The 113,222-nt window shown below is 65.1% G+C and carries 97 protein-coding genes and 5 tRNA genes (2 of these 102 running past the window's edge); 54 read left to right on the top strand and 48 right to left on the bottom strand.

Features of this window, described 5'->3' with window-relative positions:
• A protein-coding gene (locus U6115_RS15705; RefSeq protein ID WP_080770276.1) for a GNAT family N-acetyltransferase crosses the window boundary here: on the top strand, positions 1-775 show its 3' portion. It extends 200 nt beyond the left edge of the window; the window shows 775 of its 975 coding nt (coding positions 201-975); its start codon lies beyond the left edge, outside the window; the stop codon is at positions 773-775.
• A 21-nt stretch (positions 776-796) separates the two neighbouring features.
• Positions 797-928, top strand: a complete 132-nt coding sequence (locus tag U6115_RS15700; RefSeq protein WP_255361891.1) for a hypothetical protein — start codon at positions 797-799, stop codon at positions 926-928.
• Here the strand turns inward: U6115_RS15700 and U6115_RS15695 are convergent.
• Positions 925-1,587, bottom strand: a complete 663-nt coding sequence (locus U6115_RS15695; RefSeq protein ID WP_047236815.1) for a TetR/AcrR family transcriptional regulator — start codon at positions 1,585-1,587, stop codon at positions 925-927. The two genes, U6115_RS15700 and U6115_RS15695, sit on opposite strands and share 4 nt — an antisense overlap.
• A gap of 95 nt (positions 1,588-1,682) precedes the next feature.
• Between U6115_RS15695 and U6115_RS15690 the strand changes: the two genes are divergently transcribed.
• Positions 1,683-2,354 carry a DAPG hydrolase family protein gene (locus U6115_RS15690; RefSeq protein ID WP_043577631.1) on the top strand — a complete coding sequence of 224 codons (672 nt, stop codon included), beginning with the start codon at positions 1,683-1,685 and terminating at the stop codon, positions 2,352-2,354.
• Between the two features lie 126 nt (positions 2,355-2,480).
• Here U6115_RS15690 and U6115_RS15685 read toward each other — a convergent pair whose 3' ends face one another.
• On the bottom strand, positions 2,481-2,621 hold the full coding sequence (locus U6115_RS15685; RefSeq protein ID WP_155294750.1) for a hypothetical protein: 141 nt from the start codon (positions 2,619-2,621) through the stop codon (positions 2,481-2,483).
• A 21-nt stretch (positions 2,622-2,642) separates the two neighbouring features.
• On the opposite strand from U6115_RS15685, the gene U6115_RS15680 reads away from it, so the two are divergent.
• Positions 2,643-3,389 carry a hypothetical protein gene (locus U6115_RS15680; protein ID WP_043577628.1) on the top strand — a complete coding sequence of 249 codons (747 nt, stop codon included), beginning with the start codon at positions 2,643-2,645 and terminating at the stop codon, positions 3,387-3,389.
• A gap of 134 nt (positions 3,390-3,523) precedes the next feature.
• Here U6115_RS15680 and U6115_RS15675 read toward each other — a convergent pair whose 3' ends face one another.
• Genes U6115_RS15675 through phnG form a run of 7 tightly spaced genes read right to left on the bottom strand, consistent with a single transcriptional unit; the run spans position 3,524 to position 9,073 of the window.
• Complete coding sequence (locus tag U6115_RS15675; RefSeq protein ID WP_043577626.1) at positions 3,524-4,660, bottom strand: alpha-D-ribose 1-methylphosphonate 5-triphosphate diphosphatase; 1,137 nt, start codon at positions 4,658-4,660, stop codon at positions 3,524-3,526.
• A complete protein-coding gene (gene phnL, locus U6115_RS15670; protein ID WP_043577623.1) occupies positions 4,657-5,364 on the bottom strand; it encodes a phosphonate C-P lyase system protein PhnL in 708 nt (235 codons plus the stop codon). Before phnL ends, U6115_RS15675 begins: the two co-directional genes overlap by 4 nt.
• Positions 5,365-5,368: 4 nt before the next feature.
• Positions 5,369-6,142 carry a phosphonate C-P lyase system protein PhnK gene (gene phnK, locus U6115_RS15665; RefSeq protein ID WP_043577621.1) on the bottom strand — a complete coding sequence of 258 codons (774 nt, stop codon included), beginning with the start codon at positions 6,140-6,142 and terminating at the stop codon, positions 5,369-5,371.
• Entirely contained in the window at positions 6,139-6,981 is an 843-nt protein-coding gene (locus U6115_RS15660) for an alpha-D-ribose 1-methylphosphonate 5-phosphate C-P-lyase PhnJ (protein WP_043577619.1), read from the bottom strand. The genes phnK and U6115_RS15660 overlap by 4 nt, the downstream gene beginning before the upstream one ends.
• Positions 6,974-8,059 carry a carbon-phosphorus lyase complex subunit gene (locus tag U6115_RS15655; RefSeq protein ID WP_043577616.1) on the bottom strand — a complete coding sequence of 362 codons (1,086 nt, stop codon included), beginning with the start codon at positions 8,057-8,059 and terminating at the stop codon, positions 6,974-6,976. Before U6115_RS15655 ends, U6115_RS15660 begins: the two co-directional genes overlap by 8 nt.
• Before the next feature lie 4 nt (positions 8,060-8,063).
• Complete coding sequence (gene phnH / locus U6115_RS15650; RefSeq protein WP_160309808.1) at positions 8,064-8,636, bottom strand: phosphonate C-P lyase system protein PhnH; 573 nt, start codon at positions 8,634-8,636, stop codon at positions 8,064-8,066.
• A 2-nt stretch (positions 8,637-8,638) separates the two neighbouring features.
• Positions 8,639-9,073, bottom strand: coding sequence for a phosphonate C-P lyase system protein PhnG (phnG, locus tag U6115_RS15645; protein WP_043577614.1), 435 nt, complete (start codon positions 9,071-9,073; stop codon positions 8,639-8,641).
• Between the two features lie 160 nt (positions 9,074-9,233).
• On the opposite strand from phnG, the gene phnF reads away from it, so the two are divergent.
• From phnF to U6115_RS15625, 4 genes are all read left to right on the top strand, one after another.
• Positions 9,234-9,956, top strand: a complete 723-nt coding sequence (gene phnF / locus U6115_RS15640) for a phosphonate metabolism transcriptional regulator PhnF (RefSeq protein WP_043577611.1) — start codon at positions 9,234-9,236, stop codon at positions 9,954-9,956.
• The gene (locus U6115_RS15635; RefSeq protein WP_047237798.1) at positions 9,956-10,648 is read left to right on the top strand and encodes a DUF1045 domain-containing protein; all 693 of its coding nucleotides are present in this window, start codon (positions 9,956-9,958) and stop codon (positions 10,646-10,648) included. The genes phnF and U6115_RS15635 overlap by 1 nt, the downstream gene beginning before the upstream one ends.
• Positions 10,638-11,201 carry a phosphonate metabolism protein/1,5-bisphosphokinase (PRPP-forming) PhnN gene (gene phnN, locus U6115_RS15630; RefSeq protein WP_043577609.1) on the top strand — a complete coding sequence of 188 codons (564 nt, stop codon included), beginning with the start codon at positions 10,638-10,640 and terminating at the stop codon, positions 11,199-11,201. The genes U6115_RS15635 and phnN overlap by 11 nt, the downstream gene beginning before the upstream one ends.
• 169 nt (positions 11,202-11,370) lie before the next feature.
• Positions 11,371-11,913, top strand: coding sequence for a beta/gamma crystallin-related protein (locus U6115_RS15625; RefSeq protein ID WP_043577607.1), 543 nt, complete (start codon positions 11,371-11,373; stop codon positions 11,911-11,913).
• Between the two features lie 101 nt (positions 11,914-12,014).
• Here the strand turns inward: U6115_RS15625 and U6115_RS15620 are convergent, their stop codons facing one another.
• The 5 genes from U6115_RS15620 to U6115_RS15600 all read right to left on the bottom strand — a co-directional run bounded on the left by U6115_RS15620 (position 12,015) and on the right by U6115_RS15600 (position 20,785).
• Positions 12,015-13,649, bottom strand: a complete 1,635-nt coding sequence (locus U6115_RS15620) for a methyl-accepting chemotaxis protein (RefSeq protein ID WP_181243149.1) — start codon at positions 13,647-13,649, stop codon at positions 12,015-12,017.
• A gap of 103 nt (positions 13,650-13,752) precedes the next feature.
• Positions 13,753-14,949 carry an ATP-grasp domain-containing protein gene (locus tag U6115_RS15615; RefSeq protein ID WP_047243587.1) on the bottom strand — a complete coding sequence of 399 codons (1,197 nt, stop codon included), beginning with the start codon at positions 14,947-14,949 and terminating at the stop codon, positions 13,753-13,755.
• A gap of 159 nt (positions 14,950-15,108) precedes the next feature.
• Positions 15,109-16,770 carry a sensor domain-containing diguanylate cyclase gene (locus tag U6115_RS15610; RefSeq protein ID WP_047243588.1) on the bottom strand — a complete coding sequence of 554 codons (1,662 nt, stop codon included), beginning with the start codon at positions 16,768-16,770 and terminating at the stop codon, positions 15,109-15,111.
• Positions 16,763-19,924 (bottom strand): ATP-binding protein, encoded by a 3,162-nt coding sequence (locus tag U6115_RS15605; RefSeq protein WP_052258167.1) that lies wholly within the window; start codon positions 19,922-19,924, stop codon positions 16,763-16,765. Before U6115_RS15605 ends, U6115_RS15610 begins: the two co-directional genes overlap by 8 nt.
• Positions 19,925-19,927: 3 nt before the next feature.
• On the bottom strand, positions 19,928-20,785 hold the full coding sequence (locus tag U6115_RS15600; RefSeq protein ID WP_052258165.1) for a phosphate/phosphite/phosphonate ABC transporter substrate-binding protein: 858 nt from the start codon (positions 20,783-20,785) through the stop codon (positions 19,928-19,930).
• A 245-nt stretch (positions 20,786-21,030) separates the two neighbouring features.
• On the opposite strand from U6115_RS15600, the gene U6115_RS15595 reads away from it, so the two are divergent.
• The 6 genes from U6115_RS15595 (at position 21,031) to U6115_RS15570 (ending at position 29,762) form a co-directional block, all read left to right on the top strand.
• Positions 21,031-22,053, top strand: coding sequence for a putative 2-aminoethylphosphonate ABC transporter substrate-binding protein (locus U6115_RS15595; RefSeq protein ID WP_043577601.1), 1,023 nt, complete (start codon positions 21,031-21,033; stop codon positions 22,051-22,053).
• A 68-nt stretch (positions 22,054-22,121) separates the two neighbouring features.
• The gene (locus tag U6115_RS15590) at positions 22,122-23,222 is read left to right on the top strand and encodes a putative 2-aminoethylphosphonate ABC transporter ATP-binding protein (protein ID WP_043577598.1); all 1,101 of its coding nucleotides are present in this window, start codon (positions 22,122-22,124) and stop codon (positions 23,220-23,222) included.
• Positions 23,216-24,919: a putative 2-aminoethylphosphonate ABC transporter permease subunit gene (locus U6115_RS15585; protein WP_043577596.1), complete on the top strand. Its 1,704-nt coding sequence runs from the start codon at positions 23,216-23,218 to the stop codon at positions 24,917-24,919. Before U6115_RS15590 ends, U6115_RS15585 begins: the two co-directional genes overlap by 7 nt.
• A gap of 141 nt (positions 24,920-25,060) precedes the next feature.
• Positions 25,061-25,936 (top strand): hypothetical protein, encoded by an 876-nt coding sequence (locus tag U6115_RS15580; RefSeq protein ID WP_043577593.1) that lies wholly within the window; start codon positions 25,061-25,063, stop codon positions 25,934-25,936.
• Positions 25,937-25,954: 18 nt separating this feature from the next.
• Positions 25,955-26,281, top strand: coding sequence for a hypothetical protein (locus tag U6115_RS15575; RefSeq protein WP_043577591.1), 327 nt, complete (start codon positions 25,955-25,957; stop codon positions 26,279-26,281).
• 247 nt (positions 26,282-26,528) lie between these two features.
• Complete coding sequence (locus tag U6115_RS15570) at positions 26,529-29,762, top strand: transglycosylase domain-containing protein (protein ID WP_043577588.1); 3,234 nt, start codon at positions 26,529-26,531, stop codon at positions 29,760-29,762.
• 95 nt (positions 29,763-29,857) lie between these two features.
• Here U6115_RS15570 and U6115_RS15565 read toward each other — a convergent pair whose 3' ends face one another.
• Complete coding sequence (locus tag U6115_RS15565) at positions 29,858-30,646, bottom strand: AraC family transcriptional regulator (RefSeq protein WP_230623406.1); 789 nt, start codon at positions 30,644-30,646, stop codon at positions 29,858-29,860.
• Positions 30,647-30,945: 299 nt separating this feature from the next.
• Between U6115_RS15565 and U6115_RS15560 the strand changes: the two genes are divergently transcribed.
• The 6 genes from U6115_RS15560 to U6115_RS15535 all read left to right on the top strand — a co-directional run bounded on the left by U6115_RS15560 (position 30,946) and on the right by U6115_RS15535 (position 37,726).
• On the top strand, positions 30,946-31,872 hold the full coding sequence (locus tag U6115_RS15560) for a 4-hydroxyproline epimerase (protein WP_043578035.1): 927 nt from the start codon (positions 30,946-30,948) through the stop codon (positions 31,870-31,872).
• Positions 31,873-31,927: 55 nt separating this feature from the next.
• On the top strand, positions 31,928-32,875 hold the full coding sequence (locus U6115_RS15555; RefSeq protein ID WP_043577582.1) for a dihydrodipicolinate synthase family protein: 948 nt from the start codon (positions 31,928-31,930) through the stop codon (positions 32,873-32,875).
• Positions 32,876-32,998: 123 nt separating this feature from the next.
• Entirely contained in the window at positions 32,999-34,573 is a 1,575-nt protein-coding gene (locus tag U6115_RS15550) for an aldehyde dehydrogenase (NADP(+)) (protein ID WP_230623404.1), read from the top strand.
• A gap of 3 nt (positions 34,574-34,576) precedes the next feature.
• The gene (locus tag U6115_RS15545) at positions 34,577-35,836 is read left to right on the top strand and encodes an NAD(P)/FAD-dependent oxidoreductase (protein ID WP_043577576.1); all 1,260 of its coding nucleotides are present in this window, start codon (positions 34,577-34,579) and stop codon (positions 35,834-35,836) included.
• Positions 35,837-35,936: 100 nt separating this feature from the next.
• Positions 35,937-37,085, top strand: coding sequence for a branched-chain amino acid ABC transporter substrate-binding protein (locus tag U6115_RS15540; protein WP_047236449.1), 1,149 nt, complete (start codon positions 35,937-35,939; stop codon positions 37,083-37,085).
• Positions 37,086-37,249: 164 nt separating this feature from the next.
• Positions 37,250-37,726: an FKBP-type peptidyl-prolyl cis-trans isomerase gene (locus tag U6115_RS15535; protein WP_043577574.1), complete on the top strand. Its 477-nt coding sequence runs from the start codon at positions 37,250-37,252 to the stop codon at positions 37,724-37,726.
• Between the two features lie 184 nt (positions 37,727-37,910).
• Here U6115_RS15535 and U6115_RS15530 read toward each other — a convergent pair whose 3' ends face one another.
• Positions 37,911-43,829 carry a DUF3320 domain-containing protein gene (locus U6115_RS15530; RefSeq protein WP_043577573.1) on the bottom strand — a complete coding sequence of 1,973 codons (5,919 nt, stop codon included), beginning with the start codon at positions 43,827-43,829 and terminating at the stop codon, positions 37,911-37,913.
• A 388-nt stretch (positions 43,830-44,217) separates the two neighbouring features.
• Positions 44,218-44,688: a single-stranded DNA-binding protein gene (locus U6115_RS15525; RefSeq protein ID WP_043577572.1), complete on the bottom strand. Its 471-nt coding sequence runs from the start codon at positions 44,686-44,688 to the stop codon at positions 44,218-44,220.
• Between the two features lie 320 nt (positions 44,689-45,008).
• On the opposite strand from U6115_RS15525, the gene U6115_RS15520 reads away from it, so the two are divergent.
• Positions 45,009-45,668, top strand: coding sequence for an OmpA family protein (locus U6115_RS15520; protein WP_043577569.1), 660 nt, complete (start codon positions 45,009-45,011; stop codon positions 45,666-45,668).
• A 76-nt stretch (positions 45,669-45,744) separates the two neighbouring features.
• Here U6115_RS15520 and U6115_RS15515 read toward each other — a convergent pair whose 3' ends face one another.
• Positions 45,745-47,106 (bottom strand): MFS transporter, encoded by a 1,362-nt coding sequence (locus U6115_RS15515; protein WP_043577568.1) that lies wholly within the window; start codon positions 47,104-47,106, stop codon positions 45,745-45,747.
• 180 nt (positions 47,107-47,286) lie between these two features.
• Here U6115_RS15515 and uvrA point away from each other — a divergent pair, with 180 nt between their 5' ends.
• The 4 genes from uvrA (at position 47,287) to U6115_RS15495 (ending at position 51,500) form a co-directional block, all read left to right on the top strand.
• Positions 47,287-50,118 carry an excinuclease ABC subunit UvrA gene (uvrA, locus tag U6115_RS15510; protein ID WP_043577566.1) on the top strand — a complete coding sequence of 944 codons (2,832 nt, stop codon included), beginning with the start codon at positions 47,287-47,289 and terminating at the stop codon, positions 50,116-50,118.
• A gap of 53 nt (positions 50,119-50,171) precedes the next feature.
• The gene (locus U6115_RS15505; protein ID WP_043577564.1) at positions 50,172-50,618 is read left to right on the top strand and encodes a VOC family protein; all 447 of its coding nucleotides are present in this window, start codon (positions 50,172-50,174) and stop codon (positions 50,616-50,618) included.
• Positions 50,619-50,674: 56 nt separating this feature from the next.
• On the top strand, positions 50,675-50,983 hold the full coding sequence (locus U6115_RS15500) for a thioredoxin family protein (protein ID WP_043577562.1): 309 nt from the start codon (positions 50,675-50,677) through the stop codon (positions 50,981-50,983).
• Positions 50,984-51,119: 136 nt separating this feature from the next.
• Positions 51,120-51,500, top strand: a complete 381-nt coding sequence (locus tag U6115_RS15495; RefSeq protein WP_043578029.1) for a hypothetical protein — start codon at positions 51,120-51,122, stop codon at positions 51,498-51,500.
• Positions 51,501-51,568: 68 nt separating this feature from the next.
• Here U6115_RS15495 and U6115_RS15490 read toward each other — a convergent pair whose 3' ends face one another.
• The 6 genes from U6115_RS15490 to U6115_RS15465 form a co-directional block, all read right to left on the bottom strand.
• Positions 51,569-52,105, bottom strand: a complete 537-nt coding sequence (locus tag U6115_RS15490) for a P-loop NTPase family protein (RefSeq protein WP_043577559.1) — start codon at positions 52,103-52,105, stop codon at positions 51,569-51,571.
• Positions 52,106-52,206: 101 nt separating this feature from the next.
• Complete coding sequence (locus U6115_RS15485) at positions 52,207-53,352, bottom strand: methyltransferase (protein WP_043577556.1); 1,146 nt, start codon at positions 53,350-53,352, stop codon at positions 52,207-52,209.
• Positions 53,353-53,461: 109 nt separating this feature from the next.
• On the bottom strand, positions 53,462-54,778 hold the full coding sequence (locus U6115_RS15480) for a glycoside hydrolase family 19 protein (protein WP_043577554.1): 1,317 nt from the start codon (positions 54,776-54,778) through the stop codon (positions 53,462-53,464).
• A gap of 149 nt (positions 54,779-54,927) precedes the next feature.
• Complete coding sequence (locus tag U6115_RS15475; RefSeq protein WP_043577552.1) at positions 54,928-55,113, bottom strand: hypothetical protein; 186 nt, start codon at positions 55,111-55,113, stop codon at positions 54,928-54,930.
• A gap of 44 nt (positions 55,114-55,157) precedes the next feature.
• Positions 55,158-55,424, bottom strand: coding sequence for a translation initiation factor IF-1 (gene infA / locus U6115_RS15470; RefSeq protein WP_043577550.1), 267 nt, complete (start codon positions 55,422-55,424; stop codon positions 55,158-55,160).
• A 270-nt stretch (positions 55,425-55,694) separates the two neighbouring features.
• Positions 55,695-57,137, bottom strand: a complete 1,443-nt coding sequence (locus U6115_RS15465; RefSeq protein ID WP_043577547.1) for an aminotransferase-like domain-containing protein — start codon at positions 57,135-57,137, stop codon at positions 55,695-55,697.
• Between the two features lie 187 nt (positions 57,138-57,324).
• Between U6115_RS15465 and U6115_RS15460 the strand changes: the two genes are divergently transcribed.
• The 7 genes from U6115_RS15460 to U6115_RS15430 all read left to right on the top strand — a co-directional run bounded on the left by U6115_RS15460 (position 57,325) and on the right by U6115_RS15430 (position 62,845).
• Positions 57,325-57,942 carry a LysE family translocator gene (locus U6115_RS15460; RefSeq protein ID WP_043577543.1) on the top strand — a complete coding sequence of 206 codons (618 nt, stop codon included), beginning with the start codon at positions 57,325-57,327 and terminating at the stop codon, positions 57,940-57,942.
• Positions 57,943-58,040: 98 nt separating this feature from the next.
• Positions 58,041-58,595: an isochorismatase family protein gene (locus tag U6115_RS15455; RefSeq protein WP_043577540.1), complete on the top strand. Its 555-nt coding sequence runs from the start codon at positions 58,041-58,043 to the stop codon at positions 58,593-58,595.
• A 169-nt stretch (positions 58,596-58,764) separates the two neighbouring features.
• Entirely contained in the window at positions 58,765-58,977 is a 213-nt protein-coding gene (locus U6115_RS15450; RefSeq protein WP_043577537.1) for a DUF1737 domain-containing protein, read from the top strand.
• Positions 58,964-59,869 (top strand): EamA family transporter, encoded by a 906-nt coding sequence (locus tag U6115_RS15445; protein ID WP_043577534.1) that lies wholly within the window; start codon positions 58,964-58,966, stop codon positions 59,867-59,869. Before U6115_RS15450 ends, U6115_RS15445 begins: the two co-directional genes overlap by 14 nt.
• On the top strand, positions 59,862-60,776 hold the full coding sequence (locus U6115_RS15440) for a GlxA family transcriptional regulator (protein WP_043577533.1): 915 nt from the start codon (positions 59,862-59,864) through the stop codon (positions 60,774-60,776). Before U6115_RS15445 ends, U6115_RS15440 begins: the two co-directional genes overlap by 8 nt.
• Positions 60,777-60,889: 113 nt before the next feature.
• Positions 60,890-61,570 carry an LPP20 family lipoprotein gene (locus tag U6115_RS15435; RefSeq protein WP_043577528.1) on the top strand — a complete coding sequence of 227 codons (681 nt, stop codon included), beginning with the start codon at positions 60,890-60,892 and terminating at the stop codon, positions 61,568-61,570.
• Positions 61,571-62,845, top strand: a complete 1,275-nt coding sequence (locus U6115_RS15430) for a flagellar assembly protein T N-terminal domain-containing protein (RefSeq protein ID WP_043577526.1) — start codon at positions 61,571-61,573, stop codon at positions 62,843-62,845.
• 6 nt (positions 62,846-62,851) lie between these two features.
• On the opposite strand, the gene U6115_RS15425 is transcribed toward U6115_RS15430, so the two are convergent.
• A complete protein-coding gene (locus U6115_RS15425; protein WP_043577523.1) occupies positions 62,852-63,319 on the bottom strand; it encodes a YbaK/EbsC family protein in 468 nt (155 codons plus the stop codon).
• A 74-nt stretch (positions 63,320-63,393) separates the two neighbouring features.
• On the bottom strand, positions 63,394-63,882 hold the full coding sequence (locus tag U6115_RS15420) for a winged helix-turn-helix transcriptional regulator (RefSeq protein WP_043577520.1): 489 nt from the start codon (positions 63,880-63,882) through the stop codon (positions 63,394-63,396).
• 139 nt (positions 63,883-64,021) lie between these two features.
• Here U6115_RS15420 and U6115_RS15415 point away from each other — a divergent pair, with 139 nt between their 5' ends.
• Together U6115_RS15415 and alr are read left to right on the top strand one after the other, a co-directional pair.
• Positions 64,022-65,329, top strand: a complete 1,308-nt coding sequence (locus U6115_RS15415; RefSeq protein ID WP_043577519.1) for a D-amino acid dehydrogenase — start codon at positions 64,022-64,024, stop codon at positions 65,327-65,329.
• A 3-nt stretch (positions 65,330-65,332) separates the two neighbouring features.
• Positions 65,333-66,403 (top strand): alanine racemase, encoded by a 1,071-nt coding sequence (gene alr / locus U6115_RS15410; protein WP_043577518.1) that lies wholly within the window; start codon positions 65,333-65,335, stop codon positions 66,401-66,403.
• A 67-nt stretch (positions 66,404-66,470) separates the two neighbouring features.
• Here alr and U6115_RS15405 read toward each other — a convergent pair whose 3' ends face one another.
• Positions 66,471-67,790 carry a methyl-accepting chemotaxis protein gene (locus U6115_RS15405; protein WP_047257893.1) on the bottom strand — a complete coding sequence of 440 codons (1,320 nt, stop codon included), beginning with the start codon at positions 67,788-67,790 and terminating at the stop codon, positions 66,471-66,473.
• Between the two features lie 210 nt (positions 67,791-68,000).
• On the opposite strand from U6115_RS15405, the gene U6115_RS15400 reads away from it, so the two are divergent.
• From U6115_RS15400 to U6115_RS15390, 3 genes are all read left to right on the top strand, one after another.
• A complete protein-coding gene (locus U6115_RS15400) occupies positions 68,001-69,677 on the top strand; it encodes a ShlB/FhaC/HecB family hemolysin secretion/activation protein (protein WP_043577517.1) in 1,677 nt (558 codons plus the stop codon).
• Between the two features lie 163 nt (positions 69,678-69,840).
• Positions 69,841-74,637 carry a hemagglutinin repeat-containing protein gene (locus U6115_RS15395; protein WP_181243119.1) on the top strand — a complete coding sequence of 1,599 codons (4,797 nt, stop codon included), beginning with the start codon at positions 69,841-69,843 and terminating at the stop codon, positions 74,635-74,637.
• An 89-nt stretch (positions 74,638-74,726) separates the two neighbouring features.
• Entirely contained in the window at positions 74,727-75,134 is a 408-nt protein-coding gene (locus tag U6115_RS15390) for a response regulator (protein ID WP_043577512.1), read from the top strand.
• Between the two features lie 61 nt (positions 75,135-75,195).
• On the opposite strand, the gene U6115_RS15385 is transcribed toward U6115_RS15390, so the two are convergent.
• Positions 75,196-76,035, bottom strand: coding sequence for a pirin family protein (locus U6115_RS15385; protein WP_043577506.1), 840 nt, complete (start codon positions 76,033-76,035; stop codon positions 75,196-75,198).
• A gap of 99 nt (positions 76,036-76,134) precedes the next feature.
• On the opposite strand from U6115_RS15385, the gene U6115_RS15380 reads away from it, so the two are divergent.
• Positions 76,135-77,043, top strand: a complete 909-nt coding sequence (locus U6115_RS15380; protein ID WP_043577502.1) for a LysR family transcriptional regulator — start codon at positions 76,135-76,137, stop codon at positions 77,041-77,043.
• Here U6115_RS15380 and U6115_RS15375 read toward each other — a convergent pair.
• The 7 genes from U6115_RS15375 to U6115_RS15345 all read right to left on the bottom strand — a co-directional run bounded on the left by U6115_RS15375 (position 77,037) and on the right by U6115_RS15345 (position 78,905).
• Positions 77,037-77,711, bottom strand: coding sequence for a GntR family transcriptional regulator (locus tag U6115_RS15375; RefSeq protein WP_043577501.1), 675 nt, complete (start codon positions 77,709-77,711; stop codon positions 77,037-77,039). The two genes, U6115_RS15380 and U6115_RS15375, sit on opposite strands and share 7 nt — an antisense overlap.
• A gap of 62 nt (positions 77,712-77,773) precedes the next feature.
• A complete protein-coding gene (locus U6115_RS15370; RefSeq protein WP_156504605.1) occupies positions 77,774-78,166 on the bottom strand; it encodes a hypothetical protein in 393 nt (130 codons plus the stop codon).
• Positions 78,167-78,182: 16 nt separating this feature from the next.
• Positions 78,183-78,258, bottom strand: a tRNA-His gene (locus U6115_RS15365).
• Between the two features lie 47 nt (positions 78,259-78,305).
• Positions 78,306-78,381 (bottom strand) — tRNA-His (locus tag U6115_RS15360).
• A 247-nt stretch (positions 78,382-78,628) separates the two neighbouring features.
• Positions 78,629-78,704: transfer RNA gene (locus U6115_RS15355), tRNA-His, on the bottom strand.
• 26 nt (positions 78,705-78,730) lie between these two features.
• Positions 78,731-78,807 (bottom strand) — tRNA-Arg (locus U6115_RS15350).
• A 21-nt stretch (positions 78,808-78,828) separates the two neighbouring features.
• Positions 78,829-78,905 (bottom strand) — tRNA-Pro (locus U6115_RS15345).
• 227 nt (positions 78,906-79,132) lie between these two features.
• On the opposite strand from U6115_RS15345, the gene folD reads away from it, so the two are divergent.
• The 3 genes from folD to U6115_RS15330 all read left to right on the top strand — a co-directional run bounded on the left by folD (position 79,133) and on the right by U6115_RS15330 (position 81,606).
• Entirely contained in the window at positions 79,133-79,984 is an 852-nt protein-coding gene (folD, locus tag U6115_RS15340) for a bifunctional methylenetetrahydrofolate dehydrogenase/methenyltetrahydrofolate cyclohydrolase FolD (RefSeq protein WP_043577500.1), read from the top strand.
• Between the two features lie 154 nt (positions 79,985-80,138).
• A complete protein-coding gene (gene purU / locus U6115_RS15335) occupies positions 80,139-81,002 on the top strand; it encodes a formyltetrahydrofolate deformylase (protein ID WP_043577499.1) in 864 nt (287 codons plus the stop codon).
• A gap of 7 nt (positions 81,003-81,009) precedes the next feature.
• Positions 81,010-81,606: a hypothetical protein gene (locus U6115_RS15330; RefSeq protein WP_043577497.1), complete on the top strand. Its 597-nt coding sequence runs from the start codon at positions 81,010-81,012 to the stop codon at positions 81,604-81,606.
• Between the two features lie 65 nt (positions 81,607-81,671).
• On the opposite strand, the gene U6115_RS15325 is transcribed toward U6115_RS15330, so the two are convergent.
• The 5 genes from U6115_RS15325 to rlmD all read right to left on the bottom strand — a co-directional run bounded on the left by U6115_RS15325 (position 81,672) and on the right by rlmD (position 86,962).
• A complete protein-coding gene (locus tag U6115_RS15325) occupies positions 81,672-82,142 on the bottom strand; it encodes an NUDIX hydrolase (protein WP_047236458.1) in 471 nt (156 codons plus the stop codon).
• 159 nt (positions 82,143-82,301) lie between these two features.
• Positions 82,302-83,129: an undecaprenyl-diphosphate phosphatase gene (locus U6115_RS15320; protein WP_043578021.1), complete on the bottom strand. Its 828-nt coding sequence runs from the start codon at positions 83,127-83,129 to the stop codon at positions 82,302-82,304.
• 102 nt (positions 83,130-83,231) lie between these two features.
• On the bottom strand, positions 83,232-83,858 hold the full coding sequence (locus tag U6115_RS15315; RefSeq protein ID WP_047236459.1) for a YecA/YgfB family protein: 627 nt from the start codon (positions 83,856-83,858) through the stop codon (positions 83,232-83,234).
• 104 nt (positions 83,859-83,962) lie between these two features.
• Positions 83,963-85,153: a NupC/NupG family nucleoside CNT transporter gene (locus U6115_RS15310; protein WP_043577496.1), complete on the bottom strand. Its 1,191-nt coding sequence runs from the start codon at positions 85,151-85,153 to the stop codon at positions 83,963-83,965.
• Positions 85,154-85,417: 264 nt separating this feature from the next.
• Positions 85,418-86,962: a 23S rRNA (uracil(1939)-C(5))-methyltransferase RlmD gene (rlmD, locus tag U6115_RS15305; protein ID WP_043577495.1), complete on the bottom strand. Its 1,545-nt coding sequence runs from the start codon at positions 86,960-86,962 to the stop codon at positions 85,418-85,420.
• A 398-nt stretch (positions 86,963-87,360) separates the two neighbouring features.
• Between rlmD and U6115_RS15300 the strand changes: the two genes are divergently transcribed.
• Positions 87,361-88,254 carry a L,D-transpeptidase gene (locus tag U6115_RS15300; RefSeq protein ID WP_043577494.1) on the top strand — a complete coding sequence of 298 codons (894 nt, stop codon included), beginning with the start codon at positions 87,361-87,363 and terminating at the stop codon, positions 88,252-88,254.
• A 54-nt stretch (positions 88,255-88,308) separates the two neighbouring features.
• On the opposite strand, the gene U6115_RS15295 is transcribed toward U6115_RS15300, so the two are convergent.
• Together U6115_RS15295 and U6115_RS15290 are read right to left on the bottom strand one after the other, a co-directional pair.
• Positions 88,309-89,586 (bottom strand): O-acetylhomoserine aminocarboxypropyltransferase/cysteine synthase family protein, encoded by a 1,278-nt coding sequence (locus tag U6115_RS15295; RefSeq protein ID WP_043577492.1) that lies wholly within the window; start codon positions 89,584-89,586, stop codon positions 88,309-88,311.
• A 119-nt stretch (positions 89,587-89,705) separates the two neighbouring features.
• A complete protein-coding gene (locus U6115_RS15290) occupies positions 89,706-91,133 on the bottom strand; it encodes an aminotransferase-like domain-containing protein (protein ID WP_043577491.1) in 1,428 nt (475 codons plus the stop codon).
• Between the two features lie 203 nt (positions 91,134-91,336).
• Here U6115_RS15290 and U6115_RS15285 point away from each other — a divergent pair, with 203 nt between their 5' ends.
• Both U6115_RS15285 and gltX read left to right on the top strand, forming a co-directional pair.
• A complete protein-coding gene (locus tag U6115_RS15285) occupies positions 91,337-91,960 on the top strand; it encodes a LysE family translocator (RefSeq protein ID WP_043577490.1) in 624 nt (207 codons plus the stop codon).
• 89 nt (positions 91,961-92,049) lie between these two features.
• A complete protein-coding gene (gene gltX / locus U6115_RS15280) occupies positions 92,050-93,438 on the top strand; it encodes a glutamate--tRNA ligase (protein WP_173428525.1) in 1,389 nt (462 codons plus the stop codon).
• A 67-nt stretch (positions 93,439-93,505) separates the two neighbouring features.
• On the opposite strand, the gene U6115_RS15275 is transcribed toward gltX, so the two are convergent.
• From U6115_RS15275 to crcB, 3 genes are all read right to left on the bottom strand, one after another.
• Positions 93,506-94,927: a Dyp-type peroxidase gene (locus tag U6115_RS15275; RefSeq protein WP_043577486.1), complete on the bottom strand. Its 1,422-nt coding sequence runs from the start codon at positions 94,925-94,927 to the stop codon at positions 93,506-93,508.
• Between the two features lie 78 nt (positions 94,928-95,005).
• A complete protein-coding gene (locus U6115_RS15270; RefSeq protein WP_052877997.1) occupies positions 95,006-95,458 on the bottom strand; it encodes a hypothetical protein in 453 nt (150 codons plus the stop codon).
• Positions 95,459-95,549: 91 nt separating this feature from the next.
• A complete protein-coding gene (gene crcB / locus U6115_RS15265) occupies positions 95,550-95,963 on the bottom strand; it encodes a fluoride efflux transporter CrcB (protein ID WP_425332021.1) in 414 nt (137 codons plus the stop codon).
• Positions 95,964-96,316: 353 nt separating this feature from the next.
• On the opposite strand from crcB, the gene U6115_RS15260 reads away from it, so the two are divergent.
• Positions 96,317-96,742 (top strand): acyl-CoA thioesterase, encoded by a 426-nt coding sequence (locus U6115_RS15260; protein WP_043577475.1) that lies wholly within the window; start codon positions 96,317-96,319, stop codon positions 96,740-96,742.
• 4 nt (positions 96,743-96,746) lie between these two features.
• On the opposite strand, the gene mnmC is transcribed toward U6115_RS15260, so the two are convergent.
• Complete coding sequence (mnmC, locus tag U6115_RS15255) at positions 96,747-98,750, bottom strand: bifunctional tRNA (5-methylaminomethyl-2-thiouridine)(34)-methyltransferase MnmD/FAD-dependent 5-carboxymethylaminomethyl-2-thiouridine(34) oxidoreductase MnmC (RefSeq protein WP_043577474.1); 2,004 nt, start codon at positions 98,748-98,750, stop codon at positions 96,747-96,749.
• Positions 98,751-99,033: 283 nt separating this feature from the next.
• Here mnmC and U6115_RS15250 point away from each other — a divergent pair, with 283 nt between their 5' ends.
• A complete protein-coding gene (locus U6115_RS15250; RefSeq protein WP_181243143.1) occupies positions 99,034-101,064 on the top strand; it encodes a methyl-accepting chemotaxis protein in 2,031 nt (676 codons plus the stop codon).
• Between the two features lie 117 nt (positions 101,065-101,181).
• On the top strand, positions 101,182-103,761 hold the full coding sequence (gene clpB, locus U6115_RS15245; protein WP_043573229.1) for an ATP-dependent chaperone ClpB: 2,580 nt from the start codon (positions 101,182-101,184) through the stop codon (positions 103,759-103,761).
• A gap of 62 nt (positions 103,762-103,823) precedes the next feature.
• On the opposite strand, the gene U6115_RS15240 is transcribed toward clpB, so the two are convergent.
• Together U6115_RS15240 and fliW are read right to left on the bottom strand one after the other, a co-directional pair.
• Positions 103,824-104,393 carry a DNA-3-methyladenine glycosylase I gene (locus U6115_RS15240; RefSeq protein ID WP_043573227.1) on the bottom strand — a complete coding sequence of 190 codons (570 nt, stop codon included), beginning with the start codon at positions 104,391-104,393 and terminating at the stop codon, positions 103,824-103,826.
• The gene (gene fliW, locus U6115_RS15235) at positions 104,390-104,833 is read right to left on the bottom strand and encodes a flagellar assembly protein FliW (RefSeq protein ID WP_043573224.1); all 444 of its coding nucleotides are present in this window, start codon (positions 104,831-104,833) and stop codon (positions 104,390-104,392) included. Before fliW ends, U6115_RS15240 begins: the two co-directional genes overlap by 4 nt.
• Before the next feature lie 307 nt (positions 104,834-105,140).
• Here fliW and U6115_RS15230 point away from each other — a divergent pair, with 307 nt between their 5' ends.
• The 7 genes from U6115_RS15230 to trhP form a co-directional block, all read left to right on the top strand.
• Complete coding sequence (locus tag U6115_RS15230; RefSeq protein WP_043573221.1) at positions 105,141-106,355, top strand: EAL domain-containing response regulator; 1,215 nt, start codon at positions 105,141-105,143, stop codon at positions 106,353-106,355.
• A 10-nt stretch (positions 106,356-106,365) separates the two neighbouring features.
• Positions 106,366-107,100 (top strand): response regulator, encoded by a 735-nt coding sequence (locus tag U6115_RS15225; protein ID WP_172670402.1) that lies wholly within the window; start codon positions 106,366-106,368, stop codon positions 107,098-107,100.
• Between the two features lies 1 nt (position 107,101).
• Positions 107,102-110,977: a PAS domain-containing hybrid sensor histidine kinase/response regulator gene (locus U6115_RS15220; RefSeq protein WP_052257943.1), complete on the top strand. Its 3,876-nt coding sequence runs from the start codon at positions 107,102-107,104 to the stop codon at positions 110,975-110,977.
• Positions 110,978-111,028: 51 nt separating this feature from the next.
• A complete protein-coding gene (locus U6115_RS15215) occupies positions 111,029-111,859 on the top strand; it encodes a ferritin-like domain-containing protein (protein WP_043573219.1) in 831 nt (276 codons plus the stop codon).
• A 15-nt stretch (positions 111,860-111,874) separates the two neighbouring features.
• A complete protein-coding gene (locus tag U6115_RS15210; RefSeq protein ID WP_043573215.1) occupies positions 111,875-112,090 on the top strand; it encodes a hypothetical protein in 216 nt (71 codons plus the stop codon).
• 156 nt (positions 112,091-112,246) lie between these two features.
• Positions 112,247-112,666 carry a hypothetical protein gene (locus tag U6115_RS15205; RefSeq protein WP_043573213.1) on the top strand — a complete coding sequence of 140 codons (420 nt, stop codon included), beginning with the start codon at positions 112,247-112,249 and terminating at the stop codon, positions 112,664-112,666.
• A 22-nt stretch (positions 112,667-112,688) separates the two neighbouring features.
• Positions 112,689-113,222, top strand: the beginning of a protein-coding gene (gene trhP, locus U6115_RS15200; RefSeq protein ID WP_043573256.1) for a prephenate-dependent tRNA uridine(34) hydroxylase TrhP. The gene runs 813 nt beyond the window's last position; only the first 534 of its 1,347 coding nucleotides appear in the window; it begins with the start codon at positions 112,689-112,691; the stop codon falls past the right edge of the window.

Genomic DNA, 113,222 nt, shown 5'->3' with positions numbered 1-113,222 from the left:
TTTCATCGGCGGCGAGCTGGCCGGCGTCGCCGCCCTGCGGCGCGACGGCCGCGCCAAGATCCGCCACCGCGCCACGGTGCAGGGCGTGTTCACCCTGCCGGCGCATCGCGGCCAGGGAGTCGCGCGCGCGTTGCTGCAGGCGTTGCTGGACGAGGCGGCGACGCTGCCGGGGCTGCTGTCGCTGGAGCTGGCGGTGCATGCGGAAAACGCGCCGGCCAAGGCCTTGTACCAGGCGTTCGGCTTCCGCCGCGTGGGCCTGATTCCCGGCGCGGTCATGCTCGATGGCCGCTGTCTGGACGAAGTGCTGATGCAGCGTCCGCTGGTTTTCTCATCGTCCGCCGCCGCGCCGGCTTCCATTCCGAACCGCGATGATTACGCCTTGATCGAGGCCGCGCCGGATGTCGACACCTATCGCCGCCTGCGCGCCGAATCCGGCCTCAGCCCCAAGACCGAGGAAGCCGCCCGGCTCGGCCTGGCCGGCACCGCGTATGCGGTGCAAGTGCGGTGTGGCGAGGAGGTGGTTGGCATGGGCCGGCTGATAGGCGACGGCGGCAGCTTCTACCAAGTGGTGGACATCGCGGTGCTGCCGGCGCATCAGGGGCGGGGGCTGGGCAAGCGCATCATGGCGGCCATCCGCGGCCACATCGACCGCGAATTGCCGGTCAGCGCCTACATCAGCCTGATCGCCGACGGCGACGCCAAGCATTTGTATGCGCAGTTCGGGTTTGAGCCGACCGCGCCGCGTTCGGAAGGCATGGCGCTGTTCAAGCGCTGACCCCGCCGCCTGCGGGCGGCATTGTTCTTTGGGAAAGGCCGATTCGATGACGCAATCGAAGTGACGCCGGCGATGTTCGACGCGATGGAGGCGCAGTTCGAGCCGGCCACCGCAGACGAGTTGAACCAGGCTGCGGCGGTCGCCACCTCTTAGTCGGCAGACCGCATGCCCTGGTAGCCCAGGCGCGCCGCCGCTCGGATCCAGCCTTGCAGCGCCGCGTCGACGCCGGGCGCGGCCAGTCCCAGCACTCTTTGCCGCAGCGGCTCGGCAATGGCCATCGCCAGCAGCAGCTCGGCGCAGCTCGCCGGATGATCCACGCGCAGCTGGCCGCGGCGCTGGCGTTCGGCCAGCCAGTCGGCCAGCAGCGCCGCGCTGCGGCGGATGCCGTGTTGAGCGTACGATTCCAGCGCCTGCTCGCGGCCGGGGAAGTCGTTGCTCAGCAGTTTGAACATGCCTACCGCCTCCGCCGACAGCACCCGTTCGGCGATGGCCAGCAGCAGCGCTTCCAGCGCATGCGGCAAATCCTTTCCCTCGTCCTCCGGCGTTTCCACCGCGCGGGCCAGTCCGGCAGTCCAGTCGTCGACGATGGCCGCCAGCAGTTGTTCCCGATTGTCGGCGAAACGGTACACCGTCTTTTTGGCCACCCCGGCGCGTTTGGCCACCGCCTCTATGCTCAATGCCGGATAGCCATCGTTCAGCAGCAGCGCGGTCGCGGCCTGCAATACCTGATGGCGCAGCGTCTCTGCGGACAAGGCGGGGCGGCCGCGCGGACGGGCGGGGGCGCGGGGGGGGGAATCAAGCGGACTTGACATGGGTTCTCATGTTGTTTGAATATGGAAACGTTAACCGTTTCTTAATTGATCGCGCATTCGCGCGGCCAGAACGGTCAAACAGCGAGGAGTGTACTGTGAACGCCCAGAATCGGATATCCAGTCATGACGAACTACTGTCATCGCGGCCGCTGCCTTTGGAAACCGGCATCCGCCGGCTGGACGACGGCCGGCTGCTGGTGGCGGTGAGAACCGAGCTGCCGGGCTGCGCCGGCAGGATGCTGGAGTGGTGGTTCAAGTTTTTCGAGACCACCCAGCATATTCGCTGGTGGCATCCGCACGACCATCTCCGGATGCATGGCTGGGACGGGCGCTGGAAACGAGGCGAGTCCTACATCGGCGCCTGCGTGCGCGCGGAAGAGTCGCTGGGCGACTTTCCGCCGGTCACGGCGACGCTGAAGTTTCACGAGCCGGAAGATTTTTTCTCGCCCGACGCGCTGGCGCAGGCCAGGCGCGAGCAGAGGGTGTCCGGAGTGGTGTGCGCCCGCGTCGCCTTCGGCGACGAGCCCCGTTTGGCGGCCGATGGCGACCCGCTGGACGGCGAGATGATCCACCTGGCGCGCGACAAGCCGCAGGGCGCGGTGCTGCGCAGCCGCTTCGTGCTGGGCGGAGAAGCGCCGGTGCCGGACGAGCTGGGCCTGGGGCTGATGCAGCATTGCTACAACGAGTTCAGCAGCCTGGCGCGTTTCCTGCCTTCGCTGTACTACGGCGAGCACGCCAACGGCGAGAAGGGGCCGCTGGCGTGGTGAAGAGGCGTTCTGCCTTGCCGCTGCGGCTCGCTAATCCAAGTGCGATATGGGCGTGGCTGGTTTTTTCTATTCTTGTGGCCATCCGGCATGCCACGGCGTAACCGTGTTTAGGGTGACGGGTGTTGCTCAGATGCCGGCAAGTGGTTTTTTTTTGGATGGTTTGCTCTGGCGGCAGAACATAGAATATCCCCAGGCGATTTTATAGCCGGTTTTTGAATAAAGAGAAGAAACCGAATGGCCGTCGCATGCAGGAATGTCGATGGCCATTTTTATTTGGATAGGCGTGAAATGGAATCGAAAAAATTAGTGTGCGGCGTGATGGCGCTGGTTATCGCGGCGTCCTCGATGAGCGGCTGCTCAAGCGCGAAGAAACCGCGCAAAAATAAATACCTTGCGCAAGCCAGCAGCGCGGCTGCAATCAAAAATATCGACATCTACTACCATAAAGCGGATTACGGCGTAATGGACCTGGGCGGTTCGAGTGGATTGCAAGTGGGAGGTTTGTTCGGCGTAGTAGGCTTGCTGGCGTCTTTGGGAGCCGAGGCAGCCAGCAGGGCGACGGCGAAGGACAGAACCGTCGCGCGCAGCGAGGAGTTTTCCAAACTGATGAACAGTTTGGATGGCGATAACGATATCGATTTGGCGCAGGCGAAAAAACTGGCGGACATGCTCACAGCCTCCGGGCGCACCGTGAGGCTGGTGGAGATCAAGCGGCCGCAGGCCGAAAGATTGTTGCTCGACCAGACGCCGAATCTGCCGGATAGCGATGAGAACGCCGTGTTGGTGTTGCGGACGACTTTGGGCTATGGAGCGGAGTCCGCCACCGCCTCATACAAGTCGATAGTGGTGACCGAGTATGTGTTGCAGAAGATAAACGGCGAAGTGGTGCATCGTGGGAAGCAAACGATTCACGACGATGGCCAGACTTATATGACGTTTTCGGGTTTGAAGGAGGCCTACGTGGAAACCCATCAGGCGCTGGGAAAAGATGCGCAGGCGATCGCCGACAGAATCTTTGCCGCGGTGGTGAAGTAAAGCGTGAAGAAGCCGGCCCGCGGCCGGCTTCCATCCCTGGGTTCTAGCATTGGCTCACGATGATGGCGGGGCGCCGAGGCGGGCTAGGCATGGCCGCCATGCCGGATTTGCGCATGCCTCAGCCATGTGAGGAATCAGAATACTCTTAGGCCGCCGTTCCACACCTTTCGCACCAGCGGCACGTCGCCGCGCACGGTCATCGCCACCAGGTCGGCGCGCTGGCCGACGGCGATGTCGCCGCGATCGTTCAAACCTACCGAGCGCGCCGGGTTGAGGCCGACGGCGGCGACGGCGCGCGGCAGGCCCCAGCCTGCTTGCGAGTGCAGCAGCCAGGCGCCGTGCAGCAGGCTGGCCGGCACGTAGTCGGACGACAGGATATCCAGCAGGCCGGCCCGCGCCAGCTCCAACGCCGCCACATTGCCGGAGTGGGAGGCGCCGCGCACTACATTGGGCGCGCCCATCACCGTTTGCAGTCCATGCGCGCGGGCGGCTTGGGCCGCTTCCAATGTGGTGGGAAATTCCGAGATCGCCACGCCGTCGCGCAGCGCTTCGTCTATGTGGGCGGCGTCGGTGTCGTCGTGGCTGGCCAGCGCGATGCCGCGCGCCTTTGCCATTTCCACCACCGCCTGCTTGTGGCGGCTGGCGAACTCGGCCTGCTTGGCCTTGCGCTCTTCCACGGCGGCGAGGAAGGTGTCCTCGTTCCAGCCTACTTTTTTCTTGCCGTAGTACTTTTTGTATTGTTCCAGGTCGCGGTACTGGCGCTGGCCCGGCGTGTGGTCCATCACCGACACCAGCTTCACCGCCGGATGGGCGATCAGCGGTTCCAGTTCGGCCAGCAGGCCCGGATAGGCCAGCTCGCAGCGCAAGTGGAAGAAATGCTCGGCCCGCAGCGCGCCTTCGTCCATGCCCTGGTTGATGGCGGCGAAGGCGCTGTGCAGCGTGTCCAGCCGCACGCTGTCGCCTTCCAGATCGCCCACCGACAGCGCGTCCAGCACCGTGGTGATGCCGGCGGCCACGCATTGGGCGTCGTGAGTGATGACGGCTGGCAGGGTAGGCCACAGCACGCCGTTGCGCGGCATCAGGTGTTTTTCCAGATTGTCGGTGTGGATCTCCACCAAGCCAGGCAGCAGCAGCGCGCCGGCCAGGTCTTCGCCTTCGGGCAGCGGTTGTTCGTGGATGGCGGCGATCAAACCGTTCTCGATCTCCAGCGCGCCGTTTTCGATCACGCGGTCGGCCAGCACGATGCGGGCGTGGTTCAGTACTTGTTTCATGCTGCGGTTTCCGTTTGTTGCGCCAGCGGTACCTGGAACACGCGGCTGGCGATGGCGTCGCGGGTGGGGGCGTCGTGGAAGATGCCGACCAAGGCCGCGCCGCGGGCCAGCGCCTCGCGCATCAATTGTACGACCACGTCGCGGTTGGCGGCGTCGAGGGATGCCGTCGGCTCGTCCAGCAGCAGTATCGGCCGCGGCGCGATCATGCCGCGCGCGATGTTGACGCGCTGCTGCTCGCCGCCGGAGAAGGTGGCTGGCGGCAGGCTCCACAAGCGCTCTGCGATGTTCAGCCGCGCCAGCCATTCGCCGGCCGCCAGCCGCGCCTCGGCGTCGGCGGCGCCCCATTCGCGCAGCGGCTCGGCGACGATGTCCAGCGCCGACACCCGCGGGATCACCCGCAAAAACTGGCTGACATAGCCCAGCGTGTGGCGGCGCACGGCGGCGATTTCATGCGGCAGCGCGCGGGCCATGTCGACCCATGCGCCCTGGTGGAACACGCCGATGCGGCCGCCATCGACCAGATAGTTGGCGTACAGCGCCTTCAAGAGCGTGCTTTTGCCGGCGCCGGACGGGCCGGCAAGCGCCACGCATTCGCCGGCGGCCGCTTGTAGCGAAACGTCGGTCAGCACCGGCAGCCGCAGCCCGCCTTGCTGGTGCAGCGTGAAGGTCTTGCTCAGGTTTTGCGCGTCTATCAATAGATTCATGATTTCAGGCCTGCAGGATGGAAGACACCAGCAACTGGCTGTACGGGTGCTGCGGGTCGTCGAGTATCTGGTCGGTCAGGCCGGCTTCCACCACGCGGCCCTTCTGCATCACCAGCGTGCGCTGCGCCAACAACCGCGCCACGCCCAGATCGTGCGTCACCATGATGACGGCGATGCCGGCATCGCGCACCAGGCGGCGGGTCAGGTCGAGGAAGCGCGCCTGCACCGACACGTCCAGGCCGCCGGTGGGCTCGTCCATGAACACCAGCCGCGGCTGGGTCACCAGATTGCGGGCGATCTGCAGCCGCTGCTGCATGCCGCCGGAGAAGGCCGACGGCTTGTCATCCAGCCGCGCGCGGTCTATCTCCACTTTTTCCAGCCAGTCGCCGGCGGTTTGCCGCAGCCGGCCGTAGTGGCGCTGGCCCAGCGCCATCAGCCGCTCGCTGACATTGGCGCCGGCGGAGACGCCCATGCGCAGGCCGTCGCGGGCGTGCTGGGTGACGAAGCCCCATTCGCTGCGCGCCAGCCGGCGGCGCTCGGCCTCGGGCAGGCAGACCAGTTCGTGTTGGGCGCCGTCGCGGTCGGCGAAGCGCACGCTGCCGGCGTCGGCGGCCAGGCGGCCGGCCAACGTGGACAGCAGCGTCGATTTGCCGGAGCCGGATTCGCCGACGATGCACAGCACCTCGCCCGGATACAGCTCGAAATTGACATCGAAGCAGCCCTGGCCGTTGCCGTAGTCCTTGCTCAGCCCGCTCACGGTAAGAATGGGCGCCATCATGCTTGTGTCTCCCGCTGGCAGTAGTCGGTATCGGAGCAGACGAATAGCCGGCTGCCGGCATCGTCGGTGACGATTTCGTCCAAGTAGCTGTCATGCGAACCGCACAGCGCGCAGCCTTGCTCCCAGCTTTGGGCCGTAAACGGATGGTCGTCGAAGGCCAGGCTTTCCACCTTGGTGTAGGGCGGAATCGCGTACAGGCGCTTTTCGCGGCCGGCGCCGAATAGCAGCAGCGCCGGGCTCCTGTCCAGCTTGGGGTTGTCGAACTTCGGGATCGGCGACGGCGAGGCCAGGTAGCGGCCATTCACCATCACCGGGTAGTCGTAGCTGGTGGCGATGTGGCCGAAGCGGGCGATGTCCTCGTACAGCTTGACGTGCATCAGGCCGTATTCCTGGTGCGCGTGCAGCTTGCGGGTTTCCACCTCGCTGGCCTCCAGCGTGCGCAGCGGCTCCGGCTCCGGTACCTGGAAGATCATGATCTGGCCGGGCTTAAGCGGCGTTTCCGGGATGCGGTGGCGGGTCTGGATCAGCGTCGCGTCGCGAGTGGCCGTAGTGGTGGCCACGCCGGCCACGCGGCCGAAGAAGCGGCGGATGTTGACGGCGTTGGTGGTGTCGTCGGCCCCCTGGTCGATGACCTTCAGCACGTCGTCGCGGCCGATCACGCTGGCCGTCACCTGGATGCCGCCGGTGCCCCAGCCATAGGGCAGCGGCATTTCGCGGCTGCCGAACGGCACCTGGTAGCCGGGGATCGCCACGGCTTTCAAGAGGCCGCGGCGCAGCATGCGCTTGGTGTTTTCGTCGAGGAAACCGAAGTTGTAGCGGTCGTTGCGGGCGTCAGTCATCGGCCTTCTCCTGGTCGGCGGCGGCGCGCAGCTGGCGGATCAGCGCCAGCTCGGCCTGGAAGTCCACGTAATGCGGCAGCTTCAGGTGCTGGACGAAGCCGGAGGCTTCGACATTGTCGCTGTGATACAGCACGAACTCCGGCTGCTGGGCTGGCGCGTGGGCGGTTTCGCCCAACTCTTCCGCGCGCAGGCTGCGGTCCACCAGCGCCATCGCCATCGCCTTGCGTTCGGCCTCGCCGAAGCTCAGGCCGTAGCCGCGAGTGAATTGCGGCGGCGCGCTCTTGCTGCCGGCGAACTGGTTGATCATCTGGCATTCGGTCAGCGTGATTTCGCCGATGTCGATCTCGAAGCCCAGCTCCTCCGGGCAAACCATCACGCTGACTTCGCCCATGCGGATTTCGCCGGCGAAGGGGTGGCTCTCGGCGTAGCCGCGTTGGGTGGAGTAGGCGAGGCCCAATAGCCAGCCTTCGTCGCCGCGGGCCAGGTTCTGCAGCCGCGCCGGACGGCCGGCGGGGAACATCAGCGGCTCGCGGGTCAGGTCCACCGGCTCCGGGTCGCCGTCGGCCGGCAGGTCGGTTTCGATCAGGCCCTCGCTGTCCAGCAGCTGCAGCACGCTGGGCAGCGCGTCCGGCAGCGGCGTGGCGGCCTGTCCCAGTTCGACTTTTTGCGAGGTTTCCATCAGGCCGAAGTCCAGCAGGCGCTGGGTGTAGTCGGCGGTGGGGCCGAGGATCTGCCCGCCCGGCACGTCCTTGAAGGTGCCGGACACGCGGCGGCGCACCCGCATCGCGGCGGTGTTGAGCGGCAGCGTCTGGCCGAAGCGCGGCAGCGTGGTGCGGAAGGCGCGCAGCAGGAACACCGCCTCGATGCTGTCGCCGCTGGCCTGCTTCAACGCCAACGCGGCCAATTCCTCATCGTACAACGAGCCTTCCTGCATCACGCGGGCCACGGCCAGGCGCAGCTGTTGGCGGATTTGGGCGATGCTCAGCTCCGGCGCGGCCTCGTCGCCGCGGCGCGCGGCGGCCAGCAAGTCCCAAGAGCGGGCGATGGCGGTTTCCCCGCCTTTTACGGCTACGTACATCGTGTCAACCCTCGCGGATGCGGGCGCTGCGCGGCAGGCCGGCGATGTGGGTGTCGGAAATCAGCATGGCGTCCACGCCCAGCGGGAAGCGGGCATGGTTGCGTTGCCATTCGGCCCAGAAGCCGGATGGCAAACCGGCGGCGCCGAAACGGCGCGGCATGGCGAAGCCGGGGCCGCTGCCTTCCACCTGATCCTCAGCGAAGCTGGCCACCTCGATCAGCAGCGTGGCGGAGCGGTCCGGGTATTCGGCGCTGCCGGCCTTCAGGCTCATCAGATCCGGCAGCGGCATGCCGGCGGCGATGACGATGAAGTCCGCCTGTTCCGGCAGATCGGTCATGCGCATGCCGGTGTGGAAGCGCAGGCTGGAGATGGTTTCGTCCGGCAGCGCCGGCAGCCAGACGCGCACCTCCTGGTCGGCCAGCGTGTACAGCATGGCGGCGGTGGAGGCTTTCAGGCCGGGCAGGGCCGGCGGCAACACCGGCAGCGCGCGCGGCTGCAGCGGTTCCGCCATCGCGCTGAGCAAGATGCGGAAAGTTTGCTGGGCGTCATCCACCGGCTGGGCAAAAGCGGTCAACATCTTCATTCCCCCCGCACCATGGTGAAAAACTCCACCTTGCTGGCGGCGGCCTCGCGCGAACGGGCGGCGCGGCGTTCGGCCAGCTCGGCCTCCAGCGGCGCGATCCAGGCTGCCATCAGTTCCGCGTGGCGGGCCGGATTCTGCAGCAGCGCGTCGGCCTGGGCGATCAGCTCGGCATGGCGGCCGTCGCCGCCGCGCACCCAGCCGTGGCCGATATGGCCGTCTATCTCGCAGCTGGCGCGGCTGACGCTGATCTCGCCGAGGTTGAAGCGGGCGCCGCTGCCGCCGCTGCGGCCTTGCAGCATCATCAGGCCGGTTTCGGCGCGGCGCAGCCAGCGCGGCGCGGCGGGCAGGGCCGGCGGCAGCAGGGCCTGCAGCCGTTCCATCGGGCTGTTGGCCAGCGCGCCCAGCCAGCGCTGTCGGGTGGAGGTGTCCATCGTGTGCCTCATGGTTCAATAAAGATTCATATAAACGTATAGACGTATGCATGATAATGGCGAGCAGCGGTGGATTAACAGCATGCGGCGATGAAGGTTTTGTGACGTTTTTACGGCGCGACTAGACCTTTGCCGTGGCGAGACAAAGAGGAGCGTGGCAATGATAGAGAGAGGTTCCGGCGTCGCCGTCTGGCGGCAGATAGAAGACAGCCTGGCGGCGCAGATCGCCAGCGGCGCCTTGCAGGCGGGCGCGCAGCTGCCGACCGAGCTGCAATTGGCCGAGCGTTTCGCCGTCAACCGCCACACCATACGCCGCGCGGTGGCTACCTTGGTGGAGCGCGGCCTGCTGCGGGTGGAGCAGGGGCGCGGCACTTTCGTGCAGGATAATGCGATCGACTACGCCATCAGCAAGCGCACCCGCTTCACGCAGAACATGGCGCGGCAGAACCTCAGTTCCGACATCGACATCCTGCTAAGCGACACTGTGCCGGCCAATGCCGAGCTGGCCGGCCTGCTGGAAGTCGCGGTCGGCGACGAGGTGTTCCGCATCAAGACCCTCAGCCGGGTGGAGGCGAGGGTGGTGGACTGCGCGACGCTGTTTTTCCCCGCCGCCCGTTTCGCCGGCCTGCCGCAGGTGTACCAGCGCCAGCGCTCGGTGACGCGTGCGTTGCGGGAGTTCGGCATAGACGACTACACCCGCCGCTTCACCCGCGTCACCGCGCGGCTGCCGGACGCGGAGACGGTGGATTATCTGGGCATTCCCAAGAACCGCCCGGTGCTGCATGTGAAGTCGCTGAACGTGGACCTGGACGGCAGGCCGGTGCAATACGGCATCACCTGCTTCAATGGCGACCTGGTGCAACTGGTGATGGAGGACGACTGATGCGTTGCGCGCTGTATTACGCGCCCAGGCCGGACAGCGGCTTGTGGCGAGCCGGCAGCCTCTGGCTGGGCCGGGACGCGGCCAGCGGCCAGAGCCTGGCGCAGCCGGCGCTGGATGGGGTTGACCCGGCCACGCTGGCCGACCTTACCGCGGCAGCCGCCCGCTACGGCTGGCACGCCACCTTGAAGGCGCCGTTCGAGCTGGCGCCCAGCATGGATGCGGCCGGCCTGCTGGCGGCCGCCGCGCGGCTGGCTTCTGGTTTCGAGCCTTTCGCGCTGACGCTGCGGGTGGAGTGGCTGGACGATTTTCTGGCCTTGCGCCCCGCGGCGGCGTCGGCCGAGCTGGAAGAGCTGGCCGCGGCATGCACGACGGCGATGGCGCCCTGGGCCGACCCAGGCCAGGCCCTGAAGCCCCGTCCCGGGCTGGACGCCCGCCAGCAAAGCCTGTATCGGCGCTGGGGCTATCCTTTCGTGTTCGAGCAGTTTCGTTTCCACATGACCCTCAGCGCCGGGCTGGCGCGGGAATCGGCGCTGGCCGCCAGCCTGGAGCGGGGCGCGCGCCGGCATTTCGCCGGGCTGGGGCCGGTGGAGGTGGACGGCATCGCGCTGTTCGCGGAGATGACGGCCGGCGGCCCGTTCCGCTATCTGGCCCACTGCGGCTTCGACGGAAAGGTGGCGCGCTATGGCGGCTGAGACGGGCGCGCTGTGGTATGTGATCGGCCCTTCCGGCGCCGGCAAGGACAGCCTGCTGGCCTATGTGCGGCAGCGGGTGCCGGCCGATGGCGGCTTGATGTTCGCGCATCGCTACATCACCCGGCCGGCCGACGCCGGCGGGGAAAACCATGTCGCGCTCAGCCCGGAAGAGTTCGACCAGCGCGAGCGTGCCGGCTGTTTCGCGCTGGCCTGGCGGCGCAATGGCCTGGCTTACGGCTTGGGGGCGGAGGTGGGTCTATGGCTTGCGCAGGGGCTGGACGTGGTGGTCAACGGCTCGCGCTCGTCGCTGCCGCTGGCCGTCCGGCGTTTTCCCGGCCTGCGGCCGCTGTGGATCACCGCCAGCCCGGAGGTGCTGGCGGCGCGGCTGAGGGCGCGGGGGCGGGAAGGCGAGGAGGCGATTGCGCGCCGGTTGGCGGAGGCTGCGTCCTTCGTGCCTCCCGCCGGCTGCGCGGTGCTGGTCAACGACGGCGCGCTGGAGCTGGCCGGGGAGACCTTGCTGGGCTGGCTGCGGGCGCAGCGGCGCGTTCTATAGGCCAAAAAGGGTGGCGACGCCGGAGTTTGTCGCCTGGCCTGATCCAAAGAATGGGTTTGCCGGCATGGAGCAGCAGCCTTTCAGCGATTCTCTACAGTGGTAGAGGCCGTCCGCGCTGCGGCGCGGCTGACGCGCCAAAGTTGACTCCCTCTGCATAAGGAACCTGTTCATGGCTGAAATCATCTTGTATCAGAACTCGAATTTTGGCGGGCGTAGCATCGATTTGACCAGCAACTCCGCCAATTTGGGGACGGATTACAATTTCAATGATCAGACCTCATCGATTCGCGTCGTCAGCGGCACCTGGCTGCTGTACAAAGATGCCGGTTTTGCCAGCACCTGCTGGATTCTGACGCAGGGCGAATATCCCAGCCCGGGCACCTGGGGCGGCAGCAACGATTCCATTTCCTCGGTGCGCGCCTTGCCGGGCAATTACGGCGACCACTACGCGATTCTGTTCCGCGACAGCGATTACGGCGGCCAGATGGTGTCGTTCACTCAATCCCAGGCCAATTTCAACGATATCGGCTTCAACGATGCGGCATCTTCCGCGATCGTCCTGGGCGGCAGCTGGTCCATGTACAAGGACATCAATTTTTCCGGACAGAGCTGGATCATCGCCTCCAATAAAGGTCCTGGCAACGATGGCCGTTATCCCAGCTACTCCGGCTTCTGGGACAACGACGCCGTGTCTTCGATCCAGCCCCTGTAAGCCGCTTCCCGCGGTGCGGACCCGAGCCGCAAGCAGGGCGGAAGCCATTCGGTTTCCGCCCTGCGTCGTTTCCGCTATGGCGGATATCTGCTGGGGGCGGTTCAGCTGTCCAGCACGAAGCGCCGCATCTGCTCCTGCAGCGCACCGCTCACGGTCAGCAGCCGGGCGCTGTTCTGTCTGGCGCTGTGGGTGGCATGCAGGCTTTCGTCGGCGGACTGGGCGATGGCGGCGACGCTGCGCGCGATGGATTGGCTTTCGCGCACCTGCTCGGCGATATTGACGGCCAACCGGTCCAGTTCGCTGGAGGTGGCGGTGGCGCCGTCTTTCAGCTCGGTCAGCGGGTCGACGATGCCGCGGATCATGTCGACGCCGCGGGCCATTTCCGTCTGCCCCTGTTCGATCTGCCGCATCGCCTGGGTGGTCTGGTCGTCTATCGCCGAGATCACTTCGCTGATTTCGCGGGTGGCCTGGGCGGTGCGGTCGGCCAGCCGGCGCACCTCGTCGGCCACCACGGCGAAGCCGCGGCCCATTTCGCCGGCGCGCGCCGCCTCGATCGCGGCGTTGAGCGCCAGCATATTGGTTTGCTCGGCGATGTCGGTGACGGACTCTATCATGCCGCGCATCGAATTGGCGCGCTGGCGCAGCGCGTCCACCGCCGCCGCGCTGCCCTGGATCTGCCCGGCGATCAGCGTGATTTCGCCGGAGGCGGTCTGGATCAGGCTCTGGCCGCGCAGCGCCAGCGCGGCCGCGCTTTTGGCGCGCTCCTGCGCCTGGGAGGCGGTTTGCGCCGCGCTGCGCAGCTTGCCGGCGAAGTCCTCCACCACCGCGTTGATCTGGTGAATTTCCGCCTGCTGGCGCTCGACGCCGCCGGCGACTTCGGCCGCGCCGGACTGGGTGGAGGCGGCGGTGGCGGCGACGATGTCGGCGGAGCCGCGCAATTCCCGCACCAGCGTCGCCAGGTGCGACTGCATCTGCGCCATCCGGCCCAGCATCAGCGCGGTTTCATCGCTGCCGACTATCTGCACCTCGCCGCGCAGATCCCCCTGGGCCATCGCACCCATCCGCGCCACGCTGTGCTCCAGCGGACGGGTGATGCTGCGGGTGACGCGCCAGGACAGCAGCACTCCGGCCACAGCAGCGGCGGCGCTGAAAGCCAGCAATAACAGCCGGGTATTGCCCATCAGCGCCAGCACGTCGGCCAGTTCCCGGTTCATGTCGTTTTGCTGGGCGGAGGCGAGGGCGGTGGTGGCGGCGAGCAGTTGCTGCAGCGCCGGCTGGGTCTGGCCGGCGTACTGGCGCGCCAGCGCCGCCGGGTCGTCGGATTCCACCAGGTCCACCGTGTTGCTGAAGGCGGCGGTGTAGCGGGCGCGCAATGCGGATAGCTGGCGCAGGGCGTCGGACTGTTCCGGCGTCCAGGGCAAGTCTTTCAGGCGCTGGAAAGTCTGGTTGGCCCGGCGGTTGGCCTCGTCCATCGCGGCATATAGGGGGACGCGCTGGGGGCGGTCGGGGGTGGAGATGATCTGCAGCAGCAGCAGGGCGGCGTTTTGCGAATGGCGGTCCAGCTCCGCCGCCAATTGCAGCTTGCCGGCGTCGTCGCCGACGATGCGATGAGTGCTGGTTTCTATGCTGGAGAGGCCGTTCCAGACGCTGGCGCTGACCGCCAGCAGAATGGCCAGCAACAGCATGAAGGATGCGGCCAGGCGCGGGCCGACTTTGATGTTTTGCAACAAGCTCATGGCGGCAGGGTCCTGCGAAGGCGAAACCAGTTGGTCGGAGCAGCGCTGCGGATATGTCAGCATAGCTCGCCGCGGCCGGCCTGTCCGCTTGCTGCCGCGTCAGTCACTCATCCAGCGCTTGTCCATTCCATTCGATATCGGCGGTGGAGGCCGCGAGCAAGCCGCGGCCCCGGAGCAGCCCGCGGCCGGCGACTTCCAGCAGGCCCAGGCACTGCGCCGGCAGCAGCCAGGGTTCGTCCCGCCGGGCCAGCACATCGTCGGCGCGGCCGAAGTCGGTCCAGAATTCGCGGCGCCAGCCATGGCGCCGCGCGGCGAACAGCAGCATCGCCGCGGCCACCATCTTGGGGCTGGCGGCCGGACGCAGCACTTCTCCGGGCGGAATGTCGTCCAGCAGGGCGGCGACCAGTTGTTGCGGCTGGTCGCTGAACAGATGGACGCCGCTGGTGGCGCGGGGATTGCACTCCAGCACGTGACAGGCGCCGTCGGCGGTTTCGATGAAGTCGAAGCCTACCTGGCCGCTGTAGCCGGTTTCGGCGCCGAATCGTTCGATGAACGCCCGGATGGGCGCCGGGTCGGTGGGTTCGAACCAGACACCCGCGGCTTTGCCTGCCCGGTAGCGCGGGTGGTAGCAGGCATGAGCGGTCACGCGTCCCGCCGCCAGCACGCTATAACTGCAGTGCTCGCGGCCCGGCATGTAGCGCTGGGCAACCCAAGGCCGGCTGGCGCTGGGCCGCGCGCGCGCCAGTTGGGCGGGAGAGGGACGCAGCAGCGCGCGGCTGGCAAAGCGGGAATAGGCAGGCTTGAACACCCAGCCCGGCGCGGCGTGGCGCATGCGCATGACGGCGTCCGGCGATTCCAACAGCCGGGTTTCCGGCGCCTGGGCCGTCCAGCCGCGGGTCATCAGAGCGAAACGGTGCTTGTGGTGCAACTGGCGCATCAGGTCGAAGCGCTCAGTCAGAACCCGGCAAGGCAGGGTGTCGCGGCCGCTGGACAGGTAGAAGGTTTCTTCACAGGTGGGCAGCACCAGGTCCACCCCATGGCGCGTGATCGCCTGGCGCAGCGCGTCCAGCCAGCGCGCCGGATTGGCGCGCGGCGATGGCAGGCGATGGTAGGCATCGACCGCGCGGCTGAAGCGGCTTATCGGCCAGCGCAGCGAATCCGCCGCGCTCACCCGCCAGCCGGCGGCGCGAAAGGCGCGAGCCCATTCCAGGCAGGCGGGAGAGCGCGCGCCCAGTATCAGGATGTGTCGCGGTTTTTCGAGGAAAGCAGGGGAGGGGCCGGCTTGAGTCGGTAAAGGCATGGACGAGCGTGGATTTTATTTTGGCGATTATTTTATAAGTGACAATTCTAATTGAATTTCCCGGCAGGCGTCCGATTATTCGCCGCGGGCGTTTGCGCCGGATTCCGCGCGGATCGCGCGGCGGATGATGTCTCCACCCGGGGCGAATGTCCCGCCGCGTCATATCCGTATGGTTTCGCTGCCGCTGCGGCCGGTTTTCTTGACGAGGTACATGGCCTGGTCGGCCGCCTGCAACAGGCTGTCCGAGGTGCTCAGGCCGTCTCCCAGCGCGATGCCGATCGAAATGCCCAGCTTGCAGGAGGCGCCGGCGGTCTGGAACGGGGCGTCGAACGCCTCTATGCATTTCTGCGCCACCGTGTTGGCGATGCCTTCCGCGCCGTCGTCCAGATCGCTGAGCAGCAGCACGAACTCATCGCCGCCTATCCGCGCCAGCGTGTCGGTCTGGCGGACGATGTTGGACAGGCGCTGCGCCACCTGCCACAGCACCTTGTCGCCGGCCTTGTGGCCTAGCGTATCGTTGATCAGCTTGAAGCCGTCCAGGTCCATGAACAGCAGCGCCACCGCGCTGCGTTTGCGCTGCGCCTGCGCCAGCGCCATGTGCAGGCGGTCGGACAGCAGCGAGCGGTTGGGCAGGCCGGTCAGCGAGTCGTGATGGGCGATGCGGGCCAGTTCGGCTTTCTGGTCGTTGAGCTTGTGCAGCACGCGGTTGAACGCCGCGATCAGGTGGCCGACTTCATCGTTGCGCTGGATGGGCATCGGCTCCAGCGGCAGCTCGCCGCGCGTCATGCGGTCGGCGTGGCGCGCGGCCTGGAACAGCGGCCGCAATACGATGTACAGGCCGCCGCCGCAGATCAGCGCGAAGACGACCAGTGCGGCAACGGTGTTGCGCAGCGTGAAGCCCTTTACCCTCTCCACGGTGGCGAAGGCCTCGCTGCTGGGCAGCCGGGCCACCACGAACCAGCCGGCGCGCGGGACCGATGCGATGGCGCTGACTTCTTCCACCCCTTTGGCGTTGACGGTGATGCCGGCGCCGCGAAAGCCCGCCATTGCCTTGTCGTGCAGCCGGTTGACGCCGGGCCGGGGCAGCGGCTTCAGTATCATGTCAGGTTGAGACGAAGAGACAAACTGCTTGTCGCGCGGCGAGACTAGCAGAAAACTGTCGATGTGGCCGCCGATATGGGTGTGTTGCAGCAGATCGAGAAAGTTTGGCGCGTCCAGCGCGGTGACGCCAACCAGAACCGCCTTCACTTTGCGATCGGCGCCGTATATCGGCGCGCCCATCGGCAGCACCGGTATTTTCGAAGTGAGGCCGACTACGGCGCGGCCGATGTAGGGGTCCCCTTGCAGCGCTGCCCGGATATAGTCGCGGTCGCGGTAATTGACTGTCATCCGTCTGGGATTGAGAGGATAGTCGGCGATGGCGCGGCCATCCGGCCTCACTACGAACAAGCCGATGGAAAACAGCGGCTGGTACTGGTAGTGCTCCTTGAGCCAGTCCCGCAGCTGGGGCGGGCGCTTCAGCAGCTCCGGCGGCAACACCGTCGCCAGGTGGATGAGCAGGTCTTCCCTTTGCTCTACTTTGCCGTTGATGTCGTGCGCGACGTAGTTGGCCAGCGTCAGCTGCTGGTTTTCCACCACCTTGCTCAGGTCTTCATATAGAAAACTGCTCAGCGCGTAATAGCGTGATATGGAGCCGGTGAGCACGATCAGCAGCGCCAGCGCCAGCAGGCGGGTAACTATGCTGTCAAAGAGGTACCGCAGGCCCTTTGAATACAGGATGTATTGAGACGGACCGCCTTGGCGGCTTTTCCGCTCAGCCATGGCTTAACTCGTGCGGTGCGCGGCGCTTCGTCAGCCATTGCTCCACTTCCAGGCAGGCGGCTTCCAGTTGCAGTACCAACCTGGGGATCGTCTCTTTCTGCTCGGCCTCTGCGGCTTGCTCTAGGTGTCTGGCTGCCTCGGCGATATTGTGCGCACCTATTGGGGTCGCGTCGGTCTGGATGTCCCGCGTGGTGAGGGCGATTAGCGGCAGGTTGTCGCTGATTATGGCGTTGCGGATGTATGAGGTGTGTCGGCGGGTGTTCTTCAGGAACTCGCCCAGCAGTTGACTTTCGGATTTTCCGCTCTCGCCGCAGCGTGTTCGCAGCATTAACAGGTCGAGCGGCGCGGGGCCTTCCGGTTGAGCCCCCGCTGCCGGGGGGCTAACGCTAGGAGGTGCGCCCTGCAACCATTTTTCCAGCGCCGCGGACAGGGTTTCCAGCGCGAAGGGCTTGATGAGGTAGTCATTCATGCCGGCATCACGGGTCTTTTGCAGCTCTTCTGGCGCGGCATTGGCTGTGCAAGCGATGATGGTGGAACGGGGGCGGGCGGGGTGTTCCGCCTCGTAGCTTCGGATCAGCCTGGCGAGTTCGAAGCCTCCGATATTGGGCATCAGGCAGTCGGTCATCACCAGATGGTAATGATCGCGCCGCCATTTTTCAAAAGCCTGCGCGCCATCCTCCGCTGTATCGGGCCGATAACCGAGCTTTTCCAGCTGCTTGGTGGCTAGCTTCAGATTGGTGGGGTTGTCCTCCACGAGCAATATGCGCTTTTCCGCATTGGGCGCTGCGGAGGGCAGAAGTGCGAGGGGGGGAGGAGCTTTGCGTTCAGCCACTTCCACGCACAGATGCAGTGAAACCCGTGTGCCATGCCCCAGTTCGCTGTCTATTGCCACCTCGCCGCCCATGAGCTCTGCCAGGCGGCGGCTGATAGCCAAGCCCAGTCCGGTGCCGCCATAGCGGCGGGAGGTGGCGGAATCGCCTTGGCTGAATGGCTGGAACAGCGTTTGCAATTGTTCGGGCGGGATGCCGATACCGGTATCGATGACGTCGAAAATCAGGTTTTGCCAGCCGGTGGCCTCTTTTTCCACTTGGACGCGCAAGGTGATGGCGCCGGTGGCGGTGAACTTTATCGCGTTGCTGAGAAAGTTTTGTAAGATCTGCCGCAGCCGCAGCGGGTCAAGCAGCAGGGTGGGGGCGAGCAGAGGATCGATCTGCAGGTCGAAATTCAGATCCTTTTGCTCGGCGGTATGGGCGTAGCGGCTTAGCACTCTTTGTAGCAGTGGCCAGATATCGGTGGGTGTCTTAACCAGCTCCAGCTGGTTGGCCTCGATTTTGGTGAAGTCCAACACATCGTCGATCAGCAGCAGCAAGGTGTGCGCGGAGTCGCGCGCAGTGTCCACCATGTCTTGCTGCCCAGAGTCCAATTGGCTCAACTTCAGCAACTCCAGCATCCCGAGCACCCCGTTCAGCGGGGTGCGGATTTCGTGGCTGATGGTGGCCAAGAAGGAGCTCTTGGCCTGGTTGGCCGCATCGGCCTTATCCTTGGCGCGCCGCAACTCACTCTCTGCTGTCTTTAGCTCCGTGATGTCGCGGATGTTCAGGTTGTAGTAATCTTTGCCTGTGTCCGGCATGTGGGTGATCGCCAGCTCTATCGGAAACGGCGTACCGTCGGCGCGTTTGGCGGTGAGTTGCAGCAAACTGCTCAATTTGATGTCGTCGCCGAGCAGTAGCGGCTGCAGCGCGCGCCGGCTGGACGGTTCCAGGCAGTCCAGCAAGGCGGTGCCGATCAGGCTGCCGCGCGGTAGGCCGAACATGTATTCGGTCACCTTGTTGGCGCTGGTGAACAGGCCTAGCCTGTCTAAGGTGGCGATGCCGTCTATCGAGGTGTCGATGACAGCGGATAACAGTATTTGTTGCCGCGAAAGTTGAAGCTGTGTTTGTTCTAGCTTGCGTTGGGCCTGGCTTGCCTGCATCAGTTGTCCCAATGTTTTCATCAATGGCGCCGGGAGCTTGTTGCCATGGTCCGGGTCGACCGGGCGAGGGAAGAACAGGGTAAACGAGCCAATTACGCTGGAGGCCAGAATGATGGGGATGCTCAGGAAATAGTAGCCTTGGGATAAGGCGCCGGACGAACTCTGTTGCAGGCCCAGCAGCTGTTCCTGTTCTTGATAGAGACAGCATTGCAACAGCTCGTCTGTGTCCATCTGCGGCGGGGGGCTCAGAGCAGGCGTGATGGGGAGAAACTGGGGCTGGCTTGCCTGGTTGTTCAATTCGCATATAAAGCCGTGTTCGGCATTGAACCACAGCAGTAGGATGTCGCGGGCGTAGCTGAACAATGTTTCGGGATGCACCTTGCCAATGAACAGGCTTTGCATGTAATTGATTGCATCCAGCAGATCTTCTTGCCGCTGTAAATCCTTTCGGCTTTCTTCAGCGCGGTTCAGCGCGGTTTCCAGCTGGCTGCGGTCCAAGGCCAGCTGGGTCGACATCCGGTTGAACATCTCTGCCGTGCGCGCCAGCTCATCTTTGCCTTGCACTTCCACTTGGTAGCCCAGCTCGCCGGCAGCCATTTTTTGGGAGGCCTGTTGCAGCGACTCGAGCTGGCGGGTCAGATAGGTACCCAGTAGCAGAGAGAACAGCGCGGATAAGGCGAGTTCGGACAGGGCGAGCATAAGGCCATTTTGTAGGGCTTTCTGCATCAATTGCCGGTGGTTAGCCACCGAGGTGCCGAGTTCCACTCGACCGTAATGGATGCCGCCGATCTCGATGTTTCGGGTGATGGTGAGCGGTTGGTCGGGCGAGAGCTGGTCTATGTTCTGCGTGGCTGAGTCCTGTTTGGCTGAGTCATGCAGGGCCAAGCTTCGAGGATCGCCGGCCTCGGCGAGAAGCCTGTCATGGCCGTCGAACACGCGAGCATAGAGGATGTCGGAAGATTTCACCATCTGCTCCGCTGCGCTCTGCAGCGTTGCCAGGTCGGTGCTTAGCACAGCGTTTTGATTGGCTTGGGCGAACTGCTCGGCTATGATCTGCCGCCGTTTGATCATTTCTCGAACGCTGGTATCGCGCAGCAGGCCCAAACCAAAATACAGCAGGATACACAGCATCATCAATTCGATCAGCGCTATGCCGAGTATGGTCTTAAGCCGGAACGACATGTGCTATTGCTCTCCCGGCGCTTGGTAATGTATGCCCAGGCGGCGGATATCGTCCCAGTCTTCATCCCGAGCCGCCGTCAGCGGTTTCAGTTGCACTTGCTGTAGCAAGGCGAGTCCCTCCGGTGTGTCTTGCAGATGGGTCAATGTCCGAAGCAGGCATTGGCGCTGCGTCGAAGGCAAGCCGGGCCGCGTGGCGAACGGGTGCGGCGTGTGCGGCGGCGTTTGCCACAAGATGCGCAGCGCATTGCGCACAGCATCAGGTTGCTGGCTCCAGGTGCGGTTGATACCGCCGCCTGCCGAATAAAGACCTTGCCTGACGGCGAGATAGACCGAGTCGTGTGAGCCGACATAACTGACATTGACATGTACGCCCATGGACTCCAGCTCCGCTTGGGGCAGTACGCTCGCGGCGAACGACTCTGGCGCGGGAAGGGCCAGGGTTTTGCCTTCCAGCTGACGAACGTTCTGGATGGGGCTGTCTTTGCGCACCACAATCAGCCCAACCAACCGGGTATCTTTTTCCCTCGCCAGCGCCTGATAGCCCGCGCTGTCGTGAAAGACCACGTAGTGCAGCGGGTTGAAGTACACGATGTCGTACTGGCCCTTGGCCACCCGACGCTCAAAAGTGGGAATGTCCGGGGCCGTTTCAAATTGCAGATCCAGTGTGCATGATTTGCCCAGATATTGCAGTAAGCTCCCCCAGTTCCGCGCTAGGTGGAGAGCGGATTGCTGCGGAACAATGCCGAAGTGGAGGATAGGCGCTCCAGCATTTGCCGTGGATGCCAATAGCGCGGCAGGTAGTAGCAGATTGGCGAGGATGAGGTGGGTCTTGCCCGATCGGGGGGGGCGTAATGCCTTCATGCTTTCGTCTCTCCTGCGCGAAACAATGTGGCGAGATGGTGCCTGTCTTTAGCGTCAATATAGATAAAACTCAGTAGATCGCTTGCGTTGCGGATGGCGTGCGGGCAGTGGTCTAGAGGGGCAAAACAAGCTTCATGTTCTTTTCACTGGCTTGTCATCGCCTAGCGGCATAGTGGCAGCAGTTTTCCAGATGGGTCGGTTTGTGGATGAATTTGTCTATACGTCTAAACAAAGGAGCATCGTCGATGAAGAAGCAGCTAGCTGTCGCAATCGGTCTGGCCGTGTCCGGACTTTTGTCCCCGCTGGCATACGCCAAAACCACGCTGACGGTGTACACCGCGCTGGAGGCCGATCAGGTCAAGGATTACAAGGAGGCTTTCGAGAAAGCCAATCCGGATATCGATATCCGCTGGGTGCGCGAATCCACCGGCATCATCACCGCCAAGCTGCTGTCGGAGAAGAATCATCCGCAAGCCGACGCGGTGTGGGGCTTGGCCGCCACCAGTCTGATGATCCTGGACCAGCAAGGCATGCTGCAGGCTTACGCGCCCAAGGGCGTGGACAAGCTCAGCCCGCAATTCGTCGACAAGGCCAAGCCGCCCAAGTGGACCGGCATGGACGTGTGGGCCGCCACCATCTGCTTCAACACCGTGGAAGCCGCCAAGAAGAACCTGCCCAAGCCGGAAAGCTGGGCCGATTTGACCAAGCCGGTCTACAAGGGCCAGATCGTGATGCCGCATCCGGCCTCGTCCGGCACCGGCTACCTCGATGTGTCCGCCTGGCTGCAGATGATGGGCGAGAAGCCGGGTTGGGACTATATGGACAAGCTGCACCTCAATATGGCGCAGTACGTCCACTCCGGCTCCAAGCCGTGCAAGATGGCCGCCACCGGCGAATTCCCGATCGGCATTTCGTTTGAATACCGCGGCGCGGAACTGAAGGCGCAGGGCGCGCCGATAGACCTGATCTACCCGAAAGAAGGCCTTGGCTGGGATTTGGAAGCCACCGCCATCGTCAAAGGCACCAAGAATCTGGAAGCCGCCAAGAAACTGGCGGACTTCTCCGCCAGCCTGCCGGCGATGCGGCTGTACGAAAAGAACTACGCGGTGCTGGCGATGCCCGGCGTGGCCAAGCAGAATCCGTACATCCCGGCGGATTACGCCAAGCGCCTGTCGAAAAACAATTTCGCCTGGGCGGCGAAAAACCGCGACGCCATCCTGCAGGAATGGTCGCGCCGCTATGAAAGCAAGGCCGCGGCCAAGAACTGAGGCCGGAGCCGGCGCTAGCCGCCCGCTTGCGGGCGGCTTTTCGAGATTCAAGCAAGATGGAGTTGCCGATGAAACCGGTCGATAGCCTGCAGGGCTTGTCCGAACACCTGTCCGTCCACGGCCTGAGCCGCCGTTTCGGCGGCTTCGCCGCGCTGGACGCGGTGTCCCTGTCCATACGCAAGGGCGAGTTCGTCTGCCTGCTGGGGCCGTCCGGCTGCGGCAAGACCACGCTGCTCAGATTGATCGCCGGCCTGGACGCGCCCGACGACGGCCGCATTCTGCTGTCCGGCCGCGACATCACCGATGCCGCGCCGGCCAAGCGCGATTACGGCATCGTGTTCCAGAGCTACGCGCTGTTTCCCAATCTGACCGTCGCCGACAATATCGCCTACGGCCTGACCCCGCGGCGCGACAAGGCGCGGCATGAACCGCGGGTGCGCGAGCTGCTGGATGTGGTCGGTCTGCCGGGCGCTGAGCGCAAATATCCGTCGCAGCTGTCCGGCGGCCAGCAGCAGCGGGTGGCGCTGGCGCGGGCGCTGGCCACCGCGCCGGGCCTGCTGCTGCTGGACGAGCCCTTGTCGGCGCTGGACGCGCGGGTGCGCGAGCGGCTGCGCGACGAATTGAAAAGTCTGCAGAAGCGGCTGGGCGTCACCACGCTGATGGTGACGCATGATCAGGAAGAGGCGCTGGCCATCGCCGACCGGGTGGTGGTGATGAACGCCGGCCGCGTCGAGCAGGTGGGCACGCCGGCGCAAATCTACCGCCAGCCGGCCAGCCGTTTCGTCGCCCAGTTCGTCGGCGCGGCCAACTGGCTGCCGGCGCAGCGCCAGGGCAGCCGCGAGGCCAGGGTGGGCGCATGCGCGCTGCGGCTGGAGACGCCATTGCCGGAAGGCGGGCCGCTGACCCTGTTTCTGCGGCCGGAGGACATCCTCGTCAAGGACCGCTGGGAGCCGCGGCCCAATACCCTGCTGGCGCGGGTGGAGGATGTCAGCTTCGGCGGCGCGATGACCCGCGTCCGGCTGCGCCCGGAGGGCATGCCGGGTCAGACGCTGCTCGCCGAGCTGTGCCCTTCCATGCTGCGGCGCCAGCCGCTGGCGCCGGGCGAGATCGTGCCGGTGGAGCTGCCGGCCGCGCTGCTGCGCGCCTATGCCGGGGAGGCCGCATGCTGAGCCTGGCGCTGCGATCGGTCCGCCTGGCTGCTGGCCGCGCCGACGGCGAAAAACTGGCGGCGGCTGCGCTGGTGTGGACGCTGGCGGCGTTGCTGGCGTTGGCGCTGGGTTTGCCGCTGCTGTTCATCCTGGGCAAGGCCTTCGTCACCGTGGATGGCGTCTTCGCCGGCCTGGCCAACTTCGCCCAGGTGCTGGACTCTCCCGGCCTGATGCGCGCCGCCTGGCATAGCCTGCTGCTGGCGCTGACGGTGAGCGCGCTGACCTTGCCGCCGGCCTTCGCCTTCGGCTGGTGCCTGAGCCGCAGCCGGGCCTGGGGGCGCGGTCTGTTCCGCCAGATCGCGCTGGCGCCGCTGCTGGCGCCGTCGTTGATGCCGGCCATTTCGCTGGTATACCTGTTCGGCAACCAGGGCTTGCTCAAGGGTTGGCTGGGCGGCGCCGGCATCTACGGTTTTTGGGGCGTGGCGCTGGGCGAGGTGTTCTACACCTTTCCCTACGCGCTGATGATCATCGCCACCGCGCTGGCCGCGGCGGACGCGCGGTTGTACGAGGCGGCCAGGACGCTGGGCGCCGGGCCGTGGCGGCAGTTCTTCACCATTACCCTGCCCGGCGCGCGCTACGGCCTGGTATCGGCGGCGCTGGTGGTGTTCACGCTGGTGGTCACCGATTTCGGCGTGCCCAAGGTGGTGGGCGGCGACTACAACGTGCTGGCGGTGGAGGCGTTCAAGCAAGTGGTCGGCCAGCAGAACTTCCCGCGCGGCGCGGTGGTGGGGCTGATGCTGCTGCTGCCGGCAGTGTTGTCCTTCTTCATCGAGCGCGCGCTGGCGCGGCGGCAACAGGCGGCGCTCACCGCGCGGGCGGTGCTGCTCGCCCCCGCGCCCTCGCTGCCCAGGGACGCCGCGGCGACGGCGCTGCTGGCCGTGGTGTCGGCGTTTTTGCTGGCCTTGCTGGGCGTGGGGGTGGCGGCGTCTTTTCTCAAATACTGGCCGTACGATTTGTCGTTCACGCTGGCGCATTACCGTTTCGACCATGTCGACGGCGGCGGCTGGGACGCCTATTTCAACAGCCTGAAGCTGGGCGGCGCGGTGGCGCTGCTGGGCAGCGCGCTGGTGTTTCTGGGCGCCTACGTCTGCGAGAAACAGCAGGCGGCGCCGCTGGGCCGCGGCCTGCTGCGCTTCTTCGCCATGCTGCCGATGGCGGTGCCAGGCCTGGTGCTGGGCCTGGGCTACGTATTCTTTTTCAACCATCCGGCCAACCCGCTGAACGCGCTGTACGGCGGCATGGCGCTGATGGCGGTTTGCACCATCGCCCACTTCTACACCACCGCGCATCTCACCGTCGCCACCGCGCTGAAGCAGCTGGACGGCGAATTCGAAGCGGTGGCGGCCTCGCTCAAGGTGCCGTTCTGGACCACCTTGCGGCGGGTCACGCTGCCGGTGGCGCTGCCGGCGCTGCTGGACGTGGCGCGTTTCCTGTTCGTATCGGCGATGACCACGCTGTCGGCGCTGGTGTTCATCATCAGTCCGGAAAACAGCCTGGCGGCGGTATCCATCATCACCATGGACGACGCCGGCGACACCGCGGCTGCGGCGGCGATGGCCACCTTGATCGTGCTGACCTCTGGCAGCGTGTCGCTGTTGTCGCTGGGGCTGGAAAAGGCGTTGGCCAGACGCAGCCGGCGCTGGCGCGAGCCGGGCTGAATGGCGAGCGGAAGCGGGCTTGCCAGATTGGCATGACAGGCTATATCTCAATCTGGATCGTCAATTCTTTCGGCATTGCCGATCGGAATTGCGGCGGGCGGCGCCCTCCGCTCGTCATTTCCGTCCAGCCTGGGAGGTGCCATGACCCGCCCGCTTTCTTGCCTTGTCCGCGCCGCCGCGCTGGCCCTGCCGCTGGCGCTTGCCGCCTGCGCCAGCCTGGACAGCGCCAAGTTCGCCGCGCTGAGCGAGGCGGCGCGCCAGATGGACGACGGCGCCGCGTCCAGCTTCGCCGCGCTGGAGCAATCGGCCCGCGACAGCGCGGTGCTGACCGCGCCCGATCGCAAGGTCGGCCTGCAAGGCTTTCCGCTGCTGAATGCCCTGGGGCAGCCGTATGACCTGTCCGGCCAACTGGACAAAGTGAAGGCGTCGCTGGACCTGCGGGCCTGCTATTCGGCGGCGTTGGCGCAGCTGGCCGCCGCCGGCAACCCCGCCGACATCGACAAATCGTCGCAGGACCTGGCGGCCAGCCTGCGACAGTTGCAGGGCAGCGGCCTGAGCGCGGCGGCGGCCAATGGATTGGCGACCGCGATCGACGCCTTCGGCCAGGCCAAGCTCGCGTCGCAGCGCAAGGACAGCCTGCGCGCGGTGATGGACCGGGCGCAGCCGGGGCTGGAGGCGCTGGCGCGGGAAATGAGCCGCGTGCAGCAGGATTTGCAGCTGTATCTGACCGACATCAGCCTGCGCTACCTGAGCTTTGTCGACCGCGACGGTTTCCGGCCGGCCTTTGGCAGCTGGGCCCGCTATCAGGGCGATCTGCAGGTGGCGGCGCAGCTGGCCGATTTCGACCGCCAGCACCGGGCGCTGGACCTGATAGGCAAGGAGTCGCAGGCTTTTCCCATCCTGCACCGGCAACTGCGGCAAAGCCTGGATGATCCGGGCGCGCGGCAGGACCGGCTGCGCGAATTCGTCGACGAAGCCAAGCGGCTGCGCAGCCTGTACCGGTCGCTGCCCGGTTAGTAAACCAAGGAGCGAGCGATGAATAATCATGATCTGGCCGAGCGGCTCACCGGGCTGGCTTCCCGGTTCAACAATCTGATGATCGCCACCACCGGCGACATCAGCCGGCAATGCGGCGATCTGCAGGCGACGCTGGCGGGCCAGTCTATGGCCGCCATCTCCCGCGATTTGGACGCCGCCGCCGCCCAGTACGCCGGCGCGGTGGCCGCGCTGCAGGACGCGACGCAAGCGGCGGACAGCGCGGCGCAGCAATTGCAGCAGACCAGCAATTCCATCGCGTTTGTGGCCAAGGCGATACAGCTGGCGGGCAAGGCGTCGGGCCTGGCGGCGGCATTGTTGGCCTGAGAAAGGGCCTCGCCGTCCGAGAAAAGCGCGCGCGCGGCGCTTATGTGGTCCGTCTGCCCCCGGCGCCGGCGCCCCTTGCCGCGCGCAAGTTCTTTAACAAGCTTTTCCTTCCTTTACTAAAGCGCGGCGGCTGTCCGATATTGAGGGAAAGCCGGTGGAAAATCTGACGGCCGAGCAGTGGTAACCGGTATAGCCAGCATCTTCTCCAGATCATGCAGCAAGGGGGCGGCCCAAGGGCCGACTGATCATGATAGATACTTCGGAAGCCAAACTCGGATTGGGAAAAGGCAAGCCGTCTTCTTCTGCATGGTGGGCGCTGTTCGGGCTGTTCATCGCATTGTGCGGCCTTGCGGTGTCGCTGTTCCTCAACGAGGTTCATACCTCGCGGTTCCAGGCGATGTTTTTCAGCCGCGCCGCCCGCCATGCCACCTTCCAGGTCGAACCTGGCCGCAGCAAGGACATGCGCTTTCCCGAGCGCGGCGGCCCTTACGACCTGCGCATGGGCTATTCCGACCTGCCGCGCTACCTGGATCGCTTGCAAAATCGCGGCTTCGCCATTACCGGCCAGGCTCGCCAGTCGCCGGACATGATACGGCTGGTGGACAGCGGCGTGACCGGGCCCTTGCTGCCGCTGGGGCTGTTCCCGCCGTATCGCGAAAAAGACCAGTCCGGCTTGCTGGTTTACGACGGCTATGGCCGCGCCATCTACCAGTCGCTCTATCCGCAGCGGGTGTACCGCGATTTCGATGCGCTGCCGCGCCTCTTGGTTTCCGGGCTGCTGTACATCGAAAACCATTCGTTGCTGGACGACAGCAATCCGCAGCAGAACCCGGCGGTGGAGTGGTCGCGCTTCGGCAAGGCGCTGGCGGACGAGGGCCTGCACCTGCTGCGGCCCGGCTACCATTCGGCCGGCGCCAGCACCCTGGCCACCCAGATCGAGAAATTCCGCCACTCGCCCGGCGGCCGCACCGGCACCCCCAAAGAGAAGCTGCGCCAGATGCTGTCCGCCTCGGTGCGGGCCTATCATGGCGGCGAGGATACCAGCGCCGTGCGCCGCCAGCTGGTGGTGGAGTATCTGAACACGGTGCCGCTGGCAGCGCGCGCCGGCTTCGGCGAAATCTCCGGCATCGGCGACGGCATGTGGGCCTGGTACGGCCGCTCGTTCGACGAGGTCAACCGCACGCTGGCCAGCGACGCGCCGCTGTCGGTGGGCGAGCAGGCCACCGTGTTCAAGGAGGCGTTCAGCCTGATGATCTCGCAGCGCAGCCCGTCCTACTTCCTCAACGGCGACATGAAGGTGCTGGAGGCGCTGACGGACTCCTACCTGCGGCTGATGGCGCGCGACAAGGTGATCACGCCGGAGTTGCGCGACGCCGCCTTGCGGGTGTCGCTGCGGCAGCAGCGGGAAAAGGCCAGCTTCGTCAGCAAGTCGCTGGTGGAGCGCAAGGGCGCCAACGCGGTGCGGGTGAAGCTGGCCGGCATGCTGGGCATGCCGCGCATGTACGATCTCGACCACCTGGATCTGACGGTCAACAGCACGCTGGATTCGCAATTGCAGCAGGAGGTGACCGACAAGCTGCTGAAGCTGCGCGACCCGGATTACGCCAAATCGGTGGGGCTGGGCGACAAATTCCTGCTGCAGCAAGGCTCGCCCGGCGGCGTCACCTACAGCTTCACGCTGATTGAGCGCACGCCGGTCGGCAACCAGGTCAGGGTGCAGGCCGACAATTTCGACCAGCCCTTCGACATCAACGAAGGCACCAAGCTGGATCTGGGCTCCACCGCCAAGCTGCGCACCCTGGTCACCTATCTGGAAGTCATCGCCGATCTGCACCGGCAGTACGCGGGCCTGGACAAGGCGGAGCTGGCCGCCATCCGGCCGACCGAGCATGAGTCGGTGCTGCGGCGCTGGGCGATAGACTACCTGAAGCAAAACGACGACCGCAGCCTGTCGGCGATGCTGGCGGCGTCGATGGAGCGCAAGTACAGCGCCAACCCGGGCGAAAGCTTCTTCACCGGCGGCGGCCGCCATACCTTCGAAAACTTCGAGAAGAGCGACAACAGCCGCATCCTGACGCTGCGGGAAGCGACCCAGCACTCGGTCAACCTGGTGTACATCCGGCTGATGCGCGACGTCGCCCACTACTACATGTACCCGGCTGGCTATGACCGCGAGGTGATGGGCGACAAAGACGACCCGCGCCGGCTCGCCTATCTGCAGCGCTTCGCCGACCGCGAGGGGAAAACCTTCATGGCCGGCTTCTACCGCAAATACCACGGTAAGAGCGCCAGCGAGATCGACGCCGCCCTGGTTGAAAAGGCGCGCCGCAGCGCCAAGCGGCTGGCGGTGATCTTCCGCAGCGTGCATCCAACCGAGGGCCAGGCTGCAATGGCGGCCTTCATCGCCCGCTACCAGACGCCGCCGTCCAAGATGGACCCCAAAAACCTGGCCAAGCTGTACGACGAACTGGGGCCGGATCGCTTCAACCTGGCCGACCGCGGTTATCTGGCCGGCGTCCATCCGCTGGAATTGTGGATGGTGGCTTATCTGCATGCCCATCCCAAAGCGGGGTGGTCGGACATGGTGCAGGCCAGCGCAGCGCAGCGCCAGGAAGTCTACCAATGGCTGTTCAACAGCAAGCACAAGGGCGGCCAGGACAACCGCATCCGCCAGATCCAGGAGATCGACGCTTTCCGCCAGATCCACGCGGCCTGGAAGCGCATGGGTTATCCGTTCGATTCCTTGGTGCCGTCCTACGCCACCGCGCTGGGCGCGTCGGCCGACCGGCCGGCGGCGCTGGCCGAGCTGATGGGCATCATTTCCAACGACGGAGTGCGGCTGCCGACTGTTTACATCGACAAACTGCATTTCGCTTCCGCCACGCCGTACGACACCACGCTTGCGCAGGCGCCGGCGCGCGGTGTGCGGGTGCTGCCGCCGGAAATCCCGCAACTGGTGCGCCAGGTGCTGTCCGAGGTGGTGGACAAGGGCACCGCCCACCGCGCCGCCGGCGCGTTCGACCGCAAGGGCGAGCACGTGCTGATAGGCGGCAAGACCGGCACCGGCGACAACCGTTTCAAGACCTTCTCCCGCGGCGGCGGCCTCACCTCCGCGCGGGTGGTCAGCCGTTCCGGCGCCTTCGTGTTCTACATCGGCGACCACTACTTCGGCACCATCATCGCCTATGTGGCCGGCCCCAAGGCGGCCGACTACAAATTCACCAGCGCCTTGCCGGTGCAGGTGCTGAAGGTGCTGGCGCCCACGCTGGCGCCGCGGCTGGATCTGACGCCGCGCGGCACCAGCCAGGGCGCCGACAGCGTGGCGGAAGGCACCCCGGACTTGGGCTTGCCGCCGGGCACTCCGTTATGCCTGGTGCCCAGCCTGGGCGGCATGTGCCAGTTGCTGAAGCAGCCGCAGATGGATGCGCTGCCGCAACGGCGGCGCGAGGCGGACTGGCGGGCGGACGGCCGGGAAGGTTAGGGCGGAAGAGGGTGGCAAAGCCCCGCGCGGCATGGCCGGCGCGGGGCTTGGTGTTCGTGGCGCGGGCGAAGGGCGCTTTCCGCCGCCGCGCTGGCTTATTCCGCTCCGCTGCCATGGCCCAGCTCTTGCCGATACTGGCGCGGCGTCAGACCAGTCAAGGCTTTGAACTGGCGGCTGAAGGCGCTGTGGTCGGTATAGCCGCAGCTCAGGGCCACTTCGGTGATGGCCATGTCCTCATGCAGCAGCCGGTGCGCATGTTCCAGCCTGGCTTTGAGTATCATTTGCCGCGGCGACAGGTGGAACACTTTCTTGCAGTAGCGCTCCAGCTGGGCGATGGACAAGCCGGCGATGGCGGTGAGCTCCGCCATTGAAATCGGCTGGCTGAAATGGCGGCGGATGAATTCGTCCACCGCCGCCAGGCGCGTATAAGCCGGGTGCGTCTTGCTGGCCGACTGCAAATCCAGCGAGATGCCGATCAGCCCGATGATTTCTTCCTGCCGGTTGTACAAGGGCCACTTGTAGGTCAGACACCAGCCTGGCTCCCGGCTTTTGAACAGATGCAGTTCCAGCTGGCTTTCCAGCACCTGGCCGTCCTGCAGCACCTTGATATCCTGCGCCGTGTAGACCTGCCCCAGCTGGATGGGAAACACTTCGGCGCTGGTTTTTCCCAGCAGCGGCGGCAAATCCTTCAAGCCGCAGCGCTGCGCCAGCGTTTGGTTGGCGCAGAGATAACGCGCCTGCCTGTCCTTGATGAAGATGGCCGCGTTGGGGATCAGGTCCAGCACCGGCATCAGCGGGGCGATGCCCGCCAGCAAGTCGTCCATCGTCGCCGGGCGGATTTCGTCTCGCCAGCGGGCGATTTTTTCCACGGTTTCGTTCGTCACTCCCCCCACCTTTCTAGGCGAGCTTAGCCGTTGGCATCCATTGCCACCTCGCCATCCCGAATGCTCTGCCGCCCGGTCAAGCATCAAGCCTATCCCATTCTGCAGGTTCGCTGAAACGCGAACTATGCCGATTTCGTCATTGCTGCTGATGATAGCCATCAAGATTGTCGGCGACAACGCGGCCATGCTAGCAGGGTGGAAGCGAATGCCGGCTAGGCGCAGAGATTCAATGGAATCAAAGGCCTGCGAGACGATGGCGGGGCGGCCGGACTGAATGGAGCTGGAGAATGGACAAGCGAATCAAGCAGATTGAAGTCATAGATTCCCACACTGGGGGCGAACCCACCCGGCTGGTGCTGAGCGGGTTTCCCGCGCTGGCGGGGGCCACCATGGCGGACCAGCGCGATGAATTGCGCGAGCGGCACGACCCATGGCGCCGCGCCTGCCTGCTGGAGCCGCGCGGCAGCGATGTGCTGGTGGGCGCGCTGTACTGCCAGCCGGTTTCGCCCGACGCCGCCTGCGGCGTGATCTTCTTCAATAACGCCGGCTACTTGGGCATGTGCGGCCACGGCACGATCGGCCTGATCGCCTCCTTGCATTACCTGGGGCGAATCGCGCCCGGCACCCACAAGATCGACACTCCGGTGGGGCCGGTCAGCGCCGTTTTACATGAAGATGGCGCGGTGACGCTGCGCAATGTGCCGGCCTACCGCTACCGCCGGCAGGCGGTAGTGGAGGTGCCTGGCCATGGCCGGGTGATCGGCGACATCGCCTGGGGCGGCAACTGGTTTTTCCTGGTGGCCGAGCATGGCCTGAGCGTGCGGCTGGACAATGTCGAGGCGCTAAGCGCTTTTGCCTGTGCCGTGCTGCTGGCCTTGGACGCGCAGGGCCTCACCGGGGCCGACGGCGCGCGCATCGATCATGTGGAACTGTTCGCCGACGATGAACACGCAGATAGCCGCAACTTCGTCATGTGCCCCGGCAAGGCCTACGACCGTTCCCCCTGCGGCACCGGCACCAGCGCCAAGCTGGCCTGCCTGGCCGCCGACGGCAAGCTGGCTGAAGGCGAAGAGTGGGTGCAGGCCGGCATCACCGGCAGCCGCTTCATCGGCCGTTACCAGCGCGAAGGCGATTTCATCCGCCCCTACATCACCGGCCGCGCCCACGTCACGGCGCGCGCGACATTGCTGATAGACGAAGAAGACCCCTTCGCGTGGGGCATCTGAGCCCACGCCTCTCATTACCTCTACCACCTGAATGAATGCCGCAAGGAGCAAGACAATGAGCGATAACATTTTCACCGGTTGCATTCCGGCGCTGATGACCCCGTGCACCGCTGATCGCCAGCCGGATTTCGACGCGCTGGTGGCCAAGGGCAAGGAGCTGGTGTCTCTGGGCATGAGCGCGGTGGTGTACTGCGGCTCGATGGGCGATTGGCCGCTGCTGAGCGAAGCTCAGCGCCAGGAGGGCGTGGCGCGGCTGGTGGCCGCCGGCGTGCCGACCATAGTCGGCACCGGCGCCGTCAACACCCGCGAGGCGGTTTCCCATGCCGCCCACGCCGCCCAGGTGGGGGCGCATGGCTTGATGGTGATCCCGCGCGTGCTGTCGCGCGGCGCGTCGCCGGCCGCGCAAAAGGCGCATTTCTCGGCCATTCTGGCCGCCGCGCCCAAGCTGCCGGCGGTGATCTACAACAGCCCCTATTATGGCTTCGCCACCCGCGCCGACCTGTTCTTCGAGCTGCGCCGCGCCTATCCCAATCTGATCGGCTTCAAGGAATTCGGCGGCGCCGCCGACATGCGCTACGCCGCCGAGCACATCACCTCCCAGGATGACGAAGTCACGCTGATGGTGGGGGTGGACACCCAGGTGGTGCACGGCTTCGTCAATTGCAACGCCACCGGCGCGATCACCGGCATCGGCAACGCGTTGCCGCGCGAGGTGCTGCACCTGGTGGCATTGAGCCGGACGGCGGCCAGAGGCGATGCCGTCGCCCGCCGCCGCGCCGGCGAGCTGGAATCGGCGCTGGCCGTGCTGTCCTCCTTCGACGAGGGCTGCGACCTGGTGCTGTATTACAAGCACCTGATGGTGCTGAACGGCGACAAGGAATACGCGCTGCATTTCAACGAGACCGACGCGCTGAGCCCCGCCCAGCGCCGCTATGCCGAAACCCAGTACGCGCTGTTCCGCGAGTGGTACCGCAACTGGTCGGCCGAGCAGAATGTCGCCTGATATTCAATCCCCGCCGCGCCCTTGGCGGCGCGGCCGTTTACTTGTGGCCATCAACAAATCCTCGCAAAGCACCTGAGCCAACGCAGGATCAGGGGTTTTGTTCGTGGCCTTCACGCAGGAAACATGATGAATCTGACAGGCATGATGCTCATCGGCGGACGGGCCGTCGCCGGCTGCCGCGAGACGATCCGGGCGATAGACCCGTCCACCGATCAAGCTCTGGAGCCGGGCTACCCCGGCGCAGACCGCGAACAGGTGGAGCAGGCCTGCGCATTGGCCTGGGAGGCGTTTGACGCCTACCGCGACACCGCGCCGGAAACGCGGGCGCGTTTTCTCGAAACCATCGCCGACGAGATGGAAGCGCTGGGCGATGCGCTGATAGAACGCGCGATGGCCGAAACCGGCCTGCCGCGCGCCCGGCTGCAGGGCGAGCGCGGCCGCACTTGCGGCCAGCTGCGGCTGTTCGCCCGCACGCTGCGGGCCGGCGAGTGGCTGGACGCGCGGGTGGACCCGGCCATGCCGCAGCGCCAGCCGCTGCCGCGCGCTGATCTGCGTCAGCGCCAGGTGGCTTTGGGGCCGGTGGCGGTGTTCGGCGCCAGCAATTTTCCCTTGGCCTTCTCGGTGGCCGGCGGCGACACCGCTTCCGCGCTGGCGGCCGGCTGCCCGGTCATCGTCAAGGCGCATAGCGCCCATCCCGGCGTCAGCGAACTGGCGGGGCGGGCCATCGCGCGGGCTGCGGAGAAATGCGGGCTGCCGGCCGGGGTGTTCGCGCTGCTGTTCGGCGCAGGCCGCGAAGCGGGGCAGGCGCTGGTGGCCGATCCGCGCGTCAAGGCGGTGGGTTTCACCGGCTCGCGCGGCGGCGGCCTGGCCTTGTGCCGGCTGGCGCAAAGCCGGCCGGAGCCGATTCCGGTGTATGCGGAAATGAGCTCCACCAATCCGGTGTTTCTGCTGCCGGCGGCGCTGCGGGCGCGCGGCGAGGCGCTGGCGCAGGGCTTCGTCGCCTCGCTGACGCTGGGCGCGGGGCAGTTCTGCACCAATCCCGGCTTGATCATCGCCGAGCAAGGCCCGGAGCTGGACGGTTTCATCGCCGCCGCGTCCGCCCTGCTGCGGCAGAGTCCGGCGCAGACCATGCTGACGCCCGGCATCTTCCGCGCTTACCAGGCCGGTGTGGACGCGCTGTCCGGCCATGCCCGGCTGGCGGCCGCCGGCTTGCCGGCCACTGGGCCCAACCAGTGCCAGGCCCAGCTGTGGCTGACTGATGCGCAGGTGTATCTGGCCAATCCTGCATTGCGGGCCGAGGTGTTCGGCGCCGCCGCCTTGATCGTGCAATGCCATGACGCGCGGGAGTTTCGCCAACTTGCCGAGCAGCTGGAAGGCCAGCTCACCGCCACGCTGCAGCTGGACGAGGGCGATCTGGACCTGGCCCACGCGCTGCTGCCCACGCTGGAGCGCAAGGCCGGCCGCATTCTGGCGAACGGCTGGCCCACCGGCGTGGAAGTGTGCGACGCCATGGTGCATGGCGGGCCGTACCCGGCCACCTCGGACGCGCGGGCCACCTCGGTGGGCACGGCCGCCATCCAGCGCTTCCTGCGGCCGGTCTGCTACCAGGACTTGCCGGACGCGCTGCTGCCGCAGGCCTTGAAACAGGCCAACCCGCTGGCGCTGCGCCGCCTGCTGGATGGCGGGCGGGAGGGCTGAGCGATGGCGCCCGCTCTTGCGCCCGGCGCGGCCGTCATCGTGGTGGGCGCTGGCATAGTTGGCATTGCTACGGCTTTGCAGCTGCGCCTGGCCGGTTTCGAGGTGACGCTGCTGGACCGCGGCGAGCCGGCGATGGAAACCAGCTACGGCAACGCCGGCGCCTTCGCCGTCAGCGACGTGATCCCGCTGGCCGAGCCCGGCGTGCTGCGCAAGGTGCCCGGCTGGATGTTGGATCCGCTGGGGCCGCTGGCCCTGCGTTGGCGCTACCTGCCCACGCTGGCCCCCTGGCTGCTGCGCTTTCTGGCCGCCAGCCGGCCGCGCCGCGTGGCCGAACTGACCCAGGCGCTGGCCGCGCTGCTGGGGCGGGTCAATGACGACTACGCCGCGTTGATAGCGCGGGCCGGCCTCGGCCATCTGTGGCGGCGGCACGGCAACCTGACGCTGTATCGCAGCCGGGAGGAGTTCGACGCCGCCGCGCCGGCCTGGGATGCCAAGCGCCGCCATGGCGTGCGATGGCAGGTGCTGGACCGCGAGGCGCTGGAGGAAGAAGAGGGCGTTGTGGGCGAGGAATGGCGCTACGCGGTCAAGGTGCCGGCGTGGTCCCATGTGGACGACCCCTATGTCTTCAGCCGCGGCCTGTTCGACGCCTTCCTCCGCGAGGGCGGCCGCTTTGTGCGGGACGAGGCGCTGGCCACAGCGACGGAAGCCGGCCGCGTGGCCGGCGTGGAAACGGCGGGCAACGGCCGCCTGCGCGCCGACGCGGTGGTGATCGCCTGCGGCGTGTGGAGCGACCGCTTCGTCAAACAACATCAATACCGCGTGCCGCTGGAAAGCGAGCGCGGCTATCACGTCAACCTGCCCAAGGCCGGGGTGGCGCTGCGCCACTTCATCCAGTGCGCCAGCGAGAGCTTCGTCATCCTGCCGATGGCCAACGGCGGCTTGCGCCTGGCCGGCACGGTGGAGCTGGCGCACCGCGACGCCCCGCCGGACTGGCGCCGCGCCCGCATCCTGCTGGACAAGGCCAGGCGCATCGTCGGCGATTTCTCCACCGAAGACATGACGGTGTGGATGGGCAACCGCCCGTCGCTGCCGGACACCCTGCCCATCATCGGCCCGGCGCCGCAGCCGGGGCTGTGGTTCGCCACCGGCCACGGCCATCTGGGCCTGACCCTGGCGGCCACCACCGGCGCGCTGCTGCGCGACATGTTGCAGGGGCGGACTCCGGCGCTGGACATGCAGCCGTATCGGCTATCTCGTTTTTGACCCCGTCCCAGGCTGGCAGAGACCGGCCGCGGCGGGGGAGCGGTAGCAGGGCGGGCCGGGTGGCTTGCCCTGATCCATGCAGCAATAAAGGAGACATCTCATGGCTTGGAACAAACTGTTTGCGGACGTGAATTGGGTGGTGGCGCTGGGCGGCATGATGGCGCCGTTCGCCATGGCGGCGGCCCATGCCGATACCGTGGTCAAGATAGGCTTCGCCTCGCCGCTGTCCGGCCCGCAGGCCCACTATGGCAAGGACAATGAAAACGCCGCCAAAATGGCGGTGGACGATGTCAACGCCAAGGGCCTGGTGGTGGGCGGGCAGAAGATTCAGTTCGAACTGGTGTCCGAGGACGACCAGGCCGACCCGCGCATCGGCACCCAGGCGGCGCAGCGGCTGGTGGATGCCGGGGTGAAGGCCGTCATCGGCCATTTCAACTCCGGCGTGTCCATCCCAGCCTCGCGCATTTACTCAGAAGCCGGTATCCCGCAATTGTCGGTGGCCACCAACCCGGCTTATACCCAGCAAGGCTACAAAACCACCTTCCGCCTGGTGGGCAGCGACAGCCAGATAGGCGGCGCGCTGGGGCAGTTCGCCGTCAAGACGATGAAGGTCAAGACCATCGTCGCCATCGACGACCGCACCGCCTACGGCCAGGGCATCGCCGACGAATTCGTCAAGGCGGTGGCGGCCAACGGCGGCAAGGTGACGCGCCGCGAATTCACCACCGACAAAGCCACCGACTTCACCGCCATCCTCACCTCGCTGAAGGCCGTCAATCCGGACGTGGTGTTTTACGGCGGCGCCGACGCCCAGGCCGCGCCCATGGTCAAGCAGATGAAACGGCTGGGCCTCAAGGCCAAGCTGATGGGCGGAGACATGCTCAACACCCCCACCTTCATCCAGCTGGCCGGCGCGGACGCGGCCGGCCATTACTCGGCGGTGGCCGGCGGCGTGCTCAGCGCCCGCCCGGCGGGCAAGGCGTTTGAGCGTCGCTACAAGGCACGCTTCCATCAGGACGTGGTGCTGCTGGGGCCGCAGTTCTACGACGGCGTGATGCTGGTGGCCGCGGCCATGAAGCAGGCGGGCTCGGTGGAGCCGGCCAAATACCTGCCCAAGCTGGCCGCCATCCGCTACAGCGGCGTCACCGCCGACTTCGCCTTCGCGCCCAATGGCAATCTGTTGAAAGCGCCGGTCACGCTGTCCACGGTGAAAAACAACGCCTGGGCGGTGGAGACGGTGGTCCGCTGAGCGCGGCAGACAAAAAACGAATCTACCCCGGCGACTCCTCCGCCCCTGAGCCGGCTCGCTTCATGCGGAGCCGGCTTCTTTTTCGGTGTTTGCCGGCGGGTCTGTTGACACTCCGGCGCTGAACTGCCACCCTTCCGGCTTCGTTTTATTTGCCATTGCCCGCCATGAAAATCACTGCCAACACCGCCGTTACCCTGCGCATGAAAGTCACCGACAGCCAGGGCCTGGTCTACGACGACGGCAAGCACCCGATCGCCTACCTGCACGGCGACTACGACAACCTGTTCCCCAAGCTGGAAGCCGCGCTGGAGGGCCAGGAACCGGGCTTCCAGATCACGGTGGATCTCGCCGCCGAAGACGCCTTCGGCGAGCGCGACGAAGCGCTGGCCACCACCATGGCCAAGGCGGACTTCCCGCCCGGCATCAAGGTGGGCGGCCAGATCCAGCGCCCCGGCCCGGACGGCCAGCCGCGCTACTACTTCGTCACCAAGATCAAAGGCCCGACCGTCTTGTTGGACGGCAACCACCCGCTGTGCGGCAAAAACCTGCGCTTCGCCCTCAAAGTGGTGGATGTGCGCGAGGCGACGGCCGAAGAAATCGCTCACCAGCATGTGCACGGCGAGCACGGGCATCAGCACTGATCCCGGCCTCTCCCCGCACAAACAAAACCCTCCCGAATCGGGAGGGTTTTGTTTTGGCTGAGCGGTGCTTGGGGTTTGGTGTGGGTGGGGCCGGTTGCGATGGGCGGCGTCAAGCTGTTGGTCATGCTGGGATTGGTAGTTTGTTAGCTAGTCGGCTTTGGTGAATAGAAGTTGTGGCCTTAAATCAGTTACGGAGTATCACCGTATCGCCATCTATTTCTATTTTTCTTCCAAGGCGATAAATTGCTAGGCACTTTTTAATTCGCGTTTCAGAGTCACTTGTTGTTCTAGAGATGTGCAAAAGTCGGCATATGACTCGAGCAAGCTCGCTTAAGCTGGTGGCTCCATGTTGAGTCAACACATAAACCGCTAGATTGCACAGTTCTTCGAGACAAACCTCACTAAGCTGACGCCTGCTGCCATCCGTGTCATCGGCAATTCTAAACTCTTGCCATTGCTCGGGTTGCGAAAACTCTGGCCAGTAGAAGGTCGTTTCCTTGTCCGCAGTTTTAATCACCGTAGCTGCCAAAAGAGAACGTAATAGTTCCTCGATGCGTCTCCCGGTTCTAGCCAAGCCCCAGGCACGTGCTACCTTGCGGAATAACACTGTGTCGGCAATTGGCCCCTCAGTATTAATTATCTGAGAAAGCTGTTCAGCCAGAATCTTTTGAGATGCCGGGTCATAGAATTGGTCGGAATTTCCTCCCGTGATTTCTGTACTACGGTAGGCCGGAAGCTTTTGCATTGCGGCTGGCTCTGGTTGAGTCATCTTTGCGTAAGCCGCCACCTCGACAGCCTCTGACTCAGAAATTTTTGCACTTCCAGTGTTAAGTTCTTTGGGAGCTTCCTTGTCGGATGGCTCAACGATCAGAAGATATTCCAGCCTTGCCAGAATCTTCTGCATTGGTTCGTTGGGATCGCGCCACCAGTCGGTTGACCAAATTCTGTGCAGCTCCCAGCCAAGCCCTTCTAGAATGAGGTGGCGTAGGCGGTCGCGGTCACGCGCTGTGGCTGCCGAATGATAGGTCGCCCCGTCACACTCGATACCCAGCAAATAGCGTCCTGAGGCACGCGGGTCGACAACACCTATATCGATGCGATAGCCGGATACCCCAACTTGGGAATGCACGGCCCAACCCTTCTCGCGCAGTTGATTGATAACCTGCTTTTCAAATGGGCTATCCGGCTCCAATCCGGTCGGACTGATTTGTTCGATGAGCGCGCGCGGCCCACGAATTGCGAAATCAAGGTAATTCTTGAGGTCTCGAACCCCGGCAGCCCGAACACGAGACAGGTCAATCTGCTCTGGCATCAAGGTACTAAAGATAACAACCCCCTGTCTGGCACGAGACACCGCGACGTTCAAACGGCGATGCCCCCCCTCCAGGTTCAGTGGTCCGAAATTCAATGCTACCTTGCCAGCGGCGTCCGGTCCGTAGGTTATCGAGAAATAGATGATGTCCCGTTCGTCGCCTTGGACATTTTCCAGGTTCTTAACGAACAATGGTTCAATGGTGCCTTCGGCGATGGCTTGGTCCAGCTTGGTCGAGGCTCGGCGACGAGCATCGAGCAGATTTTCAATCAGACTTTGCTGAGCTTGGTTGAACGTCACCACACCGAGAGACTGCTTTCTTCCCTCGGGCGAAAGGTAGTGCTGCTCGATGGCGGCCACAATCGCTTCTGCTTCGGCGCGATTGGTTCGAGAACCGCCTCGGTCATACACCCCTTGAACCCATTCAAGGCGGACAGCAGTATCTTCCGTTACCGGGGACGGGAAGGTAACGAGCCGATTGTCGTAGTAAGTCGCATTGCTAAAGGTAATCAGGCTCTCGTGCCGGCTACGGTAGTGCCAATCCAACCCGAGCTTGGGCAGGCCAATGCTCAAGCACTCGTCCAGAATGCTTTCGAGGTCTTGCACCTCGTCCTCGCCAAGGTTGCCGTCATCCTCATCGACGCGATTGAAGAAGTTAGTCGGTGGAAGCTGCTTGGGGTCTCCAACACAAACCAGCTGTTTGCCGCGCGCAATTGCACCTACGGCATCCCAAACTGGGATTTGCGAGGCCTCGTCGAAAATGACCACATCGAACGGCAGATGCCCGGCTTCCAGATACTGTGCAACGGACAAGGGGGACATCAACAGACAAGGCTTCAGCTTCGACAGCAGCGTCGGAAGGTTCTTAATCAACTGCCGTATTGGCGTGTGGTTCCGCTGCTTTGTCAGTTCTCGACGAAGCTTGCCCATTTCCGAGTCGGCGCCAGGTGCCAAAGTGGTACTGGAGGGAATTTGGCCGGACAGCTTTGCAACAACATACTGCTGGGTCAGCTTCTGGAAACGCTCGTCTGATTCCTTGAATTCGGCAATTTTCCGTTCGTGGTCCGCACTGGAAAATGTGCAAAGCACCGGTTCCCGGTCCATGGCTTTCCGGACCCACCAGCTTTGATAGGTGTATTCGAAAAACTCGGCAATATCCGCCAGCGCAACTTCGCCAGCTTCAAGGGAGCGAACAATGCCAGGCAGGCCGGAGCTGATGACCTTTTCCCTGTTGTTTTGCCAGAGGCACCAAGGTTGAATTTGGTGGGCCGCATGTTGCCATCCCTGCAGTTGAGCCAGTAGGCGCTGAATCGCTCCCGAGGCATGTGGCTCCTCGATAAACGTGTTCTGGGCACCACTCAGCTCTGCGGCACGATGCATTTCGCTGACCAGTTGTCGGTGGGCATCACGATAGCGAACCAAGGCCCCGCCCAAAACACCATCAGCCCGAAGCATTGACCGATTCTCGGTCACGTAGGGCAAGAGCTTGCTCAACAACGCGCCATGAAGCGCAACATCGCCTGCAGCCAGTTGGGCCAGTGCGTCGGAATATTCTTTTGCCCACTTTTCATGAAAATCAACAGCATTCCAGTCCGTCTTGTGGGCGTTGAACTCATCCTGGAGAAGCGCAATTGCTTCCGCCCCCATGGCGGCCAACTCCTTGTCTTCGGCATTGAGTTTGCGAAGACTTCCTATGAGGTCGTTAGCTTCGCTCTCGGTCGGTGTCTTGTGGTCAATCCGGTATAGTCCGAAACGCTTTAGGCATGCTCGCTTGGCAAGCCAACTCTTGGGCCACCAGGTGCTGTTGGCCTCTCCCCACTGCATCTCGAGCTCTTGGCCATTCAGGTTTGCCACTTCTTCACGGTAAGTGCCCTCGAAGGTTTTCCAGGCAGCCTCGCGCTGCAGGCCATGATGGCGGAGCATTTTCAGGCGATTTCTAGCGACCTCATCGGTTGCTGCACGGGCAACCCCAACCGGAACAGTCGGCGCTTTCAACAGAACGTCGGCGAGCTGGTCCAGGGCCGCAAGTTCGGACCATGAAGAACCATTTTCAGGCCTTCCCAGCAGATGGAGAAATGGCGCTATCCGTTCTTGGAGCGTGGATGCCACTAACGAAAGGCCATGGGCGGCATCCAGCAATTCTTGTTGCCAAGTTGGCGTCCAGGCTGTCCACTTAATCGCCATGAGCGGATGGGCGCTGAGGTCGTGGAGTTGACCCGCGAGAGCCGCCATTTGCCGACACAGCGTTCGAAGGATGTCGAGGTCTTTCCGGCTGTGCTGGTTGGGGTCCACCCAATCAAGGGTGGCAGGCTTCCAATGCGCGTATTTGATGCAAGTCCCTATTGCATCGTAGATGGCCAGGTCGTTCGGATGGGTTTTGTGAAGCGCGCCAACCAAAGCGTTCAACTCACCGCGCAAGCCAGCAAGTCTTTCAGCCTCAAGCTCCCAATCCTTAACGGTTTTGGCGTTGCCTGCATCCAAGGCCTTGCCCAACTGCGTGAGGACTTCAGATTTCTTGGCCTTGGCTGAGTGCAATTCGAGGCAAAACGGCCCTAGTCCGATTGAGTTCAGCCGGCGATGGACGACCTCAAGCGCCGCCATTTTCTCGGATACGAAGAGCACTGTTTTGCCCGTCGCCAATAGGTGGCAAATCAGGTTGGTGATGGTTTGGCTCTTACCTGTGCCAGGAGGGCCTTCCAGGACCAGGTTACTTCCCGAGTCTGCCACGCAAATTGCGCGCAGCTGCGACGAGTCCGAAAGCATCGGAGTGTACAGCTGTTGTGGCGTAAAACGCTCATCGAGCGTATCTGCGGAGAACTCCGGGTCTGACTCGCTGAAGGCCTTGCCCGGGTTATTGATGAGGTGGGCAACGACCGCATTCTCTTGAAGCTGCTTCTGACGGTCCTGCAGGTCCTTCCACATCAGGTATTTCGTGAAGGAGAAGATGCCTAAATGCACCTGTTCTTTCACTTCCCAGCCCGGCATTTCAGTGATGGCTAGGCGGAACGTTTGGAAGATTTTCTCAACGTCCAGCCCTTTGTCGTCAGTCGGTAGAACCTCGAACGACGGCATCTTGAGCTGAAAGTCGTTTGCAAGCTTTTGGAGAAGCGTGGGATTGACCAGCGCATCATCATCGTGTCGAGTCAGACGGAATCCCGTTCTCACCGATTGGCGAGTAATCGTCACGGGAATGAGCAAAATCGGGGCGAGATGATTGGCTTCAGAGTTCTTGTCTTCCTTCCACTGCAATAGGCCAAAGACCAGGAAGAGCGTATTGACTCCTCCTTCTTCCTTACCGGTTTCTGCCGCACGGAAAATCTCGGTCAGCCGGTCGTCGAGCTTATCTTCCGGAATGTCTACTACAAGCTCGTTTTTGGCGAGCGCATCTTCAGCAAAAGCCAGCAGAGGCGTTTGCCCGGTTCGCCCCTTGAACACGGCTGCAGCACGAGGGTCTGTGCCGTCCATGACTTGCGGTGAAGATTTGACCCGAAACTCGCGTCCCTCCGATAGCTTGTCTTCCAGCGCACCTGGGTCATGGGAAATAACCTTTAGGTTGCTCTTGGTAGGTTTGAAGTTCAGCAAACGGTTGCGTAGCGTGAGGTCAAGCAGCTTGCTTTTCCACTTGGCCAGGCGACCTTCTGGCGTATCTGGGGTGGAAACGTCGGTCGGAGGCAGTAGCTCGGGGTCCAGAGGTGGCATGGACGGCATATCTTCAATGGAGGGAGGCGCCTCTTCTGCAATCGCGATGGTAGGCTCCTGCGCAGTTGAACGGGAGGGGAGCGCACGAATCTGAAGCTCTCGAGCGCGACGAATATCGACTGCGTAATGGAATTTCTCCTCTTCTTCGAGGTAAGCATCCCCTGTTGAGCACGCCCAGCGGAGGGACGGCTTTTGGTCAGAGGCAATACCCGTGGTTTCCAGCGTCAAGAATTCGCCAGATTTGACACGCTTTCGTACGGCCATCACGTCATCAACGACTGAGGTCGGAAAGCTTGTCTCAATCAGCCATACGCCAATCCACGCGTGGCCTTCCTTGAAGAGGACAACCGGGTGCAGTCCTGCTTGTTCAAAGCAGGAGGCAAAGAGCATGGCCAGGTCGAGGCAGGTGGCCACCCGACCATCAAAAATACGTTCAGGCGTTCTAATCTTTTGGCCGTCAGAACCAAAAGAAGCTGGCGGATTTGAGTAGTGCAGTCCCTCGGCCAGAAGCGCGCTGTAAATGGCCGATACCTGTTTCCATACCCGCTCTCGGTTCTTCGATTGGTAGCCATCGAGCGATAGCCCTGCGTCGCTTTTACGTAGCAATGCAGAAGCTTTGCCGAGTAAGCGGTCGACAATGACTGAGTTCGGCATACTGAAGGCTGCAAGCAGCTCAGGAAGGCTTCTCGTACCGGCCCACTGGTCATAAGCAAGCACCTCGATCGGATGATTGATTTCTGTTTGTGCTTTGCTATCTGCTAATGCTTTGATTCGAATTGAGGCTTTCTCAGCTTCGTCTAGCTTGATGAGGTACGCGTGGTCGGGCTGAAGGTCGACCGGAGAAATGGTTCGAGACTCACCTGGAGAGAGCTGCTCAAAATGGAAGCGGGTGCCTTGAGCAAATGCGGGAGTACAGGAAACGAGTATATCTACAGAGTTCAGCGTCTCTTCGTAGTTGTTTTTCACGATGAGGGAGCGCATAACCGGGATGTTGTTTTGGATGGCAACATACCCCGTGGTGAGGTCTGCAATCACTTTCAGTTCTAATGCCGGTGATGTTGCTTCTAGCCCATTCAACATTTCGGTCGCCATCAAATTTCCCTCTTTTCCGAGAATTTAGTCCCACGCCACTCGATGAAGCATAAATCAACATTATATTTGCTGGGTATGTGCTAGGTATAGAGATTTGTGTTTTGGCATATGATTTCCGGCCATGGATGATACGGCGGGGGTTGGGATGCGTAAGTCCTATAGGCAATGTTTTTCTCGAATCGCGAATGTCCGATACTGACCGCTGGCAGCCATACTGCTACTGTTGTAGGATTTATACTGAAGAGTAGCCGTTGGTATAAGTCACAACCAAGCCATTCTTTAGAAGGGCCGTGACATAAGCGTAGAGCGCTTGTGGTGACTGTGAAAATGAAAAAAGCCCGCGTCTCGATGAGCGCGGGCTTTTGTCTGTGCAGGACAATACAGTGGATCAGAACGGAATGTCGTCGTCCATGTCGTCCATGCGCGGGGCTGCTTTCGGCTCCTGGCGGCGCGGGGCGGCCGGGGCTTCCTGGCGCTGGGCCGGGGCGTTGTAGCCGTAGCCGTCGTCCATGCCGCCGCCCATGCCGCTGGAGGCGCCGCCGCCCATTTCATTGCGGCCGCCTTGCAGGCTCAGTTCGTTGACGCGCACGTCCGGGGAAACGCGCTTGTTGCCGTCCTTGTCCTGCCATTCGCGCAGGGTCAGTTGGCCGTATACGGTCACTTGCTGGCCTTTGGCCAGATAGTTCTTCAGCGACTCACCGCGCTTGCCCCAAACCTGGCAGCTGAACCAGTTGGTGCTCTTGCGTTCGCCGAAGCCGATGTCGCTGGCCACGCGGAACGACAGGACGGGTTCGCCGCTCGGGGTGTAGCGCAGTTCGGCGTCGGCGGCCAGGCGGCCGTCAAAGGTGATGCTGTTCATTCAATTCTCCGGATAAGTTCAAACTGCTTGGCCCGCGCCGCGAAGGCGGCGTTGCATGGCGGCGGCGCGGCGGCTTGGCGTCGCATCGGCTTGCCGATGGTAACCAGGTCGGTTGGCCGCATTGGCGGGTCGCAGACCGAAAGGACAGATCGGCAACCGGGCGCAGGCCCAATGATTGGGGGCTATTATACACGGCAATCGGCACTGCTTTGCTATCAATGGGCGCGATGCGGAACCGCTGGCGCGGGTGAGTCAGGCGCTGGCCGGGAACCTGCGGCGATGAATAGAGTCTGTCTGAGTCTGTTTGAAAGGATGAAAGCATGAACAAGAACGCTGTAGTGGCCGCCCTGGTGGCGGTAAGCCTGGCCGGTTGCGCCAATATGAGCGACACGCAGAAGGGCGTGGGCGGCGGGGCGGCCATCGGCGCCGGCGTGGGCGCGGCTATCGGCGCCTTGACCGCGGGCGGCCATGGCGGCCGCAGCGCGGCTACCGGCGCCGCCATCGGCGGCTTGCTGGGCGCGGGCGGCGGTTATCTGTGGTCGCAGCACATGCAGAAGCAGAAGGAGGCGATGGAGCAGGCGACCAAGGGCACCGGCATTGGCGTGAGCCAGACGGCCGACAACCGGCTGAAGATCAACATTCCCAGCGACGCTTCCTTCGATACCGGCAGCTACGCGCTGAAGCCCAGCCTGAAGCCGGTGCTGGACAAGCTGGCGGCCACGCTGCAGCAGAATCCGGTCACCTCGGTCAATATCATCGGCCATACCGACAACACCGGCAGCGACGCGATCAACAATCCGCTGTCGGTCAACCGCGCCAAGGCGACGCAGGGCTACATCGCGTCCCGCGGCGTGGACATCAACCGCATCGGCATAGACGGCCGCGGCTCGCGCGAGCCGGTGGCGGACAACGGCACCGTGTCCGGCCGCGCGATGAATCGCCGCGTGGAGATTTTCGTGGCGGAGCCGGCGCAGAAGTAAGCCGGCGTTTGGTCTTGGCGTAAAAAGGGCGGCACCCGTTCGGGGCCGCCCTTGTCGCGTCTGGATGGCGGGGAGCTTAGAAGGTGGCGTCTATCAGCCGCTTCACTTCGGCCTCGTCCCATTGCTGCTGCGATACCTTCAAATACGCCACCCGGTCGGTCAGCAATACCGAGGCCTCGTGGACGCCGGCCACGCCGGCCAGCTCGCGCGACAGCGCGGCGGCGTCGCCCTGCCACGATTCGCCGATGTGCAGCATTACCGAACGCACCGCCTTGGGCGGCTGCATGCCCAGCGACCACGCCAGCCACGACAGCATCAGCAGCGTGGTGAAGCCGAACACGCCGGCCGGGCCGTAGTGGCTGTACAGCCAGCCGCCGGCGGCCGCGCCCAAAAACAGGCCGAACGATTGCGAGGTGTTGTACACGCCGATGGCGGTGCCCTTGGCGTCGGCCGGGGCGATCTTGGAGATCAGCGAGGGCAGGGTGGCTTCCAGGATGTTGAAGGCGATGAAGTACAGCGACAGCCAGGCGGCGATCTGCCAGAAGCTGTCCAGCGCCAGCGCCATGCCCAGCTGGGCCGCGGTCATCAGCGCGATGGCGCCGATGAATACCGGCTTCAGCCTGGCTTTTTTCTCGCCGTAGATGATGGCCGGCACCATCAGGATGAAGCCTATCAGCGTCACCGGCAGGTACACCTGCCAGTGCTGGGATTTGTCCAGATGGCCGGTTTTGATCAGCGCGAACGGAATGGTGACGAACATCGCCATCTGCGCCGCGTGCAGCGCGAAGATGCCGTAGTTGAGGCGCAGCAGCTGGCTGTCTTTCAGCACGGTGGGCAGGCGTTTGGCGTTGGCTTCGGTGTCGGAGTGGAAGCGCGATACCGTCGGGTCGGGTATCACCAGCCATACGCCTATCAGCGCCGCCAGCGACAAAAAGCCGGTGAGGGCGAAGATGCCGTTGACGCCGATGTATTTGGCCAGCACCGGGCCGGCCACCAGGCTCACCGCGAAGGTGGTGCCGATGGACATGCCTATCATCGCCATCGCCTTGGTGCGGTTTTCCTCGCGGGTGAGGTCGGCCAGCAGCGCGGTGATGGCGGCGGAAATGGCGCCGGCGCCCTGTATCACCCGGCCCAGCGTCAGGGTGGCGATGTCGTGCGCGCCGGCGGCGACGAAGCTGCCGACGGCGAACAGGAGCAGGCCGCCGTAGATCACTTTTTTGCGGCCTATCTTGTCCGACAGCATGCCCAGCGGCAGCTGCAGGATGGCCTGGGTCAGGCCGTAGCTGCCCAGCGCGATGCCGATCAGGGTATGGTTGTCGGCGCCCTTGAGCGTGTTGGCGTACAGGGCGAAGACGGGCAGGATCAGGAACATGCCCAGCATGCGCAGGGCGTAGATACCGGCCAGCCCCAGGCTGGCCCGCAATTCGGTGGCATTCATGCGGTGTGTGGTCTGGTTTGCGTAATGTGTTTAACGACCGCGCCGGCAAATGGATGACGGCGCAACATTCAGCGGCGCCGCAGCGGGATCTGCCTGCGATAGGCAAAGACAGGTGGAGCCTGCCCGGCCAAGTCGGGTATATTAACAGGTTCCCTGACCGACGGTGAGTAACAGCTTCTTATGGACAGCATCCGTATCCGTGGCGCCCGCACCCACAATCTGAAAAACGTCAACCTGGACCTGCCGCGCAACCAGTTGATCGTGATTACCGGCCTGTCCGGCTCCGGCAAGTCCTCGCTCGCTTTCGACACGCTGTATGCCGAGGGCCAGCGCCGCTATGTGGAAAGCCTGTCGGCCTACGCGCGTCAGTTTCTGCAGCTGATGGAAAAACCCGATGTGGACTTGATCGAGGGCCTGAGCCCGGCCATCTCCATCGAGCAGAAGGCCACCAGCCACAATCCGCGCTCCACCGTCGGCACCGTCACCGAAATCCATGACTACCTGCGCCTGTTGTTCGCCCGCGTCGGCGATCCGCACTGCCCTGAGCACAACGTGCCGCTGTCCAGCCAGACCGTCAGCCAGATGGTGGACCACGTGCTGGCGCTGCCGGAGGAAACGCGGGTGATGATCCTGGCGCCGGTCATCGTCGGCCGCAAGGGCGAAAACCTGGACCTGTTCGACGACCTGCGCGCGCAGGGTTTCGTCCGGGTGCGGGTGGACGGCGAAGTGTACGAGCTGGACGCGGTGCCCAAGCTGGACAAGAACAAGAAACACACCGTCGAAGTGGTGATAGATCGGCTGAAAGTGCGCGCCGACATGCAGCAGCGGCTGGCCGAAAGCTTCGAGACCGCGCTGCGCCACGCCGAGGGCCGCGCCATCGCCGTGGAAATGGATGGCGGCAAGGAGCACTGGTTCTCCGCCAAGTTCGCTTGCCCGGTGTGCAGCTACAGCCTGCCGGAGCTGGAGCCGCGGCTGTTCTCGTTCAACAACCCGATGGGCGCCTGTCCCAAATGCGACGGCTTGGGCGAGATCACTTTCTTCGACCCGCGCCGGGTGGTCGCCCATCCGGAGCTGTCGCTCGCCTCCGGCGCGATCAAGGGCTGGGACAAGCGCAACCAGTTTTACTACCAGATGCTGTTGGCGCTGGGCGAGCATTACGGCTTTTCGGTCAATGACCTGGCCTTCGAAGACCTGCCGGAGAAGGTGCGCAATGTGGTGCTGCACGGCTCCGGCCGCGACAGCATCGAATTCAGCTATATGTCGGAGAAGGGCGCCAAATTCACCCGCGCCCATCCGTTCGAGGGCATCATCCCCAATCTGGAGCGCCGCTACCGCGAAACCGACTCGATGGCGGTGCGCGAGGAGCTGGCCAAATACCAGAACAACCAGGCCTGCCCGCATTGCAGCGGCTCGCGGCTGCGGCTGGAGGCGCGCCACGTGTTCATCGGCACGCGCACGCTGCATGAAATCAACCAGCTGCCGCTGAAGGAAACAGCGGACTTCTTCGAGGGATTGGAATTCACCGGCCAGAAGCAGGCGGTGGCGGAGAAGATCGTCAAGGAAATCCGGGAGCGGGTGTCCTTCCTCAATAATGTTGGCCTGGATTACCTGAACCTGTCGCGCTCCGCCGACACCCTGTCCGGCGGCGAGGCGCAGCGCATCCGGCTGGCCAGCCAGATCGGCTCCGGCCTGACCGGCGTGATGTACGTGCTGGACGAGCCGTCCATCGGCCTGCACCAGCGCGACAACGACCGCCTGCTGGGCACGTTGAAGCGGCTGCGCGACCTGGGCAACAGCGTGATCGTGGTGGAGCACGACGAGGACGCGATCCGCGAGGCCGATTACCTGGTGGACATGGGCCCCGGCGCCGGCGAGCACGGCGGCGAGGTGCTGGTGGCCGGCACCCCGGCCGATGTGGCCGCCAGCGAGAATTCGGTCACCGGCGCCTTTCTGTCCGGCCGCCGCAAGATCGCGCTGCCGGGCGGCCGCCGCGAACTGGGCGAGGACCGGATGCTGCGGCTGATCGGCGCCACCGGCAACAACCTGAAGGATGTGACGCTGGATCTGCCGCTGGGCGGCCTGGTGTGCATCACCGGCGTGTCCGGCTCCGGCAAGTCCACGCTGATCAACGACACGCTGTACAAGATCGCCGCGCGCGACTTGAACGGCGCCAGCGAGGAGCCGTCGCCGTACCGCGAGATCAAGGGCCTGGATCAGCTGGACAAGGTGATCAACGTCGACCAGAGCCCGATCGGCCGCACGCCGCGCTCCAACCCGGCCACCTACACCGGCCTGTTCACGCCTATCCGAGAGCTGTTCTCCGGCGTGCCGCTGGCGCGCGAGCGCGGCTACGGCCCGGGGCGCTTCTCGTTCAACGTCAAGGGCGGCCGCTGCGAGGCCTGCCAGGGCGACGGCGTGATCAAGGTGGAGATGCACTTCCTGCCCGATATCTACGTGCCCTGCGACGTCTGCCACGGCAAGCGCTATAACCGCGAGACGCTGGAAGTGCAGTACAAGGGCAAGAGCATCCAGGAAGTGTTGGAGATGACGGTGGAGCAGGCGCTGGAGTTCTTCGCCGTGGTGCCGCCGGTGGCGCGCAAGCTGAAAACGCTGATGGACGTCGGTCTCGGCTACATCCGCCTGGGCCAGAGCGCCACCACGCTGTCCGGCGGCGAGGCGCAGCGGGTGAAGCTGGGCCTGGAACTCTCCAAGCGCGATACCGGCCGAACGCTGTATATTCTGGATGAGCCCACCACCGGCCTGCACTTCCACGATATCGACCTGCTGCTGCAAGTGCTGCACCGCCTGCGCGAGAGCGGCAATACCGTGGTGGTGATCGAGCACAATCTGGACGTGATCAAGACCGCGGACTGGTTGATCGACCTGGGGCCGGAAGGCGGCGCCGGCGGCGGCCAGATCCTGGTCAGCGGCACGCCGGAGCAGGTGGCGGCCCATCCGGCCAGCCACACCGGCCGCTATCTGGCGCCGCTGCTGGAACGAGACAAGAAATAAAATCAAGGCGCCGGTTCGTCCGGCGACACACCACCGCACATCAAGAGGTAGGCATGCTGAGCTTAGGCAAGATCGATCACATCCACATCCGCGTCAAGGACGTGGCCGCGGCCCTGAAATGGTACCAGCGTGTGCTGGGGCTGAGTCAGGATGCCCGCTACAAGACCGACGGCGAGCACAACAACGCCATGCTGGCCAACGCCAGCGGCAATGTGCGGCTGGCCATCAGCGAGGACGCGGACGCAGCGGCGTCCGGGGCGCAGGGCGCGGTGGCCTTCGTGGTCAGCGGCCAGGAATTCGTCGAATGGATAGACCAGCTGGCGGGCGAGCGCGTCACCAACCGCGAGGGCCAGACCATCGCCCGCGACTCGGTGCATGACCACCGCTTCTTCTGCGCGCTGTCCTTCGTCGATCCGTTCGGCAATCCGTTCGAGATCGTCAGCTACGACCACACCTGGCTGGTCGGAAAATTGAAGCTGGGCGGCCAGCTGGCCGTCTGATTCGCGAGATTTCCGACACCCGCCGCCAGCGGGTGTTTTTCTTTGAGGAGGCCATCATGGGCCATTACTTGGTCGACAATCCCGCGCCTGAGGATGTCGCTGCGCTGCCGGGCCTGACGCTGCTGGAATTCGGTGTCGACTGGTGTCCGCATTGCCAGGGCGCGCAGCCCTTGCTGGCGCAGTTCTTGTCCGCGCATCCTGGCTTGCGCCATCTGGCGCTGGAGGATGGCAAGGGCAAGCGGCTGGGGCGGGTGTTTCGCGTCAAGCTGTGGCCATCGTTCATTCTGCTGCGCGATGGCGTGGAGCTGGCGCGGGCGGCGCGGCCGCAAGATGCGGCCGAGCTGGAGGCGCTGCTCGCGCCGTAAAAGGGTTTGATGCCGATTTTGCGCGGCGGCTCGCCGGCTTTAGCAGATTTTTAGGCGGCTTTGGCTATCTTGCCTGTCCGGGCCTGATTCATGCAAATGGGTTGCATGGGCAGGTTCCGACGTGATGGAGATATCCATGTTCGAACTGGGCAAAAGCTATACCCGCGAAGAAATCCACGCCGTGGTCGGCGGCAACAAACACTCCTACCTGCCGCGCAAGAAGGGCAAGGTGGTGGCCGCCTGCCTGCGGCCGGATCTGAATCCGGACGCGCCCCATGTCATCCTGTGCAACTCCTGCCCGCCGGAGCGCACCGCCGGCGAACAGCTGGCGCGCCAGGGCGGGGCGATCCCGGTATTCCTGAAGCAGAGCGCCAGCAGCTGGGCCTATCAGGGCATGTTCCGGGTGGTGGGCAACGAAACCCACCCGCAAGCGTGCGCGCCGCACGCCGCCCGCAGCGCCTGGACCGCGGGGCAGATCAAGCAGGTGCTGACGCTGGAAAAGCAGGTGCAATTCTGAAATGAAGCGAAGAATCGGGCCGGGCGCCGTGGCTGAGCGGCGTCCGGCCCGTTCGCGTTGCGGCCGGGCTAGACGGCCGCCTGGCGCAGAAAGCGCTCGGCTTCGGCCGGCGAGCGGAAATGCCGCCAGCGCAGCTGCGGGTAATCGGCTTGCGCCTTGGCGCGGCCGAAGTCGGCACGCAGCCGGCCATGGCTGGAAGCTACCCAGCGCAGAATGGAATCGCGCGACAGGAAGCTCTGGCGAAACGATTCGCGGTTGCCGTTCCATAGTTCCCGGCGGCTGATGCAGCGCCCCAGCGTGCGCCGGATGGCGCGGAAAAACACCAAGGGAAAGTCGTAGTCCAGCCAGATGATGTCGGTGGCGCGCGTCCAGAGCAGGTGGCGCGCCGCGCTGTAATTGCCGCTGATGATCCAGTTGGGCTGATCGGCGGCATGCCGGACCGATTGCAGGAAGGTCTCGGCGGGTCGCGGCGTCCAGCCGGGGCCCCAGTACAGCGGGTCGAGGTCGGCTGCCGGGATGCCGGTAGCCCGGGACAGTTTGCCGGCAAACGTGGTTTTGCCGGAGCAGCTGCAGCCTACGATCAGAATGCGCCTGGCGTCGGTCATGGCGGGGCTCGGGGTGGGAGGGGCGGTGATTCTAGCCGCGCTGGCGCGCCCGGTAAATTCTTTTCGCATAAAAAAGGGCCGGTTTGCCGGCCCCTTGTCGTTTATTTAACGCCCAATCGCCACAAACTGGTGATTTCGGCCTGGCGCGCCGCGCTCAGGCCGTCGATTTGTTCCACCGCTTTCTTGTGGCTGGGCTTGACGTCCAGCCTGCCCAGCACCGCGAGGCCGGCCTGGTCTATCCATTGCAGCAGTTGCTCGCGCGAACGCAGGCCCAGATGCTCGGCCAGGTCGGACAAGATCAGCCAGCCTTCGCCGCCGGGCAGCAGGTGCGCCGCCAGGCCGTCCAGGAAGCCGCGCAGCATGGCGCTGTCCGGGTCGTAGACCGCGTATTCGATCGCCGAGCTCGGCTTGGCCGGCAGCCAGGGCGGGTTGCACACCGCCAGCTGCGCCCGGCCTTCCGGGAACAGGTTGGCGCGCCGCAGCTCCACCCGGCCGTCCAGCTGCAGGCGCTGCAGATTGTCGGCGGCGCAGGCCAGCGCGCGCGGGTCCTGGTCGGTGGCCACCACGCGGGCCACGCCGCGCTTGGCCAGCAGCGCCGCCAGCACGCCGCTGCCGGTGCCGATGTCGAAGGCCAGCTCCGCGCCCGGCAGCGGGGCGTCGGCCGCCAGGTCGACGTATTCGCCGCGTATCGGCGCGAATACGCCGTAGTGAGGGTGGATGCGCGCGGCCAGCGCCTTCACTTCCACGCCTTTCTTGCGCCATTCGTGCGCGCCTACCAGGCCCAGGAGCTCGCGCAGCGACACCAGCGAGGCTTCGCCGCCTTCGCCGTAGGCTTCCCGGCAGGCCTGGCGCAAGTCGGGCGCGCGCCGCAGCGGGATGGCGTAGTCGGCGTCCAGCGGCAGCACCAGCCGCGACAGGATCTGCGCGCGGCGGCCTTGCGCCTGGCGGTGCAGGTGGAAGGATTCCAGCGGCGTGGCGCCGGGCTTGGCGCCCTTGCGGTCCACGCGCCGCGCCAGCGCCTGCAGCAGCTGGCGGGCGTTCTGGTAGTCGCCGCGCCACAGCAGGGTGCCGCCTTCGCAGGCCAGCTTGTAGGCGGCGTCGGCGGACAGGCTGTCGTCGGCGATCACGATGCGCTTGGGCGGCGGAAGTCCGGCTTCGGAGCGCCAGCGGGCGCTGCGTTCGGCGCCGGCTTCCTGCCAATGCGCGGTGGGGTGGTCGGCGGCGCCGGGCTGCTGGATGTCGGTCATGGCGTGGGGTCGGAAAGGGTGGGACGGCGGGAAAGGGCTGAATGGTAAACGCAAGCGGCCCGGCCGTCACCTGAAAAACGCGCCGGGCGGGCCGGCGCGTCGTCAGGGCTCATTTCAGCTTGATGCCCCAGTTGTCCTCCACGCAGTGCTGGTAGTTGCCGGCCTGCAGCGCGCTGTACGGCGTTTGGTAGCTGACCAGCTGGCACTGGTAGTCGTCGCCCCATTTCCAGTCCTTTTCCCAGTAGATGTTGTAGGCGGCGGAGCTGGCGGCGGTGAAGCGTTGCATATTGGCGCAGGACAGCTGCTCCGCGCCGTAATCCCAGCCCAGGTCATGGGCGAACTGCTTGTAGTAGTCGATGCGGTTCTGCGCGGCCTGGCGCTCGGTGCCGCCGCCGCATTCGCCGTTGATGATCTGGATGGTGGTGGCGAAGTTGTTGCCGGCGCCGGCGGCGATGTCGGCCGCGTTGGGCACCCAGGTGCCGTCTATCACGTGCAGCATGGACGGTTTGGGCGGCTGCGGGTAGACGAAGAAGAAGGTGGCGGAGGCGAGATTGAGCCAGGTGCTGGCCACCAGGTCCGGGTTCTGCAGCAGCACCGACTGGTCGCCGTTGTTCATCGCCTGCGAGAACGGGCCGTAGTTGTAGTTGTAGGACAGCTGCTTGGCGCCGCGGCCGAAATACTTCTTCCAGCTGCCGTCGGCGTTTTTGCCGCAGGTCCATACCTTGTTGAACACCGGGTCGTCGCATTCGGTGTTGTAGCCGCAGCCGGGGCCGCTGTCGGTGCAGCCCATTTCGCGCAGGTAGGCCAGGCCCTGGCGCCATTGCGGCACGGTGTCGCTGGCGTCGTGGTTGCCGGTTTCCTGGGCGAAGTGGGCGAACATGGTGGCCAGGCTGTGGCGACAGATGGCGTCGGCGTCGCGGCCGTCGCTGTAGTCGTCGCAGACGCCGGGGAACTTGGCCACCGCCTGCAGGAAGCGAGTGTAGGTGTAGCTGGGGTCGCGGCGGGTGAAGTAGTAGTCCCACTTGGCCGACGGCAGCAGGCGCTCCACGCGGCGCACGTTGACCGGGTTGGCGGCGCGGCCTGGCGACACCAGTTCCACCTGGTCGCTGGGCAGGGTGCGGATGGAGGCTTTCACCTTGCGGAAAAAGTCGTTGTTGGTGAGGTCGGCCTCATGCTGCAGCGCCTGCTGCAGCGTGGGGATGGGCGGCGCGGCGTCGTCCATGCGACGTACCGTCGCGCCGACGTGGGCGATCCAGGAGCCTTTGGGATTGGCGCCCGGCGTTTCGGCGCGGGTCGGCCATTTGGCCTGCCAGTCCCGGCCCTGCCATTGGACGACCTGGCCTTTCTGGTAGGCGATGTGGGCATTCCACGGGGCGGCCAGGGCGGAGCCGGCCAACAGCGTCAAGGCGAGTGCGACAAGTTTCATGGTGGACCCTTGTGGGATTCATGCCAAATGGCACGCAATACCACTATGGAACCAATTTGAAATATGTCAAATGATTTGCTTGCGGAAAGTCGCTGCTGGAGCTGGCTTGCGTCAAGGGGGAGAGGCGGCGGGTCTGATTCGGCGATGGCTCAACGGCGCATCGCGCTGATCCAGGCGTCGCCGGCGTAATGCGCGCTGCCGAGGCCGAGCGCGGAGCGGAAGGTGACCGCGAAACGGCGGCCCAACTGCTGGATTGCCACTACTTCAAAGGCGACCGTGTCTTGACCGTGTTGTTCGGTGACCAGATCGCCTGGCTGCAATTCATTTACTTTCATTCAGGTACCAAGGGCGTGACCGCATCGCGGCCATGCCTGAAATATCAACGGCGCCGATGTTGCGGCGGGCGGGAGCCGCCGCCGACATTGGCGGTGGGGTGGCGGAAGTTGATGCGGCCCTTGGTCAGGTCGTAAGGCGACATTTCCACGGTGACGCGGTCGCCGACCAGAACGCGGATGCGGTGCATCTTCATCTTGCCGGAGCCGTAGGCCAGGATTTCAACGTTGTTGTCGAGTTTTACCCGGAAGCGCGATTCCGGCAGCATTTCGATGACAACACCTTCCAGTTCGATCATGTCTTCTTTGGACATAACGATTCCTTTCTCAATACGGATAGTGCAAAGGCCCGTGCGGCCGGCCATTTTCGCGGCCGCGAGCGTTGCGATGGAGCTTCAATTCGGTGACCAAGCAGGCTAGGGGCACACGGGCAACCCAACGGGCTAGGCAGGACATCGGGCCGCTGGCCGGATGTCGAAAGTATGAGGCAGCCGGCATTCTACCGCTATCCAGCGCTTCGGTCAGCAAATTTGTTTATGCGAGCCGTCGCGGCGCCGGCCTGGCGGGGTTTTCCTGCGCGGCCGCTATGCTTCCGGAGCGATCTGTTGGCCGGCCAATTGGCCGACGCGCACCAGCGCCGCCAGGTAACGCTCGTCCAGCGGGTAGCAGCAGGACAGCCGCAGCGCGTTGCGGTAGCGGCCGCCGGGCGAGCTGAGCGGGCCGGGGATCAGGCTGATCTTCTCGGCCATCGCGGCGTGGAACAGCGCCACGCTGTCGCAGCCTTCCGGCAACTCCAGCCAGATCAGAAAGCCGCCTTGAGGCTGGGTGGCGCGGGTGCCGGCCGGGAAGTGGCGGGCGATCAGGCCGCGCACCTTCTCCACGTGGGCGGCGTAGCGGCGCTTCAGCGTGCGCAGGTGGTGGTCGTAGCCGCCGGATTCGAGAAAGGCGCCCAGCGTTTCCGCCAGCACCACCGGCTCGGCCACGGAAGAGGCGAATTTCAGCTTGCGCAGCTGGGCGTCGAAACGGCCGCCTTCCATCCAGCCGATGCGGAAGTCCGGCGCCAGCGTCTTGGTGTAGCTGGCGCAGACGATCACCCAGCCGTCCTCGTCGAAGGCCTTGACCGCCGGCGCCAGCGTGTCGGCGAACTGCAGCTCGGCGTACAGCGCGTCTTCTATCAATGGCACCTGATAGTGGTTGACCAGCCGCGCCAGCCGCTTCTTGGCCTCCAGCGGCATGCAGCAACCCAGCGGGTTGTGGACGTTGGGCATCGCCACCAGCGCCTGGATGCGCCGTTCGGCCAGCAGCACCTCCACCGCGTCTATCGACAGGCCGGTTTGGGGGTCGGTGGGGATTTCCACCGCCTTCAGCCCCAGGCTGGCCAATAACGGCAGCAGGTTGAAGTAGGTGGGCGATTCCAGCCCCACCGCGTCGCCGTGGCGGGTGACGGCGCGCAAGGCCAGCTGCAGCGCTTCCATGCAGCCGTGGGTGAGGATGATGTTGTCCGGCTGCAGCGCCATGCCCAGGTCCATGCCGCGGCGGGCGATCTGGGTGCGCAGCCGCTCCGAGCCCGGCGGCAGCGCGTAGGTGCTGACCATGCCGGGCTGGCGGCGCAGGATCTGCCCCATCAGCCGCGCCAGCTTGTTGCCCGGGTAGAAGTCGCCGCCGCGCGGGCAGGCCAGCGCCAGGTCGATGAAGCCCTCGGTCTGCTGCGCCTGCAGCACGGTGCCTATCAGGTCCAGCACCGCGTCGCGGGTGGGGGTGGCCGGGCCGCTGCGGGTGGAGGCCGGCCGCGCCGGCGACGGCAGCCTGGCGCGCACGTAATAGCCGGACTGCGGCCGCGCTTCGACCAGGCCGCGGTCTTCCAGCACCCGGTAGGCGCTGACCACGGTGTTGAGGCTGAGCTGGCGGCTGTGCGCGGTGCGGCGCACCGAGGGCAGCCGCGATCCGGGCGGCAAGGTGCCGCGGCTGATCGCCAGCGACAGGTCGTCAGCCAGTTGCTGGTAAAGGGTGGAGGCGTGGTTCTGCATGCGCGGGCCTTGTCGGAGCGGTGGGGCACAGCAGTCATCATAGTGGATGGTGACAGTGTCTGAAAATAGCAATCTGTAACCAGATCAATACGGAATTTCTGATTCTGTATCCATTTGGCGCTCCGGCTTAGCATGTGGGGGTGGGCAAGGGCGGTGGCGCCGCTTGCCGCTTTGATGGAGAGAAAACATGCCCGAATTCGCCTTGCTGTCCTATGTCGCCCTGATGTCGATCACGCCGGGGCCCAATAACCTGATGCTGGCTTCGTCCGGCGTCAATTTCGGCTTTCGCCGCACCGTGCCGCACATGCTGGGCATCAGCCTGGGCTGCGCGCTGCAGGTGTTCGTCGTCGCCATGCTGCTGGCGCAAGCGCTGGGCTGGCTGGCGTCGTGGCGCTTGCCGCTGGCCGCGGCCGGCTGCGTCTATCTGCTGTGGCTGTCGTGGAAGATCGCCCGCGCCGGCCGGCCGGAGGCGCGCGAGCAGGCCAGGCCGCTGGGCTTCGTCGGCGCGGCGATGTTCCAGTGGCTGAATCCCAAGGCCTGGGTGATGGTGCTGAACGCGTCCATCCTGTTCATGCCGGCCGGCGGCGCCAAGCTGGCGGCGGCCTTGCTGCTGGCCGTGGTGTTCGCGGCGGTGAATCTGCCGTGCATCAGCGTATGGGCCTGGGGCGGCGAGCGGCTGCGGCGCTGGCTGGCCGCGCCGCACGCCTTGCTGATGTACAACCTGACGATGGGGGCGCTGATGGCCGTCACCGCGCTATGGCTGCTGTACGACGAACTGGCTCCGGTGATTGCCCGGATGGCATGATGTCCTTTTTTGGCAGGTGATTGTCTGTTGGCGGCCTTATTCACTGGCTTTATTCGCCTTACGATGATGTCCATGTCCACACCGCCGGGAGAGGCGAAATGAAAAAGACCGCATTGCTGGTGATCGATGTTCAGGAATCCTTCCGCCACCGTCCGTTCTGGACCGAGCAGGATCTGCCTGCCTACCAGGCGGCGCAGCAGGCGCTGATCGCCGGCGCGCAGGCGCGCGGCGTGCCGGTGATCAACATCCTGCATCAGGCGGGCGAAGACGGGCCGTTTTCGGCGGCCTCCGGCCTGGTGCGTCCGCTGGACTGGATGACCCACCAGCCGGCGGCCACCTTCGTCAAGCACGTGCACAACGCGCTGACCGACTCCGGCCTGCAGACCTGGCTGATCAAGCACGGCATCCAGAAACTGGTGATTTCCGGCATCCGCACCGAGCAATGCTGCGAAACCACCACCCGGGTGGCGTCCGATCTCGGCTACGAGGTGGATTTCGTCACCGAGGCGACGCTGACCTTTCCGATGACGCATGCCGGCAGCGGCGTCACCTACAGCGCCGCCGACATCCGCGCCCGCACCGAGCTGGTGCTGGCCGGCCGCTTCGCCGCCATCGTCACGGTGGAGGAGGCGCTGCGCCGGATGGCAGACTGAGCGGGTTCCGCCCCCGCTGCGCGGCGCCTGGCGAGTTGGCCGGGCGCCGCGCGCCGGCGGCGGAGCCGAGTCCGGGGCGGCCATCGGCAGCCTCCCAAACTGCGCTTGCCGCTTGCCGCCGGCATGGCATAAGGTGTTGTCATTCGATTTGTCCAGATAAGGAGTAGCCATGCCGCAATCCGCATCCCATACCCCGCCCGGCGGCCTGCCGGCCTATCGGCTGCTGACCGGCCCGGACGATTCGGCCTTCTGCCAGCGGGTGAGCGAGGCGTTGGCGCTGGGCTATCGGCTGTACGGCTCGCCGGCCGCCGCCTTCAACGGCGAGCGGGTGATCGTCGCGCAGGCGGTGCTGTGGCCGGGGAGCGACGATGCCGCTGGCTGATCTGGCGCAGGCGCTGGCCATCGTGCTGGCTTGGGGCGTGAATTTCGTGGTGATCAAATGGGGCGTGGCCGGCGTGCCGCCGTTGCTGCTGGGTGCGCTGCGCTTCCTGCTGGTGGCGCTGCCGGCGGTGTTCCTCGTCCGGCGGCCGGCGCTGCCGTGGCGCTATCTGGCGTTGTACGGGCTGACGATGGGCGTCGGGCAATTCGGCTGCCTGTTTTCGGCGATCAAGCTGGGCATGCCGGCCGGGCTCGCCTCGGTGGTGCTGCAATCGCAGGCCTTCTTTACGCTGCTGCTGGCCAGGGTGTTTCTGGGCGAGCGCTGGCAGGCCAGCCAATTGGCTGGCCTCGCGCTGGCGCTGGGCGGGCTGGCCCTGATAGGCATGGGCAAGGGCGGCGACATGACGGCGCTGGGCTTCGGCCTGACGATCGCCGCCGCCACCAGCTGGGCGGCTTCCAATATCGTGGTGCGCGCGATCGGCCGCGACGGCTTCAAGGTTGAGCCGCTGGGGCTGGTGATCTGGTCCAGCCTGGCGCCGCCGCTGCCTTTCCTGTTGCTGTCGTGGTGGTTGGAGGGCGGCGAGCGGATGGCCGCGGCGCTGCGCGGTTTCGACGGCCAGTCGCTGTTCGCCGTCGCCTACCTGGCTTTTGTCGCCACCATGTTCGGCTACGGCCTGTGGAGCCGGCTGCTGGCGCGCCACGCCGCGGCCAAGGTGGCGCCGTTTTCGCTGCTGGTGCCGGTGGTGGGGCTGATGGCCTCGCACTGGCTGTTGGGCGAACGCTTGACTGCCCAGCAGTTGGCCGGCAGCGGCTTGTTGATGGCCGGCCTGCTGGCCACGGTGTTCGGCGGCCGTTTGCTGGCCGCCGCCGGCGCCGGGAGGGCCAGCCGTGCGTGAAATCTATTTCGTGCTGCCGCCCAGCCTGCTGTTGCTGGACCTGGCCGGCCCGGCCGACGCCTTCCGGGTCGCCGCGCAGCTGGGCGCCGATTTTCGCCTGAATTTCGTCAGCGCGACGGCCGGCGTCGGCACTTCGCTGGGCTTGCCGCTGAGCGGTTTGTCGCCTTTGCCGGAAACGCTGCCGGACGGCGCGCTGGTGGTGGTGCCCGGCTCCACGCCGTCGGAACAGGCCTATGCCACGCCCGACGCGCGCCGCATCGTGGCCTGGCTGGCGGCGCGCCGCGGCCAGGCCGGCGTGCGCTGGGCAGGCATCTGCTCGGGCAGCTTGCTGTTGGCGGAGGCGGGACTGTTCGACGGCCGCGCCTGCACCAGCCACCACACCTTGCTGGAGCGTTTGCGCGGCTTGGCGCCGGCGGCCCGGGTGCAGGAAAACCGGGTGTTTGTGCAGGATGGGCATTGTTACAGCAGCGCCGGCATCACCGCCGGCATCGATCTGGCGCTGCATCTGATAGGCGAATTGGCCGAGCCGGCCATCGCCCGCGCCGCGGCGCGCGAAATGGTGGTGTATTTCCGCCGCTCGCCGCAGGATCCGGAACTGTCGCCATGGCTGGCCTGGCGCAGCCATCTGCACCCGGCGCTGCACCGCGCGCAGGATTTGATCTGCGCCGATCCGGTGCGGGACTGGCCGCTGCCGGAGCTGGCCGACCAGGTGCATGTCAGCGCCCGCCACCTGTCGCGCCTGTTCCGCGAGCATGCCGGCGTCACCGCGCACGATTACCACCGCGCGCTGCGGCTGGCGCTGGCCCGGCAGTGGCGCGCGGCGGGGCTGGGCAAGGAGAAGGCGGCGCTGTCGGCAGGCTTCTCCTCGGCCCGCCAGATGGACCGCGCGATGGACGCGAATGCCTGAGGCGTGCCGCTACGCGGCGCTTTTCTCAAGTTTCATCAGTTTTAGCCGATGTTCGGGTTGACGAGGTCCGAGAATGGTTCATACCATTCGATCAATATCTATCGGTAACTGCCATGAAAACTGCCCGCTGCTTGCCCCGTATCGCTTCTCTTGTCTTGCTGGCCGGCTTGTCCGCCTGCGCCGCGTCCACGCCGCCGAAGGCGCAGCCGATGCCGATGGCCGCGCCGGCGCGCGACTCCGGCATGACGCCGACAGGAGTGGGTTTCGTCGGCTCCGGCGAAGACGGCAGCAGCGAGGAAACCAAGGTGCTGATCAAGGAGGTCAACCCCTACCAACCCATCGTCGTGCGGGTGGTGGGAACGGGCGCGGCGCCTTACACCAACAGCCTGACGCCCTCGCAGCGCAAGCTGCTGGCGATGCGGGCGGCCAGGCTGGACGCCTTCCGCTCCATCGCGGAGCAGGTGCAGGGCATGAAACTGGTGGGCAATAGCGCGGTGTCCAACATGATCGCCAACAGCGATAGCTTCCGCACCTATGTGGACGCCTATCTGCGCGGCGTGTCCATCGTCTCCACCAGCATGAAGCCGGACGGCACCAGCGAGGCGGTGGCGGAGATCACGCTGGATCAGGAGTTCTACAAGCAGTTCAAGAACGCGCTGGACAAGACCGGCAGCGTGATGAAGGCCTCGCAGGAAACCGGCGCCGTCGGCGCGACCACCAGCAGCAACAGCATGCAGGCGATGCCAGCCGCCGCGCCGGCCCGCTTCAGCAGCAATTTCTACGTGAACCAGTAAATGAAAAGAAACGGACTGGCCATTGCCGCCCTTGTGGCGGCATTTCTTTTGAGCGGTCCGGCCCGCGCCGAGGTGTTTTCCGCCGAAGGGGTGGCGCCGCTGGACAACGGGCTGGTGGCGGCGCGCGACATGGCGCTGCGCGACGCGCTCAAGCTGATCGCCATTCGCCAGGGCGCGCGGGTGGAGTCGGCCCAGGTGCTGGAAAACGGCCGCGCCAGCGAATCCGGCACGCTGACGGCGTCCGGCGCGGTGCAGGGCACAGTCAAAGTGGTGAGCGAATACCAGCAGGGCAAGCTGTACCACGTCAAGGTGCAGGTGGACGCCGGCGATCCTGCCGCCGCAGCCCCGCGTCCCCGCGACCCCTCCTGCGCGATGCCGCCGGGCCGTTCGCTGCGGCGCAAGCTGGTGACCACCTATTTCGGCGTGGAGCGGCCGGCCGAGGCTTCCGACATGCCGGACCTGGCGACGGCGCTGCCGACCGAGCTGTCGCGCCGGCTGGCGCGCAACAGCATGCTGACGGTGCGCGACGCCAACACGGTGTCGGTGCTGGCCGACAGCCGCATCGCCGAGCCCGCCGCCGGCTGGGACATCGCCAGCCAGCTGGGCCAGCGCGAGGACGTGCAGTTCGTTGTGGCGGGCAGGGTGCTGTCCACCTCGGTCACCGGCAAGGGCGCGCGTCCCTCGTTCTTCGAATCCAACAATACCAGCCAGCAGGGATCGTTCTATAACGGCCCCTTCGCCGGCATGTTCGGCATGGGGGTCAAGTATGTGCCCACCCAGCGCCAGTTCGACGCGGAAGTCTGGATTTACGACGGCCTGACCGGTTCGCTGCTGGCCAACGAGCGCGTCAGCGGCCTGGCCAAGGGCCAGGTGGTGCCGCCGTCGCCGCAGCCTTTCGCCTCCGCCGCCTTCTGGCAAGGCGACTACGGCAGGCTGGTGGACAAGCTGATGGACCGGGCGGCGCAGCGGGTGAACGACATCATTTCCTGCATCCCGTTCTCCGCCCGCATCGTCCGCCAGGAGGGCAAGCGTGTCTACATCAACGCCGGCCTGCTGGACGGCATGGCGGTGGGGGACAAGCTGCTGCTGTATCGGCGCGTGCCCGGCCAGCCGGTGCGCGACCTGATCTCCGGCCGCGAGCTGGGCATGCCGGAAACCCTGAACGGCGACGTCAGCCTGGTGCAGGTGCAGCCCAACTTCTCCATCGGCATCGCGCAGAGCAACAGCCAGCCGGTGTCCGAAGGCGATTACGTGCGCTTCGTGCCCGGGCGCTGACGCGCGTCAGGCGAAAGCCTGGCAGACATCCACCCATTGTCCGGTGGTGATGTCGCGCAGCTGCTGCGGGCTGATGCGCACCGCGCTGTGAACCGCGCCGGCGGCCGGCAGCACTTCGTCGAAAGCCTGGATCGACACATCCAGGTAGATCGGCAGTTCGCTCGCCAGTCCGAACGGGCAGACGCCGCCCACCGGGTGGCCGGTGATGGCTTCCACTTCTTCCGGCGGCAGCATCTTGCCCTTGCCGAAAGCGTCCTTGAATTTGCGGTTGTCGATGCGGGCGTCGCCGCGCGCCACCAGGATGACTTCTCGGCCGTCGTTCAGGCGGAAGGCCAGCGTCTTGGCGATGCGGCCGGCTTCCACGCCGTGCGCGGCGGCGGCCTCCGCCACGGTGGCGGTGCTGACCGGCAGTTCGATGATGGCGATGTGCGGCGCTTGGGCCGATAGAAACTGGCGGACCGATTCCAGGCTCATGGGCGGTTCTTTCGCTGGGGAGATTCAGCCATTATTTCCCGCTTCGCCCGCCATTGTGAAGCGCCGCGCGGCGCTTAGTCCGCCAGCGGCAGCGCCAGCGTCTCCTTCACTTCCTCCATCACCACATAGCTCTTGGATTCCTTCGCCGACGGCAGCTGCAGCAGGATGTCGCCCAGCAGCTTGCGGTACATCGACATGTCGGCGATGCGCGCCTTGATCAGGTAATCGAAATCGCCTGACACCAGATGGCATTCCAGGATTTCCGGAATGCTCATGATCTCGCGGCGGAAGGCGTCGAAGATGTTGCCGGACTTGGCCTCCAGCTTGATTTCCACGAATACCAGCAAGGAGCCGCCCAGCGCGTGCGGATTCAGGCGCGCGTAATAGCCTTCGATGATGCCGTCGCGCTCCATGCGCCGCACCCGCTCGGTGCACGGCGTGGTGGACAGGCCGACCTTCTCGGCCAGCTCGGTCATGGCGATGCGGGCGTTTTTCTGCAGGATGCGCAGGATCTTGCGGTCCATCTTGTCCAGCGCTTTGGCGGAGGAGGATATTGCCTTCATGTTTTCACTGTTTATATGTGAAATATTTGATAGTAATCATTTGATTCTCGTCAATTTCAGTGAAAAAAACCAGATGTCAATGCATATACTAGCGGAATTCACTATCTGGTAGTGGCAAGACTACAAACGGAGAAAGACAATGAAGGTAATCGTGCTGGGCGGCGGCGTTTTGGGCGTATCCACCGCGTGGTATCTGGCCAAGGCGGGTTGCCAGGTGACGGTGCTGGAGCGCCAGGACGGCGTGGCGCTGGAAACCAGTTTCGGCAACGCCGGCCAGATCTCCCCCGGTTACTCCGCGCCGTGGGCGGCGCCCGGCATTCCGTTGAAGGGTCTGAAGTGGATGTTCCAGCGCCACGCGCCGCTGGCCATCAGTCCGGACGGCAGCCTGTACCAGTTGCAGTGGATCGCCAAGATGCTGGCCAATTGCAATGAAAAGGCCTACGCGGTCAACAAGGGCCGCATGATGCGGCTGGCCGAGTACAGCCGCGACAAGATCAAGGAACTGCGCGCCGAAACCGGCCTGCAGTACGAAGGCCGCCAGGGCGGCACGCTGCAGCTGCTGCGCAGCCAGGCCCAGGTGGAAGGCATGGCCAAGGACATCGCCGTGCTGCGCGAGTGCGGCGTGGATTTCAATGTGCTGGATCCGGATGGCTGCGTCCGCGTCGAGCCGGCGCTGGCGGCGGTCAAGCACAAGCTGGCCGGCGGCCTGCAGCTGCCCAATGACGAAACCGGCGACTGCAATCTGTTCACCAGCCGCCTGGCGGAGTTGGCGCGCGCCAAGGGCGTGGAATTCCGCTTCGGCGTGACCGTGGACGGCATCGAGAACGACGGCAAGCGCATCACCGGCGTGCGCGTCGGCGACGAGCTGCTGCGCGCCGACCATTACGTGGTGGCGATGGGCAGCTATTCCCGCGACTTGGTGAAGGAGCTGGGCATCGACATCCCGGTGTATCCGGTCAAGGGCTACTCGCTGACCGTGCCCATCACCAACGCGGCCGGCGCGCCGACCTCCACCATCCTGGACGAAACCTACAAGGTGGCGATCACCCGCTTCGACGACCGCATCCGCGTCGGCGGCATGGCCGAGCTGTCCGGCTACAATCTGGAACTGAACCCGCGCCGCCGCGAGACGCTGGAAATGGTGGTCGGCGATCTGTACCCGAACGGCGGCGACATCAAGGCGGCCAGCTTCTGGACCGGCCTGCGGCCGATGACGCCCGATGGCACGCCCATCGTCGGCGGCACCCGTTTCGCCAACCTGTCGCTGAATACCGGCCACGGCACGCTGGGTTGGACCATGTGCGCCGGCTCCGGCAAGGTGCTGGCCGACCTGATCACCGGCGCCAAGCCGGAAATCAGCGTCGACGGCCTGTCGATGCAGCGTTACGCCAAGCAGGGCGAAACCCTGGTGGTGCCGGTGATCCGTCCCGCGGTGCAAGGGGCCTGAAGCATGCGTCCGTTGATCGCGACGATACGGCTGGACCATCTGCGCCACAATTATCAGCTGGCGCGCGCCGCCCACGGCGATAAAACGCTGGCGGTGCTGAAGGCCAATGCCTACGGCCACGGCGCGGTTCGCTGCGCGCAGGCGCTGGCCGACATCGCCGACGGCTTCGCCGTCGCCTGCCTGGAGGAAGCGCTGGAATTGCGCGCCGCCGGCATCGCCCAGCCCATCCTGCTGTTGGAGGGCGTGTTCGAGGCGGAAGAACTGAAGGCGGTGGACGAGCATGGTTTGTGGATGGCGGTGACCAGCGAGGAGCAGCTGCGGATGGTCGAGCAGTCGAATCCGACCCGGCCGCTCACCATCTGGTTGATGCTGGACTCCGGCATGCACCGCGAGGGCTTTCTGCCGGAAAACTATCACCAGGCCTGGCATCGGCTGCAGGCTTGCGGCAAAGCGGGCGGCATCACCAAGATGACCCACTTCGCCCGCGCCGACGAACCGGAAGTGCCGATGACCTTCGCCCAGCTGGAGGCTTTCGACGCCGCGGTGCGCGGCCTGCCGGCCGGCGACGAGTCGGTGGCCAACTCCGCCGGCATCCTGTGCCACCCGCGCGCGCAGCGCAACTGGGGCCGCGTCGGCATCGCGCTGTACGGCGTGACGCCGCTGCCGGCAGGCTTCGGCCAGGGCGACGCGCTGCGCCCGGTGATGCGTTTCTCCAGCAAGGTGTTCGGCGTGCGCGAGCTTGGCGTCGGGGAGCCCATCGGCTACGGCGACAACTTCGTCACCGACCGCCCCACTCGGGTGGGCCTGGTGGCCTGCGGCTACGCCGACGGCTATCCGCGCCGCGCGTCCAGCGGCAGTCCGGCCGTGGTGGACGGCCAGCGCACGCGCTTGATCGGCCGGGTGTCGATGGACATGCTGACGGTGGATCTGACCGATCTGCCGGAGGCCGGCGTCGGCAGCGAGGTGGAGCTGTGGGGCGACGCGGTGTCGGTCAACGAGGTGGCGGCGCAGGCCGGCACCATAGGCTACGAGCCCTTGTGCAATATCAAGCGCGCGCATTTCGTCTACCGTTGATCTTCGCGCGGCCCATGACAAAGCCCGGCGTTTGCGCCGGGCTTTGTTTTTGCTGCGCGGGCAAGGCTCAGCCGCGCTGCACCACCAGTTTTTCCACTCTTTGCGTCGCGTCGCGGGTGCGCTCGGCCAGCTTGCGCACCTCGTCGGCCACCACCGCGAAGCCGCGGCCGGTTTCGCCGGCGCGCGCGGCTTCTATCGCGGCGTTCAGCGCCAATAGATTGGTCTGATCGGCGATGGACTGGATGGTGCTGACGATGGCGGCGATCTCGCTCAGGCTTTTTTCCAATTGCTGGCGCTGCTGGCTTTCGCTGTTCAGCGCCTCGGAGCGCTTTTCCGCGTCGATGTCGGTCAGCGCGCCCACCACTCTCAGCGGCGTGCCGTCGGCGGCGCGCCGGGTCTGGCCGCGGGCGCGGAACCAGTGGTATTCGCCGTTTTTGCATTGCAGCCGGTATTCCAGATCGTAAGGCGTCTGGCCGCTGCGGTCGTTCAGGTGGGCGGCGAAGGCGGCCAGCACCCGCTGCTTGTCTTCAGGATGCAGGCGGCTGGACCAGCTCTCCAGCAGGTTGGGAAATTCGTGCTCGCTGTCGAAGCCCAGCTGGCGGCGGAACTGCGGCGACCACCAGAAGGCGTTGTTGCCGCTGACCGGGTTGGCCGCGTCCACCTCCATGTCCCATAAGCCGTCGGCCTGCATGGCGCTGCCCAGCTCGAAGCGGGTCATCGCCCGCTCCAGCAGCGATTGCTGCTGCCGCTGTCCGGTGATGTCGGACAAGGAGCCGGCCACCCGCAGCGGGATGCCGCGCTCGTCGCGCAAGGTGGCGCCGCGGGCGCGGAACCAGCGGTATTCGCCGTTCTTGCATTGCAGCCGGTACTCGATGTCGTACGGGGTCTGGGCGCTGCGGTCGCCCAGGTGGGCGGCGAAGGCGTCCAGCGTGCGCGCCTTGTCGTCCGGGTGCAGGCGGTTGGCCCAGCTGCCTAGCACATCGGGGAAATCGCGCTGGTCGGAAAAACCGAGCAGCGAGCGGAACGTCTGCGACCACCAGAACACATTGTCCGGGTTGACCGGGTCGCCGGCGACCACCGACATGTCCCACAAACCCTCGCTGGCGGCGCGGTTGACCAGATCGAAGCGGGTGGAGACCAGCGCCAGCTGCTCCTCGGACTCCAGCAGCGCCTCTTGCAGTTGCTGGAGCTGCCGCGTGGTGGACAGGCGCTCTTCGTCGGCCTGGCTGATCTGGCGGTCGCGCGCCTCCCATACCCGGGATAGTTTCTCTCCCAGCGCGCGCCAGCGCTCGTTGCCGTGGATGCGCCATGGCGCGGATTCGCCGCGCAGCGCGGCGTCGGTGGCGTTTTCCAGCTGATGGATCATCTTGTTGCCTGCAAACCACATGGGAAGGCTCCAGTAGATTGGCCAGACTTCAAGCATAGGCCGGGGAGATTTCCATGAAATATGTATAAATACGTGTTTGGCATGCCGCCGCATCCGGCTGGCATGGATGTCCGGCGCGGGGCGCTGTGGTTAAATGGCTGGCTTTTATCCGAACGACCAGCGTTTCGACCGCGTTTGCGCATCGAATCCGCGCAGAATCCATAAACCGCGATGAATCCTTCCCGTACCGCGCTGGGCCTGTTGCTGGCCTGCGCCTTGCCCGCCTGGGCCGACGCGCCGCCGATCCCGCCCGACTTGCGCGACGGCGCCGACGCGCGCCGCCTGCTGCAGGACAATAGCCGGCGTTTCGACGACCTGATCCAGCAGCAGCGGCTGCGGCAGATCCAGAGCGGCGGCAGCGAAGTCGCCAGTCCGCAGGCGCCGGTGCTGAGCGGGCGCGATTGCCTGCCGGTCAAGGGGCTGCGGCTGGCGGGCATTTCCCTGCTGTCGCGGGAAGACGTCAACGCCTTGGGCCTGCCGCATGGCGATTGCCTGGATCTGGCTGAAATCAATCGCTTCAGCCGCGCGCTGACCGCGCTGTACCTGCGGCGCGGCTACATCGCCGCCCGGGTGCTGGCGGAGGGGCCGGACGAGCGCGGCGTGCTGACGCTGCGCGTGGAGGAGGGCAAGGTGGCGGCTATCCGCAGCGACGACGCCAGCCTGCGCGTGGCCAACCTGTTTCCCGGCATGGCGGGGCAGCCGCTGAACGTGCACGACCTGGACCAGGGGCTGGATCAGGCCAACCGCTTGCGCTCCAACCACGCGACGGTGGATGTGCTGCCGGGCGAGCGCGTCGGCGACACCATCATCCAATTGCGCAACCAGCCCGACTCCCGCTGGTCGGGCGGGCTGACGCTGGACAACGCCGGCCGCGAGTCGACCGGGCGTCTGCAGGCCGGCGTCAGCCTGGGCTGGGACAATCCCGCCGGTTGGAGCGATTTGCTCAGCCTGTCGGCGCAGACCACCGGCGAGCGGCAGGAGGTAAGGCACAGCCGCAGCGAGTCGCTGTTTTATTCGCTGCCTTACGGTTACTGGACGTTCAGCGTCTTCGCCAGCCGTTCCGACTATCTCAATCCGCAGCAGCTGCAGTCCCGCGTGGCGCAGTTGTCCGGCGAAACGGCGCAAACCGGGCTGCGGCTGGACCGGGTGTTGTCGCGCGACCAGACCCGGGTGCTGAGCGCCGACCTGCAGTTGGTGCAGAAACGGGTGCGCAATTTGTTCCAGGACGTAGAGCTGGGCGTCAGCAGCCCCAATCTGACAGTGCTGGAGGCGGGGCTGTCGCAGATGCGCATCCTGCCGTCCGGCCTGCTGCAACTGGATGGCAGCCTGCAGCGCGGCATGCGCTGGCTGGGCGCGGACGCGCCCGACGCCATTCATCCGGGCGCGCCCAATCCGCAGTTCAGCAAGCTGAAGCTGAGCCTGGCCTGGTACCAGACGCTGGCCTTGCCCGGCGGGCCGTACCAGTGGCAAAGCGCGCTGTCCGGCCAGGCCAGCCGCGACCGCCTGCCCGGCGTCGAGCAATTGGACATCGCCGACGCCAGCGCGGTGCGCGGCTTTCGCAACAATTCGCTGGTGGCGGAGACCGGCTGGTATTGGCGCAACACCTTGTCCCGGCGGCTGCAGTACGGCGGGGTCACGCTGACGCCACGCATCGGGCTGGATGGCGGCAGGGTGCTGCAACGCGGCAGCCAGGATGCCTGGCAGGACATCGCCGGCCTGGCGGCGGGGGCGACGCTGGGGCGCGGCGGCCTGACGCTGGACCTGGACTACAGCAGGCCGTTGTACAAGCCGGCCTCCTGGCAGGCCGAAGGCCACATCCTGTTCGCGCGGCTGAACTGGCAGTGGTGAGCGGGGCGTGGTGTAAATGAAACGAAAACAATCTTAAGAATGTTGTGAATAAGTATTTCAATTGATTTGATTTAAAAAAAACCTTAGATTCCAAATCAAACAGTTGTTTTAATGGTGGCGCCCTGTGTCGCGCGGCTGTGATTTTGGTTTCGAGGGGATGATGATGAAAAGAACAAAGTTCGACTTGTCCGTAACCGGCAAGGTAGCCGCGGCATTGACGCTGGCTTTCGTATTGGCCGACGCCAGCCTGGCCGGCGGCATCACCGCGGCGGGCGGCAGCGGCGCGCAGCCGCAGGTTTCCACCGCCGGCAACGGCGCGCAGGTGATCAATATCGTGGCGCCAAGCGCGGCCGGCGTGTCGCATAACCAATACCAGGATTTCAACGTCGGCAAGCCCGGCGCGGTATTCAACAACTCGCTGCAGGCGGGTCAGTCGCAACTGGCCGGCCAGCTTGGCGCCAATGCCCAGCTGGGCGGCAACCAGGCCAGCGTGATCCTCAACGAAGTGGTCAGCCGCAATCCGTCGTTGCTGCTGGGCAAGCAGGAAGTGTTCGGCAAGGCCGCCGACTACGTGCTGGCCAACCCCAACGGCATCGCCTGCAAGGGCTGCGGCTTCATCAACATCCCGCGCGCGTCGCTGGTGGTCGGCGGCGCCAATCTGCAGGACGGCGCCATCGCCTCGCTGCAGGCCGCCAATAACGGCAACGCGCTGAGCATCGCCGGCGGCGGCGCGTCCGGCGTCAACGTGCTGGACCTGATCGCGCCGCGGCTGGATGTGCGCGCCAATGTCTCGGCCGCCGACGCCATCCGCGCGCGCGCCGGCTTCAACACCGTCGATTACGCCAGCGGCCAGGTCACGGCGACCGCGCCGGCTCCGCAAGGCGTGGGCAATCTGGACAGCTATTTCCTCGGCGCGATGCAGGCCGGCCGCATCAATATCGTCAGCACCGCGGCCGGCGCCGGCGTCAATGTCGGCGGCAACCTGGCCGGCGGCGACGAGCTGAGCATCCGCTCGGCCGGCGCGCTGGCGGTGCAGGCCGCCCAGCTCAAGGGCAAGCAGCTGGTGCTGGACGGCGCCAGCGTGGATATCTCCGGCCGGGTGGACAGCGAAACCGGCAGGGACAGCAAGCACGACGAAAGCTGGTTCATCTGGAAGACCGGCGAGAGCAGCAGCGCCTCCAGCAAGACCGACAGCAGCGTCAAGCGCGCGTCGCTGCAGGGCGACGATGTGTCGATTAAGGCCGCGGGCAATGCCCACGTCGGCGCGGCCGACATCCAGGGCCAGGACGTGAAGCTGAGCGCGGGCAGCCTGAATCTCGACGGCCAGCTGGCCGAGAGCAGCGCCAGCAGCAGCGACCACGCCTGGAAGAACTCCTGGGCCTACAACCAGGACAAGAGCAGCGTCACCCAGGCGCAATCGGTGGCGCGCATCAAGGCGCAGCATGATGTCGAACTGAACGCCACGGCCGGCGGCGCCAGCATCGCCGGCGCCAGCGTGGACGCCGGCAACAACCTCAAGCTGGCGGCGACCGGCGACGTGAAATTGTCGGCGCTGCTGGAAACCGATAGCAGCAGCGACGTCGGCAACCGCAAGAACGACGGCGCGGCGCTGGAAACCGGCAGCTGGAACAACAGCAGCAGCCAGCAGCGGCTGGTGCAAAGCCAGCTGCGCGCCGGCAACGCGCTGGGCGTCACCGCCAGCGGCGACATCGCCGCCCAGGCGGCGGTATTGAAATCCGGCGGCGACGCCGTGCTGTCCGCTCAGGGCAAGACCACGCTGGCGACGCAGACCAGCGCCAACAGCAGCAGCACCCAGAACGGCAAAACCTATTGGGGCGGCATCGGCGGCGGCGGCAACCAGAACAACAGCGACAGCGCCACCGTCAACACCGGCAGCGCGGTCAACGCCGGCGGCAAGCTGTTCATCAACGGCGACGCCGGCATCGCCATCAATGGCAGCCAGGCCAAGGGAACGCAGGGCGCCTACGCCAAGACCCAGTCCGGCGGCGTGGTCATCGACAGCGCGCTGGACCTGGCCCAGACCCGCACCGACCAGCGCACCGGCACCGCCTTCAACATCACCAGCAGCGCCAGCAAGGGCAGCACCAGCCAAGAGACCGCGGTCGGTTCTGCGCTGAAGTCCGACGCCGACCTGCAGCTGCTCTCCGCCGGCGACGTGGCGGTGACCGGCAGCCTGGTGAAGGCGGCGCAGGCGCTGAACATCCAGGCGGTGGGCGACATCAAGGTGGCCAGCCAGGCCGCTGAAACGCACAATCAGTCGCAGGACAGCCAGCTGGCGCTGCGCGGCGTCGGCGCCGAGACCGGCGACAAGCAATACCGCGGCGGCGTGCGGCTGGAAAACACCAGCACCAGCCAGCAGCTGGACCAGACCAGCCAGACCGGCTCGCAATTGTCCGGCGGCAGCGTCAAGCTGGCGGCGGGCAACGACCTGAGCCTGAGCGGCTCCAAGCTGGAAACCGCCGGCGACGCCAGCCTGTCCGGCCAGAATGTCAGTCTCAACGCGGCGCAGAGCGCCAGCCACAACGATATTTCCACCACCGTCAGCGGCGGCGGCCTCTATCTGACCGGCGGCCTGGACAAGACCGGCGCCGGCATCGAGTTCGGCCAGAACAGCAGCCGCACGGTGGCGGACGGCAGCGCGGCGCAAGTTTCCGAAGTGAAGACCGGCGGTAAGCTGGGCATCACCGCCGGCAACGGCATGGGCGCGCTGCAGAACCAGGGCACGCAGATCAAGGCGGGCGGCGCGGTGACCATCGCCGCCGGCGACGTCAGCAACCAGGCGGCCGTCAGCCAGCAGTCCACCCAGCAGACTTCCAGCCACTGGGGCGTGGATGTCGGCGTCAATGTCGACTACAGCGGCATCACCCGTCCGATCGCCAATGCCGGCGGCAGCGTGGCCAAGGGCGACGTGGCCGGCGCGGCAGGCCAGGCGGCCAATCTGGGCGCGGCCAACCTGGGCGTGGACATCGGCGCCATCGGCGGCAGCGCCAGCTCGCAAAGCCAGAGCAGCGCGGCGCAGGCCACCAGCATCGCCGGTTCGGCCATCAACGTGGCCGCGAGCGGCGCCTTGAAGGACCAGGCGACGCAATACCAGGCGACCCAGGGCCAGGTGAGCATCAGCGCCGACAGCCACCAGATGACGGCGGCGGCGAATAGCCAAACCCAGAGCAGCCAGGCCAGCGAAGGCGGCGCCAGCGTGCGCGTCTACACCACCACCGGCCAGGACGTGAACGTCAAGGGCAGCGGCCAGGGCAGCTACAGCAACAGCCAGAGCGCGTCCAGCAACGCGGTGACCGGCGCCATCCAGTCCGCCGGCGGCGTCAGCATCCAGGTGAACAACGACGCCAGCTACCAGGGCGCGGCCATCAACGGCGGCAGCGGCCAGGCCGCTATCCAAACCGGCGGCAAGCTGACGCTCTCCCAGGCCAACAACACCAGCAGCAGCCAGCAGCATGATGTGAAGGTAGACGTCGGCCTGGGCATCAGCACCAGCCCGATCGACGGCGGCAGCAAGCTGGGCGGCAGCGGCAATCTGGCGGTGGGCAATCAGCAAAGCCAGGCGGCCAGCAGCCAGGCGGCGACAGGTTCGGTGCAGTCGGCCGGCGGCATCGCGCTGACCGCCGGCAACGGCCTGACCGTGCAAGGCGGCAGCCTGCAGAGCGGCGGCGACGTCAAGCTGCAGTCCGACGGCAAGGTGAGCCTGCAGGCCGCCACCGGCAACGACAGCAAAACCGGCAGCGGCTGGGGCTTCAACGTCAACGCCGGCGGCAACAACAGCAAGGGCAAGGACGCGTCCGGCCAGGGCTTCAATGTCGGCGGCGGCGTGCAGCTGTCCAGCCAGAACGAAAGCAGCGCCAGCCAGTCGGGCGCGCAGGTGAGCAGCGGCGGCGCGCTGAGCGTGGCCGCCGGCGCGACCGGCAACAACGCCATCCAGCTGCAAGGCAGCCAATTGGGCGGCAAGACGGTCGGCCTGACGGCCGATAACGGCGGCATCAGCCTGCAATCGGCGCAGAACAGCAGCCAGAAAAACGACTGGAGCGCCAGCGCCAGCCTGGGCGGCGGCGGCAACAGCAGCGTGGCCAAGGAAAACGGCCAGCCCAAGGCCGACGGCGCGAGCAAGACCTACCAGGCGAACGGCGGCTTCGACGTCAAGGTGGACCAGCAGGACAAGCTGGCCAACGCCAACGCGACGGTCAAGGGCGACCAGGTCAACGTAAAGGCCGATGGCCAACTGACGCTGGCTGGCGGCAACATCGCCGGCGGCAAGGTGGACGGCAGCGTCGGCGGCAACGTGGTGGTGCAAAGCCAGCAGGACCGCAACAACAGCACCCAGGTGGAAGTGGGCCTGAACGTCAGCAGCTCCAACGCCAAGGCCCCCAGCGTGGTGGACCAGGCCGCGGCCGTGGCCGGCCCGCTGTCCGGCGCGGTGAAGGACAAGGCGACTGACGCGGTGAACGCGGTGGCTGACAAGGTGCAGGGCGCTCCGGCAGCGGCAGATGCCAAGCCGGGCCTGGTGGACGGCGCGCGGCAGCAGGCCGGCAGCACGCTGAAGGACAAGCTGCTGAACCCGCAGGACAAGGGCACCCAGGTGTCAGGCGTGATCGACGTCAGCGTCAAGACCGACAACAGCGTGGGCAGCGTCAGCGCCATCAGCGGCGACCAGGGCGTCAATCTCGCGGTGGGCGGCAAGGCGCAGTTGAACGGCGGCCAGATCGCCTCCAGCGGCGGCAAGGTGAACCTGGGCGACGCCAAGGTGGAAACCAGCGACATCCAGACCAGCAGCTATACCGGCGCCGGCGGCGTCAAGCTGGACGGCACGCCGGCGGCCATCATCCAGCAGGCGGTGAAGGATGTCACCTCCGGCCAGATGCCGCTGATCCATGTCGAGCGCGGCAGCCAGAACCAGACTGTGGCCGGCCAGGTGAAGTCGGGCAGCTGAAAACCGGCGGCTTCCGCCTGAGGGCGGGCTATGCTGACTCCATGGCGGAGTCGCATGGCCCGCCTTTTTTGATGCCGAGGGGGGGCGGAATGACGTGTGAAAACAACGCGCGCATCCTGGTGGCCGACGACCATCCGCTCAGCCGCGAGCTGCTGAGGCAGATGCTGGAGCATCTGGGCGCGGAGGCGGATTTCGCCGCCGATGGCGAAGAGGCCGTCGACATGGCAGGACGCGCGGATTACCGGTTGATCTTGATGGATGTGAAAATGCCGCAGATGAACGGCCTGGAGGCTGCCTTGAGGATTCGCGGCCGGCGGGAGCGGCCGCAGCCCTGCATCGTCGCGATCACTGCCTGCGCGTTTGGCTCTGAGCGCGATGGCTGCCGGGAGGCGGGCATGAACGCGGTGCTGGTCAAACCGTTCAAGCTGGAGGAATTGCGGCGCGTATTGGCAGCCTGTTTGCCGGATGGCGCGGGGGGAGACTGCTGCCCGTTGTAGCGGTGGAGTCTCGCAATGGAAAACGGCAGCCCGCGGGTTGCCGTTTTTGCGCGGCGAAGGCTTAGAAGCGGCCTTCGCTGTAGTCCTCCATCGCTTGCTCGATCTCCTGCCGCGTGTTCATCACGAACGGCCCCCACTGCGCGATGGGTTCGCCCAGCGGCCGCGCCGCCAGCAGCAGCAGCCGGCTGGGCGCGCCGCCATTGGCCAGCAACAGGCCTTCGCCCTCATTGTCCAGCACCGCCAGCTGGCGCGCGCGGATGTCGGCGCCGCCGGCCTGCAGCTCGCCCTGATAGAGATAGGCGAAGGCATGGTGCCCGGCTGGCAGCGGCAGCCATAGGCTGCCGTTGGCGGGCAGCGCGATGTCCAGGTACAGCGGCGCGGTGGCGGGGCGCTCGATCGCGCCGTGGCGGCCGTCGAAGCGGCCGGCCAGCAGCTTCAGCTGGTTGCCGTCGGCGTCTTGCCAGCTGGGGATGTCCGCCGCCTGGATGTCGCGGTAGCCCGGCGCAGTCATCTTGTCCGCCGCCGGCAGATTGATCCATAGCTGGAAGCCGTGCATCAGGCCGTCCTGCTGCTCGGGAACCTCCGAATGGACGATGCCGCGCCCGGCCGTCATCCATTGCAGGCCGCCGGGGCCGAGCAGGCCTTCGTTGCCGGCGTTGTCGCGGTGGCGCATTCGGCCCGCCAGCATGTAGGTGACGGTTTCAAAGCCGCGGTGCGGGTGGCTGGGAAAGCCGGCGATGTAGTCGTCCGGATTGTCGGAGCGGAATTCGTCCAGCATCAGGAAAGGGTCCAGCCGCCGCTGCAGCGGCTGGGTCAGCACCCGCAGCAAGCGCACGCCGGCGCCGTCCGATACTTCCTGTCCGTTGACTATGCGTTCCACTTTTCTGCTGCGTTTTGACATGGCTTGGCTCCAGATGAATCACGATGACCCTATTGTTGCAGTGAAAAATCAGATAAAAAAGCGCAAAATACTGTGCAAAATGATCAAGAATTTAGATAAATGAAGCCATTCAGGACGACGCTGGAACAATGGCAGGTGCTGCAGGCCATTGTGGAAGAGGGCGGTTTCGCCCAGGCGGCCGCGCGGCTGCATCGCAGCCAGTCGGCGGTCAGTTACGCAGTGGCCAGGCTGCAGCAGCAACTCGGCGTGGAATTGCTGCGGCCTGACGGGCGGCGGATGCGCTTGACCGCCGACGGTGCGGCGCTGCTGCGCGAAGCGGGTGATTTGCTGCAGGCGGCGGACCGGCTGGAGCGGCGCGCGCAGGGTTTGCAGGCGGGCTGGGAGCCGGAGCTGCGGGTGGCGTTGGACAGCCTGCTGCCGACCGAGGTGATGCTGGCCGCCTGCGGCGATTTCGCCGGCCACTGCCGGGAAACCCGGTTGCAGCTGCGCGAAGTGGTGATGTCAGGCGCCGACGACGCCTTGCATCAGGGCGAGGCGGCGCTGGCGGTGGCGGGGCGGGTGCCGCAGGGCTTTTTGGGCGATTGGCTGCTGGACGCCGAGTTCGTCGCCTGCGCGGCGCCGGGGCACGCGCTGCACGCGCAAGGCGGGATGCTCGACGAGGCCAGGCTTCGGCGCGAAGTGCAGGTGGTGCTGCGAGATTCCGGCAGCCGGCAGCCGCGCGACGAGGGCTGGCTGGGTGCGCATCAGCGCTGGACGGTGTCGCAGCCGGAAACCGGCATCGCGATGGTGGAGGCCGGGCTGGCTTTCGGCTGGCTGGCGCGGCATCGCATCGCCGCGCAACTGGCCGACGGCAGGCTCAAGCCCTTGCCGCTGAAGAGCGGCGCGGTGCGCAAGGCGTCCTTGTATCTGGTGCTGGCGGATCCGCCGGCGGCGGGGCCGGCGTGCCTGTATCTGGCTGAGGCGCTGCGGCGCGCGGCTCAGGCCTGGATAGCCGCGCTGGCTCAGTGATTGGCCTGCTGGCCTTTCAGATAGCTTTCCAGCGCGTGGCCGGCGGAAAGAATGTGGAAGCGCAGGAATTCCGCCGCCTCGTCCGCCTTGCCCTGGCGGCACATTTCCAGCAGCCGGGTGTGCTCTTCGTGCGCGCGCTCCATGGTGCGGGTGAACAGGATCTGCATCCGGGTATAGCGGTCGGTCTTGTTGTGCAGCTGTTCGATCAGCGCCAGCGTGTTGGGGCGCTTGGCGGCGCGGTACAGCGCCAGGTGGAAGCGCGAGTTGATCTCGCCCCAGTGGCGCACGTCGTTGTTGTGGAGGGCGGCCTCGAATTCGCGCAGCGTCTGCTGGGCGGCGTCGTGGTCGGCCTGGGTCTGACAGGGGATGGCGGCCTTCAGCAGCGAGCCTTCCAGCATGGCGCGCACTTCCAGCAGCTCCAGCACGTCTTCCAGCGACAGCTTGGAAACCAGCGCGCCCTTGTGGTCGATGATCTGGATCAGGCCTTCGGCCTCAAGCTGGCGCAGCGCTTCCCGCACCGGCACCCGGCTGACGCCGTATTCGTTGGACAGCGCCTCTTGGCGCAACTGTTGGCCGTCGGCGAATTCGCCGGACAGGATGCGGCGGCGCAAGGATTCGGTAACGGCACTGGTAAGCGTCTGGCGCTTGATCGGCTGCAGGGTGGTCATGGTGGGTATCGTTATCTGTCAGTCAATCGGATACATGCAAATGTATTCGATTATACGGAGCTTCATTGTTCAGGCAAGCGGCAAAATTGAACATTTTCGTCGCGAATCTGTAATTCTTGGCTGTTGGGGTGAAAAAGCCGGCGGCGGGGCGGATTTTTCGCTTCCCGCATGGGCGTGGGCGCGATCGGCCAGCCGGGAAATCGGCAGGGGCGCCGGTTGCGGCCCGCCTTTTTGAGCGCGGTGCGCACGGCGCAGGGCTGGCGCAAGGCGTGCCGGGTGAGTCCCGATGGCTGGCACTTTTGCATGCTTGGTTTTCGCGGCAAGGCCTTATCCAGTGCCCAGGCGAGGAGCGCGCCTGTGGCGGAGGCGTTGCCTGAAAGTAGCGGCGCAGTCTCAATTTGATGCGCTGCGGCGCATCGGGATGCGAAAAAGGCCTTGGTTTCGAAAGAAGCCAAGGCCTTTTGCATGTTTTGGGGTGGATAATGGGACTCGAACCCACGACAACCGGAATCACAATCCGGGACTCTACCAACTGAGCTATATCCACCGCTGAAACGGCTGGTTTCACGGCGCAGCCATGAGACCGATAAACTGTGGGGTGGATAATGGGACTCGAACCCACGACAACCGGAATCACAATCCGGGACTCTACCAACTGAGCTATATCCACCGCTGATCGCCGATCAGACTTGCTGTCCGACGAGGAGGCGAATTATATGGGGACATTGGCCGGAGCGCAAGCATATTGTGCAATTTCGTTTGAAAGCGTTTGCGCGGCGATTTGGACTGGTTTTGCTTTGTCGTCTGGATGGTTGGAAGGCTGGCGAAATCGGTAGGCTTGGACCGGTGGCGAGGATTGGGCGGCGGCGGAAATGCAAAAAAGCGGCCAAATGAATGGCCGCTTTCTGCGTAATTCGTGGGGTGGATAATGGGACTCGAACCCACGACAACCGGAATCACAATCCGGGACTCTACCAACTGAGCTATATCCACCACTGGGTACTGCTATCAAGCAAGCTTGGCGCGCCCGACAGGAATCGAACCTGTAACCCCCAGCTTAGAAGGCTGGTGCTCTATCCGGTTGAGCTACGGGCGCTCTATCGGGCTGCTTGTCTGCTGGTCGGGGCGGCGGGATTCGAACTCGCGACCCCCTGATCCCAAATCAGGTGCGCTACCAGGCTGCGCTACGCCCCGAACAGAGAACGCAACTATACGGATGGGGCTTTGGCCTGTCAACGCCTTTGCTGAATTATTTTTCATGTTTTTCGCGGGTATTTTGAGCATGAAATATTTGCCTGCGGCATTTTTCCTTATATCTCTTGAGCTTAAGAGAAATAATCCTGGCGGGCCGTCTTACCGCGCTGCGGAAAAAATGCGAGAATGGCGGCCGTTATTTATCTGCGTCAAGATGGGATTCAGGCATGTCGGCACAATTGATCGATGGCAAGGCGGTAGCGGAAAAGCTGGTGGAGAAAGTGCGCGAAGGCGTGGGCGAGCGTTTGCTGCAGGGCAAGCGCGCGCCGGCGCTGGCGGTGGTGCTGGTGGGCGACAACGCGGCATCGGCGGTATACGTCGGCAGCAAGAAGCGCGCTTGCGAGAAGGCGGGCATCCGCTCGGTGGCTTATGACTTGCCGGCCACCACCAGCCAGCAGCAATTGCTGGAAATCATCGACGACCTGAATGCCGATGCCGGCATCGACGGCATTCTGGTGCAATTGCCGCTGCCCAAGCAGATCGATCCGCAAGCGGTGATCGAGCGCATCGATCCGAAAAAGGACGTGGACGGCTTCCACCCTTATAATGTCGGCCGCCTGGCGATCAAGATGCCGCTGATGCGGCCGTGCACGCCGCGCGGCGTGATGACGCTGCTGGAGGAGTACGGCATCGACCCCAAGGGCAAGAAGGCGGTGATCGTCGGCGCGTCCAATATCGTCGGCCGTCCGCAGGCGCTGGAGATGCTGCTGGCGCGCGCCACCGTTACCGTTTGCCATAGCGCGACGCAGAACCTGGCCGAAGAAGTGGCCGGCGCCGACATCCTGGTGGCGGGCGTGGGCATTCCCAACTTCGTCAAGGGCGAGTGGATCAAGCCGGGCGCGGTGGTGATCGACGTCGGCATCAACCGCCTGGAAAGCGGCAAGCTGTGCGGCGACGTGGAGTTCGACGCCGCGCGCGAGCGCGCCGGCTTCATCACCCCGGTGCCGGGCGGGGTCGGTCCGATGACGGTGGCCACGCTGCTGCAGAACACGCTCGACGCCGCCAATCAGTACGCCTGAGTCCGCCATCGCCCTGGCGGCGTTGACGGCCATGCTCGCCACAGCCACCGGCGCCGCCGGGCTGTGGCGATTTTGTTTGCGCCGGCGCGCCGGATTGCAGACAGCGGCGCCCGGCTGTTTTAGTATTAGGTGAAACTAAATTACGGATTTGAACATGAGTCACGAAAAACACTCGGCGACGCTGCTGATGAGCGCGCCGGACAAAAAAGGCCTGGTCGCGGCCATCGCCAATTTCCTGATGACCTACAATGCCAATATCATGCATGCCGACCAGCATCAGGATACCAGCGAAAACCTGTTCCTGATGCGGGTGCAGTGGGACCTGGATGGTTTCACCCTGCCGATGGACAGCTTCGCGGCCGCTTTCCAGCCCATAGCCGACGAACACAATATGAGCTGGACGGTATCGCTGTCGGCGCGCAAGCCGCGCATGGCCGTTTTCGTGTCGCAATACGAGCACTGCCTGGCCGACCTGCTGCACCGCTGGCGCATCGGCGAGCTGGAGTGCGACATCCCGCTGGTGATCTCCAATCACGAAACCTGCCGCCGCCTGGTGGAGTTCAACGGCATTCCCTTCCATCTGATCCAGGTGACCAAGGACAACAAGGCCGAGGCCGAGGCCGAGCAGTTCCGCCTGCTGGAAGAGGCGGGCGTCGATTTCATCGTGCTGGCGCGCTATATGCAGATCCTGTCCGGCGAGTTCGTCGAGCGCTACCCGGACCGCGTGATCAATATCCACCACAGCTTCCTGCCGGCTTTCGATGGCGCCAAGCCCTACCATCGCGCATTCGCCCGCGGTGTGAAGCTGATCGGCGCCACCAGCCACTACGTGACCGAGGATCTGGACGAAGGCCCGATCATCGAGCAGGAGGTCACCCGCATTTCGCACCGCGACGCGGTGGAGGATTTGATCCAGAAGGGCCGCGACCTGGAAAAAGTGGTGCTGTCGCGCGCGGTGCGCTGGCATCTGGACAACCGCGTGCTGTCGTACAACAACAAGACCGTGGTCTTCGATTGAGCCTGCCATGCGTTTGTTGATCGACGATGTGCTCGATTTGCTGCGACTGCGGGTCAAGCCGCTGGCCGTCTACCAATATCCGTGGTGGCAACCGGCGCTGCTGCTGACCTTGCTGGGCCTGATCGCCAGCGGCGACACCGCCGAGCTTGGCGGCAATATCGCCGGCCGCATCGGCTACATGGTGTTGTTCACCTGGCTGGAGACGCTGCTCTTTACCCGCTTCATCACCTTCTGGCTGCGCCTGTCCAAGGGCGAGCTGGCCGCGCCGCTGTTCGGCCTGGTGGTGGTGGCCAGCGGCCTGCAGTTCGTCGAGCCGCTGACCAGCTGGCTGCCGGACGACGCGGCCGCCGTGGTGGACGTCCTGTTGTCTCTGATCGGCCTGGTGGTGCTGGTGAACGCGCTGGCCGTGGTGTCGGCGGTGTCGCGCCTGCGGGTGTTGCTGGGCGTGGCGCTGTTCATGCCGCTGGCGCTGGTGCTGCTGGCGGCGACTTTGTCTTTCGCCAAGACCGCCGGCTGGGTGGATTTGCCGGCCGACATGGTGGCAATGATGCAGGAGCGGGGCGTGGCGGTTTCGGCGTCGGAGCCGGCGGCCAAGGCTCGCTAGACCCATCGGGGTCATGAAAAAAGGGCATGCCGCGAGGCATGCCCTTTTTGTTTCAAGGCCGGGGCTTAGTCCACCTTGGCGATGTAGCGCGCCAGCCCCAGCAGCGCGCGCAGGGCCTGGCCCTTGGCGGTTTCCTCGCCGCGCAGCCTGGCGTAGCGGCGCAGGATGGCGCGGCCCTCCACGAACAGATCCATGTCGGTGTCCGGCGACGACACCAGCGCGATGCGTTCGATCTCGTTCTGCGGCTTGGGCTGGCCCTGGGCGATGCAGAGGTAGACCTTGTGCGCGTTGAACGGCGTGATGTGGTCGAACAGATAAAGCATGGAGTTGATGCGCAGGCCGGTTTCTTCGCGCACTTCGCGGATCAGCGCCTGGGAGCGCAGCTCCCCGCGGTTGGCCTTGCCGCCTGGCAGATTGTAACGGCCGCCGCGGCTGGCGGTGACCAGCACGCCGTCGGGCATCTCGATGATGGCTGTGGCTCGCCTGGCCAGGTCGCTGGGCAGGCGTTCATTCTTGCGTTCTTCCAAAACACTCATTCTTCCGAAAAGTCATTGTTAATGATGAGGTCTTGCGCCTCTTTGATGGCAGTCATTCTAAAACAGATGGCGCTTTAGTAGAGCGCCATCTGTATTTCAATAAGTGGAATTACTGTCTACTTGCAATTTTATAATAGGCGTCGGCCAAGTCCAGTCTATTTACACGAATTTGGCCGCGAGGCCGCCTATGCCCACCAGCAGGCAGTAAAAGCCGAAGGGGCGCAGCGATTCGATTTCGGTTTTCTTGAAGTAGCGCATCAGGAACCAGGTGCTGGCATAAGCGCACAGGCCGGCCATCGCGCCGCAGGCCAGCAGCAGGCCCCAGGGCGCCGGGGCATGGCTGTGGGCGAGCTTGGGGATTTCCAGTACGCCGGCGGCGGTGATGATGGGGGTGGCCAGCAGGAAGGAGAAACGGGCCGATGACGCGTAGTCCAGGCCGTGGGCGAGGCCGGTGACCAGCGTGGCGCCGGAGCGGGAAAAGCCCGGCAGCAGCGCCAGCGCCTGGCCGGCGCCGATCTTGATCGCCCCGGCCAGGCTGAGTTCGGACAGCTCGTGCGAGGCGGTTTTTTTCTTCAGGCGGTCGCCCCACAGCAGCATCAGGCCGTTGAGCGCCAAGAAGATCAGCACTGCAGTGGTGCTGGTGAACAGCTGGCGCAGCTGTTTTTCCAGCAGCAGGCCGAGCAAGCCGGCCGGGATGGTGCCGGCGATCACCAGCCACATCAGCCGCGCTTCGGGATTGCTGGCGCGGCCGCGGGCCTTCAGCCAGCCGCCGATCAGCGCGATCCAGTCGCGGCGGAAGTAAATCAGCAGCGCGGCGGCGGTGCCCAGATGCAGCATCACCATGAAGGGAAGGAAGTCCGGATGGGTGCGGTTGATCGACCAGTGCAGCCAGTCGGGAATCAGCACGCCATGCCCCAGGCTGCTGACGGGAAACAGTTCGCTGATTCCTTGGATGACGGCAAACAGCAAAGCTTCGATTGCGTTCATGGACAACCCCTGTTCAAGTGATGATGCGGCGGCAGCCGGCGAATTGCCGGCTGCCCATGGTTGTTTTGCATAACGCGCGCGCCGGCGCGGGGTTTACCCGGCTCAGTGCGGGCGGCGCTCCTGTTGCTCCAGCGCTTGCTCTTCCTGTTCCAGCTGGCGGCGGATCGCGGCGAAGAAGTCATGGATGCCGTGCACCGACGGCGAGATGGCGGCCAGCCAGGCCGCGCGCTGCTCCGCGCTGACGGCTTCGACGAAGGGACGCATTTCGGCGTCCGGGTGGCGTTCGAAGCCCAGCGCCAGGATGGGTTCCAGCAGCGGGGCGTTTTCTTCCGATTCGAACAGCATGCCCCAGTCGTCGTTCAGCAATTCCATGCCGGCGATGAAGCCCTCGCACCAGTCGTTGCCCAGCACCGCGCCGTTGGCGTCGGCGTCCAGCCAGGGCTGGAATTCGCCGCCGGACAGCGCGTTGGAAATATCCTGCCAGTGGCCGCGCAGCAGCGCGACGAACTGTTCCAGCGATTTTTCGCTGGGGAAGGCGCTTTCATCGTCGAAAGCCTCGCCCAGGATCAGCGGCAGGCATTCGGCCGGCGGAATGGCTTGCGGGCCGGACAACAGGGCGGAGAAGAAGCCGTCCAGCTGTTCCAGATTCATGCATTGCTGGCTGGTGAAGCGGTTCAGGGTGGCGGACAGGCGCTGGTAGTCCTGCTCGCTGAGCGGCTTGTGCGGCATATTGGGCTTTCTGAGAGGGTATGGCGGCCATTATGCCGCCGAGGCGGCCAAAACAAAACCGCCCGCATCAGCGGGCGGCGGGAAACTCGGGGCGGCGGGGCCGATTAGTAGGAAGCCAACACCAGGCCGGCGATCAGCGCGGACAGAATGCTGACCAGCGAGGAGCCGTAAACCAGCTTCAGGCCGAAGCGGGACACCATATTGCCGCGATCTTCGTCCAGGCCCTTCACCGCGCCGGCGATGATGCCGATCGAGCTGAAGTTGGCGAAGGACACCAGGAAGATGGACAGCACGCCGCGGGTGTAGCTGGACAGATGGGCGGCCTGGTTCTTCAGTTCCAGCATGGCGACGAATTCGTTGGTCACCAGCTTGGTGGCCATGATGCTGCTGGCGGTCAGCGCTTCGTGCGTCGGCACGCCCATCAGCCAGGCGAACGGCCAGAACACGTAGCCCAGCATGGTCTGGAAGTTGATGCCGAAGATGGCGGTGAAGATGAAGTTGACGCAGGCGATCAGCGCGATGAAGCCCACCAGCATGGCGGCCACGATCACGGCGATCTTGAAGCCGGTCAGGATGTACTCGCCCAGCATTTCGAAGAAGGACACGCGGTGCGCGTCGCTGCTGATCAGCTCATCCTCGCCCAGCGCGCTGTCGTAGGGGTTGATCAGCGACAGCACGACGAAGGTGCTGAACAGGTTGAGCACCAGTGCGGTCACCACGAAGCGCGGCTCTATCATCTGCATGTAGGAGCCGACGATGGACATCGACACGGTGGACATCGCGGTGGCGGCCAGCGTGTACATGCGCTTCTCGTCGAAGGTGTGGATGATGTTCTTGTAGGCGATGAAGTTTTCCGATTGGCCCACCATCATCGAGCTGATGGCGTTGAACGACTCGATCTTGCCCATGCCGCTGATCTTGGACAGCACGAAGCCGACCGCGCGGATCACCACCGGCAGCACGCGGATGTGCTGCAGGATGCCGATCAGCACCGAGATGAACACGATGGGCATCAGCACGTTCAGGAAGAAGCTGAACTCGCCCTTGTTCTGGATGCCGCCGAAGGCGAAGTCGGTGCCTTCCTTGGCGAAGTCCATCAGCTTGGTGAAGACGCTGGAGATGCTGCCGACGATGGCGAGGCCGTAAGTGGTGTTCAGCAGGAAGAACGCCAGGGCGATCTCGATGACCAGCAACTGGATCACGGAGCGGATCTTGATGTTCTTGCGGTCGCGGGCGACCAGCTGGGTCAGGGCCAGCACGACCACGAGGCCGATGATGAATTGGACGATATGCATGAGATTAGTATCGCTTTTGGGTTTCCCCTGCCTTGGCAGGTTTCGAGCAACGTTTCGGTCCCGCAAGCGGGCCGCACGCCAGTTTTTATAGGGCTGCGGGCAAAGCCGCGGCCGCCGCGCCGCCATGTTCCGGGGATATGACGTTGCGGCAGTAGGGACAATGCGCTGAAGTTCGGATGAAAACTAGTCTTTACATCAAACTATCTATCTTTAAGTGAAGATAGATCGGCCGCTATGGCATAAACGCCACAGGCGGCCGGCGGTTTACGCCTGGGGAGACGAGTCTTCGTTTTCGCGGCGCGCCTTCTCCGCGAAATAGTGGGCGCGGCGGGCTTCCTTGGCGGCGGCCTTTTCCGCCAGCTCGGCGGCTTTCTTGGCCTTCTCCGCGTTTTCCTCCGCCAGATGCGCGGCCTTGGCGGCCTCGCGCTCGGCGGCTTCCAACGCCTCGATTTCCTCGACTTCCTTGCGCGTCTTGCAGGGGCTGGTTTTTTCGAACCAGGCCACCGACTCCACGTGCGCGGTGTGCGGGAACATATTGATGATGCCGGCCGTCTTCAGCGTGTAGCCCTTGGTGTTGACCAGGATGCCGGCGTCGCGCGCCAGCGTGGCCGGGTTACAGGACACGTAGACGATGCGCTTGGGCGCGGTTTCCTCGGTGATGGCCTTCAACAGCTGCACCGCGCCGTCGCGCGGCGGGTCCACCAGCATCTTGTCGAAATGGCCCAGCGCGGCGAACGACTCCTCGGTCACCTCGAACAGGTTGGCCATTTCATAGCTCACCTTGTCCTGCAGGCCGTTGTGGGTGGCGTTTTCCACCGCGCGCTTCACCAGCGGCTGGCTGCCTTCCATGCCATGCACGATGGCGCCGGAACGGGCGATGGGCAGCGTGAAGTTGCCGATGCCGCAGAACATGTCGGCGATGCGCTCGCCCGGCTGCGGGTCGAGGAATTTCAGCGCGCGCGCCACCATCACCGCGTTGATCTGCGGATTCACCTGGGTGAATTCGGTGGGGTAGTAGGGCATTTCCACCGCGTATTCCGGCATGCTGTAGGTCAGCTTGGGCGCGTCCAGCGGGTAGATCGGATAGCAGGTGTCCGGGCCCTTGGGCTGCAGCCAGACCTGCAGCGGACGCTCGGCGGTGCCGTGCCGGTCGGAGAATGCCTTCAGGATGGCGAAGTCGGCATCGGTGATGGCGTCCATATTGCGGAACACCAGGATGTCGAGCTTGTCGCCGACCGCCACTTCCACCTGCGGCATGCGCTGGCTGATGGACAGCGTGGCGATCATCGCGCGTAGCGGCATGATCAGGTCGGAGATGTGCTTGGGCAGAATGTGGCACTCGCGCATCTCGGCGATGTAGCTGGAGCTTTTCTCATGGAAGCCCACCAGCACGCCGCCCTTCTTGGCCACCATGCGTGCGGACAGGCGGGCGCGATGACGGTAGTGCCAAGCCGGTCCGGCGATGGGGGTGAGAATGCGTTCGGCCTTGACCTTGCCGATGCGCTTGAGGTTGTCTTCCAGCACGCGCTGCTTGATCGCCACCTGGGCGGTGAATTCCACGTGCTGCATCGAGCAGCCGCCGCAGGTGCCGAAGTGCGGGCAGCGCGGCTCGGCGCGCATGAAGCTTTCCTTCAATACGGCGCTGGTCTGGGCGTTTTCGTAGCTGGGCTTCTTGCGGTAGCTGCTGTAGACAACCTTTTCGTACGGCAGCGCGCCATCGATGAAAATGGTCTTGCCGTCAACGTGGGCGACCCCCCGGCCTTCGTGATCCAGCGATTCGACCAGGGCAATAGTCTGTGGGTGCGTCATCGTCTTGCTTGCAAAATCAAACGGTAAACGCGGATTTTCTCAAAAACCGGCGATTCTTGCTGGTTTTTTTACGTTGAGGGAGCGGGCGGGGCGGTCGGCGCAAGTCGCTAGGAGTCAGTTGCCCCATGCCGCAGGCGGGCGCTCTTTACTCCATGAAGACATCGCAGACACGGTGGCCGGCGCTTGCCGGTCCCGGCATGGCTTGGCTGAGTTGAGCCGGGCCGCGCGGCAGTCGGTAATAGAGCGGTATGATCTGAGAAGTGTTTGTTTGCCCAGACAGCTGCAGCTGCTGGGTTTGACGAATTGATGCTTGGCGGGGCGGTGTAAATTCGCACAATCCGGGCCGGCGGGGCTTTCTGTTACAATCCGAACCATGTTCATGTAATTCAGGGCAAGGTATGTTGAAGTGCTTATCGGTGCTGGCGCTGGGTGGCTCGCTGGCGTTTCCGTGCGCGGCTGCGGTGATGCCGGCGCCGGACATCCAGGTGAACCCGGCGGGACGACACCTGGTGCTGAACTTGCCGCAGGCGCGGCTGTTCCTGTACCAGGATGGCAAGCTGGCGCGGATTTTTCCGGTGGCGGTGGGCAAGATGCTGACGCAGACGCCGACCGGCAGCTTCGACATCACCGGCATTTACAAGGCGCCGGCGTGGCATGTGCCCAAGTCCATCCAGGATGAAATGCGCCGCAACGGCAAGGAAGTGCAGACCGTGGTGCCGCCGGGGCCCAACAATCCCTTGGGGCCGGTATTCGTGCGCTTCGGCGAAAGCCGGCTGGGGCTGGGCTTTCACGGCACCAACGCTCCCGGCTCGGTGCCGGGTTTTCGCAGCCACGGCTGCGTGCGGCTGAAAAACGACGACGCGCTGGAGCTGGCCGGCACGGTCAGCCGCGGCGACGCGGTCACCGTCGCCTATCAGACCATTCTGCTGAGCCAGGATGAAGCCGGCCAGTTGTGGCTGACCGTCTACCGCAACCATTATAAGCAGGAAGATCCGTCGCTGAAATACCTGGCGCAGACGCTGCTGGACTGGCAGCGCCAGCACCAGCAGGCGCTGTACGGCCAGCGGGTGGACGATGCGCTGAAGCAGCGCAGCGGCAAGCCGGTGTGCTTGAGCTGCAAGAGCGCCAGCGGCGCGATCAGCGGCGGCTTGCAGCCTTTTGCCTGGCTGTCGCGCCTGACGCCGGCCGCCGCGCCCGAGACGCCGGCGGCCAGCCAGCCGGCGCCGGATCGCGAGCCGGGTCCGCCGGCCAGGGCCAGCCAGCGCGGCAGAACCGCCGCCCGGGCCGGTTGATAGGGTTTTCGGACGAAAAAGGCCGCTTTCGCGGCCTTTTTTCTTGCTCGCCGTTTACTGCGCGGCGGCTTTCAGCGCCTGGCCGATGTCGGCCAGGATGTCGTCTATGTGTTCAATGCCGATGGACAGCCGCACCAGCTCCGGCTTGACGCCCGCGCTCAGCTGTTCTTGCGGCGACAGCTGGCGGTGGGTGGTGGAGGCCGGGTGGCAGGCCAGCGACTTGGCGTCGCCGATGTTCACCAGCCGCGTCACCAGCTGCAGCGCGTCGATGAAGCGGCCGCCGGCGGCTTCCCCGCCCTTGATGCCGAAGGACAGGATGCCGGAGGCGCGGCCGCCCAGGTAGCGGTCCACCAGCGGCTTGCTTGGGTTGTCGGGCAGACCGGCGTATTCCACCCACTCCACCGCCGGGCTTGCTTGCAGGAAATGGGCGACTTTCAGCGCGTTGTCGCAAATGCGGTCCAGCCGCAGCGCCAGCGTTTCTATGCCTTGCAGGATCAGGAAGGCGTTGAACGGCGACAGCGCCGCGCCCATATTGCGCAGCGGCACCACGCGGGCGCGGGCGATGTAGGCGGCCGCGCCCAGCGCTTCCACGTAATTGACGCCGTGGTAGCTGACATCGGGCTCGTTCAGCCGCTTGAAGCGCGCCTTGTGCTCTCCCCACGGGAATTTGCCGGAGTCGACGATGGCGCCGCCTATGCTGTTGCCGTGGCCGCCCAGGTATTTGGTCAGGCTGTGCACGACGATGTCGGCGCCGTGTTCGAACGGCCGGCACAGATAGGGCGAAGGCACGGTGTTGTCGACGATCAGCGGCAGGCCGTGGCGATGGGCCTCGGCGGCGAAGGCGGCGAAATCCACCACATTGCCCAGCGGGTTGCCTATCGATTCGCAGAACACCGCCTTGGTGCGTTCGTCCACCAAAGCGGCGATGGCGGCCGGATTCCGGTAGTCGACGAAACGCACTTCAATCCCCAGCTGCGGGAAGGTGTGGGCGAACAGGTTATAGGTGCCGCCGTACAGCGTGCGGGTGGCGATGATGTTGTCGCCGGCTTCGGCGATGGTCTGGATCGCGTAGGCGATGGCCGCCATGCCGGAGGCCACCGCCAGCGCGCCTATGCCGCCCTCCAGCGCCGCCACCCGTTTTTCCAGCACGTCGGTGGTCGGGTTCATGATGCGGGTGTAGATATTGCCCTGCACCTTGAGGTCGAACAGATCGGCGCCGTGCTGGGTGCTGTCGAAGGCGTAGCTGGTGGTTTGATACAGCGGCACCGCCACCGCCTTGGTGGTGGGGTCGGGGCTGTATCCGGCGTGGACGGCTAGGGTTTCCAGTTTCATCGTCAGGCTCCAGGGCGGGTCATCGGGTCAAGCGCTTGTCATGATCGCCTACCTTAATGCCTGGCCTGCTCAATCGCAAGGTGCTAACGATGCTTCAAAATATAACTATCCGTTATATTTCAGTCCCTATCCGCCAGATCGGCTGCCAGTTCTCCGACCCGCGCCAGCGCGCGCTGGTAGGCCTCGTTCCACGGATAGCAGCAGGACAGCCGCAGGCAGTTGCGATAGCGGCCCTTGGCCGAGTACATCGCGCCGGGCACCACGGTGATGCGTTCGGCCAGCGCGGCCTGGAACAGCTGCATGGTGTCGGCGTGGCTGGGCAGCTCCACCCACAGCAGGCAGCCGCCAGAGGGCAGCGTGGCGCGGGTGCCGGCGGGGAAGTGCTGGGCCACCGCGCCGCGCAGCTTTTCCATCTGGCTGTTGAAGTGGCGGCGGATCAGCCGCAGGTGGTGGTCGTAGCCGCCGCTTTCCAGGTATTCGGCCAGCGTTTCCTCCAATAGCGCCGGCTGGCCCAGGCTGCTGGAAAACTTCAGCCGCCGCACTTCGCTGAGGAAGCGGCCGGGGGCGATCCAGCCGATGCGGAAACCCGGCGCCAGCGTCTTGCTGTAGCTGGCGCATAGCAGCACCCAGCCGTCGCGGTCGTAGGCTTTCACCGCGTTTGGCGTCGCGGCGCCGTAAAACAGGTCGGCGTGCGGCACGTCCTCGATCAGCGGCACCTGGTAGTCGTTGACCAGTTGCGCCAGCCGCTGCTTGGCTTCCGGCGGCATGGTGCTGCCCAGCGGGTTGTGCACGGTGGGCATGGCCACCACGGCGTTGAGCCGTTTTTCCGACAGCAGCAGTTCCAGCGCGTCCAGCGCCAGCCCGCTGGTGGGGTGGGTGGGGATTTCGATCACGCTCAGCCCCAAGTCCTTCAGCATGGGCAGCAGCGCGAAATAGGTGGGGGACTCCACGCCCACGGTGTCGCCTGGCTTGCAGGTGGCGCGCAATGCCAGCTGCAGCGCCTCGGTGCAGCCGTTGCTGATCACCAGCTCGTCGGCGGCCAGCACGCAGCCCCAACTGACGGCGCGCTGGGCGATCTGCCGCCGCAGCCGTTCCGAGCCGGGCGGGAACGGGTAGTCGGTGGTCAGTTCCGGGTGCTGGCGCAGCAGCCTCCCCATGATGTGCTTGAAGCGGGTGGTAGGGTAGAAGTCGCTGCCGCGCGGGCTGGCCAGCGACAGGTCGATGAAGTCGGCCTGGTTTTGCGCGCCCATCACGGCCTCGATCTGGTCTACCACCTCGCCGGTGTGATGGGCGGCGCTCTGGCGGCGCATCCGCGGCAAGGGCAGGCTGGCGGCGGATTTGACGTAGAAGCCCGACTGCGGCCGCGCCTCGATCAGGCCGCGGTCTTCCAGCGTGCGGTAGGTCTGCAGAATGGTGGACGGGCTGACCTTGTGCATCGCGCAGGCCTTGCGCACCGAAGGCAGCCGCTCGCCCGGGCGGATGGTGCCGGTCTGGATCAGGGTGGTCCATTCGTTGACCAGTTGCTGGTAAAGCGGTTCGCTGCTCATGTTGGAAGGCTCCGGACGGGGACGGACGGTACAGTTTCGAACGAAATTAACCATAACAGTTTTGCAACTGCAAAACTGTTACGGTCTCAATTGTATTTTTCTGAATCTGTAATTGTCCAGGGCAAAAGCTTAAGATGACGGCCTTGAGTCGGGGCGCGCCCCGAGAGTGCCGGCGGCGCGCCGGCTGCGGTCTAGGAGTCGTCATGAATCTGCTTGCACTGGTCACCTATCTGCTGGTGATGTCCATCACCCCCGGCCCCAATAATCTGGTGCTGGCGTCGTCGGGGGTCAATTTCGGTTTTTCGCGCACGCTGCCGTCGCTGCTGGGCATGGCGCTGGGCCTGTCGCTGCAGGTAGGCATCCTCTCTGTCGGTTTGGGCGCGCTGATGTCGCTGATGGAGTCGCTGCAGCTGTATCTGGCGATCGCCGGCTGCGGCTACCTGCTGTGGCTGTCGTGGAGCATGGCGCGCGCGGGGGCGGCCAAGAGCGCCGACGCCGGCGTCCGGCCGATGGGCTTCTGGGGCGGCATCCTGTTCAACTGGCTCAATCCCAAGGTGTGGCTGATGGGCTTCAACCTGGTGATGGTGTTCCTGCCGGCGCACATGAATCCGTGGCACGCCGCCGCGCTGTTCGCGCTGATCACCTTTTTCACCAGCCTGCCGTGCATCGCGGTGTGGGCCGGCTCCGGCGTGGCCATCCGACGTTTCCTCGATTCCCCGCCGCGGCTGCGCGCGTTCAACTTCAGCATGGCCGCGATGCTGGCGCTGACCGCCTTCTGGCTGCTGGCGCAGATGATGCCGAGCGGGGCCTTGCCCAATATGGTCTGAGCCGGCCAAAAAGAAGCCCGCAAGTTTGCGGGCTTTTTTGTTGGCGGCGTACAATGGCGCCCTTGTGTGTTTTTCTCAGAGTCCAACCCATCATGATCCGTACCCGTTTCGCCCCCAGCCCCACCGGTTACCTGCACATCGGCGGCGTGCGCACCGCGCTGTTCTCCTGGGCCTATGCCCGCAAAAACAACGGCGTGTTCGTGCTGCGCATCGAAGACACCGATCTGGAGCGCTCCACGCCGGAGTCGGTGAAGGCGATTCTGGACGGCATGCACTGGGTGGGCCTGGACTACGATGAAGGCCCGTTCTACCAGACCCATCGCTTCGACCGCTACAAGGAAGTGATCCAGCAGCTGCTGGCCAGCGGCCACGCCTACCACTGCTATTGCAGCAAGGAAGAGCTGGAAGCGATGCGCGCCGAGCAGGAAGCCCGCGGCGACAAGCCGCGCTACGACCGCCGCTGGCGCCCGGAAGCCGGCAAGACCCTGCCGGCCATCCCGGAGGGCGTGCAGCCGGTGGTGCGCTTCAAGACGCCGCTCGCCGGCGTGGTGGCCTGGGACGACGCGGTCAAGGGCCGCATCGAAATCTCCAATGAAGAGCTGGACGACCTGATCATCGCCCGTCCCGACGGCAGCCCCACCTATAACTTCTGCGTGGTGGTGGACGACTGGGACATGCAGATCACCCACGTGATCCGCGGCGACGACCACGTCAACAACACCCCGCGCCAGATCAATATTCTCAAGGCGCTGAACGCGCCGCTGCCGGTGTACGGCCACCTGCCGATGATCCTGAATGAAGACGGCCAGAAGATGTCCAAGCGCCGCGACGCGGTCAGCGTGGTGGACTACGCCGACAAGGGCATCCTGCCGGAAGCGCTGCTGAACTACCTGGCGCGCCTGGGCTGGGGCCATGGCGACGACGAATTCTTCAGCATGGAGCAGTTCGTCGAATGGTTCACGCTGGAGGCGGTGAGCCCGTCCGCCAGCCGCTTCAACCAGGAAAAATTCATGTGGCTGAACGCGCAGCACATCAAGGCCGCCGACAACGGCCGCCTGGCCGAGCTGATCGCGCCGCGCCTGGCGAAAGCCGGCGTCGATACCGCCCATGGCCCGGCCATCGGCGACGTGCTGGCGCTGGTGAAGGAGCGGGTGCAGGACCTGAACGCGCTGGCGCTGGAAGTCGATTACTTCTACAAAAAGCGCGAACCGGTCGCCGCCGATGTGGAGAAGCATCTGGCCGGAGACGCTGTAGCGCGCATGGGCCGCTTCGCCGACCGACTGGCTGCTCTGGAAGCCTGGAGCGCCGAATCCATCCATGAGCTGTTCAAACCGTTCTGCGCCGACGAAGGCATCAAGATGGGCCAGCTGGGCATGCCGCTGCGCGTGCTGGTATGCGGCACCACCCAGACCCCGTCGGTGGACGCGGTGCTGGCCTTGATCGGCAAGGACGAGGTGCTGCGCCGCCTGCGCGGCTGACCCTTTCCGCCGCACGGCAGGAAACCACCCCCGCCGCCCGCATGGGCCGCGGGGGTTTTCGCGTTTGTCAGCCGGCCGCCAGTTTCGCCAGGTAGCGCAGGCCACTGATGCTGGGGAAGAAGCAATAGGCGCTGCCGCGGGTGTGGATCAGCCGGGGAAAGCCGGTGATCCGTTTGTTGTTCTGCCCCTTGGGGCCGGCCTGGGCATCGGTGAAGGAGCTTTGGTCGACCGGGTTGACGCCGATGAATACGTCCTCCCCGCTGATGTTGAACACCGCGTTGCCTTGTTCCGGCCCGCCCGGTCCGGTGGCCGATTTGACGAAGTCGGAACGCAGCACCCACTGGCTGGTGACGAACTCGAACTGGTTGGCGATGCTGGCATTGATGAAATAGCCGATCAGGCCGCGCTTTTGCGCGTCCGGCTTGGCCGGGTCGTATTCCGGGCCGTATGGCATGGCGCGGCGCACGATGCGGTGCAGCGGGCTGCCGGCGCCCACCACCGCGCCGTCGCGCGGATTGCTGCGGCGGATGTGCGAGCCTATCGGGCACTTCAGGCCCAGCGTATCGTCCGTGTCCAGCGTGGCGTCGACGTAATGGAAGTCGTTCAGCTGCGAGGGCGGCAAGACCTCGCCGGCCGCGTCGGGACGCAAGGTCAGCGGGTTGCCGTTGCGCCAGCGGCCGCAGACTTTCGCCGCCAGCGTTTCGGCATCGACTCCCAGGCGGGGAGCGTAGGTTTGCAGAAAGCTTTCGAAGCCTTCCACATCCTGCTCCAGGATGCGGAAGGCGGCGAAGCTGCTGTTGAGCGACAGTTCTTTCGGCTCCAGCGTGTAGCTGCCGCCGCTCGCATTGGGATAGCCCAGCAGGAATTCGCCGGTGGCCACCGGCGGTTGATCGTCGGGGATGTCGCGCTTGCGCGGCGGCGCGCCGATGATGGTGGGCTGGGCGATGCTGTCGCGGTAGCCGAAGTGGACTTTGTCGTCCGGCAGCGCCACGGCATCCTGCGCCGACAGTTTCTTCACGCCGTAATCGGCGAAGGCGTAGCACAGTTTGGAACTGGCCGACTCCAGCTGCTCTGCGGACCCATCCACCCATAGGCTGAGCAGCGCATGGACTTGGGCGCCCTGATCCAGGCCGCCTATCCAGTGCTGCGGCGCGCTGTCGCCAGTGTCGCCGATGCTGGCGGCGATGCCGGGATCGGTCGCGCCCTGGCGGAAAGAGACGTCGAAAGTCTGCAGTTGCGCGTCGCTCAGCCCCAGCCGCGCCAAGCCGGCGCTGGTGAAGCTGAGGTTGAGAAAATGGATGGGTTTTTGCGCGCCGCGCTGGGCGGTGGTGATGGGGGGCAGTCCCAGTTGGCCCTCCACCAGCTTGAGTATCAGCGCCGCCGCGCCGGCCTTGTCGTCGATGCGCAGGATGAAGTGGCGGGCGCGTTCCACCCGGTAGCCGCGCAGGATAGTGCCTTGCACGTCGTCGTAAGAGATGACAGGGATCATGGCTGCTCCATAGGCGGTTTGCGGCCGGCCGTCGACGGGACGGGCTGCCGCATGGTCCAGGATGGCTTGCGGGGCCGCTTAGGGCAGCGAGGCCAGGATTTGCTGCACGGTGGCGGTGTAGGCCTGGTACATGTCATTGTTGGGGGCGTGCTGCGAGGCGTCGTTGGCGGCGATGAAGGCCTTGAACGCGGCGACGTGGCTGGCGACCGGAATCAGGCCGGAGGCGCCGTCGATGAAGCGCAGCAAGGCGTCGAAGATGGGGCCGACTTCCTTGACGAAGTCCTGGATGTAGCTGTCGAAACTGCCGTCGTATTCGGTGATCACCGCCAGCACATAGCTTTTGCTGGGCTTGATGCCGGGCTGGAGATTGGGCGCGGCGCGGTCCAATAGCAGGGTACGGGCGAAGTGGACGGTGCCGATCTTGGTCAGCGCCGCGTGCAGCAGCGGTTGGTTTTCCTTCACGGTGGCGGCCAGGGCGGTCAGGTCCGCGTCGGGCGCCACCGGCATCAGCAGGGTAAGGGGACTGGCCATGTTTCTCTCCTAAACGCAACTATCGGAGGTTGAAACATAGGAAGCGGACAGCCGGTTGGTAATTGTGTTGAATACGTAGCGCCGGCTGCGGTCAGCGCTGCAGCAGCTGCCAGCTGGCGATGCCGGCCATGGTCATCAGCAGGGAGCCGCTGACATGCGCGGCGATGGCGGTGAAGGCGGGAATCAGTTGCCCCTGGCGCAGCAGTTCCACCACTTCGGCGGAAAAAGTGGAAAAGGTGGTCAGGCCGCCGCAGAAGCCGGTGATGATCAGCAGCCGCCACATCGGCGGCAGGCTGGGCATGTCGGCGAACAGCGCCACCGCCAGGCCGATGATGTAGCCGCCTATCAGGTTGGCGGCCAGCGTGCCCAGCGGCAGGGAGGGGAACAGGCTGTTCAGCCGCAGGCCGAGAAACCAGCGCAGCAGCGCGCCGATGGCGGCGCCGGCGGCGATGGCGAATATCGATTTCCACATGGTGACGAGGGCGGGAGTGGCGATGCCAGCCATTCTGCATGGCGCGGCAGCTTTCGTACAGGGAGCGGCCGGGCGAAAAAAAAGAGCCCCACAGGGGGCTCCCAATTGCACCTTCGCTCAGGTGACCAGACTGCGCGCCGTTGACGACGCAATCCGATCGCGTCCGGTCCGCTCATCCCTTGGGATTCGCGAACTGACAAGGTGATTATCCCGGCAGGGCCGGCGGCGCTGTAGCATGATTGTTGAGCGCTTATGTGACGGGGTGTAATGAAATCCGGCTGGAATTAACACTTCCGCAAAACAATCGCCTGGAATGCCCAGAGGCAGACGCGTCAGGCAATTTGCCGTTATTATCCGGAGATCATCGGGGAGCAAAGGACCAGATCTTGACTACGCATTATCCGGTAATAGACAAGCGCACCATCAGCATGCGCTGGGGCGATATGGACGCCGTCGGCCATCTGAACAACACCTACTATTTCCGCTATCTGGAGCAGGTGCGGATAGAGTGGCTGAATTCGCTGGGCTACGGCATCGACCCGGAAGGCATCGGGCCGGTGCTGGCCAATACCGCCTGCACCTTCCGCAAGCAACTGACCTACCCGGCGACGCTGGACATCACCATCGAACTGGAAAAACTGGGGAACAGCAGCCTGAAGCTGCGCCACCACTTCTACCGGCAGGACGACCCCGGCACGGTTTACGCCAGTGCCGAGGTGCTGCTGGTATGGGTCGATTACAAGGCGGAAAAGTCGGTCGCCATTCCCGACCCCATCCGCGAAGCCATCCAGCGCGCGCTGCCGGCGGCGTGATTCGTCACGCGGCCGGATCCAGCTTGCGGCGGATCAGGTCGCGCAGCAGGAAGCGGCTGGGATGGATGGCCTGCATCAGGTGGGCCGGCAGCGGCGTCGGTTCGTCTTCCAGCAGCGCCGCCAGGATCTCGCCCGACAGCGGCGCGGTGATCAGCCCGCGCGAGCCGTGCGCGGTGTTGACGTACAGGCCTTCCACCCATGGGCAAGGTTGCTGCGGCTGCAAGGACGCATCCCGGGCGAGTTCGGCGTAGCATTGCGCGAAGTCGCGGCGGGCGACGGCCGGGCCGATCAGCGGCAGGTAGTCCGGGCTGGTGCAGCGGAAGGCGGCGCGGCCATCCAGCGCGCCGCGGCCGCCGCTGGTCAGGCCGTCATGCAATTGCGGCGCCAGCTCGGCCAGCATCTGCAGGTTTTCCGCATGTTCGGCGTCGTTTACCGCCAGGTCGTCGCTGTCGAACTTGAAGGTGGCGCCCAGGCAATGGCGGCCGCCGCGCGTCGGCGAGATATAGCCTTCGCCGCACAGCACGGTGGCCAGCCGCTCGCTGTCCGGCGTCGCGGCGATGCTGGTGACCTGGCCGCGTATCTTTTTCAAGGGCAGATGGCTGGTGGCGTCGAACTGGGCGGTTTCCGCCGCGCCCGCCAGCACCACCACCGAGGCCAGGGCCAGCGGGCCGCTTTCGTCGCTGGCCAGCCAATGGCGCTCGTTCTGGTCATACTCCAGCTCCAGCACGGTATGGCTGGTGCGCACGGCGATATTGGGGTGGTCGGCCAGCCGCGCCACCAGGGCCGGCGGATGCACCCAGCCGCCCTGCGGGAAGAACAGCCCGCCTGAGGGCAGCGCCACGCCAGCCAGCTCGCTGGCCTGCTCGCGGTCCAGCTTGCGCATCACCGCTTCCGGCAGCCCCAGTTCCGCCAGCGCCTGCTGTTTTTCCCCTTCCTTCGCTTCATGCGCCAGCTGCAGCACGCCGCAGGCGCGCCAGTTTTCGCCATCCTCCGGCAGCAGTTCGCGCAGGGTCCGCAGGCTGTACGCGTAGCCGGACAGCACCAGGCGCGACAGCGGCGTCAGGTGCGGCGACAGCTTGGTGTACAGCACGCCCTGCGGGTTGCCGGAGGCGGCGCTGGCAAGCCGGGGCATCCGTTCGATCAGCGTCACCTGCCAGCCGCGCACGGCCAGGCTGTGCGCGGTGGACGCGCCGGCGACGCCGCCGCCCACCACGATGGCGCTGCGTTCGCGCCAGCGCTGCGGCGGGCGGGCGAACCAGGGGGCTTGCCAGGGCATCGCGGCGGCGGTTTGCAGCCAGCCGCGGCTGATATGGCGTTTCTGGCCGTGGCCGGGGGCTTTTTCCACCTGGAAGCCGGCCGCGGTCAGGCCGCGGCGCACGGCGCCGGCGCTGGTGAAGGTGGCGAAAGTGGCGCCAGGGGCGGACAGACGGGCCATCTGGTCGAACAGCGGCTGCTGCCACATGTCGGGATTTTTCGACGGCGCGAAGCCGTCGAGGAACCAGGCGTCGACGCGGGCGTCCAGCTGCGGCAGCACGTCCAGCACGTCCCCCACCATCAGCGTCAGGCTGACGCGGCCGCCGGCCAGCAGCAGGCGGTGCCAGCCCGGCGTCAGCATGTCGTATTGGCGCAGCAGCTGGTTGGACTGCGCCGCCAGCTCCGGCCACAGCGCCAGCGCGCGGGACAGGTCCTGCGGGGTCAGCGGGTATTTCTCGGCGCTGACGAAATGCAGCCGGGCGTCGGCGGGCGCGTGCTGCTCAAAGCATTGCCAGGCGCAGAGGAAATTCAGGCCGGTGCCGAAGCCGGTTTCGGCGATGGTGAATTGCCCGCGCTGCGGCAGGGCGGCGAAGCGCTCGGCCAGCTGGTTGTGCTGGAGGAAAACGTGGCGGGTTTCGTCGAGGCCGGCGTCGCGGGAAAAATACACGTCGCCGAAGGCGATGGACGTAGGTTGGCCATCCTGCCAGTCTAGCTGGGCAGGCGTGGAAATGCGTGGGGTGCTTGGGCTTGTCATTGCGGCTGGGCCCGCGGCCGGCGGGCTGGCGGATTCTGTTCTGTCAGCCTGGATTGTCGCACGGCCAATACAGCCGTTCCAGATGGATGGCGCGCAAACGCCGCCGCTTGTCGTTATCTAATGCTTGGGAATGTATTTTGCGCATTTAAATGCCAATGAACTCATCGCGCTGCCATGGGTGTCGAGACCGGCGCTGCCGAGCGCCTGGCTTGTAATAAGATGAGGAAGGGGGCGTCGGCGGATGGGCGGCCATGGAAGGTTCTGCAGGGCGGAGGCGTGGAAGATGAGGCGAGCGAGCAGCATAGGCAGTCGGCTGGTATTGACCCAGGTAGTGCTGATGGCGCTGGTGGCCGGCGCGATCCTGTATCCCTTGTATGTGTTCAGCCAGCGCTTGATGCTGGAGCGCACCCAGAAAGTGCAGGCCCAGCTGCTGGCGCAGTCGCTGAACATGGTGGACGGTTTCAACGAATCGTTGCGCCTGTCCATCCGGCAATTCGAGAAAGTGTTCTTCGCCGAGTTCAGGAGCGGTTTCAGCCTGAATCCGGCAGAGAAGATCAATGTGGCCGGCGCGGCGACGCCGGCGTTGTTGATGGGCGGCGAGCCGGTCAACGGCAATAACCGGATGGTCGACCACTTTTCCGCGGTCAGCGGCAATGTCGCGTCCATCTTCGTCCGCGACGGAGACGACTTCGTGCGCGTGTCCACCACGCTGCTGATGGAAAACGGCAACCGCGCGCTGGGCAGCCGGCTGGAGCGCGCCGCGCCGGCTTACGCCAAGCTGGCCGCCGGCGACGGCTACATCGGCCTGGCCAATCTGTACGGCAAGGATTACGTCACCAGCTACAGCCCGATCAAGGACGGCGACGGCAAGGTGATAGGCGCCACCTTCGTCGGCGTCGGCGCCACCGAGGGCATCGCCAGCCTGCTGGTGCGGCTGGGCAAGGTCAAGCTGGAGGATAGCGGCCACATCGACGTGATCGATGTCAATCCGGCTTCGGCCAGTTTCGGCCGCTATCTGCTGCATCCGCGGCTGAACGGCCGTTCGGTGGACAAATCGCTGGACGCCGACGGCAAGCCCTATCTGCGCGAACTGCTCAAGGGCGGCAGCGGCAATCTGTCGGTGCGCCTGCCGGGCGATAAGGGCGCCGCCGCGCACATGCTGTCCTACGCCAGCTTCGCGCCGTGGAACTGGCTGCTGGTCAGCGACGAAACCGAGTCCGAACTGCAGCGCGAAAACCGCATGCTGATCGCCTGGCTGGCCGCCGGCTGCGGCGTGCTGCTGGTGGTGCTGGCGCTGGCGTTGTGGGGGGCGACCCGCATCCTGGTGACGCGTCCGGTGCGCCAACTGGTGGCCGAGGTGGCGTCCATTCAGGACAACCATGATCTGCAGCGCCGCCTGCCGACGGGGCGGGGCGGCGAGATGGGCGAAATGGCCAATGCGTTGAACGGCCTGCTGGACAGTTTCCAGCAGGCGCTCAACCGCACCAGCCATCACGCGCTGGACCTGGACCGGGCGGCGCAGGATCTGTCGCACAAGGCCGGCGCGGCGGCGGCTTCGTCGGGCGAGCAGCGCGACAGCGCCCGGCAGATGTCGCAGCACACCGAGCTGCTGATCGCCGGGGTGGAGCAGATCGAAAGGGTGGCGGGCGAGGCCAGCGAGGTGGCGCAGGCGTCCAGCGAAGCGGCGCAGAACGGCAGCGCCAGCCTGGCGGCGGCGGTGGACGAGGTCAATCGCATCGCCGCGACGCTGGACAACGCCGCCGACAGCCTGCTGGCGCTGGAGAGCAACGCCGGCCAGATCAGCGACATCGTCAACGTGATCCACGACATCGCCGACCAGACCAATCTATTGGCCTTGAACGCGGCGATAGAGGCGGCGCGCGCCGGCGAGATGGGCCGCGGCTTCGCGGTGGTGGCGGACGAAGTGCGCAAGCTGGCCGAGCGCACCAGCCAGTCCACCCGGCAGATAGGCGAAATGATCGCCGCGATGCAGCAGGCGGCGACGCTGGCGGCGCAGGCGATGCGCCAGTCGGTGAGCTGCGCGTCTGAAGGGGCGGCCATCACCGCCAGGGCGCGGGAGGCGATGGGGTCCATCGTCGCCGACGCCGAACGTTCGATGGCGGTGGTGTCCGCCATCAACCAGGAGCTGGCCTCGCAGCGGCAGACCGTGGAAAACATCGCGGAACAGGTGGCGCAGGTGGCCCGGTTGGCCGAAACCCACAATCAGGAAGCCGAGCGTTCGGCGCAAACCGCCGGCGAAATGGCGCAGCTGGCCGACTCGCTGAAGCAGGAAGTGCGGGTGTTCCGCGCCTGATTCCCGGCAGCCGCCGGGTTTGCGCGCGGTCAAACGCCGGCGCGGCGGCGCCCTTGAAATGGCCGGCAGGCTCCCCAAGATGGAAGTCATCGACAGTTTTCACGGGAGCCGCAAATCATGCGATTCGACAAGCTGACCACCAAATTCCAACAGGCGCTGGGCGACGCCCAAAGCCTGGCCGTAGCGGGCGACAACGCCTATATCGAGCCGCAGCATCTGCTGCTGGCGATGCTGGACGACGCCGAAGCCGGCGTCGGCGGCCTGCTGGCGCGCGCCGGCGTCAACGTGCCGGCGCTGAAGGCCGGCCTGAAGTCTGCCATCGAACGGCTGCCGCGGGTGCAGGGCCATGGCGGCGAGATCACCGTGTCGCGCGATCTGGCCAATCTGCTCAACGCCGCCGACAAGATCGCGATGAAGCTGGGCGACGAATTCATCGCCAGCGAGCTGTTCCTGTCCGCGCTGAGCCAGGACAAGGGCGAGACCGGCCGCCTGCTGAAAGAGCACGGCGGCAACCACGCGTCGATCCAGGCGGCGATAGACGCGGTGCGCGGCGGCGAGAACGTCAACAGCGCCGACGCCGAGGGCCAGCGCGAAGCCTTGAAGAAATATACGATGGACCTGACCGAGCGCGCCCGCCAGGGCAAGCTCGACCCGGTGATAGGCCGCGACGACGAAATCCGCCGCGCCATCCAGGTGCTGCAACGCCGCACCAAGAACAATCCGGTGCTGATCGGCGAGCCGGGCGTGGGCAAAACCGCCATCGTCGAAGGCCTGGCGCAGCGCATCGTCAACGGCGAAGTGCCGGAAAGCCTGAAGAACAAGCGCCTGTTGGTGCTGGACCTGGCGGCCTTGATCGCCGGCGCCAAGTTCCGCGGCGAATTCGAAGAACGACTGAAGGCGGTGCTGAACGATCTGGCCAAAGACGACGGCCAGACCCTGATCTTCATCGACGAAATCCACACGCTGGTGGGCGCCGGCAAGGCCGAAGGCGCGATGGACGCCGGCAATATGCTGAAACCGGCTTTGGCGCGCGGCGAACTGCATTGCATCGGCGCCACCACGCTGGACGAATACCGCAAGTACATCGAGAAGGACGCCGCGCTGGAGCGCCGCTTCCAGAAGGTGTTGGTGGGCGAGCCATCGGTCGAGGACACCATCGCCATCCTGCGCGGCCTGCAGGAAAAGTATGAAATCCACCACGGCGTCGACATCACCGACCCGGCCATCGTCGCCGCCGCGGAATTGAGCCAGCGCTACATCACCGACCGCTTCCTGCCGGACAAGGCCATCGACCTGATCGACGAGGCCGCATCCAAGATCAAGATGGAGCTGGATTCTAAGCCGGAAGCGATGGACAAGCTCGACCGCCGCCTGATCCAGCTGAAGATCGAGCGCGAGGCGGTGAAGCGCGAGAGCGACGAGGCTTCGCAAAAGCGTCTGCAGCTGATCGAGGACGAGATAAGCGGCCTGTCGCGCGAATACGCCGACCTGGAAGAGATCTGGAAGGCGGAAAAAGCCGCCCAGCAAGGCTCGCAGAGCATCAAGGAGGAAATCGACCGCCTGAAGGCGAATATGGAAGACCTCAAGCGCAAGGGCGACTGGCAGAAACTGGCCGAGTTGCAATACGGCAAGTTGCCGCAACTGGAAGCGCGCTTGAAGGAGGCCGAGGCCGCCGGCGAGCAGGGCGAGGCCAAGCCCAACCGTCTGCTGCGCACCCAGGTGGGCGCCGAGGAAATCGCCGAGGTGATCAGCCGCGCCACCGGCATTCCGGTGTCCAAGATGCTGACCGGCGAGCGCGAGAAGCTGTTGCACATGGAAGACGTGCTGCATCGGCGCGTGGTGGGGCAGGACGAGGCGGTGACCGCGGTGGCCGACGCCATCCGCCGCTCGCGCTCGGGTCTGGCCGACCCGAACAAGCCGTATGGATCGTTCCTGTTCCTGGGACCGACCGGCGTCGGCAAGACCGAGCTGTGCAAAACGCTGGCCGGCTTCCTGTTCGACAGCGAGGAGCACCTGATCCGCATCGACATGTCCGAGTACATGGAGAAGCATTCCGTCGCCCGGCTGATCGGCGCGCCTCCGGGCTATGTCGGCTACGAGGAGGGCGGCTACCTGACCGAGCAGGTGCGCCGCAAGCCGTACAGCGTGATCCTGCTGGACGAGGTGGAGAAGGCGCATCCGGACGTGTTCAACGTGCTGCTGCAAGTGCTGGACGACGGCCGGTTGACCGATGGCCAGGGCCGCACCGTGGACTTCAAGAACACGGTGATCGTGATGACGTCCAATATCGGCAGCCAGCAGATCCAGGCGATGGCCACCGACGATTACCAGGTGATCAAGCTCGCCGTGATGGCCGAGGTGAAGACCCAGTTCCGCCCGGAATTCATCAACCGCATCGACGAGGTGGTGGTGTTCCACGGCCTGGACGAGAAGCACATCCAGTCCATCGCCCGCATCCAGCTGAAGGGCCTGGAGGCGCGGCTGGCCAAACTGGACCTGAACCTGCAGATCAGCGGCGAGGCGCTGGCGCTGCTGTCCGAGGCCGGTTTCGACCCGGTTTACGGCGCGCGTCCGCTGAAACGGGCTATCCAGGCCGAACTGGAAAATCCGCTGGCCAAGGCGATTCTGGCCGGCAAGTACCCGCCCAAGTCCACGGTGCTGGTGGAGGCGAAAAACGGCCAGCTGGTTTTCGACTGACCGTCGCCGCTGCGCGCGAAAACGGCCGCTGTTCGCAGCGGCCGTTTTTCATGGGCGGGCGCTCAGGCGTCGCCGTGCGGGTGCAGGAAGCAGCCGGCCAGGTGGTCGTTGACCACGCCGCAGGCCTGCAGGTAGGCATAGACTACCGTGCTGCCGACGAAATTCATCCCGGCTTTCTTCAACTCCTTGCTGATATGGTCCGACAGCTCGGTGCTGGCCGGCACCCGTTCGTCGTCGCGGCGGCGCAGAATCGGCTGGCCGTCCACGTGCCCCCACAGCCAGTCGGCGAAGCTGCCGTGTTCCCGCTGCATTTGCAGGAACACTTTGGCGTTGCGGATGGCGCTGCGGATTTTCAGCCGGTTGCGCACGATGCCGGGATTCTGCATCAGCCGTTCGACGTCGTCCTCGTCCATCGCCGCCACCTTTTCCGGGTGGAAGCCGTGGAAGGCGGCGCGATAGCCTTCGCGCTTCCGCAAGATGGTGATCCAGGACAGCCCGGCCTGCGCGCCTTCCAGAATCAGCATTTCGAACAATTTGCGGTCGTCGCGCTCGGGCCGGCCCCATTCTTGGTCGTGGTAGGCGACGTACAGCGCATCGTCGCCGCACCAGGCGCAGCGTTGGGTCTCGTTCATGGCGTATGCAGCAGGATGTCGATCTTGAGGCCGGTTTTCTGGATGCCGCGCTGGGACGACAGGCTCACCACCAGCGGATTGCAGAGGTTGGCTTGCAGCTGGCCCAGCGCTGGGTGGGAATCGCGCTCGGTTTCCAGCGGGCGGTACAGCATCAGCAGGATGGCGGCGTCCTCCGGGCCGCGCAGTTGCAGCTGCGCCACTTCGTCGTCGGTGAGCTCCACCTGGAAGCGGACGCCCAGCCGCTCGGGCAGCGCCAGGCTGAAAGTGATGCCCGGGTCGTCCAGCGACTGCAGCCAATAGACCTGCGGCGTTTTGTGGGCGGCGTCGTGGAACAATTTGAAGCGCGTGCAGTTCTCCAGGGCCGGAATGCCGTGGGGAAAGGTGAGGATGGTCTGTTCGTCCACCTCTACGTTGCCAAGCTGGCCGGAATCGAAACGCATGGGGTTCTCCTTGCGGAATGGGTGTCGCGGCCGACCATGATACCGCAGCGGCGGCGCATGGCATAAACCGGCGCCGCGAGCGCGCGGCCGGCCGGCAAGGCCGTCTTGTACTGCCAAATTTGTCAGCCTATACATGGTATTACGCTGTCTGGTCTTACGCGAATGTCTTAGTTTTGGAGCCGGCCCTCGGTGGGGAAGCCGGCGCGCCCAGATGGTTTTCCTCAGCGCTTAATTTCGGTAAGGCGGCATTTCCGGCGAGCTGTGCTGCAAGGCCGGTTCTGCCATGCCTGGGAAGGGGCGGTCTAGCATGGAGCTGAAACCGAAGCGTTTTTTGATTCTGGACGATCAGCTGGTATTGCGGAAGCTGATCTCGCGCCAGGCCAGCTTCTTCAGCCGTTTCGCGGTGGAGATAGACGAATTCAGCGACCCGGCCGAGGCGCTGCGCAGCATCGCCGAAGGCGGCTACCAGCTGGTCATCACCGATATCGGCATGCCGGGCATGAACGGCATCGATTTCATCAAGAATGTGGCCAGGCTGGGCTACCAGTCCGCCTTGCTGATCATTTCCGGCTACGACGGCAAAACCCTGCAGACCATCGCCGACATGTCGGCCAATCTGGGCATCTCCTGCACCCGCTTTTTGGCCAAGCCGTATTCGGCCGAGGCCTTCGTCGCCATGTTGAATGGCATTTTCAATGAAATGGAGCGCGCCGAGGCGCCGGCGCAACTGGATATCGAGCCGCTGCTGGCCGATATCTGCGACGACCGCTTCGCGCTGGAGTTCGTTCCCGTGGTGACGCTGGCCGACCGCCGCCCGGTCAGCTTTTCGCTGCGCGCGCTGGCGCTGGGCGAGAGGCGCTGCGGCATCGATCATCTGCTGCCGCTGCTGGCGGGCCGGCGCATGGCGTCGGCGGTGGCCCTGGAAACGATAGTGGAGCGGATGGCCAAGCTATTGCAGGGCATTTCGCTGGCGTCGGGCCAGGACGAGTGCCAGATGCACATCCGCATCGACGAGGCGTGCCTGTGCGCCGACAACGTGTTCGACCACTGTTTCACCCTGGTGCAGCAATACGGCGTCGCGCCGCGCCGGGTGAGCTTCGAGCTGGCGGACGGCTTGAGCCGGCGCTCCGACGCGCTGTGCTTCGAGAACATCGCCAAGATCAAGTACCTGGGGTTTCATCTGACGGCGGACGCGTTCGGCATCGGCTCGCTGACCATCGGCAACCTGCTCAAGTTTCCGTTCGACCAGGTCAATGTGCCGGTGGAAACCCTGCGCTGGCTGAAAACCCTGCAGGGCGAAGATCCGCACACCTTTCGTCTGTTGCGTCATTTCGGCTTGTCGCAGACCGCGGTTTGCGCCACCCGGGTGGATGACGAGGAGGGCAGGGAGCTGGCGCTGGCGATGGGGTGCGTCAAGGGAGTGGGGGATGGGCTGGCCGGCGTCGTCGCGGAGCAGGATCTGGCCAGGCTCATCGTGGACTGCCAGGGCGACCGGGCAGCCTCAAGCGGAACCATAGTGTAAAGGATGCGCGATGATTTCGGTCGACCTGGCGCGGTTGCGGATCATGATCGTCGATGACCAGACGCTGGTCAGGACCCTGATATCCCAGGCCTTGCAGAACATGGGGGTCAAGTCGGACTATATCTTCCAGGCCGCCGACGGCACCACGGCGATGCGGCTGCTGGATATCCGCATGGTGGACATCGTGCTGTGCGATGTGCAGATGCTGCCGATGAACGGCATGGATCTGCTGAAGGAGCTGCGTTGCGGGCATACCGCCAACGTCTCCAATCTGCCCTTCGTCTTTCTGTCCGGCCACGCCGACCGCTCCAACGTGGTGCTGGCCAGCCAGCTGCACGCCGACGGTTTCGTGGTGAAGCCGCCGAAGCCCGCCGACGTGGAGAAGGCGATCCAGGCCGCGATGCACCGGCCCAGGCCGGAGATCGATCCATTCAGCTACTACAACATCGCGACCGGCACCGACTACGACAACAAAGTGTTCGGCAAGCTGTTCGAAACCCGGGCGCCGGTGTATCAGGAAGAGCCGGCGGAGCAATGCCTGCCGCTGGACAAGATCAAGCCGGGCTCCTATCTGACGCGCGACTTGCGCAGCAAGGCCGGCCATTTGCTGCTGCCGCGCGGCGCCACCATTTCGGCCAACCAGCTGGCGGTGCTGAAAGACTTCAGCGAGCGCTACGGCGTGGCGCAGATTTTCGTCACCGAAAGCCTGGACGCGGTGGCGAGCTCTTCCGCGGCAAGGCATTAGAATGCTGCAACCCAAGGCGCGCCATAACCAGGCGATGGCGATAGGCCGGAGCGTGCTGGCCATCGTGCTGCTGTTGGGCATTCTGCAGGCCGGCGTGATGGTCCAGCTGCAGGTGACGGCCTGGAGCGAATACCGGCAGGCCGACCGGCTGGTGGAGCTGAATCAGGACAGCAGCCTGTTGTATCGCTTCTCCGATATCCAGCATCAGGAAAGCGGCCAGCTGCGGGCGCTGTTGCTGGGACGGCAGCCGGACGCCGCGACCCTGGCAGCCTTGGACCGGCTGTCTCGGCTGGTTGACGAGCGCTTCCTCGCCATGGTCACTTCGCTGCATGGCCGCGACGAAGCGCGGACCAGCGAGAAGATCGCCCGGCTGCAGCAGCTATTCCGCCAGTATCAACAGCTGCGGGTGCAGGCCAAGGCGGTGTGGCAGTCGAGCTCCGGCCCGAACGAGGCGCTGACCACCAGCCTGTACGAGCAGACCCGCGACGTGCAGGAGCAGGTGCAGCATCTGGTGGACGACTCCGTGGTGCAGATGGCGGCCAGCGGCGACGCCAGGATCAACGACTTGGCCTGGCTGACGCAGGATGTGTGGATACTGGACTACTGGCTGCGCTCCAATGCGCAGGCGCTGGTGCTGCGCGCGGAGCTGGACCACCGGCTGGACCGCCGGATGGAGGAGGATCTGGCGCGGCGGCTGGCGGCCGGCATGCTGACGCTGGGCAAGCTCCAGCCCAGAGTCGACAGCGTGCGGGATGTCAGGCTGGCTCAGCAGTTCATCCAGCTGACCCGTCTTGCCAGCAAGCTGCAGCTGTTGGCGCAGCTGCAGCTGGAACAGTTGGACGGCAGGCTGAAATTCAGCCAGGCCGCCGACTACCCGCTAAATCTGCGGCAGCTGACCTCGGCGTTGCAGCAGTTGCAGGCGATGGTTTCCGCGCGGGCGGAGGCGCTGGCCACGGAAAACCGCCAGTACTATCTGCACATTCTGCTGCGCGAGGGGGCGTTTGGCCTGGCGGCGATGGCGCTGCTGGTGTTCCTGCTGTACGTGATGGTGCGCAAGGTGCTCAAGCCGCTGGATTTCCTGCAGCGCATGCTGGACATCTCCGGCGACGCGATGCTGGTGGTCAATCAGGACGGAGTGATCGAGATCGCCAACGAGGGCGCGGGGCGGATGTTCGGCTACCCGCTCGCCGCCTTGATGGGCATGCCGGCGCGGCAATTGTTCGTGATGAACGACGAGATGCACGGCGTGATGGCGGCGCTGGAGCTGCAGGTGGGACGGACGCTGCCGGTGGAGGGCATGGGCAGCGGCGGCGAGCATTTCCATGCGATGCTCAACATCAGCCGTTTTTCCGGGGAATCTGACCCGCCGCTGAATATCCTGATCGTGCGCGACGAGCACAAGCGCAGGCTGGCGGAAAGCTCGCTGGAGCGCAGCGTGGCGCTGCTTTCGGTGATTTCGGAAATCGAGGCGATGCTGCTGGCCCGTTCGGCGCGGGATGCGGTGTTCCAGCGCCTGCACGACACTTTCGTCGAGTTCACCAGCTCCGAAGAGTGCATGCTGGTGGCCTGGTCGGCCCAGGACGGCGGCGACGAGGCATTGCAGCTGCAAGCCGGTGAGTGGCCTGAGTTCCTGCCGCTGATCCAGCAACTGTCGCAGGCGGAAATGCCGCTGGCGGCGCTGTTCCGCAGCTTGTCGGCGCAGCCTTCCTGGGTATCGCTGCCGGTGATGCTGGGCGGCGAGGCCACCGCAGGCGTCTGCCTGCTGCGGCCCACCTTGTCGCAGCTGGGCATCAGCATCCTGCCGCTATTGGGCGCCTACGCCAATATTCTCGGTTTTTACGCCGAAGAAGACCGGCGCAAGCTCTCCGAAGCCCAGCTGCGGGCGGTGCTGCAGGAGGAGGAGGCGGTTTATTCGGCGTCGCCGGTCGGCCTGCTGCGGCTGAACGAGCATTTCCAGATCACCCGGGCCAACCTCACCGCGGAAAGCATCTTCGATGTGGGCGACGAGTACGGCCTGTCCGGGATGCATCTGATGGAGCTGCTGGCTTCCGAGCATGGCTGGTATGAGCTGGCCGAGCAAATGTCGAAGATGCAGCACGACAATGCCCGCATACATTGCGAACTGGAATGCCTGACCGGCACCGGCCGGCCGATCTGGGTGCTGTTCGAAGGCCAGTTGCTGTTCCCGGACGCGTCCGAATCGGTGATCATCCTGGCCTGCCTCGACATCACCGAACGCAAGATGGCGGAATTCGAACTGCGCATGGCGCGCGACCAGGCCAACGCGGCCAACCGCGCCAAGAGCGCCTTCCTGGCCACCATGAGCCATGAGATCCGCACGCCGATGAACGGCGTGCTGGGCATGCTGGAATTGCTGGCGATGACCAAGCTGGACGCCGAGCAGAGCGATACCGTGCTCACCATTCAGGACTCGGCCAACACCCTGTTGCGCCTGATCGACGATATCCTGGATTTCTCCAAGATCGAGGCCGACCGGCTGGAGATCGTGCCCACCCGTACCGCGGTGCGCCCCTTCATGGAAAGCGTGCGCAGCCTGTACCACGAGAACGCCAGCAAGAAGGGCCTGGACCTGTCGCTGACGCTGGACGAAAAACTGGCGCCCACCCTGGTGCTGGACCCGCTGCGGGTGCGGCAGATCCTGCAGAACTTCATCAGCAACGCCATCAAGTTCACCTCGCGCGGGCGGGTGGACATCCGCGTGAAGGTGATGGACACCCTGGCCAATTACCAGGTGCTGAGCTTCGAAGTGGCCGATACCGGCATCGGCATGTCGCAGGAACAGCTGGGCAAACTGTTCCAGCCGTTCACCCAGGCGGATTCGGAAACCACCCGGCGCTTCGGCGGCACCGGTTTGGGGCTGGCGATCTGCCGCCGCTTGGCCGGCCTGATGGGCGGCCACGTGGAAATGGAGAGCGAGCAGGGCAAGGGCAGCTGCGCCCGCTTGCTGCTGGAAGTGGAGTGGCTGGCCGAGCTGGTGGAGCCGGTGGTGCTGCCAGAGCAGCGGGTGCCGCTGGAGTCGGTGGCGGCGCTGTCGGGCGGCAACCTGGCGGACGAGGGCGAGGAGCTGTTCCCCATCTTGTTCGCCGAGGACAACCCCACCAATCGCAAACTGACGCTGAAGCAACTGGAAAAGCTCGGTTATCCGGCGGACTGGGCCGAGGACGGCGACCGGGCGTTCAGCAAGTGGCTGGCCGGGCGGTATTCGCTGATCCTGACCGATTGCCATATGCCGGGCATAGACGGCTACCAGTTGGCCAGACTGGTGCGCGCCCACGAGGAGTCCCATCCGGAACGCGGACGCATTCCCATCGTCGCCTGCACCGCCAACGCGGCCAAGGAGGAGGTGGACAAGACCCGTGAGGCCGGCATGGACGATTTCCTCACCAAGCCTTTGTCCATCCACTCGCTGGAGGCGGTGCTGCGCAAATGGATGGGCCATGGCGGCGAGGAAGAGATCGAGCCGCTGGCGCGGGAGCTGGCTCCGCCGCCGCCGCCCGAGCCGGCGCAGGATCCCTTGCCGGTGGACCGCAGCGTGCTGGAGGTTTACAGCAATGGCGAATTGAGCGTGGAGCTGGAGATTCTGCGCGAATTCCAGACCGGCAATTTGGAGGACGTGGCCGAGCTGCGAGCCGCGCTGCAGGCGGAAGACGCTGATCGGGTGGGCTTTTCCGCGCATCGGATCAAGGGCGCCAGCCGCATGGTCGGGGCCAACGAGATGGGCGCGGCGGCCGAGGCGGTGGAAAAGGCGGGCAAGGCGCATGACCTGGAGCAGGCGCGCCGCGCGATGGCGCTGTTCGAGGAAAAGCTGGCCGCCTTCGAAGGCTGGCTGGCCGGCCAGGTGGAAATCGCCATGTGACAAGCCGCCGGGCTTGGCTTGGGACGGCGCGGCGCTTTAGAATCCGCAGCCATGAACCGCCCTCAATCGCTATACCCTGCGCTGGAGCAGGCGCTGCTTTGTCCGGACGTGGAAGAGAAGCTGGCGCTGGCGGAGGCCGCCCGCCGCGACTGGCTCGCCGGCGCGCTGCCCCGGCTGGACGCCCCCGCGCCGTATTCCCTGCCGGAAGCCGGCCGTCCCGCCCGGCCCGAACTGGTGCACCCGGCCAAGGTGCCGCGCCGCGGCCTCTCCACGCCCCACGGCCACGCCGCTTTGCTGCACGCCATCGCCCACATCGAATTCAACGCGGTCAATCTGGCGCTGGACGCCGCCTGGCGTTTCCGCGAAATGCCGGACGATTTCGTCGGCGACTGGCTGCAGGTGGCGGCGGAGGAAGCCAAGCATTTCCGGCTGTTGCAGCGACGGCTGCTGGACCTGGGTTTCGCCTATGGCGATTTCCCGGCCCACGATGGCCTGTGGGCGATGAGCCGCCGCACCGATAACGACGCGTTGGCGCGGATGGCGCTGGTGCCGCGGGTGCTGGAAGCGCGCGGCCTGGATGTCACCCCCGGCATCCAGCGCCGGCTGGCACGCATCGGCGACGACGCCAGCGTGGCGGTGCTGGACGTCATCCTGCGCGAGGAAGTGGGGCATGTGCGGATCGGCAACCGCTGGTTCTGCGAGCTGTGCCGGCAACGCGGCCTGGAACCGCAAGCCGCTTTCCGCGGTCTGTTGGAAGCGTACGCGATGCCGCATCGGCCCGGGCAGTACAATTTGGCCGCCCGCGAGGCGGCGGGTTTCTTCGCCGACGAATTACAGGCGCTGGCCGCGCTGGACGACAGCTCCGCCGCCATCGACAATTGAATCCCGGAACAGGACATGATGAATCTGATCAAGCGCATGCAGCGCAACCGCAAGCTGGCTTTGGCCGTGTTGATACTGTCTACTTTGCTGTTCACCGCCTTGTCGGCCGCGTGGCGCGGCGGAGAGGCCGGCTCGATCTGGCTGACGATCGCGTGCCCGGTGCTGCTGTTGCTGGCGCTGGCGGGGCAGCTGAGCGCGCTGTTGGCTTTATTGCAAAAACCACGAAAATAAAACGGCTTTTAAAAACAGCGGCTTAAAGTTTCGCATGCGCGGCGGACATGCTTGACGCTGTCCGCATCGCCGCGCATAATCGCGCCGGATATTAAAGAAACAGGCTCCCCTGTCGGGTGGGCCTGTCGTTTTTTGCACTTTCGGAGTGTCTGCACCATGGAGCACCAGGTATTCCTGCGCCAGCTGGAAAGCCATTCGCTGCCTGCATCGGATTTCAATCACCAAGCCCACCTGTACGCAGCCTGGGGGTATCGCCGGGAGTACCCGGCGCCCGAGGCGGCGGCCCGTTGCGCCCACGCCTTGTCGCGCTTCGCCATGGCGAACGGCGCGGCGACCAAGTACAACCACACGCTGACGATGGCGCTGCTGGCGATCGCCTACAGCCGCATCGAGTCCAGCCCGGCGCTGGGCGGCGACTGGCCGGCCTTTCTCGATTGCTGCAGCGATCTGGCGCAAGACGCCCGCGCGGTACTCGAACAATATTATTCCGCCGAGCGCCTGATGGCCGACTCCGCGCGCAAGGCCTTCGTCAAGCCCGACAAGCAGCCTTTGCCCGTGTCCTGTCTGCTCAACTAAACCGACAAGCCCCACCGCAATGATCAAAGCTCCCGAACTGCTGCTGCCCGCCGGCACGCTGGATAAAATGCGCGCCGCCTACGACTACGGCGCCGATGCCGTCTATGCCGGCCAGCCGCGCTACAGCCTGCGCGCCCGCAACAACGACTTCAAGCTGGAAGAACTGAAAATCGGCATCGACGAGGCCCATGCCCGCGGTAAGCAGTTTTTCGTCGCCAGCAACATCCTGCCGCACAACAGCAAGATCAAGACCTATATGGCCGACATGGCGCCGGTGATCGAGATGAAGCCGGACGCGCTGATCATGGCTGATCCGGGCCTGATCATGATGGTGCGCGAAAAATGGCCGGAAGTGCCGGTCCATCTGTCGGTGCAGGCCAATACCGTCAACTACATGGGCGTGAAGTTCTGGCAGAAGCTGGGCGTGTCGCGCATCATCCTGTCGCGCGAGCTGAGCCTAGACGAGATCGCCGAGATCCGCCAGGAATGCCCGGACATGGAACTGGAAGTGTTCGTCCACGGCGCCTTGTGCATCGCCTATTCCGGCCGCTGCCTG

The organism is Chromobacterium subtsugae (genome assembly GCF_035919665.1).
Classification (GTDB): domain Bacteria; phylum Pseudomonadota; class Gammaproteobacteria; order Burkholderiales; family Chromobacteriaceae; genus Chromobacterium; species Chromobacterium subtsugae.
This window is presented reverse-complemented; position numbering and strand designations above follow the sequence as displayed.

Coding starts and splice junctions, on each gene's coding strand:
- U6115_RS15480 (WP_043577554.1), bottom strand. CDS start 54,778: ATGAAACTTGTCGCACTCGCCTTGACGCTGTTGGCCGGCTCCGCCCTG.
- U6115_RS15625 (WP_043577607.1), top strand. CDS start 11,371: ATGGCTGAAATCATCTTGTATCAGAACTCGAATTTTGGCGGGCGTAGC.
- infA (WP_043577550.1), bottom strand. CDS start 55,424: ATGTCCAAAGAAGACATGATCGAACTGGAAGGTGTTGTCATCGAAATG.
- U6115_RS15325 (WP_047236458.1), bottom strand. CDS start 82,142: ATGAGTGTTTTGGAAGAACGCAAGAATGAACGCCTGCCCAGCGACCTG.
- U6115_RS15635 (WP_047237798.1), top strand. CDS start 9,956: ATGCGTTGCGCGCTGTATTACGCGCCCAGGCCGGACAGCGGCTTGTGG.
- U6115_RS15380 (WP_043577502.1), top strand. CDS start 76,135: ATGAAGCCATTCAGGACGACGCTGGAACAATGGCAGGTGCTGCAGGCC.
- U6115_RS15290 (WP_043577491.1), bottom strand. CDS start 91,133: ATGAGCAGCGAACCGCTTTACCAGCAACTGGTCAACGAATGGACCACC.
- U6115_RS15450 (WP_043577537.1), top strand. CDS start 58,765: ATGCCGCAATCCGCATCCCATACCCCGCCCGGCGGCCTGCCGGCCTAT.
- U6115_RS15275 (WP_043577486.1), bottom strand. CDS start 94,927: ATGATCCCTGTCATCTCTTACGACGACGTGCAAGGCACTATCCTGCGC.
- U6115_RS15395 (WP_181243119.1), top strand. CDS start 69,841: ATGAAAAGAACAAAGTTCGACTTGTCCGTAACCGGCAAGGTAGCCGCG.
- U6115_RS15535 (WP_043577574.1), top strand. CDS start 37,250: ATGAAAATCACTGCCAACACCGCCGTTACCCTGCGCATGAAAGTCACC.
- U6115_RS15495 (WP_043578029.1), top strand. CDS start 51,120: ATGTTCGAACTGGGCAAAAGCTATACCCGCGAAGAAATCCACGCCGTG.
- phnG (WP_043577614.1), bottom strand. CDS start 9,073: ATGGACACCTCCACCCGACAGCGCTGGCTGGGCGCGCTGGCCAACAGC.
- U6115_RS15230 (WP_043573221.1), top strand. CDS start 105,141: ATGGAGCTGAAACCGAAGCGTTTTTTGATTCTGGACGATCAGCTGGTA.
- U6115_RS15310 (WP_043577496.1), bottom strand. CDS start 85,153: ATGCATATCGTCCAATTCATCATCGGCCTCGTGGTCGTGCTGGCCCTG.
- U6115_RS15215 (WP_043573219.1), top strand. CDS start 111,029: ATGAACCGCCCTCAATCGCTATACCCTGCGCTGGAGCAGGCGCTGCTT.
- U6115_RS15605 (WP_052258167.1), bottom strand. CDS start 19,924: ATGTCGTTCCGGCTTAAGACCATACTCGGCATAGCGCTGATCGAATTG.
- purU (WP_043577499.1), top strand. CDS start 80,139: ATGAGTCACGAAAAACACTCGGCGACGCTGCTGATGAGCGCGCCGGAC.
- U6115_RS15515 (WP_043577568.1), bottom strand. CDS start 47,106: ATGAATGCCACCGAATTGCGGGCCAGCCTGGGGCTGGCCGGTATCTAC.
- U6115_RS15550 (WP_230623404.1), top strand. CDS start 32,999: ATGATGAATCTGACAGGCATGATGCTCATCGGCGGACGGGCCGTCGCC.
- U6115_RS15295 (WP_043577492.1), bottom strand. CDS start 89,586: ATGAAACTGGAAACCCTAGCCGTCCACGCCGGATACAGCCCCGACCCC.
- U6115_RS15420 (WP_043577520.1), bottom strand. CDS start 63,882: ATGAAGGCAATATCCTCCTCCGCCAAAGCGCTGGACAAGATGGACCGC.
- U6115_RS15320 (WP_043578021.1), bottom strand. CDS start 83,129: ATGAACGCAATCGAAGCTTTGCTGTTTGCCGTCATCCAAGGAATCAGC.
- U6115_RS15400 (WP_043577517.1), top strand. CDS start 68,001: ATGAATCCTTCCCGTACCGCGCTGGGCCTGTTGCTGGCCTGCGCCTTG.
- U6115_RS15505 (WP_043577564.1), top strand. CDS start 50,172: ATGCTGAGCTTAGGCAAGATCGATCACATCCACATCCGCGTCAAGGAC.
- U6115_RS15620 (WP_181243149.1), bottom strand. CDS start 13,649: ATGAGCTTGTTGCAAAACATCAAAGTCGGCCCGCGCCTGGCCGCATCC.
- U6115_RS15680 (WP_043577628.1), top strand. CDS start 2,643: ATGGAATCGAAAAAATTAGTGTGCGGCGTGATGGCGCTGGTTATCGCG.
- U6115_RS15390 (WP_043577512.1), top strand. CDS start 74,727: ATGACGTGTGAAAACAACGCGCGCATCCTGGTGGCCGACGACCATCCG.
- U6115_RS15655 (WP_043577616.1), bottom strand. CDS start 8,059: ATGTACGTAGCCGTAAAAGGCGGGGAAACCGCCATCGCCCGCTCTTGG.
- U6115_RS15610 (WP_047243588.1), bottom strand. CDS start 16,770: ATGGCTGAGCGGAAAAGCCGCCAAGGCGGTCCGTCTCAATACATCCTG.
- alr (WP_043577518.1), top strand. CDS start 65,333: ATGCGTCCGTTGATCGCGACGATACGGCTGGACCATCTGCGCCACAAT.
- U6115_RS15490 (WP_043577559.1), bottom strand. CDS start 52,105: ATGACCGACGCCAGGCGCATTCTGATCGTAGGCTGCAGCTGCTCCGGC.
- U6115_RS15570 (WP_043577588.1), top strand. CDS start 26,529: ATGATAGATACTTCGGAAGCCAAACTCGGATTGGGAAAAGGCAAGCCG.
- U6115_RS15205 (WP_043573213.1), top strand. CDS start 112,247: ATGGAGCACCAGGTATTCCTGCGCCAGCTGGAAAGCCATTCGCTGCCT.
- U6115_RS15520 (WP_043577569.1), top strand. CDS start 45,009: ATGAACAAGAACGCTGTAGTGGCCGCCCTGGTGGCGGTAAGCCTGGCC.
- U6115_RS15585 (WP_043577596.1), top strand. CDS start 23,216: ATGCTGAGCCTGGCGCTGCGATCGGTCCGCCTGGCTGCTGGCCGCGCC.
- U6115_RS15460 (WP_043577543.1), top strand. CDS start 57,325: ATGCCCGAATTCGCCTTGCTGTCCTATGTCGCCCTGATGTCGATCACG.
- U6115_RS15430 (WP_043577526.1), top strand. CDS start 61,571: ATGAAAAGAAACGGACTGGCCATTGCCGCCCTTGTGGCGGCATTTCTT.
- U6115_RS15405 (WP_047257893.1), bottom strand. CDS start 67,790: ATGTGGTTTGCAGGCAACAAGATGATCCATCAGCTGGAAAACGCCACC.
- U6115_RS15540 (WP_047236449.1), top strand. CDS start 35,937: ATGGCTTGGAACAAACTGTTTGCGGACGTGAATTGGGTGGTGGCGCTG.
- U6115_RS15415 (WP_043577519.1), top strand. CDS start 64,022: ATGAAGGTAATCGTGCTGGGCGGCGGCGTTTTGGGCGTATCCACCGCG.
- U6115_RS15225 (WP_172670402.1), top strand. CDS start 106,366: ATGATTTCGGTCGACCTGGCGCGGTTGCGGATCATGATCGTCGATGAC.
- folD (WP_043577500.1), top strand. CDS start 79,133: ATGTCGGCACAATTGATCGATGGCAAGGCGGTAGCGGAAAAGCTGGTG.
- U6115_RS15465 (WP_043577547.1), bottom strand. CDS start 57,137: ATGCAGAACCACGCCTCCACCCTTTACCAGCAACTGGCTGACGACCTG.
- U6115_RS15545 (WP_043577576.1), top strand. CDS start 34,577: ATGGCGCCCGCTCTTGCGCCCGGCGCGGCCGTCATCGTGGTGGGCGCT.
- U6115_RS15455 (WP_043577540.1), top strand. CDS start 58,041: ATGAAAAAGACCGCATTGCTGGTGATCGATGTTCAGGAATCCTTCCGC.
- phnF (WP_043577611.1), top strand. CDS start 9,234: ATGATAGAGAGAGGTTCCGGCGTCGCCGTCTGGCGGCAGATAGAAGAC.
- U6115_RS15375 (WP_043577501.1), bottom strand. CDS start 77,711: ATGACCACCCTGCAGCCGATCAAGCGCCAGACGCTTACCAGTGCCGTT.
- U6115_RS15445 (WP_043577534.1), top strand. CDS start 58,964: ATGCCGCTGGCTGATCTGGCGCAGGCGCTGGCCATCGTGCTGGCTTGG.
- U6115_RS15660 (WP_043577619.1), bottom strand. CDS start 6,981: ATGACTGACGCCCGCAACGACCGCTACAACTTCGGTTTCCTCGACGAA.
- U6115_RS15240 (WP_043573227.1), bottom strand. CDS start 104,393: ATGAACGAGACCCAACGCTGCGCCTGGTGCGGCGACGATGCGCTGTAC.
- uvrA (WP_043577566.1), top strand. CDS start 47,287: ATGGACAGCATCCGTATCCGTGGCGCCCGCACCCACAATCTGAAAAAC.
- crcB (WP_425332021.1), bottom strand. CDS start 95,963: ATGGCTGGCATCGCCACTCCCGCCCTCGTCACCATGTGGAAATCGATA.
- U6115_RS15385 (WP_043577506.1), bottom strand. CDS start 76,035: ATGTCAAAACGCAGCAGAAAAGTGGAACGCATAGTCAACGGACAGGAA.
- U6115_RS15270 (WP_052877997.1), bottom strand. CDS start 95,458: ATGGCCAGTCCCCTTACCCTGCTGATGCCGGTGGCGCCCGACGCGGAC.
- clpB (WP_043573229.1), top strand. CDS start 101,182: ATGCGATTCGACAAGCTGACCACCAAATTCCAACAGGCGCTGGGCGAC.
- rlmD (WP_043577495.1), bottom strand. CDS start 86,962: ATGACGCACCCACAGACTATTGCCCTGGTCGAATCGCTGGATCACGAA.
- U6115_RS15285 (WP_043577490.1), top strand. CDS start 91,337: ATGAATCTGCTTGCACTGGTCACCTATCTGCTGGTGATGTCCATCACC.
- U6115_RS15685 (WP_155294750.1), bottom strand. CDS start 2,621: ATGGCCATCGACATTCCTGCATGCGACGGCCATTCGGTTTCTTCTCTT.
- U6115_RS15580 (WP_043577593.1), top strand. CDS start 25,061: ATGACCCGCCCGCTTTCTTGCCTTGTCCGCGCCGCCGCGCTGGCCCTG.
- U6115_RS15600 (WP_052258165.1), bottom strand. CDS start 20,785: ATGAAGGCATTACGCCCCCCCCGATCGGGCAAGACCCACCTCATCCTC.
- U6115_RS15575 (WP_043577591.1), top strand. CDS start 25,955: ATGAATAATCATGATCTGGCCGAGCGGCTCACCGGGCTGGCTTCCCGG.
- U6115_RS15590 (WP_043577598.1), top strand. CDS start 22,122: ATGAAACCGGTCGATAGCCTGCAGGGCTTGTCCGAACACCTGTCCGTC.
- phnL (WP_043577623.1), bottom strand. CDS start 5,364: ATGAATCTATTGATAGACGCGCAAAACCTGAGCAAGACCTTCACGCTG.
- U6115_RS15500 (WP_043577562.1), top strand. CDS start 50,675: ATGGGCCATTACTTGGTCGACAATCCCGCGCCTGAGGATGTCGCTGCG.
- phnH (WP_160309808.1), bottom strand. CDS start 8,636: ATGTTGACCGCTTTTGCCCAGCCGGTGGATGACGCCCAGCAAACTTTC.
- fliW (WP_043573224.1), bottom strand. CDS start 104,833: ATGCGTTTCGATTCCGGCCAGCTTGGCAACGTAGAGGTGGACGAACAG.
- U6115_RS15475 (WP_043577552.1), bottom strand. CDS start 55,113: ATGAAAGTAAATGAATTGCAGCCAGGCGATCTGGTCACCGAACAACAC.
- U6115_RS15675 (WP_043577626.1), bottom strand. CDS start 4,660: ATGAAACAAGTACTGAACCACGCCCGCATCGTGCTGGCCGACCGCGTG.
- U6115_RS15210 (WP_043573215.1), top strand. CDS start 111,875: ATGATGAATCTGATCAAGCGCATGCAGCGCAACCGCAAGCTGGCTTTG.
- U6115_RS15525 (WP_043577572.1), bottom strand. CDS start 44,688: ATGAACAGCATCACCTTTGACGGCCGCCTGGCCGCCGACGCCGAACTG.
- U6115_RS15300 (WP_043577494.1), top strand. CDS start 87,361: ATGTTGAAGTGCTTATCGGTGCTGGCGCTGGGTGGCTCGCTGGCGTTT.
- U6115_RS15615 (WP_047243587.1), bottom strand. CDS start 14,949: ATGCCTTTACCGACTCAAGCCGGCCCCTCCCCTGCTTTCCTCGAAAAA.
- U6115_RS15425 (WP_043577523.1), bottom strand. CDS start 63,319: ATGAGCCTGGAATCGGTCCGCCAGTTTCTATCGGCCCAAGCGCCGCAC.
- U6115_RS15485 (WP_043577556.1), bottom strand. CDS start 53,352: ATGACCGACATCCAGCAGCCCGGCGCCGCCGACCACCCCACCGCGCAT.
- U6115_RS15330 (WP_043577497.1), top strand. CDS start 81,010: ATGCGTTTGTTGATCGACGATGTGCTCGATTTGCTGCGACTGCGGGTC.
- U6115_RS15250 (WP_181243143.1), top strand. CDS start 99,034: ATGAGGCGAGCGAGCAGCATAGGCAGTCGGCTGGTATTGACCCAGGTA.
- U6115_RS15555 (WP_043577582.1), top strand. CDS start 31,928: ATGAGCGATAACATTTTCACCGGTTGCATTCCGGCGCTGATGACCCCG.
- U6115_RS15220 (WP_052257943.1), top strand. CDS start 107,102: ATGCTGCAACCCAAGGCGCGCCATAACCAGGCGATGGCGATAGGCCGG.
- U6115_RS15695 (WP_047236815.1), bottom strand. CDS start 1,587: ATGTCAAGTCCGCTTGATTCCCCCCCCCGCGCCCCCGCCCGTCCGCGC.
- U6115_RS15435 (WP_043577528.1), top strand. CDS start 60,890: ATGAAAACTGCCCGCTGCTTGCCCCGTATCGCTTCTCTTGTCTTGCTG.
- U6115_RS15315 (WP_047236459.1), bottom strand. CDS start 83,858: ATGCCGCACAAGCCGCTCAGCGAGCAGGACTACCAGCGCCTGTCCGCC.
- phnN (WP_043577609.1), top strand. CDS start 10,638: ATGGCGGCTGAGACGGGCGCGCTGTGGTATGTGATCGGCCCTTCCGGC.
- U6115_RS15595 (WP_043577601.1), top strand. CDS start 21,031: ATGAAGAAGCAGCTAGCTGTCGCAATCGGTCTGGCCGTGTCCGGACTT.
- phnK (WP_043577621.1), bottom strand. CDS start 6,142: ATGATGGCGCCCATTCTTACCGTGAGCGGGCTGAGCAAGGACTACGGC.
- mnmC (WP_043577474.1), bottom strand. CDS start 98,750: ATGACAAGCCCAAGCACCCCACGCATTTCCACGCCTGCCCAGCTAGAC.
- U6115_RS15530 (WP_043577573.1), bottom strand. CDS start 43,829: ATGGCGACCGAAATGTTGAATGGGCTAGAAGCAACATCACCGGCATTA.